Genomic DNA, 112,467 nt, shown 5'->3' on the forward strand with positions numbered 1-112,467 from the left:
ACGCCTTGACGCGCATCGGCAGGTCCTTCGAGACGACGACCACGTGGTGGCCCTCGGCGCTCAGGTTCGCGGCGACGGCGAGGATGCGGGTGTCGTTGTCCCCGAGCCGGAAGCCGCTCGGCAGCACCTCCTGGTCGGTGTGGTTGAGCTCGACCCGGAGGGAGCCACCCTCCTCGTTGATCGGCACGGGCTTGTCGAGGGTGCCGTGCTTGACGCGTTGCTCATCCAGCATCCTGAGGGCCGACCGCGCGAAGTACCCCAGCTCAGGGTGGTGCCGCTTCGCCTCCAGCTCCGTGATGACGACCACCGGGAGCACGACGTCGTGCTCCGCGAAGCGACGCATCGCGCGCGGGTCCGACAGCAGGACCGACGTGTCGAGCACATACGTGCGCAGGGCGACAGCGTCCTCGGTCGAGGCGTCGGTGAGGGGGGTGGTGCGGGGCGTGGTGGCGGTCACAGGGGCTCCCAGCGTTCAGGCCGCAGGGCGCCGAACGCCCTGAGGCGTTCGTTAGTCGGGCACCGGGTCGGTGCGTCGAGTGTGTGGTACCACGCTTCGAAACTACGCCGGTGTGATACGCCTCGGGAATGGCGACACGCCACAATTCACATCACCGTAACCTGGGCGCCCGGACGATGCGGCGGTCGGGTCCCCTACTTGCCGAGCCGACGCTCGCGCAGCGCGTAGTCGCGCAGCGCGCGCAGGAAGTCGACCCGACGGAACGCGGGCCAGTAGACCTCGCAGAAGTAGAACTCGGTATGCGCGCTCTGCCACATGAGGAAGCCCGACAGTCGCTGCTCGCCCGACGTGCGGATCACGAGGTCGGGGTCGGGCTGACCCTTGGTGTAGAGGTGACCCTCGATGTGGTCGACCTTGAGCCGGTCCGCGGCATCGGCGAGCGTGAGCCCCTCCTCGTCGCATTCGCGCAGGTAGGAGCGCACGGCGTCGGTGATCTCGTGGCGGCCGCCGTAGCCGACCGCGACGTTGACGTGCACCCCTGTCGCGTCGGCGGTGCGCTCGACCGCCGCGGCGATCCGCTTCGCGGACGCGGCGGGCAGCAGGCTCGCGTCACCGACGTGACGCAGCCGCCAGCGGCCATCGCTCGCGAGGTTCTCCACCGCGGAGCAGATGATCTCGAGCAGCGGCTCGAGCTCCTTCGGGTCGCGATCCAGGTTGTCGGTGGAGAGCAGCCAGAGCGTCACGACCTCGACGCCGGCCTCCTGCGACCACTCGAGCACCTCGGTGATCTTGTCGGCGCCCTTCTGGTGACCGTGCGCTGCGGGCGCTCCGATGGTCTTGGCCCACCGCCTGTTGCCGTCGAGGATGACGCCGATGTGCCGGGGCAGGGTCGCGCCGCGCAACTCGGCGCCCAGCTGCCGCTCGTACAGGCCGTAGAGCAGGCTCCGCAGACCCATGCCCGTCCTTTCCAGGAGTGGAATGCGCCCACGGGCGCGAGACCAGGGTAACCCTGGCGACTAACCTACGTTACCGTAGGGTCATGGATGAGAACCTGCCCACGATCGGCAAGCCGATGATGCGCGGCTGGCTCCACCTGGGCGCAGCGCCGCTGGCCTACTTCGCGGGCATGGCCCTCGTCGTGGCAGCGCCGACGCTCGCCGCGAGGGCGTCGACCGCGGTCTTCACCACCACCGCCGTCATGCTGTTCGGCACGTCGGCCGTGTATCACCGCGGCAACTGGTCCCCCAAGGCTCAGGCCGTGCTGCGCCGCATGGACCACGCCAACATCTTCCTGATCATCGCCGGCACCTACACGCCGCTCACGGTGATCCTGCTGTCCGGCCCGACCCGCGTCTGGGTGCTCGCGATCATCTGGACGGGCGCCGTCATCGGCCTGCTGTCGCGCATCCTGTGGCTCGGCGCCCCGCGATGGGTCTACGTGCCCGTGTACATCGCCATGGGCTGGGTCGCGATCGGCTTCATCGGCCCGTTCTACGAGGCCGGAGGCGCCGCAGTCGTGTGGCTGATCGTCGCGGGAGGCCTCTGCTACACCGTCGGCGCCGTCATCTACGGCTTCAAGTGGCCCGGCAAGTCGGCCCGCTACTTCGGCTTCCACGAGATCTTCCACGCGCTCACGATCGCGGGCTTCATCTGCCACTACATCGCCGTGGCGCTCGCGATCTACTACGACGCGGGCTGATCCCCAGGACCGGCCTCGTCGCCGGCGCCGTCAGCGCCGGGCTCAACCTGCCGCATCGTCCCGTCGCCGCCCGCCTGGGCGGCTCCCGGCTCGCGCAGATCCGACGACGTGGACGATGCACCCCTCACCTTGCGCAGGTGCTTGGCCAGGGAGCGGAACAGCAGCACGCCGGCGACGGCGAGCGCGAACGTGAAGACGAAGGCCAGGAAGCCTGGCCCGCCGGTGAAATCGGTCACGGGGACATTCCTTTCGTTGAGGACAATCCTGCCGTATCCCCGGCCGTGAACTATCGTGCCCACCATGGAAGACGCCGCACAGCCCGCCGGAGCACGCTCCTCCGCCGACGATGACGGCGCGCTGCCCCGCCTCAGCCCGCGCACCTGGTTGTGGGTGGGGTCCGGGCTCGCCGCCGCCGTGCTCGCGGTGGGCGCCTACGCGATGCTCGCCGCGAAGAGCGAGACCGTGCGCTTCCAGGACGTCGGCTACCTCGTCGAGAGCCCCCAGCTCACCACGGCCGAGTTCGACGTGTTCTTCTACGACGAGGGCGTCGCGAGCTGCACCGTGCGCGCGCTCAACACCGCCTACGCCGAGGTCGGCGTGACCACCGTGGACGTCGACTCGGCCGACGGGGACCGCCAGCGTGTCGGCGTCGAGATCGCGACGACGGAGGAGGCGGTGACCGCGACCGTCCAGGGCTGCACCTTCGCGCCCGCCGACGCGGGCTGACCCGCGCTTTCGCGTTCGCCGTCACGCACTTGATAGCCTAGGCAGTCACCACAAGGAGGATCAACGTGACCGAGACGACCGGAACCTGGCTGACCCAGGAGGCCTACGACCGCCTGCAGGCCGAGTACGACCACCTCGTCAACGTCGGCCGGGTGGAGATCGCCAAGGAGATCGACGAGCGCCGCCAGGAGGGCGACCTCAAGGAGAACGGCGGCTACCACGCCGCGCGCGAGGAGCAGGCGAAGCAGGAGGCTCGCATCGAGCAGCTCCGCGGCATCCTGCGCACCGCGACCGTCGGCGAGGCGATCGCGGACGCCGGCGTCCAGTCCGGCACCGTGGTCGTGGCCGAGGTGATGGGCCGCGAGATGAAGTTCCTCGTCGGCTCGCGCGAGGTCGCAGGCGGCACGGACCTCGACGTCTTCTCCGCCCAGTCCCCGCTCGGCTCCGCCCTCATGGGCAAGCACGCCGGCGAGGAGACCTCGTACACCGCGCCCAACGGCAAGGAGATCCCCGTCAAGGTCATCTCCACGGAGCCGTTCGCCGGCTGATCCGCACGCTCTTCGCGAAGGCCCCTGCGCTCGGCGCGGGGGCCTTCGTCGTGCGCGGCCCTCTGCTCTCGTCGCCGCTACCGCGAGAGGTAGGTCTCGCCCGGCTCCATGTCATCGAGAAGGTCCGGGATGGTCACGAGCGTGTAGCCCTGCGCGAGGAGCTTGTCGATGATCTTCGCGTAGGCGTCGCGCGTGGACTCGTGGATGTCGTGCGACAGGACGATCGCCCCAGGGTGAGCGTCCTTCACGACCCGCTTCGTCACCTTGCCCGCATCGCGAACCTTCCAGTCGGCGGGGTCGACGTCCCAGAGGATCTGGGCGAGGCCCTCGTCCTCCGCGACGGCGGCGACCCGCGGTCCCGTCGCGCCGTACGGGGGCCTCAGCACGGTCGGCCGCACCCCGGTGATCTGCTCGATGCGGTCGCTCGTGCGGGTGATCTCGCGCGCGAGCTGCTTGTCGGACAGGTCCGTGAGATCGGCGTGGCTCCACGAGTGGTTGCCGACCGCGTGACCCTCGGCGACCATGCGCTTCACGATGTCGGGATGCTGCGAGGCGTTCTTGCCCACCACGAAGAACGTCGCCTTGGCCCCGCGCTCGGCCAGGACGTCGAGCAGCTCCGCGGTGCCGTCGACCGGGCCGTCGTCGAAGGTCAGCGCGAGGCACTTCTCGACGGAGCAGTCGGTGTCGGTGGTGGTGGCGGCCTCAGACTTGGCGCCCTCAGACTTGGCGCCCTCGGAGTTCGCATCCTCAGACTCGGCCGTGCCGGACACGACGTTGGAGACGAGCTCGGCGTCCGCATCGTCCATGGTCTCGGCCGTGGGCATGGACGGCGCATAGCCGACGAGCGTGCCGGTGAAGTCCTGGATCGCCGGGATCCTCGGCTTCTGCGCGGAGGCGAGTCGCACGGCGTCGCGCAGCGTGGCCCCCGAGAGATCCACGATCACGCTCTCGACGCCCGTGGAGGCCTCGATCGCTCTCACGGAGACCGCTGCGGCCTGCGCCGGCGCGGCCGCGACCTCGTCGCCGCCGAGCACGAGACACCCGGTGAGAAGAGCCCCCGCGAGGGTCGCTGCAGCGACCTTCGAGACCCTCTCCACCGCCACCTCATGCTCCTCTCCTGCGCGCGCCAGACGGACTATGAGACCACATGAGGCAGTCCCCTGCCAAAGCGGTGGAACGGTAGGAAATCGGGGCACCCTCCACACCTGCGACGATGCGCACGGACGGTGCCCGGCGAGGCTACGAACCGCGGGTGAGGAGCACCGCCGTCTCCGCATGTGTCGTGTGCGGGAACATGTCCATCACGCGGATCTCCACGGGCCGCAGGCGCGGCATCGCGGCCAGGTCGCGCGCGAGCGATCCGGGGTGGCAGCTCGAGTACACGACGGTGCGCGCGTCGGAGCGGTCGAGCCACGCCGCGAGCGCGGGCCCGATACCGCGGCGGGGCGGGTTGACGACGACGAGCTCGGGCGCGCGCTGCGCGGCGAGCGCGAAGCTCGTCGCGTCGGCGGCCAGGAAACGTGCCTCGGCGGCCCCCGGCACGCCAGCGGCCGCGAGCTCGTCGCGGGTGAGGGACGCGGACGCGATCGCCTGCTCCGACACCTCGACGCCGAGCACGTCGCGCCCGGGTGCGAGCGCCTGGAGAGCGAAGCCCCCGACGCCGCAGTACAGGTCCCACACGTCGACGGGCGAGGCCTCGTCGATCCAGCCGCGCGCCTGCCTGTACAGCTCGAGCGCCACCCCGGTGTTGGTCTGGAAGAAGCTCTGCGGACGCAGGTGCAGCGTCAGGTCGTCCAGGCGCATCGGCAGCGACTCCTGCTCGGTCAGCAGGATCTCCCTCTCGCCCTCCACGACGGCCTTGTGCTCGGGCAGGACGTTGAGGGAGGCGACCGCGAGCGTCGGGAGCTGCTCGCGGAGCCACGGCAGGTGCTTGCGAAGCCGCGCGAGCGCCTCGGTGGACCGCATGACGAAGCGGACCATGAGCTCGCCGTCGGGCGAGACGGTGAGGATGACGTTCTTGAGCTCGCCGCGCCGCGTCGCGAGGTCGTAGGGCTCGAGAGCGGCCCTCGTCACGAACGCGGCCACTGGCGCGAAGGCCGACGCGAGCTCCTCGGGGTACAGGCCGCAGCCCTGGAGGTCGACTCCCGATCCCGCCGCGTCCAGGATGCCGAGGGTGGGTGCGGCGGTCGTGCCTCCGACGACCATCTTGGCCTTGGTCCGGAACCCCGCCTCGGGGCTCGCGACCGGCGGCAGCCAGCGCGCGCCGTCGGCCGTGACGCCCAAGGCGCGGCGCACCGCATCGTCCTTGTCGACGAGCTGACGGGCGTATGGGGTCTCGAGCAGCGCGCACGAGCGGCACACGCCCGCATCGAAGTAGTCGCACTGCACGCCAGCGAGTCTAGGCGCGCTTGTCGGTCCCCTCAGCGTCGGACGCGTCAGCGTCCGTGCCTGCCGCGTCGGCGCCAGCGGCATGCATGCCTTCCGCGTCCGCCGGCCGGTGGATCGGGATCTGGTCCTCGGTGGGAGGCGCGAGGTCCTCGCGCAGGACGCCGTCGCCCTCATCCTCGTCGTGACGGTTCCGCACGCGGATCTGCCCGGTGTGGACGACGCGCTGGATCGCCTCGACCGACTTGTGCGCCAGCTCGGGAATCTGATCGGACAGCGGTGGAGGCTCGGGCGCGGGGCGGAACTCCTTGTGCAGGCCGCGCGCGAAGGCCGTGATGAAGGCGACGATCGGCACCGCGATGATCGCGCCGACGAGCCCCAGCAGCAGCGTGCCGAACGACACGGTGAGCAGGATCACGAGCGGGTGCAGCGAGGAGACCTTGCCGAAGAGCAGCGGGTACAGCACGTTGCCCTCGATCTGCTGCACGAGCAGCACGACGACGAGCATCGCGACGGCCGTGTTGAGGCCGCCGTCGACGAGCGCGACGAGCACGGCGATGAAGCCGGACAGCGTCGCGCCGAGCATCGGGATGAAGGAGAACAGGAACACGAGGATCGCGATGGGGAACGCGAGCGGCACGCCCAAGAAGTACGCGCCCGCGCCGATACCGACCGCGTCGACGAAGGCGACGAACACCGTGGTCTGTGTATAGCGGCGCAACGTGTGCCACGCGTTGTGCCCCGCGCGGTCGATCTGGGAGGAGGTCGAGTCGGGCATCATGCCGATCGCCCAGCCCCACATGACCGCGCCGTCACGAAGGAAGAAGAACAGCGTGAGCAGGGCGATCACCGAACCGGCCGCGAGGCCGCCGATCGTGCCGGTGAAGGACAGCGCACCCGAGGCGATGCCTGCCCAGTTGCCCTGCAGGAGCGTGACCAGGCTGTCCTGGAACTCCTTGAGCTGGTCCGCGCCCACGTGAAGCGGTCCGTCGGAGAGCCACACGATGAGCTCGTTGAAGCCCTCGACCGCCGCGACGCTGAGGCTGTCGAAACCCGCGACGATCTCCGCGCCGGCGACGGTCATGAGTCCGATCACGACGAGGATGAGAAGCACGATGGCGAGTGCGGCGCCGATGCCACGGTGGATGCGCCAGCGAGCGAGCCAGTCGACGAACAGGCCCAGCGGGGCGGCAATGAACAGGGCGATGATGACCGGGACCACGATCGTCGAGACGGTTGTGAACAGCGATCCGAGGGCGAAGAGCAGGATGCACAGCACGATGAGCCGCCAGCCCCACGCAGCGGTGACGCGCAGCCACAGCGGGACCATGTCGGCCTCGCGGCGCCTGTGCGCGGCCGAGGCCCCGGGGTCGGTCCCAGACGGCTGGTCATCGGTCATAGGCTGAGACTATCGGCGCGGTCCGACACGGTCACGGCGGCGCGCACACCCCAGGGAACAGTCATCTCCTGGGATCAGGCACATCCACGGAACAGACACCCCCCGGGCATTGTTGTGCCGGTGGGAAGGAGCATCATGTTCGGACTCGACAAGACCACGATGATCACCGCGGACCAGGCGCTGCCCGGTCGCGACACGGAGCTGGAGGTCGCGCCGACGCACGTCGTGCTCGGCACTGCGCTCAAGGGGCCCTGGCCCGAGGGGATGAAGGTCCTCTACGTGGGCATGGGCTGCTTCTGGGGCTCGGAGCGGATCTTCTGGCAGCTCGACGGCGTCCACGCGACCGCGGTCGGCTACATGGGCGGCTGGACTAGGAACCCGACCTACGAGGAGACCTGTACCGCGAAGACCGGCCACTTCGAGGCCGTGCAGGTGGTCTACGACCCCGCTGCCGTGTCGCTCGACACGCTGCTCGCCGCGTTCTGGGAGAACCACGACCCCACGACCCCGAACCGTCAGGGCGGCGACATCGGCACGCAGTACCGGTCCGCGATCCTCGCGACCGAGCCGGAACAGCTCGAGGCCGCCCTCGCCTCGCGGGACCGCTACCAGGCGCGCCTGACCGAGCAGGGCTACGGCCCGATCTCGACGCAGATCGGGATGGCGGCCGAGGCCGGCGACGGCGTCTTCTACTACGCCGAGGACTACCACCAGGGCTACCTGCACAAGAACCCCGGCGGCTACTGCAACCACGGGTTCTGCCAGGTCTCCTTCGCCTGAGGCGACCCCAGCATCGTCCCGTTCCCGTCCTCCCGCTGACAGTTTGAACCAATCTCAGATCGACACGCCGTCGATTCGTGCCTAGGCCCGATACTCACCGGGGTGTCGAGTTGCTGATTGGTTCGAACTGTCGGCTTGGCATGCACTGCGCACGGATCCGAACCCGACACCCCGGCTACACGCTGCTGAGGAGGCCGACACGCTGGCGCGCCGCGTGGGAATCCGTGCGGAGCGCGTGGATCGGGACGCAGACGATGCGGCGGCCGGGTCCACGCCTACAGGGACGATGCGGCGGCCAGGGACGATGCTGAGGCTGACTACGACGACGGGCCCGCGGCAGATGCCGCGGGCCCGTCGTCGTCAGTGGACGCTCGCCGGTCGAGCCGGCGGTGGCGTCAGCGCTGGTTGAAGATCGCGATGATGCGCAGGATCTCGGTGTACAGCCACACGAGGGTGACGAGGAGGCCGAACGCCCCCTTCCACTCCATGTGAGTCGGGGCGCCGGCCTTGACGCCGCGCTCGATGAAGTCGAAGTCCGCGATGAGCGACATGCAGGCGAGCAGCACCGCGACGGCGCCGATGATGACGCCGAGCGGGAGACCGAGGATCTCGACATCGCTGCGCATGCCCCACGCGCCACCTGACGAGCCGAAGATCATGTACCCGAGGTTCACGAGCGAGAACACCAGGTACGAGACCATTCCGATCATCATGATCTTCTGGAACTTGGGCGTGTAGCGCACCTTGCCCGAGCGGTACAGCGCGAGCGTCACGCCGAGCGTGATGCCCGTCGCGAGGAGCGCCTGCAGGCCTGCACCGGGGACGTTGAAATAGACCTCGATGAAGTGGGTGAACGCACCGAGGAAGGCACCCTCGAGCACCGCGTAGATCAGCGTCAGCGGCGCGGAGCCCTTGGACTTGAAGGCCGCGATCATCGCGACCACGAAGCCACCGATCGCGGCGCCCATCATGGGCAGGTACATCGTCTCGATCGGCGCGAGGTACGTCGCGGCGGCGGCGAGACCCAGGACGATCAGCGACCCGAAGGTCTTGGTGATGGTGCCCTCGTACGACATCCGGCCGATCGCGGCGGGCTGCGCGGCGGGCAGGTCGAAGGTCGCCTGAAGCTGCTCTGCCTCGGCGGCGCCCTGGCGCTGGAGCGCCTCGGGCGTGAAGTCCTTGGACTGGGTGAAGAAGGGATTGGCCACGGGGAACCTCCTGGCTCAGTCGGTGTGCAGCACGAGTCTAGGCGGCGGATCGCCCCTGATGCACTCGTCCGTGAGAACGATTCGCCCGGGCGGTCCGCTCCGCACGGGCTCGGCGGCGGGCCCCTCACCGCCCCCGCGCGCCGACACGCACCGGCCCGAATCCCACACGATCCTTCGCGAAAGCCACACAATCAAATCTTTGTTTCTCTTGCTTTGTGCCCGTTTTCATGTTTCCATGATCACGTCAGAGCAGTTCTCGAACTGCGATTCACAGGCATCAGCCCAGATCACCTGCAGGAGAGGACGACGACGTCCATGTACGCAGCGGAGCGCCAGCAGCGCATCCTCGCCGAGGCCCGCCGGGAAGGCAGGGTCGAGGTCTCCGCGCTCTCCGAGCTCCTCGGGGTGACGTCCGAGACCGTCCGCCGAGACCTCACCGCCCTCGAGACCCGCGGCGCAGTGCGCCGCGTCCACGGCGGCGCGATCCCCGTCGAGCGCCTCGAGCTCGAGCCCTCCCTCGCGACCCGCACCGCGCGCAACGCCGAGGTCAAGCGACGCGTCGCGGCCCGCGTGCTGGAGGAGCTGCCTCCTGGCGGCACGATCCTCCTCGACGCCGGCTCCACGACGCAGATCCTCGTCTCGCTCCTGCCGCCCGACGCCGACTTCACCATCATCACGAACTCGATCCCCGCCGCCGCGCTCCTGTCGACGATGCCTCGCATCACGCTCCTCATCACCGGCGGCCGCGTCCGCGGGGTCACCGGCGCCGCCGTCGGCCCCTGGACCACCGACGCGCTCGGTGGGCTCGTCGTCGATGTCGCCGTGCTCGGCACCAACGGACTGTCGGTCGCGCGCGGGCTCACCACGCCCGACCAGGTGGAGGCGAAGGCCAAGCGGGGCATGGTCGAGGCCGCGCGCCGCGTGATCGTCGCGACGGACTCCTCGAAGGCGGGCGACGACCATCTCCACCGCTTCGCGTCGCTCGACGAGGTGGACCTCATCGTGACCGACGACGCCCTTCCCGACGAGGTGGCTGCCGAGCTGCGCGCCGCCGGACCCCAGGTGGTGACCGCATGATCGTGACCCTCACCCCGAATCCGAGCGTGGACCACGCGCTCGTGATCGGCTCCCTCGAGCGCGGCGACGTGCTGCGCGCCTCCGACGCCCGCCTCGACGCGGGCGGCAAGGGCGTCAACGTCTCCCGCGCCCTCGCGGCCAACGGCGCCGACACGATCGCCGTCGTCCCCGTGGGAGGACACCAGGGCCACCTGCTCGCCGACCTGCTCGGCGAGACCGGCGTGACGCATCGTCCCGTTCCGATCTCCGGCGCGATCCGCATGAACGTGTCCGTCCTCGAGCCCGACGGGACCACGACCAAGCTCAACGAGCCCGGCCCGGTCCTCAGCCCCGCGGAGACCGACGCGATGGTGTCCGAGACGCTCGAGGCCGCCGCCGGCGCCGCGTGGCTCGCCGTGTGCGGCAGCCTCCCCCCTGGCGTCGGCACCGACGTGTACGCGCGGCTCCGCGAGGGCGCGAAGGCGCGCGGCGTGCGTTTCGTCGTCGACTCGTCCGGCGCCCCGTTCGTGGCCGCGGTCGCGACCACGCCTGATCTCATCAAGCCCAACCACGAGGAGCTCGCCGAGCTAGTCGGGCACCCGCTGCCCACCCTTCGCGACGTCCGCGACGCCGCGAAGGACCTCGTATCCGAGGGGATCGCGACGGTCGCCGTGAGCCTGGGAGGCGATGGTGCGCTCCTGGTCACGGACGACGAGGTGGCGCACGCGAGCGCGACCGTCACCACCCCTCTCTCGACTGTAGGAGCCGGCGACTGCATGCTCGCCGGCCTCCTCCATGGCCTCGCCTCCGGACTGTCCGGCGCCGAGGCGCTCATCGGTGCCGTCGCCTGGGGCTCCGCCGCGGTGGCCCTTCCCGGCACCTCGGTCCCCACCCCGGACGACGTCCGGCGCATCACCCCCGTCCTCTCCACAGAAATCCCGCTCAGCATGGTGCTGAGCGCTTGACGACCCCCTGAAGGGAGCCATCATGTCTCTGATCACCGTCGATCAGGTCCTGCTCGACCTCGAGGCACCGGACCGCGCCGCAGCGACGCGCGCGCTCGCCCAGACGCTCGCGGATGCAGGCCGCTGCACCGATATCGACGTCTTCCTCGCCGACGTCACGAAGCGCGAGGAGACGATGCCGACCGGGCTTCCCGGCGGCATCGCGATCCCCCACGCGCGCTCGGCCGGCATCGCCGAGCCGTCGCTCGCGTTCGGACGCGTCGACGGCCTCGACTGGGGTGCACCGGACGGACCCGCGAAGCTCGTGTTCCTCATCGCGGCGCCCGAGGGCGGCTCCGACGCGCACATGCAGGTGCTGCCCGCGCTCGCTCGCGCGCTCATGAAGAGCGAGTTCACGGAGGGCCTCGCGGCCGCGACGACCGAGGCTGAGGTCGTCGCGCTCGTGGAGGCGGAGATCGGCGACGTCGTCCCGGCCGCCGACTCCGCCCCCGAGGCCGCCGCCGAGCCTGCGCCCGAGGCGGCCAAGGGCCTCACCCTGGTCGGCGTGACGTCGTGCCCCACCGGCATCGCGCACACCTACATGGCCGCCGAGGCGCTCGAGCGCGCGGCCGCCGAGGCGGGTCACACCATCACGGTCGAGACTCAGGGCTCTGTCGGCTCCAAGACGATCCCCGCCGACGTCATCGCGTCCGCGGACGCCGTGATCTTCGCGCACGACGTGGAGGTCAAGGGCCGCGAGCGCTTCGCGGGCAAGCCCACGGTGGACGTCGGCGTGAAGAAGGCGATCTCCGACGGGCCGCTGCTCGTCGAGCAGGCCGTCGCGATGGCCGCCGACTGGGCCGCCGACCCGAGCAAGGCCGCGGCCGCTGCGTCCGCCACCGGCGCATCGTCCGGCGGCCTGACCTCCAAGGTCGAGGACGACGCCCACTGGGGCGTCAAGCTGCGCCAGTGGCTGATGACCGGCGTGAGTTACATGATCCCGTTCGTCGCCGCGGGCGGAATCCTCATCGCGATCGCGTTCATGCTGTCCCAGATCTCGCTGGGCGACAACGGCCCGATCGAGATCACGAACTACAGCCTCACCGCCGACGGCGACTACAACATCGCCCAGAACTTCGACGTGCTGTCCCTCACCTCGTGGGCCGCTCTCTTCTTCGTCATCGGAGGCGCCGCGTTCGGGTTCCTCGTGCCGATCCTGTCGGGCTTCATCGCCTTCGCGATCGCCGACCGACCCGGCCTGGTGCCCGGCATCGTCGGCGGCGCGATCGCCTCGACGATGGGCGCCGGCTTCCTCGGCGGCATCGTGACCGGTCTGCTCGGCGGCTTCATCGCGAAGTGGATCGCGTCGTGGAAGGTGCACGCGGGCGTCCGTGGCGTCATGCCCGTCGTCGTGATCCCGCTGCTGTCGACGCTGATCACCGCGGGCCTGTTCATCACGCTGCTCGGCAACCCGATCGCATCCCTGACCGACGGCCTCAACAACTGGCTCACGACCCTGTCGGGCGGATCCGCATTCGTGCTCGGCCTCGTGCTCGGCGCGATGATGGGCTTCGACCTCGGCGGCCCCGTGAACAAGGTCGCGTACTTCTTCGCCACGGCGGGCCTGTCCGCCGCGGGCACCGCGGCCGACGCCCCGCAGCTCAAGATCATGGCGGCCGTGATGGCCGCGGGCATGGTCGCCCCGCTCGCGATGGCCCTCGCCACCGTCATCCGCCCGAAGCTCTTCTCCGAGCCCGAGCGTGAGAACGGCAAGGCGGCCTGGCTGCTCGGCGCCTCGTTCATCTCGGAGGGCGCGATCCCGTTCGCGGCCGCCGACCCGATCCGCGTCATGGCGTCGTCCGTCGTCGGCTCCGCCCTGACCGGCGGCCTGGTGATGGTCTTCGGCGCCACGCTCCGCGCCCCGCACGGAGGCATCTGGGTGCTGCCGCTCATCGGCAACTTCCTGTGGTTCCTCCTCGCGCTCGCCGCGGGTGTCGTCGTCACGGCGCTGCTCGTGGTCCTCCTCAAGTCCCGCGACCGCAGCCTCGCCGAGGTCGACGCGGTGGCCACCGTCTAGAACACCACCCCCGAAAGGACAGCATCATGCCTACACGTACCGTGGCGATCGGCTCCTCCGTCGGGCTCCACGCCCGGCCCGCCCAGATCTTCGTGGCGGCAGTCCAGGAGTCCGGCCTCGCCGTGACCATCGCCAAGGCAGGCGGCGCCCCCATGGACGCCCGCAGCATCCTCGGCGTCATGGCGCTCGGCGCCAAGAACTCCGACGAGGTCGAGCTCAACGCGGACGGCGACAACGCCGACGCGGTGCTCGATGGCCTCGTCGAGCTCCTCAAGCGCGACCTGGACGCGGAGTGACCGCGATGCTCGTGCATGAGACCCGAACGGGCATCGGCGTCAGCGGCGGCAGCGCCGCCGGGCCGGTAGTGCAGGTCGCACCGCCGGCCGCGCCGCCGAAGGACGAGCCCGCGCCCGCGGACGTCGACGCGGCGATCCAGCACGTCCTCGAGTCCTTCGAGGCGGTCGCGGTCGAGCTCGACACCCGCGCCGCCGGCGCCGACGAGCACGCCGCGCCGATCCTCACGGCGAACGCGATGATGGCCCGCGACGTCGGCCTGCACGGCGCGGCCACGGACCGCCTCAAGGCGGGCGACGGGCCGGCGACCGCCATCAAGAACGCTGTCGAGGCCTACGCCGCGCAGTTCGAGGCCCTCGGCGGCTACTTCGCCGAGCGCGTCGCGGACCTGCGCGACGTGGGCGCCCGTGCCGTCGCCGCGGCCCTCGGGCTGCCCGCGCCGGGCGTGCCGCCGCTGACCGAGCCGAGCGTCATCGTGGCGCTCGACCTCGCGCCGGCGGACACCGCGACCCTGGACCGCGAGCTCGCGATCGCGATCGTGACCCAGGCGGGCGGCCGCACGAGCCACACGGCCATCCTGGCGGCCCAGCGCGGCATCCCCGCCGTCGTCCAGGTGCCCGACGCGACGTCGATCGAGCCCGGCACGTTCGTCGCCGTGGACGGCGACGCGGGCGAGGTCGCGATCGACCCCGATCCCGCGCTGCTCGAGGCCCAGCGCGTGCGCCGCGAGAAGCGCGCGGCCGCGCTCGCCACGTCCACAGGCCCCGGCCTCACCGCCGACGGCCACGCGGTCCCGCTGCTCGCCAACATCGGCGGCGTCGCCGACGCCGAGGAGGCCGGCCCGCAGGACCTCGAGGGCGTCGGGCTGTTCCGCACCGAGTTCGTGTTCCTGTCGGCCACCGTCGCGCCGACGCTCGAGGAGCAGACGGACATCTACACCAAGGTGTTCGCCCCCTTCGAGGGACGACGCGTCGTGGTCCGCACGCTCGACGCAGGCGCCGACAAGCCGCTCGCCTTCGCCGACCTCGGCGAGGAGGAGAACCCCGCGCTCGGCCGCCGTGGGCTGAGGCTCTCCCAGGCGCTGCCCGACCTGCTCGACACCCAGCTCAAGGCGCTCGCGGCCGCCGCGAACGCCACGGGTGCCGACGCTCGCGTCATGGCCCCGATGGTCGCCACGGTCGACGAGGCGGAGTGGTTCGCCTCGCGCGTCCGCGCCGCGGGGCTCAAGAAGGCCGGCGTGATGATCGAGGTGCCGGCGGCGGCGCTGCGCTCCGAGCACGTCCTCGAGAACGTCGACTTCGCGTCGATCGGCACGAACGATCTCGCGCAGTACACGATGGCGACCGACCGCATGGCCGGCGAGCTGTCCGAGCTGCTCGACCCGTGGCAGCCCGCGGTGATCGACGTGGTCGCGGCGGCATGCGCCGGCGGCGCGGTCCACGACGTCCCGGTGGGCGTCTGCGGCGAGTCCGCGGGCGATCCGCTGCTCGCGCTCGTGCTCGTCGGCCTCGGCGTCGCGTCGCTTTCGATGGCGCCGTCCAAGGTGCCCGCCGTGAGGCTCGCGCTGTCGCTGCACACCCTGGAGGAGTGTCGTGAGCTCGCGCGCATCGCTCGATCCGCGCGAACCGCTCAGGACGCCCACGAGGCCGTGCGCGCGGCCGCGAAGGACGCGCTCACGGAGATCCTGTAGCCGCCCCTGACAGGGCCGATCTCCCCGGCCCCGATGCCCTCGTTCCCGCTGTCGGGGACGGGGGCATCGTCCTGTCGCTACCTGGGTCGCGTGCGTCCTCGCGACGCCGCCACGCCCGTCCGGCGCGTCCTGGTGGGAGCTCGGTGCAAGGGATCGCGCGGATCCTGCACTCAGTTCCCACCGGCGAGCATCGGGCCGGGAAAGTGCCCCCGGCGGGATTCGAACCCGCACTGAGCCGATTTTAAGTCGGCTGCCTCTGCCAGTTGGGCTACGGGGGCTGGGGTGGGAGACGGACGATGCTGGGTCCGGCCTCGTCCCGACCAGGGGTCAGGATCGCCGTCCCGGGGCGGCACGCGCCGCCTCTGGGGTCAGGATCGCCGATCCGGAGCCTCGGCGAGCCCCGCTATAAGCGCTCGGCCGCCGAGAACGCGATGCCGTCGAGGATGTCGTGCTCGCTCGTCACGACGTGCGGCAGCTCTCCCCCGTTCTCCTGCACCGCGGTGCGCACCCGTCCCATGAGGGTCCGCCACACGAGCGCGCCGGCGCCGATGACGTCGACGCGGCCGGGGTGCATGAAGCCGAGCGCCGCGCGCGAGTCGTGGGAGGCGTGCAGGAGCTCATCGCACGCCTTGATCGCGGCGTCGATCGGGATGACAGCGCCGTTGATCCTCTCCCGGGAGTACTCGTGAAGCCCAAGCGCGTGCGCGGTGATGGTCGTGATGGAGCCCGCGAGCCCGACGAGCGTGCGGGTCTGCCCGATCGGCACTCCCTCGAAGGCCTTGTCGATCGCGTCGTGGATGTCCGCGGTGGCGGCGGCGATCTCGTCGGACTCGGGAGGGTCGCTCACCAGGTGGCGCTCGGTCATGCGCACGCAGCCCACGTCCATCGAGTGCGCCGCCGAGGGGGTGTCCGAGCCGAGGACCACCTCGGTCGAGCCGCCGCCCAGGTCGACGACCAGGTAGGGGGCGTCGTGGCTCGCGTCCAGCACGGAGGTGGCGCCGCGGAAGCTGAGCCGCGCCTCCTCGTCGCCCGAGATGACCTCGGGGGTGACGCCCAGGCGCTCGCGCACGCCCTCGAGGAAGACGTCGCGGTTGCGGGCGTCGCGCGTGGCCGACGTGGCGACGAAGCGGATCGCCTCGACTCCCGCCTCGCGGCACTTCGCGGCGATCTCGTCGGTCGCGGCGAAGGTGCGCTCAAGCGCCTCGGCGGCGAACTCGCCCGTGCGGTCAACGCCCTGCCCGAGCCGCACCACGGTCATGGTGCGCGACAGGTCGGTGAGCGTTCCCGAGGCGGTGTCGACGTCTGCGATCAGCAGTCGGATGGAGTTGGTTCCACAGTCGATGGCGGCGACGCGAGTCATGCCCTCAGGGTAGCCGGGGACAGGGACGATGCGGTGCGCGGGCGGGGACGACGGCCCAGCGGTCCGGGTGGTTCAGTGGGCGCGGCGGCCCAGCAGGATCAGCGGTCCTGCGGCCAGAGGGGCTCGCCGCCACCGGGGGTGGGCTGCGGCTCGCGAGTCACGTCGGCCTCCGCGTCCGCGCGGTCCGTCGTCGCCGGGGCCAGAGCGGCCTGCGCGCCATCCTGCGCGGTCTCGCGCTCGTCGGGGGCGACGCACGCGATCCAGTCGCCGGCGATCGTGAGGCGGATGTCGAGCTTGGCGCACGCCTCGACGAGCGGCTCGAGCGACATGGTCGACGAGTCGAGGGGCATGGAGAACTCCATCACCTCGCCGTTGCAGTGCCAGCGGTGGTGGCGCACGGGGTAGTCCCCCTGCGTGCGCGAGTCGGCGTCGAGCTCGAGCAGGCCGCCGGCAGGCACCTCGAGGCGCCACGTGGCGCTCACGAGACGCGCGCGGGACGTCGAGGACGGCGTGAGCGACAGGACCAGCACCTCGGGGAGGCGGTCGAGCTCCACCGGGCCATGCGTCGGTCCGTCGAAGCGGCGCGAGACGGTCGCGCCGACCCACACCGCGGCGACGAGCCCGGCGAGGCAGGCCCCGATGAGCAGCATCTCGGGCGCACGGAGGTCGTCGCCGTACGCGAACACCCGGAACAGCCCGTAGGCGGGCAGGGAGGACACCAGCAGGAACAGCACCACACCGGCGAGCATCGCCACGGGGCGCATGCTGCCGCCGTGATGAAGGACCGTCGCACGTGACGAGGCCATCGCACCATCTTTCTTACATCTACTCGGCGCCGCCGACGCCGGACGAATGGAACACCTGCAACGAGGGGGGACGTCGCAGGGGAAGAGCCGTTCGGTTGACTACGTTAACGCTCACCAAGCGCTCGCGGAAGTCCCAGAACGAGACCGTTGGACGTTTGTCCGAATCAACCGGTTCACTCTTCCAGGGGCGCGCACGCGCAGCGGTCGGGCCGCCACGAGTCCGCGATGAGAGCCAGCGCCTCGTCCCCGAAGGGATTGACACCCGGACCGTCCGCGAGCGCGTGCCCCACGAGCACGTGCAGGCACTTCACGCGATCCGGCATGCCGCCCGCGGAGATCCCCGCGATCTCGGGGACCTCGCCGAGCTCGGCACGGTCCGCGAGATACCGCTCGTGGGCCGCCCTGTAGGCGTCCGCGAGCTCGGGGTCCTCCCCGAGCCGCTCCTGCATCGTCCGCATCGTGCCGACCGCCTCGAGGGTGGAGACGGCGCTGACGGCGTCGGGATGAGTCAGGTAGTACAGCGTGGGGAACGGGGTCCCGTCGTCGAGGCGAGGACGCGTCTTGACCACGGTCGGGTTGCCGCACACGCAACGCGCGGCGATGCCCGCGAGACCGCGTGGCTCACGACCCAGCTGGGCTCGCAGCACGGCTACATCTCGCTCGTCGACCTCGGTTCTCACCCGCACAATTCTACGTGCGATGCGGACTACTCCGACCCGGCCTCCTCGACCGACTCCCAGATCTGGTCGTACCAGGCCACCTCGGTCGAGTTCTCCGGAAGCCTCGACGCGGCGGGCGAGCCGTCCGCGTGGTTCTCCGCGGTCTCCGGATCGGTGACCTTGTACGCCGTCTCGCCGGGGAAGACCATCTGCAGGCGCTCGCGCGCCTGCGCGATCACGTAGGCGTCGTCGTCCCACCGGTTGACGTCGGCCTGGAGCTCGTCGACCTCGTCCTGGGCGTCGTCGCGCTGCGCGGCGAGCTCGGTGAGGGTCGCCTGCTGGTCCAGGTACACGCGCACGCTCGGCACGACCACCGCGACCGCGAGCGCGAGCACCACCACCAGGACGCCCGCGCGCCACGTGAACATCCACGCGAACGACCCGCGACGACCCTTGGCCTCGATCCGGCGGGACGACGAGGGGCGCGACGCCGCAGTAGGCCCGCCAGGCCTCGTGGACGATGCGGTGGTCGCCTTGCGCGAGAAGACCGAGGCGCCCTTGGAGCCCGCGGGCCGCGGCTTGCCAGAGGCGGCGGGCCGCCCCTTGACGGTGCGCGCGGTGCCGGAGCGCGGGGCGGCGGTCCTGCCCGACGAGCCGCGCGGAGTGGCCGGAGTGCGGGACGATCCTGAGCGCGCCGACGCCGCACGTGCCCCGCTCCGGGGCGCGCCAGGACGGTTCGACGCACTCATGGGCTTATTGTCACCGCTGGTCCGCCCGGCTCCGGGCCACGACCGGGGCGAGTCGTGCGATTCGGACCTCACGCGAGCGGGTGACGGTGCAGGGCGGTGTCGGCCGAGGTGCCGTTGATCTCGAGGTAGAGGTGTCCGTCCGTCACCGACGCGGTGAGCGCGTTGCGGCGCTCGATCTGCGCGGCGGTGTCCTCGATGAAGCCCGGGTCGAACGAGGTCAGCACGATGTCCTCGCGCCCGTAGATCTTCTTGCCCTCCCAGCCGGCGAGCACCTTCGCCGGATCGCGGTGGGTGTACACGGCCGTGCGGTCGGCGAGGCGGCTGCCGCGGTGCAGGCGCTCGGCCTCGGGCTGGCCGATCTCGATCCACGTGACGATGCGTCCCGTGAGGTCCTTGACCATGACCGCGGGCTCCTCGGTGCCCGCGATCCCCTGGCCGAAGTCGACGCCCTCGGCGTATTCCAGGCAGTACGCGAGGACGCGGGTCATCATGAACGGCGCGGTCTCGGAGGGGTGCCGCGCGACGCGCAGCGACAGGGACTCGTAGACGCCGCGGTCCACGTCCGCGAGCTCGATCTCAAACGTGTGGACTGTCGCGCCGATGGCCATGACGGACAAGCCTACGGGCCGGGAACCGAGGCGCCTGCCGCATCGTCCCGGCCCCCGCATCGTCCCGACGCCCGCATCGTCCCCGGGGAACGCGAACGGCGGGTGCACCCCCGAAGGGGTGCACCCGCCGTCAGCAGCGACTAGGCGTAGGCCTTACGCACCGTAGCGGCGCGGGAACGCCGACTTGCCGGCGTAGACCGCGGCGTCGTCCAGCTCCTCCTCGATGCGGAGCAGCTGGTTGTACTTGTTGATGCGCTCGCCACGGGCGGGGGCACCGGTCTTGATCTGGCCCGCGTTGTACGCGACGGCCAGGTCGGCGATGGTGACGTCCTCGGTCTCACCCGAGCGGTGCGACACCATGGCCGAGAAGCCGGCGCGCTGCGCCATCTGCACGGCGTCCGAGGTCTCGGACAGGGTGCCGATCTGGTTCAGCTTCACGAGGAGGGCGTTCGCCGACTTCTCGTCGATGCCCTTCTTGAGGCGGACCGGGTTGGTGACGAACAGGTCGTCGCCGACGATCTGGGTCTTGTCGCCGACCTTGGCAACGAGCTCGGCCCACGAGTCCCACTCGTCCTCGGACAGCGGGTCCTCGATGGAGACCAGCGGGTAGTCGTTGACCAGGCCCTCGTAGAACTCGATCATCTCGGCGGGGGTCTTCTGACCGCCCTCCCACTGGTACATGCCGTCCTTGAAGAACTCGGTGGCGGCAACGTCGAGCGCGAGCGCGACGTCGTCACCGGGCACGTAGCCGGCCTTCTCGATCGCGACGAGGATCAGGTCCAGCGCCTCGCGGTTCGAGCCCAGGTTCGGGGCGAAGCCGCCCTCGTCGCCCAGGCCGGTGGCCAGGCCGCGCTCCTTGAGCACGGACTTGAGGGAGTGGTAGACCTCCGCGCCCATGCGCAGCGCCTCACGGAAGGTGGGGGCACCGACGGGGGCGATCATGAACTCCTGGATGTCGACGTTGGAGTCGGCGTGCGACCCACCGTTGAGGATGTTCATCATCGGGACGGGCAGGACGTGCGCGTTCGGGCCGCCCACGTACTTGAACAGGGCCAGGTCGGCCGAGTCGGCGGCGGCCTTCGCCACGGCGAGCGAGACGCCGAGGATGGCGTTCGCGCCGAGCTTGCCCTTGTTGTCGGTGCCGTCGAGGGCGAGCATCGTCTGGTCGATCAGACGCTGGTCGGTGGCCTCGAGGCCGACGATCTCCGGGGCGATGATGTCGATGACAGCGTCGACGGCGTCCTCGACGCCCTTGCCCAGGTAACGGTCCTTGTTGCCGTCGCGGCGCTCAACAGCCTCGAAGGCACCGGTCGATGCGCCCGAGGGCACGGCGGCGCGCGCGAACGTGCCGTCCTCGAGGGCGACCTCGACCTCGACGGTGGGGTTGCCGCGCGAGTCCAGGATCTCGCGGGCGCCTACGGCCTCAATGGTGGCCATGTTGCTCCTTCTCTCCGCCGCGTTCGCGGCTGGTGGGGTTGTCCTCTTGGGAGTCTAGCGACGGACCGTGCTCCGCTCTCGCGGTCCTTGGTCCTAACGGATGAACGTCCGGTGACGCTTCACCGTCGTCATTCACCTATCCTGCGCGCACCAGCGCGTTCTGTCTCGCGGGCCGCGGCCTCGAAGGACCGGACGGCCTCGCGCAGGGCGGACTCGGCGTCCACGCCCGCTGCGCTCGCCTCGGCGGCGAGCGCGAGCAGTCGCTCGCCGATGCCGTCTCCGGACGATGCGCCCGTGGACGATGCGGTCACGTCCAGTCCCGCGCGCTCGGCTCGGCTCAGCATCTTCTGTGCGCGCTGCAGCGCGGGAAGCGCGGCGGGCACGCCGTCCATCACCGACTCGCGACCCATGGTGCGTGCCTTGATCGCGTGCCAGTTGGCGGTCACGGTCTCCGCGTCCTCGGCGATCACGTCGGCGAACACGTGCGGATGCCGCTCGACGAGCTTGTCCGCGCAGGCCTTGGCGATCTCCTCGATGCCGAACGGCTCGTCCGGATGCTCCTGAGCGACGCGCGCGTGGAAGACCACCTGGAGCAGGACGTCGCCGAGCTCGCCGAGCATCTCGCCACGGTCGCCGGACTCGATCGCCTCGGCGAGCTCGTGCGCCTCCTCGATCGCGTACGGCGCGAGGGACTCGTGAGTCTGCTCGGCGTCCCAGGGGCAGCCTCCGTCGGAGCGGAGACGATCCATGACCTCCAGAAGGCGGTCGACCTGGCTCGCCGTCATACGCCTACTCTCCGGCGGTGGCCGCGGCCGAGGCGCTCGCTGCGGCCGAGGCGCTGGCAGCCGCGCTCGCCGAGGCGCTCGCGGAGGCGGCGGCCGAGGCCACGACGTCCTCCGAGTCGCCGAACCAGTCGGGAGTGGAGCCCGCGTCGGCGAAGCCCGTCACCGCGGCGAACACGACGTAGACCGTGTCGCCGATCGAGCTCGCGTTGTCGGTCGCGGTGCTGGCGGCCGCCGAGATCGACGCGATGAAGGTGTCCGCATCGAAGTCGCCGAACCTGGACGATGTGGTGAGGTCCTTCTCGAGGGAGGTCGCCTCGTCGCCGAGGAAGGTCGCGCCCTCCTCGCTCATCGCGAGGTTGCTCATCGCCTTCGCGGTGCGGACCACCTCGATCGCCTCGGGGGTCGCCTCGCCGTCGGTGTAGCTGATGGTCTCGAGCCAGGCGTCGATGTCGGTCGTGATCTCGTCGTCGCTCCAGGCGCCGTCGAGGTCGGCGGACTTCTCGACCACGTCGTCGTGCACGAGCGCGAGCGTGAGGGCCCACCCCTCGTTGCACTGGATACCGACGTCGAGCAGCCCGTCGCAGTACTCCTGCACCTGGTCGAGCGTCACGGTGACGTCGGCGGACTCCGCGGCGACTCCTGGTGAGCCCTGTCCGGGCACGGCGCAGCCTGCCAGGGTGATTGCGGCGGATGCCGCGATGAGGCCGGGGACGAAACGTCGCTTCTGCGAGACCATGATGCTCATCCTAACCACGCTCAGAAGGTGCTCTGACAGGGTCGGTCGCCACCGGCCGGGGTCACGTGTTCTCCGCTGCGATCAACTCGGCAAGCCGCGACGCGGCGGCCGATGCGTCCATCGCTTTCAGCTCCGGCGGCGTGACACCGCGCGAGGCGAGCTCGCGCACCAGGTACAGCGGGAGGGCGCGGGCCGTGTCGCGAGCCGCGGGGCCGCCTCGATCCGGTGCCAGCCCATCGAGCACGCAGGTCCAGAACTCGTCGGCCGTGACCTCGAGCTGCTCGCGCAGGATGTGCGACCACATCGAGCGCCGATACGTGGTCGAGTCCACCGGCCGCGAGATGCGCGTGCGCAGCGTGCGCCCATCCCACAGCGGCAGCTCGTAGGTGCGGTGATGCCGCACCGGCTGACCTGCGGCGCCGCGCACCAGCGCCCATTCCTCGGCAAGGCAGAAGGTGTCGTGGTGCTCGCGCGTCGGGGCCGGTGGCGTGTGGCCGCGGCTCACGCGGCGAGCCAGTCGGCGAGCTGCGCGTCGTCGGAGAGCCGCACAAGGTTCACGAGGCCCCAGCTCTGCTCGTGGTTGGTCGCGCTATGGAGGTGGTCGACCCAGTCCTCGGCGTACTCGCGCAACGCCAGGATCATGTCGGCCACCGCATCGTCCAGGGTCGCGCCCTCGGAGACGAAGGGCGAGCCCTCGACGAGCAGGACGAAGCCGTCGTCCTCGACGAGCACCTGGGCGCGCGACGGAACCGATCGCGCGAGGAACGCGCGCAGCTGCTCGGCATCGACCACCGCTGACGCGGGTCGCCCCCGACGTCCGATGGTCACGGCACCGCCCACTGCGGCCGCATCGAGAACCGCCGCGAGCGAGGCGCGTGCGTCGGCCATCGACGTGTAGTCGCTCGTCGCTGTCATGCTCGCCTCCATCCGCTGGTCTCAGCACACATCCATCGAGAGATGTACATGATGTACATCAAGGGTAGGTGTGGACGACGGAAGGGTCAATCGAGACTGGGGACGACGGTCGCCTGCGTCGCTTACCGCTCGCCGCGGATGACTGCGACCATGGCGCCCGCCGCGCCGAGTTCGCCCGCGAGCGCTCGGGCATCGTTCTCGGCCATGCAGATCGCGGCGACGACGGGCCGCGCGGTCTCGTAGGCCGCGTCGACCGCGGCCGAGGGCTCGACTCCGCGATCCGACAGGCACGCGAGCGCGTCGAGCCTGCGTCCGGGAGCCGCGAGGAAGGCCACGCACCAGCCGTCGGTGTAGCCGCCGTCGAGTGGGAGCGGGAGGACAGCGGTGGAGCGGGCCGGTTGCGAGGTTTCGAAACCCCACACCTCCTTGGCCCTCGTCAGCACGATGTCGACAGGAATGAAGGCGATCATCAGGGCAGGAAGCCCCACCACGATGAAGAACCACCAGGTATCGGCGATCGGATAGGGCTCAAGCAGGTTCTGCACCTCCCAAGACGACAGGCACAGGATGGCGAATGCCACGAGCGGCGCCACCACTCCGTCCCGCATACGCTCCGACCGCAAGAACCGCCACATACGCCCGAGCATCCTCACCCCCGCGGCCGCACCCCACGGCCTTCGACACAGCGCAGCCGGCACCTCGCCGTCCGCTGCCCCGTAGCCGCCGTCGCCGGCACCCGTTCGTGGGCTGGCACAGTTCTACCAGCCGCGACACCTCATGTCACGAAGGCGGCAGGCTCACGCCTTCGCGGGCAGGATCACCTCGACGAGCTCGCGCACCCACTCGAGCACCGGCAGCCCCTCGACGGGCTTGCCACCCACGCGCGACGTCATCGGCGTCGGCACCAGGATCTGGCGCACGGCGGGCTTGATCATGGTCCCGGGATAGAGGCGCGTGAGCCTCATAGAAGCGGAGTCGGGCAGCTCGACGGGCGAGAACCGCACGAACTTGCCCTGGTTCACCACGTCGGTGATGCCGTGGTCGCGCAGCATGAGCCGCAGCCGCGCGACGGCCAGCAGGTTCTGGACAGGCTCGGGCACCTCGCCGTAGCGGTCGTCGAGCTCCTCCTGGATCTCGGCGAGCGTCTCGGGAGCGGCGGCGTCCGCGATCTTCCGATACGCCTCGAGGCGCAGCCGCTCGTGCTCGATGTACTTGGTGGGGATGTGCGCGTCGATCGGGAGCTCGATCGTCATCGGCGCCTTCTCCTCGGCCTCGCCGCGGAAGCCCGCGACGGCCTCGCCGACCATGCGGATGTACAGGTCGAAGCCGACGCCCTCGATGTGGCCCGACTGCTCGCCGCCGAGCAGGTTGCCCGCGCCGCGGATCTCGAGGTCCTTGAGCGCCACGGCCATGCCCGAGCCAAGGTCCGTGTTCGCGGCGATGGTCTGGAGCCGGTCGTGCGCGGTCTCGGTGAGCGCCTTGCTCGGCGGGTACAGGAAGTAGGCGTAGGCCCGCTCGCGGGCGCGTCCCACGCGGCCGCGCAGCTGGTGCAGCTGCGACAGGCCGAACGCGTCGGCACGCTCCACGATCAGGGTGTTGGCGTTGGAGATGTCCAGGCCGGTCTCGACGATCGTCGTGCACACGAGCACGTCGTACTTCTTGTCGTAGTAGTCGACGATCACCTGCTCGAGCTGCTTCTCGCTCATCTGCCCATGCGCGACCGCGATGCGCGCCTCAGGCACGAGCTCCCCGAGCTTGCGCGCAGCGGAGTTGATGGTCTTGACCGAGTTGTGGATGTAGAAGACCTGTCCGTCGCGCAGCAGCTCTCGCCTGATCGCCGCGATGATCTGCGCGTCCTCGTGCGGGCCGACGTACGTGAGGATCGGGTGGCGCTCCTCGGGCGGCGTGGCGAGCGTCGACATCTCGCGGATGCCGGTCACCGCCATCTCGAGCGTGCGCGGGATCGGCGTCGCGGACATCGCGAGGACGTCCACGTTGGTGCGCATCGCCTTGAGCGTCTCCTTGTGCTCCACGCCGAAGCGCTGCTCCTCGTCGATGATGAGCAGCCCCAGGTCCTTGAAGTGGATCCGCCCGGTGATGATGCGGTGCGTGCCGATCACCATGTCGATCGTGCCGTCGGACAGCCCCTCGAGGATCTCCTTGGCCTCCTTGTCGGTCTGGAAGCGCGACAGCGCGGCAACCTTCACGGGGAACTGCGCGAACCGCTCGGTGAACGTGTCGAGGTGCTGCTTCACGAGCAGCGTCGTGGGGCACAGCAGCGCGACCTGCGTACCCTCCTGGATCGCCTTGAACGCCGCGCGCACCGCCACCTCGGTCTTGCCGAAGCCGACGTCGCCGCAGACCAGGCGGTCCATGGGCACGGACCGCTCCATGTCGGCCTTGATCTCGTCCACGGTGGTGAGCTGGTCGGGCGTCTCGACGAAGGGGAACGACTCCTCGAGCTCGCGCTGCCACGGGGTGTCCTGCCCGAACTCGCGCCCGCTCGTCGCCATGCGAGCGCTGTAGAGCCGGATGAGCTCGGCCGCGATCTCCTTGACGGCCTTGCGCGCCTTGGTCTTGGTCTTCTGCCAGTCCGCGCCGCCCATCTTGTTGACCGACGGGGCCTCTCCGCCCACGTACTTCGTCACCTGGTCGAGCTGATCGGTCGGGACGGACAGCCGGTCCCCGGGCCCGCCCTTCTTGGAGGCCGCGTACTCGATCACGAGGTACTCGCGCTCGACGCCGCGCACGTTGCGCTTGGTGAGCTCGACGAAGCGGCCGACGCCGTGCGCGTCGTGGACCACGAAGTCGCCCTTGCGCAGCTGCAGCGGGTCCACCTGGGCGCGGCGCCGGCTCGCGACCTTGACCTTGGGTCCGGCGGCCGAGACGGCGCGGCCGGTCAGGTCGGACTCGTGCAGCAGGACGATGCGGTTCTCGGAGTACTCGTAGCCTCGCCCCGTGATGTTCGGGACGACGGCGACGATGCCGGCCGGCGCATCGTCCAGGCTGGGCATGACGCGCGCGGGGACGTCCGCGTCGCCGAGCTGCTCGGCGATGCGGTGGGCCGAGCCGGTCGAGGCGGCGGCGAGGACGACGCGCCAGCCGTCGGCCGTGCGGGTGCGCAGCCACGCGAGGCCCTCGCGGAGGCGCCCGCGAAACTCCTCCGCGGGAGCCAGGCCCGTCTCGACGGCGCCGTGCGCGCCGAACGTCCCCAGCGTCGTCCAGGCGATGCCCCGAGACTCGACGACCTCCTCGAGCTCGGCGAGCGAGAGGAAGACCGCGTTGGCCTCGACGGGAGCCTCGGCGCCCGCGCTCGCTGAGACCCAGGCCGCGGCGAGGAACTCCTGGGCGGTCCGCTGGAGGTCCTCGGCACGGCGCGCGAGCCGCTCGGGAGAGACCGCGAGCACGCGGGTCTCGCGCGGCAGCACCTCGGACAGCGGCTCGAGCCGGTCGAGCAGCACGGGGATGAGCGACTCCATGCCCTCGACCGCGTGGCCGTCGGCGATGCGCGTGAGCATGTCCGCCGCGGCGGGGTACTCGTCGACCGCGGCGGCTGCGCGGGCCCGCACGTCGGCGGTCAGCAGCAGCTCACGGCACGGCGGCGCCCACAGCAGCGGCACGTCCTGGAGCGAGCGCTGGTCGGCGACAGAGAAGGAGCGCAGCGAGTCGATCTCGTCGCCGAAGAACTCGATGCGCACGGGGTGCGGGTCGGTGGGCGCGAACACGTCGACGATGCCGCCGCGCACCGCGAACTCGCCGCGTCGCTCGACCATGTCGACGCGCGTGTAGGCGGCGCCCGCGAGCGCCTCCACGAGCTCGGTCAGGTCGAGGCGGTCACCGACGTGAACACGGACGGGCGCGAGCTCGGCGAGCCCGGGCACGAGCGGCTGGAGCACCGCACGCAGCGGCGCGACCACGACCGCGAGGCGCGGCAGGCCCGTCTCGGACTCCGCCTCCTCGGGGTGCACGAGCCGTCGCAGCGCCGCGAGGCGGCGCGCGACCGTGTCGGAGCGCGGGCTGAGCCGCTCGTGCGGAAGCGTCTCCCACGACGGGAAGACCGTCACGCGTCGCGAGTCGATGTAGGCGCCGACCGCGGCCGCGAGCGCCTCGGCGTCCTGCTCGGTGGCCGTGATCACGAGGACCGGGTTCGCATCCTCTTGCTGGACCGCGTTCGCGACGATCGCGGGCGCCGCCGACGAGGCGCCCAGCAGGTGGCCACCCTCGGACAGGTCGATCGCGGGCAGCGACGCGAGCGCGGCCGCGAGCGGCGCGACGGGCTGTGACGTCGCAGACATGGACGATGCGGCAGTGGCGGTGTCAGACAACGGGGGTTCCTCCAGGCACGACGAAGCGCCGGAATTCCTTCCGGAGCACTCCCCCATCGTAGGCGCGCGGTCCGACAGCGGACCCTGTGGCGCCTCTCGACGGCGCAGGTCCCGCGCGGCCGTCCCTAGAATTGAGCCCATGCCAGATCCCGTGCTTGAGGCCGAGCGCCTGCTGCGCCGCTTCGCCCGCGAGACCAACCTCCTCATCGCCGGACGTCCGGTGCGCGTCAGCGCCGACGAGGAGGACACCCAGGTGGCGCTCGCCGTCGCCGGCATGGCCCGCGCGCTCGGAGCGCGCCTCGTCGAGGACGATGCGACCGGCCCCGACGTGCTCGACATCGACGCGAGCGCGGACGATGCGGCGCTCTCCCTCGGCGGTCGACCGCTGACCTCGCGCGGGGACGCGGGCGGGCGGCTCGACTTCGCCCGCGCGCACATGCCGGTCTCGGCGGCGCTCGCCGCCGACCTCAAGGGGGCCGGCACGGTCGCAGGCCTCAGGATCGGCGTCTCGATGACGCTCGAGCCCAAGACCGCGAACCTCGCGCTCATGCTGCGCGACGCTGGCGCCGAGGTCGCGGTCTATGCGCACCCCGACGAGACCGATCCCGAGGTCGCGCAGGCGCTCAAGGAGCGCGGCGTCCCGGTCGATGCGGACGCGACCCTCTCCGGCGAGGCCGAGCGCGAAGCCGCCCTCGCGTGGCTGCGCCGCGGCTTCGACGTGGTCGTCGACGACGGCTCGCACCTGGTGCGACTCGCCCACGAGGCCGCACCGGAACTGGTCGAGGGCTGGATCGGCGTGACGGAGGAGACCACCTCGGGCCTCACGCCGCTGCGCCTCATGGCCGCGCAGGGCGCTCTCCGGACCCCCGTGGTCGCGGTCAACGACGCGGCCACCAAGACCGGCTTCGACAACCGCTACGGCACCGGGCAGTCGTGCGTGTTCGCCATCGCAGACCTGCTCGAGCAGGTCGACATGACCGTCCGCGACCTGCCCGTGCTCGTGATCGGCTACGGGCCCGTCGGAGTCGGCGTCGCGGCGCATCTGAACGCGCTCGGCGCCGAGGTGCGCGTGGCCGAGATCGACCCGGTGCGCGCGCTGCTCGCGATCCACGACGGCTTCGAGGTCGGCCCGGCCGAGGATCTCGCCCAGGGCGCGCTCGTCGTGTCGTGCACCGGCGCCCCCGCCACGGTCACCCCCGAGATCCTCCACGCCGCCACGGTGGTCGCGGTCGCCGGCGGCGTTCCTGGCGAGGTGGTCCTCGACGGCGTGCTCCTCGAGCCGCTCGTCGTGGCAGGGGCGGTCGCCCGCGCGCTCGACGTCGCGGAGCCCGCCCACACGCTGGTCCTGGACCGCGGCGGCTGCATCAACGTCACCGCCGCCGAGGGCAACCCGATCGAGATCATGGACCTGTCCTTCGCGACCCAGCTCGCCGCGGTCGCGGAGCTCGTCACCACGCGTCCCGGCATCGGAGTGCACGCGCTGTCCGACGCCGCGGTCGCCAAGGTGGGAAAGGCGGCCGCCGAGGCCAGGGGCCTCGCCCTCGAGAACGCGGCCACCGCATCGTCCGTGTCCCCGACCGACTGGCGCTCGCCCCGGTACGCGTCGCCCGCCCCCGCATCGTCCTCCCCCACCACGCCCGAGGAGACCGCATGACCGCGTTCCCCGTCACGCTCTACTCGGCGAGGCTCGTGCTTCCCGTGACCGCGCCGCCCATCCTGGACGGCGCGATCGCCGTGCGCGGAGAGCGCATCCTGCACGTCGGGTCGCGCTCCTGGGTCGAGCAGTCGCTCATCGAGCGCGGCCTGCCGTTCACGCACGTGCGCTGGGACGGCGTCCTCACCCCCGGCCTCGTCAACGCGCACACGCACCTCCAGTACACGGGCATGGCCGAGGTCGGCAGGGCGCAGTACCAGGGATTCGAGGACTGGGCCAAGGCCTTCAACCCCGTCTACGACCAGCCGCACGACTGGGCTCGCGACGCGGCGCTCGGCGCGCAGCAGATGATCGGCGCGGGCGTCACCGCCGCCGCGGACATCGTCACCGACCCCGAGGCCGCCAGGGCCCTGCACGACGCGGGACTCGCGGGCATCACGTACTGGGAGGTCATCGACTGGACCAACGACGACTGGCGCACCCAGGGCCGCGCCGAGGTCGAGGCCGCGCTCGACTCCCTCCCGTCGCGCCCGGGCACCGGACTGTCGCCGCACGCCCCGTACTCGCTCGAGATCATGCCTCTGCTCGAGATCCCGGACATCGTCCGCGAGCGCGGCAGTCGCATCCACATCCACCTGGGCGAGTCGGGCATCGAGCGCGAGTTCGAGCACGACCGCCACGAGCCGTGGCAGAACCAGGGGCTCGGATCGCTGCTCGAGCTGAGGCAGGCCGGCTTCGGCACCTCGGCCACCGAGTACGTCGACCACCTGGGAGTGCTCGGACCCGACTGCCATATCGCCCACGGCGTCTACATGAGCGAGTCCGACCGCGCGATCCTGCGCGCGCGCGGCACGACCGTCGCGCTGTGCCCGCGCTCGAACGAGGTCATCGGCCTCGACGCCCCGCCCGTCGCGGCGTACCTGCGCGAGGGCAGCCCCATCGCGATCGGCACCGACTCGCTGTCCTCGTCCCCGTCGCTCGATCCCATGGCCGACGTCGCATCGCTGTTCCGCATCGCGCGGGGCCAGGGCTACGGCGCCGACGACCTCGCCGAGCGGCTGCTCAGCGCGGCGACGCTCGGCGGCGCGCACGCCATGGGCATCGACGAGGGCGTGGGCCGCACCGGATACCTCGCCGTCGGCACGCAGGCCGACCTCGCGTTCTTCGACGTGCCCGTCACCGACATCACCGAGACCCTGACGACGCTCGCCGAGGCCGGCGAGGGCCGTGCCGCCGCGACCGTCACCGCGGGCCGCGTACGCCACGCGACCGTCGCCTTCACGAACCGCACCGGAGTCCAGGAGGAGCACCGATGATCCCCGCCACCGCATCGTCCCTGAACCTCGAGCCGCACCCCGAGGGCGGCTGGTTCCGGCGCTACTACACGTCCCCGATCCCGGTCGTGACTCCGGGCGGCGACCGCCCGGCCGTGACGATGATCCACTACCTGCTCGCGCCCGGCGAGAGCAGCGCGTGGCACGTCGTCACGTCCGACGAGGTGTGGCTGTGGCACGGCCCCGGCGCGCTCGAGCTGTCGCTCGGCGGAACCGGATCCGCCCCTGGTTCCGTCACCACCGTCCGCCTCGGCCCGGACGCGGTCGGCGGCGACGTCCAGCAGTGCCTGGTCCCGGCCGGAGTCTGGCAGTCGGCCCGGCTCCTCGAAGATGCGGAATCGTTGGTCAGTTGCGTCGTTTCCCCCGGATTCGACTTCGCAGACTGGAGATTGGCCGAAACATCGCAGTAGTAGGATGCCGCCCAACCCGCGGGCGATCGATGTCGGTCTCGCCTCGCACCCCCATCATCTGAGGAGAAATGATGTCCGCCGTCACCATGCGCCGCGCCTCCGTCGCGCTGCTCGCCGCCTCGACCCTCGCGCTCGCGGGCTGCTCGAGCTCGACCGAGGCCGAGTCGTCGGCCTCGGCGTCGCCATCCGACTCGGCCACCGCGACCGCCGAGGCAGCCGCCGAGCTCGACACCGTCACCGAGGGCAAGCTGACCATCGCGACCGGCGAGCCCGCCTACGAGCCGTGGGTCGTCGACGACGCCCCCGAGTCCGGTGAGGGCTTCGAGGCCGCCGTGGCCTACGCCGTCGCCGAGGAGCTCGGCTACGCCGCCGAGGACGTCGTGTGGGTCCGCACCGGCTTCGACGAGGCGATCGCGCCCGGCGCGAAGGACTGGGACTTCAACATCCAGCAGTTCTCCATCACCGATGAGCGCAAGGAGGCCGTGGACTTCTCCTCGGCCTACTACACCGCCACGCAGGCCGTCGTCTCGGTCGAGGGCAACGACTACGCGGACGCCGCCACCGTCGCCGACCTCGACGGCGCGCTCGTCGGGGTCGCCGTCGGCACCACGTCCTACGACATCGCCGTCGAGGCGCTCGGCGAGGACAACATCCAGGTCTTCAACTCGCAGGCCGACGTGAACGCCGCGCTCGTCGCCGGCCAGATCGACGCCTACGTCACCGACCTGCCGTCGGCCCTGTACCAGGCCGCCGTCGAGCTCGATGGCGGCGTCGTCGTCGGCCAGTTCGCCGACTCCGAGGGCGGCGACGAGTTCGGACTCGTCCTGCCCAAGGACTCCGCGCTCACCGAGCCCGTGACCGAGGCCGTCGACGCCCTGGCCGCGGACGGCACGCTCGCCGACCTCGAGACCGAGTGGCTCTCCGACGCCATCGACGTCCCGGTCCTCAACTGAGCATCGTCCTGAACCAAGGAACATCCTGAGATGACCACCGACGGAGCGGCCGCGACCGCCTGGCAGCCCAGCGAGCTCGAGCTCGAGCGACGCGAATTCCGGCGCCGGGCGTCCGGCCGCTCCGTCCTGGTCGCGCTCGTGTCGACGGTGCTCTTCGCCGTCGTCGCGGGCACCCTGGTGCTCACCTCCCCCGGCTGGGAGAGCGTGCAGCAGGCCTTCTTCAACCCCGAGATCGCGTGGGAGAGCCTCCCCAAGATCCTCGAGGGTCTCTGGCTCAACATCCAGGTGCTGTTCTTCGCGACGATCGGCGTCGCGATCATCGGCACCCTGCTCGCCGTGATGCGCTCGCTGCGCGGCCCCGTGTTCTTCCCGCTGCGCGCGATCGCCACCGGCTACACCGACCTGTTCCGCGGACTGCCCGTGCTGATCGTGCTGTACCTCGTCGGCTTCGGCATCCCGGCGCTGAACCCCACGACGCGCTTCCCCGCCGCGCTGCTCGGCACCATCGGCATCATGCTGTGCTACTCGGCGTACGTCGCCGAGGTGCTGCGCGCAGGCATGGAGGCCGTGCACCCTTCGCAGCGCGTCGCCGCCCGCTCGCTGGGCCTGTCGCACGCGCAGACGCTCCGCCTCGTCGTCATCCCGCAGGGCCTGCGCAAGGTCATCCCCGCGCTCATGAACGACTTCGTGTCGATGCAGAAGGACGTCGGGCTCATCTCCGTGCTCGGCGCCGTCGACGCGATCCGCGCCGCGCAGATCGTGCAGGCGAGCACCTACAACTTCACGCCCTACGTGGTGGCCGGCCTGCTGTTCGTCGCGCTCAGCTTCCCGATGATCCGCCTCACCGACCACATCTCGGCAAAGATGGCCGCGCGCGAGCAGATCGGAGGGACCGTATGAACGCCGTCCTCGAGCTCCACGACGTCCACAAGCTGTTCGGCGACAACCACGTCCTCAAGGGAGTGGACCTGGAGATCGCCACGCACGAGGTCGTCGTCCTCATCGGCGCCTCGGGCTCCGGCAAGTCGACCCTTATGCGCACCATCAACCTGATCGAGCGCGTGGACGACGGACGCATCGTCCTGTCGGGAGACGACATCACCGACCCTGCCGCCGACGTGGACAAGGTCCGCGCGCGGATCGGCGTCGTGTTCCAGCACTTCAACCTGTTCCCGCACATGAAGGTGATCGACAACGTCACCCTCGCGGCGCGCAAGGTCCACGGCATGGACCCCGCCGAGGCGAAGGCCAAGGGCGTCGACCTGCTCACCCGGTTCGGGCTGGGCGACAAGGTCGACGAGTACCCCGACCGGCTCTCAGGAGGTCAGCAGCAGCGCGTCGCGATCGTGCGCGCGATCCTCACCGACCCCGAGCTGCTCCTCCTCGACGAGATCACGTCCGCGCTCGACCCGATGCTCGTGGGCGAGGTGCTCGACCTCGTGCGGAGCCTCAAGGACCAGGGATCCACCATCCTCATGGCCACGCACGAGATGTCGTTCGCGCGCTCGGTCGCCGACCGCGTCGTGTTCATGCACCAGGGCAGGATCCTTGAGCAGGGCCCGCCCGAGGAGATCTTCGGCTCGCCCCGCGAGGCGGCGACTCAGGAGTTCCTCGCGCGCGTCACGCACCGGTAGGAGCGATGTCGCGGGCCGAGCCCGCAGACGAGTCTGAACAGGGATGATTCCCGCTCCACGGTGCTGGTCAGCCACCCACCTCGATGTTCTCGGCCGGCCACAGACCGGCCGTCAGGGCGATCACGAGGATCACCGCGATCACGCCGACGATCACCCAGCCCAGCGCCTTCTCGCTCATCGCTCACCCCCGTGGGACGCAACCGCTCTCAGCGTGATCGTAGCCCGCAGGGGGGTGGACAACCCTAGGGTCCAAGGGCGGCGCCACCCGCGTCACCCACGCCACCCGTTCGTGAGCGTTCTCTGACACAACGCGAGTCGGCAGCACGGCGTGTCGCGGTCGACACGCCGCGCCTGGCGTGCGGCACGTGTCAGGAATCGTCCACGCGCGGCGCGAGGGACCCCGACAGAGGAAGGGCCGATGATTGGCGCGAGGACCGCGGCGCGCGGTCGCCAGCGCCTGAACGGGTGGTTCAGACTGCGCGGGGTCGCCAGCGTCGGACCGCGCGGTGCAGACCGCGCGGTTCGGACCTTCTGGTTCAGACGGCGGCGGGATTGGCCACGGACTCCCTGGCCAGGAGATCCAGGACGGCGCGCGCTGACCTGGCCGCCGCATCGTCCAGGTGCTCGTCGAACTCGACGCCGCCGTCGCCCTGGCACATGTCCGACACGCAGCGCAGCGACAGGAACGGCACGCCCGCCTGAGCGGCGGCCTGGCTGACGGCGGCGGTCTCCATGTCGGTCGCGATGACCTTCGGGAAGCGCTCGCGGATGAGATCCACCGTCTCCGCGACCGCGAACGCGTTGGCCGAGGCGAGGTAGCCCTTCTTGGCGCCGAGCTCGACGGCGAGATCCACGAGGTCGTCGTCCGACTCGTGGAAGGCCGCGTGGCCCGGCACCTGACCGTACTCGTAGCCGATCGAGGTGGAGTCCGCGGACCAGTCGAGCGCGCAGCAGGGGGCGACGAGGTCTCCGACGGTCACGTGCCCGGGGATCCCGCCGCACGTGCCGGCCGAGATGATCGCGGTGGGCGTGACACCGCCGATCACCCCGTACGCGACGAGGGTCGCGGCGCGAGCGGCCGACACCATGCCGATGCCGGTGACGACGAGCAGGTAGCGCACGTCGCCCGACGTGACGACGTACGCCTCGTCCGCGAAGTCCAGGCGCTCGGCGCCGTCGGACAGGTCGAGGAAGCCCTGGGCCTCCTCCGGCATCGCCACGAGGACGGCCGGCATGGAGCCGCCCGTCACCGCATCACGTCCAGGAGTCCGTCGACGTTCTCGAGGAACGCGTGGACCTCGTCCTTCATGTCGGCGAGCGAGTGGTTCGCTCCCCACCCGCACTGAATCTCGTTCGCGGCGGGCACCTCGTCGAGCTCGAGCATCCGGTGCATCGTCGCGACGACGAGCTCCTTGATCGCCTCGGGAGCGTGGTCGCCGCTCATGATGAGGTAGAAGCCTGTCTGGCAGCCCATCGGACTGAAGTCGATGACCTCGTCGCTGATCTCGCGCACGCACTCCGCGAACGAGTGCTCGATCGAGTGCACCGCGGGCATCTCGAGGTGCTCCCGGTTCGGCTGGCAGAAGCGCACGTCGAACTTGCTCAGCACATCGCCCTGCGGCAGGACCTTGCGGTCCGCCAGGCGGATGTACGGGGCGTCGACCTTGGTGTGGTCCAGGTTGAACGACTCCACGTTCATCTTGCGTACCTCGGTCATGGGGCGTGCTCCTTCGCGCATCGTGGGGGGCGGGAGACGTCTCTCCGCAACTGCCGGACCCATCGGCCGCTCTCGCCTCCGATAAAGACGAATCGCACGGCGGGTAGATCCTAGTCGACCACCTGATCCTCGGCATCGGTGACCATCGCCGGAAGCGACGCGGTGATGACCGAGCCGTCCGCGCGCAGCGTCCCGTGGAAGGCAGCCGGGTCGGGGGCGCCGTCGATGCGAGGTCCCTGGTCCGCGAGAGGCACGATCACCTCATGATCGGGCGTCACGAGGAAGCGCTCGCCGCGCACGTTGACCGACAGCGCCCGTCCACGCTCGATCGCGAACTCGATCGAGGTCTGACGCACGGTCACGCGCAGCCGGTTGTTGTGCACCGTCACGCGATACGTGAGCGACGGCCACGACTCGGGCAGCCGCGGGTCGAAGTTCAGCCCCTCGCCGTGGTCGCGGAAGCCTCCGAAGCCGTGCACGAGCGCGGACCAGACGCCGCCCGTCGAGGCGACGTGGACGCCGTCGGCGGTGTTGGCGTGGAGATCGGCGAGGTCGACGAAGAGCCCGTCCCAGAAGTACTTCAGCGCGAGCTGGTGGTAGCCCACCTCGGCCGCGATGATCGACTGCACCACGCCGGACAGCGTCGAGTCGCCCGTCGTGATCGGGTCGTAGTACTCGAAGTCCGCGCGCTTCTCGTCGAGCGTGAAGTGCTCACCCTGAAGGAACAGGGCGAGGACCACGTCCGCCTGCTTGAGGACCTGGAAGCGGTAGATCACGAGCGGGTGGAAGTGCAGCAGCAGCGGGCGCTTCTCGGGAGGCGTGTTCTCGAGGTCCCACACCTCACGCTCGTGGAAGAGCGCATCCTGAGGATGGATCCCCAGCTGGTCGTCCCAGAGGATCGCCATGCCCTCGGCGGCCCTCTCCCATTCCTCGATCTCCTCGTTGTCGAGGTCGAGGCGAGCGACCATCTTCGCGTACTGGTCGGGCCACTGGCCGCGGAGCTTACGCACCGACTCTGCGGCGCAGCGCAGGTTGAAGCGCGCCATGACGTTCGTGTACAGGTTGTCGTTCACGACCGTCGTGTACTCGTCGGGGCCTGTCACGCCGTGGATGCGGAACGACTCCCCGTCGCCGCGCGAGTGACGCCAGAACCCCAGGTCGGCCCACATGCGCGCGGTCTGCACCAGGATGTCGATCCCCTCGCGGGCCAGGAACTCGTCGTCGCCCGTCGCGAGCACGTACTTGTTGATCGCATACGAGATGTCGGCATCGATGTGATACTGCGCGGTGCCCGCGGCGTAGTAGGCCGAGGCCTCCTCGCCGTTGATCGTGCGCCACGGGAACAGCGCACCGTTCTGCGCGAGCTCCCCCGCGCGGCGCTCGGCCGCGGGCAGCAGCCGGTAGCGGTAGCGCAGCGCGTTCCGCGCGATCACGGGCGACGTGTAGATGAAGAACGGCACCGCGTAGATCTCGGTGTCCCAGAAGTAGTGGCCGCCGTAGCCGGAGCCGGTCACGCCCTTCGCGGGCACGCCGTAGCCGTCGCCGCGCGCGGCAGCCTGAAGCAGCTGGAACAGGTTCCACCGCACCGCCTGCTGGATCTCGGGTCGCTCCTCGACCTCGACGTCCGAGCGGTCCCAGAAGTCCGCGAGCCAGTCGCGCTGGTCCTGGAACTGCTTCTCGACGCCCTCCTCGCGCACGCGGTCCAGCGTGCGGTTGCAGCGGTCGGCGAGCTCACGCGGAGGGACCATGCGGGACGTGTGATAGCTGACGACCTTGGTCAGCGAGAACGTCTGCCCGGGCTCGAGCCGCGACCGGTAGACCTGCTTCGCGTAGTCGGGGGCCACGTCGGTGACGGTCGTGTAGTCCGCGTCGGACTCGACGTGATGCTCCATCGCGCACGCGAGCGTCATCCCGGAGTTGCGGGTGCGGTAGCCGAGCAGCACGCGGTTGTCGTCGCCGTGGTGGATGCGGGGCTCGAGCACGCGCTCGTCGAGCTTCTCCGCCTTGCGGGGGTCGAAGCCGGACGTCGGCTGCTTGTTCGCGCGATACTCGTCGAGGCCCGCTCCGCGGTTGAGCAGCTGCGACGAGATCGCGATCGGCGCCTCGTAGTCGAGCAGCGTGACCTCGAACCGCATCACCGCGAGGTGACGCTGGCTGAGCGACACCATGCGCGAGGACCTCACGCGCACCCTGTTCCCCGCGGGCGTGCGCCACAGGAGGTCGCGGGTGAGGACGCCCTCCTTCATGTCGAGGGTGCGCGAGTAGTCGATCAGATCGGCGACGGACAGCAGCAGCGGCTCGTCGTCCACGTACAGGCGGATGACCTTGGGATCGGGCACGTTGGCGATCGTCTGCCCGGTGCGGGCGAAGCCGTAGGCCTCCTCGGCATGCCGGATCGGCCAGGTCTCGTGGAAGCCGTTGATGAACGTGCCGTGCTGATGCGCGTCGTGGCCCTCCTCGATGTTGCCGCGCAGCCCCAGGTAGCCGTTGCCGACAGCGAAGAGGGTCTCGGTGGTGCCGAGGTCCTCCGCATCGAAGGAGGTCTCGACCAGCTTCCACGGCTCGGGAGGGAACCGCAGCCGGTCGAGGTACTCAGGAACACTCGTGTCGTGGAGAGGCCGGTGGCCCAGCTTCATCGTTCGACCGTCTCGCTCAGGTCCTTGACCACGACATTCGCGCCCGCGATCTCCAGCGCATCCATGCCGGCGCCGCGGTCGACGCCGAGCACCAGTCCGAAGCCTCCCGCGTGCCCCGCTGCCACTCCGGACAGCGAGTCCTCGATCACGACGCAGTCCGCGGGCGGCACCCCCAGCCTCTGAGCCGCGTGCAGGAACGTGTCGGGCGCGGGCTTGCCGGGGAGTCCCTCGGCGGCCGCCGTGTCACCGTCGACGACCGCCGCGAAGCGATCCGTGAGACCCGCGGCCTCGAGCACCGCGTCGGTGTTGCGCGAGCTGCAGACCACGGCCATCGGGAAGCTGTCGAGCTCGGCCAGGTGATCGAGTAGCGCGACGGAGCCCTCGTAGGGCGTCACGCCATTCTCCTTGAGCACGGCGGTGTACGCCTCGTTCTTGGCGTTGCCGATGCCGCACACCGTGTCGGTGCCCGGCGCGTCCGACGGGTCGCCCCACTCGAGCTCGACGCCGCGGGACCTGAGGCAGCGGGCCACACCGTCATAGCGCGGCACACCGTCCACGTGGGCGAAGTAGTCGGCGTCCGAGTACTCGGGGGTGATGGAGTGCGCGGCGAAGTAGTCGTCGAAGGTGCGCTGCCAGGCGGCCATGTGCACCTCCGCGGTCGGGGTCAGGACGCCGTCCAGGTCGAACAGTGCGGCCTTGAAGCCCTCACCGGCGGGTGCTTGCGGAATGTGCCAGGGCATGGGGTGCCTCCTGCGAGCGCTCGTACTGCGATGCGGACGCGGGCCACGGGGCTCGCGACCGCCTCTAGGTCACTACTTCGATAGTAGTCAGCCGGACGGGGGCAGTGGCAACCGCAAACAGGCCCGAACCTGCTAGGACGGGCTGTGGAAGCGCTGCTGCGCCATCTCGAGGCCCGATTCCAGGATCGCCTCGACCGCGTCGGCCGCGTCGGACACGAGGAACGGCAGCTCCTTGCGCTCCGCCGCGCCGAACGGCTTCAGGACGAATGAGGCGGCGTCCATGCGGCCGGGCGGGCGGCCGATGCCGACGCGCACCCGCACATAGTCCGGGGTGCCGAGCGCCTTGGTGACGTCCTTGAGCCCGTTGTGCCCGCCGGAGCCGCCGCCACGCTTGAGCTTCACGGTCCCGAACGGGATGTCGAGCTCGTCGTGGATGACGATGACGTCCGTCGGCGCGACGGACAGGTACTTGGCGAGCGAGCTGACCGGCCCGCCCGAGACGTTCATGTACGACATCGGCACGGCGAGATGCGTGGCCTGTCCCGCGAGGCGTGCCGCCGTCGAGCGGGTGTGGGTCTTCTTGTGCACGGACAGCGACGCGGATGCTCGCGAGGCGAGCTCCTCGATCACCATCGCGCCGACGTTGTGGCGCGTGGCGGCGTACTCCTCGCCCGGGTTGCCCAGGCCGACGACGAGTGCAGGCATCACTTTCCTCGCTGCTCGGTGGTTCGATCCGCATCCCACGCGCTGGCGCGTGGATGCAAAGGGAAAGCGCCCGGTCCGCAGGAGTGCGGACCGGGCGCTGACGTCATGCGTCGGAGATTACTCCGCCGGCGCCTCGGCGGCCTCGGCAGCGGCCTCCTCGGGCTCGGCCGACGTGCGCGGCTGGGTCACGTGGACCACGAGCGCACTGGCGTCGGTGAGGAGCTCGACGCCCTGGGGCAGCTCGACCTCGGACGCGACGATCTTGGTGCCCTCCTCGAGACCCTCGACGGAGACGACGATGGTCTCCGGCAGGTGGGTCGCCTCGGCGGCGATGTGCAGGGTGTTGAGCTCCTGCACGTGGATGGTCGAGCCGAAGGTCTCGCCCTCGACGTGGACGGGCACCTCGACGGCGATCTTCTCGCCCTTCTTCACGAGCAGCAGGTCGACGTGCTCGATCGAGCGCTTGACGGCGTTGCGCTGGATGTCCTTGACGACGGTCAGCTCGGACTTGCCGTCGAGCTCGATGGTGAGCAGCGCGTTGGCGTGCTTGAGGGCCATCATCGTGTCGTGGCCCGGAAGGAGCACGTGGACGGGGTCGGTGCCGTGACCGTAGATGACGGCGGGGATCTTGCCGGCCATGCGGGCGCGGCGGGCAAAGCCCTTGCCGAACTCGGTGCGGGCCTCGGCGGCGAGCTTCAGCTCATCAGACATCGGGGTTCTCCTCGAGAATGTGCGGACAGATAGCGGTTGCACGGCAAGGCAGAGCCGTCATGCATCTGCCGCGTCGATCACGCCGGGCCCTGCAGGGGCGCAGCCTCGCCGAGGAACTGGAACAGTCTACCTGCTCCTGGACGATGCGACCACCCAGGGTTTCTCGAACGTCCCCGACGCTCCCGCATCGTCCATTTCCCGCATCGTCCCGGGAACGCGAAGGCGCGGGCCCCGTCGGGGACCCGCGCCTCGCGCTCAGAAGAGGATCAGACGTTGCCGTTGAACAGGCTCGTGACCGAGCCGTCCTCGAAGACCTCGTGGATCGCGCGGGCGATGAGCGGCGCGATCGACAGCACGGTGAGGCCGTCCCAGCGGCGGTCCTCCGGGATCGGGAGGGTGTCGGTGACGACGACCTCGGAGATGCCCGAGTCGCGCAGGCGCTCGACCGCGGGGCCCGAGAGCAGGCCGTGGGTCGAGGCGACGATGACGTCCTTGGCGCCGTTCTCGAACAGCGCGTTCGCGGCCTGCACGATGGTGCCGCCGGTGTCGATCATGTCGTCGACCAGGACACAGGTGCGGCCCTCGACCTCACCGACGAGCTCGTGGACCTTGACCTGGTTCGGGACCGAGGGGTCGCGGCGCTTGTGGATGATCGCGAGCGGGGCGCCCAGGTGGTCGGACCACTGGTCGGCGAGGCGCACGCGGCCCGCGTCGGGCGAGACGATCGTGAGGTTGCCAGGCGCGACGCGCGAGCGCACGTACTGAGCGAGCAGCGGCATGGCCCACAGGTGATCGACGGGGCCGTCGAAGAAGCCCTGGATCTGCGACGTGTGCAGGTCGACCGACATGATGCGGTCGGCGCCCGCGGTCTTGAACAGGTCAGCCATGAGGCGCGCGGAGATCGGCTCGCGGCCCTTGTGCTTCTTGTCCTGGCGGGCGTAGCCGTAGCAGGGCATGATCACGGTCACGCGCTTCGCGGAGGCGCGCTTCATGGCGTCGACCATGATCAGCTGCTCCATGATCGCCTCGTTGATGGGCGCCGCGTGCGACTGGAGGATGAAGGCGTCGGCGCCGCGCACCGACTCGCCGAAGCGGACGTAGAGCTCACCGTTCGCGAACGTGTACGCGGTGGTGGGGAGCAGCTCGATGCCCATGTCCGCCGCGACGGCCTCGGCCAGCTCGGGGTGGGCGCGCCCGCTCGCGAGCACCATTCGACGCTCGGACGGGTTCGAGATGATCGAGCTCATGACTCTCCTTCGTGCGTGAGGCCTTGTGGGCCCGACGATAGTCCTTCGTGGGAACCGGCCGCGCGCCGGACCCTTTCCGCTGCCTCGGCTGACGGGGTGCCGGGGCGACGTCGCTCGACCCAGCCTTCCACATTCTGCTGAGGCGACGAGTTGATCGCGAGCGCCCCCGACGGGACGTCGTGGCGCACCGTCGTGCCGGCCCCCGTGTAGGCGCCGTCCCCGAGGGTCACGGGTGCGATCAACGTGTTGTCCGAACCGATGCGCACCTGCGCGCCGACCACGGTCCGATGCTTGTGGACGCCGTCGTAGTTCACGAAGATCGTGCCGGCGCCGACGTTGGTGCCCTCCCCGATCTCCGCGTCGCCGACGTAGCTCAGGTGCGGCACCTTGGCGCCGTCCCCGATCTTGGCGTTCTTGGTCTCGACGAAGCCGCCGACCTTGCCCTTGACGCCGACGACGGTGCCGGGGCGCAGGTAGGTGAACGGCCCGATGGTCGCGCGGTCGCCGATGACCGCGTCGACACCGTGGACGCGGGTGACGGTCGCTCCCGCGCCGACGGTCACGCCGGTGAGCGTCGAGTCGGGACCGACGGTCGCTCCCGGGCCGATCGTGGTGTCGCCGTGGAGCTGGACGCCGGGGAGGATCGTCGCGTCGTCGCCGAGCGTGACGTCCGCGTCGATCCACGTGGTCGCCGGGTCGACGACGGTGACGCCCGAGCGCATCCAGGCCTCGACGATGCGTCGGTTCAGCGCGGCGCCGATCGTCGCGAGCTGAACGCGGTCGTTGACCCCCTCGACGTCCTGCGCCTCGGGTGCGACCAGCGCGCCCACGCGACCGCCCGCCTCCCGCGCGATCTCGATGACGTCGGTGAGGTACATCTCGCCCTGCGAGTTGTCGCGTCCGAGCAGCGAGAGCGCGTCGCGCAGGACCGCGGCGTCGAACACGTAGATGCCGGCGTTGATCTCGTCGATCGCGCGCTGCGCGTCGGTCGCGTCGCGGTGCTCGACGATCGCGGTCACATCGCCCGAGGATTCACGGACGATGCGGCCGTAGCCGGTCGGGTCCGGCACCTTGGCGGTGAGGAGGGTGACGGCGTTGCCCCCGGAGGAGTGCGCATCGACCAGGGAGCCCAGCAGCTCACCCGAGACGAGCGGCACGTCTCCCGACGTGACGACGACCGCGCCCGTGACGTGGGCGTCCAGGTGGGCCCTGTCCCCCGCTCCGGCCGCGACGGCGGCGGCCACCGCGGTCGCATCGAGCGCGGACATGCCGCACCACACGGCGCGGCCCGTGCCCGGGACGTCGTCCTGGTCCGCGATCAGCGCGTCGGGAGCGACCTCGGCGATGTGGGACGCGACCGCGTCGCGCTCGTGTCGGACGACGACGACGGTCCGCTGCGGCTCGAGCTCATGCGCCGCGACGATCGCGTGATGGAGGAGGGAACGACCGGCGATGCGGTGAAGCACCTTGGGTGTGGCCGACTTCATTCGCGTACCTGCGCCTGCCGCGAGGATCATCACGGCTGCGGGTCGGGTGTGGGCCACCGGTCCCCCTTCGCTGCCCCCAGCGGGGCGTCGGGTCGATCGGGACAACTCTACCTGCCGGGACACCGCAGGACACCCGCACCGAGGGCTCCGCCCAGAGGATTCGAACCTCTACCGCAAGGCTCCAAAGGCCTGCGTGCTGCCATTACACCAGGGCGGAACTGGGCCCGAACGGGCCCGGGTCCCCTAGTCTGCCAGCCGGACACGGCACACTGGGACCGTGACCGACGAACCCAGGAAGCCGACCCGCTCGCGCATGACCGCCCGCGAGCGCCGAGAGCAGCTGCTGACGGTCAGCCGCGCGCTCTTCGCCGAGAAGGGCTTCGAGGGAGCGTCCGTCGAGGAGATCGCCGCACGCGCGGACGTGTCCAAGCCCGTCGTGTACGAGCACTTCGGCGGCAAGGAGGGCATCTACGCGGTGATCGTCGACCGCGAGGTCGAGGCCCTGCTCGGTGCGCTCTCCGGGGCGCTCGCCCAGGTCGCCCACCCGCGACAGCTCGTCGAGCGCGCGGCGATGGCGCTGCTCGGCTACATCGAGGAGTCCCCCGACGGATTCCGGATCCTCGCGCGCGACTCGCCCGTCGCGCAGTCCTCAGGCACGTTCTCGTCGCTGCTCGGCGACGTGTCGGCGCAGGTCGAGGGCCTGCTCGCCGACCAGTTCCGCAAGCGCGGGCTCGACCCCTCCGTCGCGCCGATCTACTCGCAGATGCTCGTCGGCATGGTCGCGCTCACGGGCCAGCACTGGGCCGAGGTGCGCGAGCCGTCCAAGGAGGTCGTCGCGAGCCACCTCGTGAACCTCGCCTGGAACGGCCTGCACGACCTCGAGCGTCGCCCTGGGCTCCCGAGCGAGCACTGAGGCGAGCGGCGCCGGCGCCACGCCACCCGCATCGTCCCTGCCCCCGCATCGTCGGTGCCCCCGCATCGTCCCTCTCGGCCCACCCCCGCTGACGGTTTGAACCAATCCGGACCCCGACACCCCGGCGACACGCCGCATCGACCTGCGACACGCTCGCGTGTCGGCCTGAGATTGGTTCAGAGTGTCAAGCGGTGAGGCGAGCGGGACGCACGGGGACGATGCGCGTGCGGCACGGCGTGCCGCTCACCCTCGCGCACCACGGGCGGGTTCGATAGATTCGGCCTGGGCGTCGACGCCCGGCTGCATCGCTCAGCCAGGGACGATGCGCCACCGACTACAGCCAAGGGAGCGGCCGTGATCAAGGGTTTCAAGGATTTCCTCATGCGGGGCAACGTCGTGGACCTCGCGGTCGCGGTCGTCATCGGCACTGCGTTCACCGCAGTGGTGAACGCGATCGTCGCGGGCATCATCACGCCGCTCGTCGCGATGATCTTCGGCCAGCCCGACCTCACCGCTGTCGCGACCTTCACGATCAACAACGCCGAGTTCAGCATCGGCCTGGTGCTGGACGCGCTGTTCAAGTTCGTGACGATCGCCGCGGCCGTCTACTTCGTCATCGTGATGCCGCTCAACAAGCTCGCTGAGATGCGCAAGAAGGACGAGCCCGCCGAGGAGCCCGCGGGCCCGACCGAGATCGAGCTGCTCACCGAGATCCGGGACGCGCTCGCCAAGAAGGACTGACGCGGGCTACTGCTCCAGCAGCACCGTCGCGCCCGCGACCGGGCCGCTCGCGGTGAGCACGTGGTCGGCGACGTCCGACGCGGTGAGGTGCGCCGCGATCGCGAGCGCGTGCTGCCTCGACCGCGCGAGCGCGGCTACGGTCGGGCCGGAGCCTGACACGATCGCGCCCAGCGCCTCCGCCTCGTGCGCGGCGCCGAGCACGCGACTCAGGTGTGGCGCGAGCGCGAGCGCGGAGTCCTGGAGGTCGTTCGTCAGCGCCTCGCCGAGCCGCTTCGCGTCACCTGCCATGAGCGCCTCCATGACGCGCTCGTCGATCGCGGGGGCGACGACGGTGCGCTCCCCCGCCTCGGCCGCACGGTCGAACTCCCTGAAGACCGCGGGCGTCGACAGGCCCGTGCGCTGCGTCGCGAGCACCCAGTGGAACTCACCGTGCGTCATCGCCGGGGACAGCTCGTCGCCGCGTCCCAGCCCGATCGCGGTGTGGCCGTGCAGGCAGAACGGCACGTCGGCGCCGAGGCTCGCGCAGATCCGCACGAGCTCCTCGCGTGAGGCCCCCACGTCCCATGCCTCCGCGCACGCGACGACCGCGGCCGCCGCGTCGGCGCTGCCCCCGGCCATCCCGCCGGCGACCGGCACGCCCTTGACGATCTCCAGGTCCACGCCGTCGGTGATCCCGTAGCGCTCGGCGACGGCGCGCGCCGCCTTGAGGGCGAGGTTCGACTCGTCGAGCGGAACCGTGACGGGGTCGAGCATGAGCGACGGCCCCGTGGACATGGACAGGGTGAAGGCGTCGTCGTCCCGCGCCGTGGCGGTGACCGTCTCGAACAGCGACACCGCCTGGAAGACGGTCACGAGCGGGTGGTAGCCGTCGGCTCGCCGGGGGCCGACCGAGAGCTGGAGGTTGACCTTCCCTGGGGCCCGGACGGTGACGGTGCGCGGCATGGGCCCCATCGTGCCACGCCTGGCAGACCCGGGTCGGGCCGACGGGTGGGCGAGGCGTCCTGGCGGGACCTCAGTGCAGGATCTCGCTGAGAGCCGACCGTCATGTCCCGCCAGCGCGGACGGCGGGACGAACCGCGACCTCAGTCCAGCGCCGCGAGCTGCTCCGCGATGCGCGAGAAGTCCTCGATCCGCAGCTGCTCGCCGCGGGTGAGCGGGTCGATGCCCGCGGCGCGCAGCGCCTCCTCGGAGCGCGCGGCGGACCCGGCGATCCCGGACAGCGCGCCGCGCAGCGCCTTGCGACGCTGAGCGAAGGCGGCATCGACGACAGCGAAGACCTCCTCGCGCGACACGGTCGTGACCGGCGGCTCGCGGCGCTCCATGAGCACGAGCGCCGAGTCGACGCGCGGCACGGGCCAGAACACGGCGCGGCCGACGTCGCCGGCCCTGCGCACGTCGCAGTACCAGTTCGCCTTGGCGCTCGGGATGCCGTACGTGCGGGAGCCGGGCGGCGCGGCGAGGCGGTCCGCCACCTCGGCCTGGACCATGACGAGCACGCGCTGAAGAGCGGGGAACGTCTCGAGGAAGTGCAGGATCACCGGCACGGACACGTTGTACGGCAGGTTCGCGACGAGGGCCGACGGCGGGCCCGCCTCGGGACCCGCGCCGGGCAGCGCATCGACGCGCAGGGCGTCGTCATTGATCACGGTGAAGCGTTCCGCCTCGGCCGATGCCCGGCGCGCGACCGTGTCAGGTAGCGCGGCGGCGAGCGTCGGATCGATCTCGACGGCGGTGACCCAGGCGCCGGCCTCGAGCAGCGCGAGCGTCAGGGAGCCGAGCCCTGGCCCGACCTCGACCACATGGTCACCGGGCTGCACTCCCGCCACCCGGACGATGCGACGCACCGTACCGGAGTCGACGACGAAGTTCTGCCCCCACTTCTTGGTGGGCGCCGTACCGAGGGACTCCGCGAGGGTCCGCACGTCGGTAGGACCGAGGAGATCCGCCACCTCGGCTCAGTACCAGCCCTTGGACTTGAACGAGCTCCACGCGTTGCACGGCGTGCCGTAGCGGCCCTTGACGTAGGACAGGCCCCACTTGATCTGCGTGGCGGGGTTGGTCTGCCAGTCGGAGCCGAAGGCTGCCATCTTGGAACCGGGGAGCGCCTGCGGGATGCCGTACGCGCCCGACGAGCCGTTGGAGGCCTTGTGGTTCCAGCCGGACTCGCGGGTCCAGAGCGCCTCGAGGCACTGCCACTGGTCGCCGGTCCAGCCGTAGGTGGACTCCGCGAGCTGCTTGCCGATCGCGCGGTTCCCGGTGGGGTTCGACGCCGCGGAGGAGTTGGGCACGGAGGTGTCGACCGTCTCCTCCTCGGCGGTGCCGATCGAGACGACCTCGTCGACGGGCTCGGAGACGATCACCGACACGGTCTTCTCGCGCGAGACCTCCTCGCCGTCGACATAGGTGACCTCGTAGCTGACGAGCTTGGTGCCGTCCTCGCCCTCGGTCGTGACCTTCTCGTCGCCCTTGTCGATCGAGTCGTCGTCCTCCTCGACCGTGTCGAACGGGAGGGAGACCTCCTTGGTCACGGTCTTGACCTCGACGTCGGCGCTGTCCGCCTCGACGGCACCGACGACGTCGAGCGACGTCGACACCTCGGCGTCGTCCGCCTTGACGTTCTGGACGGCCCCGACGGTCGTGGAGGCGAAGGCTCCCGCGGAGAACGCGATGAGCGCCGCCGAGACCCCGAGCTGCTGCATGACACGGGTCCGCGCACCGGTCCGGGCACGCGTGTCACGGCGTCCTCCAGGACGAGGGGTGGTGCGCAGATAACTCAAAGGGCAGCCCTTTCGGGGATGTCGTGCAAGCCAACGTGGTCGGGTCTCAGGGGGCGAGACACTCCCGCATTTATCTCATATCGGTAACAGCCTTGACCAACTGAACCGTACGCCAGGCAATCTACCAGGCCCCATAGAAAGTGACGGTCGTCACATCGAGCGCTCGGCAGGCCTCGTCGAGCGGCAGCTCCTTGACGCGGGCGACCTCGCGCACGGTGTGCGCGACCTGCGCGGGCGAGTTGGGCGCGCCTCGATGAGGATGCGGGGTGAGGTAGGGCGAGTCCGTCTCGACCATCACCCGGTCGAGCGGGGCGACGGCCAGGGCGGCGCGCAGATCATGCGCGTTCTTGAACGTCACGTTGCCCGCGAAGCTGAGGTGGTAGCCGCGGTCGACGCACAGCCGGGCCATCGCGGCGTCCCCGGAGAAGCAGTGGAACACGGTGCGCTCGGGCGCTCCGTCCTTCGCGAGCGTGTCGAGGACGTCCGCGTGCGCGTCGCGGTCGTGGATGCCGAGCGCGAGGCCCAGCTCCTTCGCGAGCGCGATGTGGTCGCGGAACGACCGCAGCTGCGCCTCCCTGCCCGACTCGTCCGTCCTGAAGTAGTCCAGGCCGGTCTCGCTGATGATGCGGATCCGCTCGCCGTGGGCGAGTCGTGCGATCTCGGCGAACGCATCCTCGTAGGACAGGCCCGATGCGTGGGTTCCAGAGGCGTGACGCGGGGCCTCGTTCGGGTGCAGGGACACCCCGCCGAGCATCTGCGGATGGCGGGTGACCGCGTCCGCGGTCCAGCGCGCCGACTCGACCTCGCAGCCGATCTGGACCACGCGGTCCACTCCCGCGGAGGCGGCCTGCGCGAGCAGCTCGTCGACGGTGCGCGGCTCGTCGCCCGCGGGCGAGTCGAGGTGACAGTGGTTGTCGACGACGGGCGCGGGCAGCGCGTCAGGGGCGGCCGGCCAGGCTCCGGGACGGGGCACTCAGTCGTCGCCCTTCATCCGCTCGAGCTCGGCCTCGACGATCTCGTCGTCCAGCTTGGTGAAGATCGGCGACGGCGCGGGGATCGCGGTGCCGGCGACCACGTCGCGGCGGCCCCACGTGCCCTGCATCCCGGTGTAGTCGCCCTGGATGACGGGGTACGAGCGGTCCGGCAGGTCCAGGTCGTCGACCTCGTTCATCTGCGGCATCGGCGCGAGCGTGCCGGTGCCGCCGAGCGCCTCATGGACCTGCTGGGCCGAGTGCGGCAGGAACGGCGCGAGCATCGTGTTCGCGTCGCTGACGAGCTGCGCTGCGACGCCGAGCACGGTCTTCATGCGCTCGGGGTCCTCATTCTTGAGCTTCCACGGCGCGGTCTCGGCGAGGTACGCGTTGGCGTCGCCGACGACGCGCATGGCCTCGGTGATCGCGGCCCGCTGGCGGTGGTGGCGGACCAGGTCGCCGATCTGGTCGAAGGCCTTGAGCGAGCTGTCGAGCGCGGCGCGGTCGACGTCGGCCAGGTCGGTCAGCGCGGGGATCTCGCCCACGTTCTTGTTGAGCAGCGAGGCGGTGCGGTTGACGAGGTTGCCCCAGCCGGCGACGAGCTCGGTGTTGGTGCGGCGCTTGAACTCCGACCACGTGAAGTCGGCATCGGCGGTCTCGGGACCGGCCATCGCGATGAAGTAGCGCAGCGCGTCGGGCTGGTAGCGGGCGAGCATGTCGCGCACGTAGATGACGTGGCCGCGCGAGGAGGAGAACTTGGCTGACTCCATGGTGAGGAACTCGCTCGAGACGACCTCGGTGGGCAGCTGGAGCTCGCCGTAGGGGCCGAGCTCGCCGCCCTTGGAGCCGCGCCCGTTGGCGGCGAGCAGCTCGGCGGGCCAGATCTGCGAGTGGAAGGTGATGTTGTCCTTGCCCATGAAGTAGTACGACATGGCCTCGGGGTCGTTCCACCACTTGCGCCACGCGTCGGGGTCGCCCGAGCGTCGCGCCCACTCGATCGAGGCGGACAGGTAGCCGATGACGGCGTCGAACCACACGTACAGGCGCTTGGTGGGGTTGTCCTCCCAGCCCGGCAGCGGGATTGGGATGCCCCAGTCGATGTCGCGCGACATCGCGCGCGGGCGCACGTCGTCGAGCAGGTTGAGCGAGAAGTTGAGGACGTTGGGGCGCCATCCCTGACGCCCGCCGAGCCAGGTCGCGAGCGCGTCGGTGAGCGCCGGCAGGTCCAGGAAGAAGTGCTCGGTCTCGATGAACTTGGGCGTCTCGCCGTTGATGCGGCTGACGGGGTTGATGAGGTCGATCGCGTCGAGCTGGTTGCCGCACGCATCGCACTGGTCGCCGCGAGCGCCGTCGGTGCCGCAGATGGGGCACGTGCCCTCGATGTAGCGGTCCGGCAGGGTGCGTCCGGTGGACGGCGAGATCGCGCCGCGCGTGGTCTGCTCGATCATGTAGCCGTTGCGGTGCACGGCCTTGAACATCTCCTGCACGACCTTGTAGTGGTTGCCCGTGGTCGTGCGGGTGAACAGGTCGTAGCTGAGCCCCAGCTGCGTGAGGTCCTCGACGATCACGCGGTTGTAGCGGTCGGCGAGCACCTGCGGGTCCACGCCCTCGCCCTCGGCCTGCACGAGGATCGGGGTGCCGTGCTCGTCGGTGCCGGACACCATGAGCACGTCCTCCCCGGCCATGCGCATGTAGCGGCTGAAGACGTCGGAGGGGACGCCGAACCCGGCGACGTGGCCGATGTGGCGCGGGCCGTTGGCGTACGGCCACGCGACGGCGGAGAGGATGTGCGACATGCCGACAATCCTACTGAGGAAGGGAGCTGCTCCTCACGGGACCTCGGCGCGGGACGATGCGGCCGCCCGGACGATGCGTCAGTCGCCTTCGGTCGTCAATCCGCGTAGTCGGGGGCGGCGGGGAGGCCCACGGCCTCCTCGAGGACCGTGATCCCCTGCTCGTGCATCCAGGTCGACAGCTCGACGCCCACGTAGCGCACATGCCAGGGCTCGTACCAGTAGCCGGTCGTGTCGAACTCGTCCTTGGGGTACCGGACGATCCAGCCGTACTGCCATGCGTTCTCGGCGACCCACGCGCCGATGAGCTCGTCCGCGAAGCATCGCTTCACGCGGCAGCTGGTCGAGCCGTAGATGTCGGCGGCCCAGCCGGTCTGGTGCTCGGAGTAGCCTGCGCGGGCCGAGAAGCTCTCCGCGACCGTCGTGCCGCGCCGTCCCACGTAGAGCGAGTGGAGGGAGATCTGCTCGGTGTAGCTGCGGTAGCCCGACGCGATCGAGAAGTCGAGCCCCTCCGCGACGGCGGCGTCGCGCATCTGTGCCAGCGCCTCGGCGGCCTCGGACCGCAGCCGCTCCGAGCTCCCGCCGGGAACGCCCTCGACGTTCACGAGATCCTCCGGCGCGTACGTCATCGGGTCGAGCGGGCGGGACTTGTTCACCACGACGAGGAAGGATGTCGGGTCGTCGAGCGCTCCGTCGGGGATCGACGGCCCGTCCTCCACCACCTCGATCTCCGCGACCGGGGTCGCATCCTCGACCTCGACGCTGCCGGCGGTCGCCGTGACGGCGGGGATCGCCGACGCCTCGGCGTCGACGGAGTCCGGGGCCGTGGACGATGCGGCGGCCGCCTCGGGCTCGGAGGCCGGGTTCACCGGGAGCGAGCCCGCGGACACCGCTCCGACCCCCACGCCGAGGCCGAGCCCGAGCAGGACCGCGCCCCCGCGTATCGGCCAGCTGCGTGCATGCAGGATCCGCGGTCGCTCGCCCCGCTCGGGTGAGTGTCTCGCGTGCTCAGCTCGGGCGCGCATCGGCTGACCTTGACTGCCTGGCGCGCAGCACCGCGTCGTAGAGGTCGCGGCGCGGCAGGCCCGTCGTGGTCGCGAGGTCCGCGACCACGTCCTTGGCCCGTTCGCCGCCGTCGATGCGGGCAAGCGCCTCCTGCACCGCGGCCTCGGTGCCGAGCGCCTCCGCGGGACGACCCGCGACGCACACCACGATCTCGCCGCGCGGCTGCGACTCCTCCGCCCACGCGACGAGCTCGCCGAGCGTGCCCCTGCGCGTCTCCTCGTACGTCTTGGTGAGCTCGCGGGACACCGATCCCTGCCGGTCGGCGCCCCACGCCTCGACCATCGCGCGGAGCGTGTCGACGAGCCGGTGCGGCGCCTCGAAGAACACCATCGTCCTGGGCTCGGCGACGAGCGAGCCGAACGCGCGCGCCCGCTCGCCCGCCTTGCGCGGCGCGAAGCCCTCGAAGCAGAAGCGGTCCGTCGGCAGCCCCGACAGCGCGAGGGCGGTCAGCACCGCGCTCGGGCCGGGCAGCACCGTGACAGGCACGTCGGCCGCGATCGCCTCGGACACCACCCGATAGCCCGGGTCGGAGACCGTCGGCATCCCGGCATCGGACACGACCAGCACGGTCCCGCCGTCCGCGGCCACCTTGACGAGGTCCGCGGCCCGCTCGCCCTCGTTGTGGTCGTGCACGGCGATCACCCGACCACGCACCTCGATCCCCAGCCGCGACGCCAGGTCGCGCAGCCGCCTCGTGTCCTCGGCCGCGACCACGTCCGCGACGGCGAGCGCCTCGCGAAGCCGGGCCGACGCATCGTCCGTGTTGCCGATGGGGGTGGCTCCGAGCAGCACGATGCCGTGGGGAGCCGATTCCATGTCCACAGGGTCGCACACGATCTGCCCGGTTTCCCTGAGTGCCACGGCTAGGCTTCACGTGTGAACTGGGGCTGGGTCTACCGCTGGCGGGTGCAGGTGATGGCTGTGGCCGTCGGCGCTCTCGCCGCGCTGCTGCGCTTCTACAACCTCGGCTATCCCGCCAAGCTGGTCTTCGACGAGGTCTACTACCCGCGCGGAGCGTTCTCGCTGCTCGTCTACGGGTACGAGGGCAACTGGGAGGGCGCCGACCAGGCCTTCGCGCAAGGCGACTACTCGGGGCTGTCGTCCGAGGGCGACTACGTCGTCCACCCGATGGTGGGCAAGCTGCTCATCGCCGTCGGGATCAAGATCTTCGGCCCCACGCCGTTCGGGTGGCGCTTCACCGAGGCCCTGTTCGGCGTCGCCGTCGTCGTCCTGACCGCGCTCATCGCGCGCACGCTGCTGAGGTCCACGCTGTTCGGCGGCATCGCCGGACTGCTCCTCGCGGTCGACGGGCTCGCGATCACGATGTCCCGCACCGCCCTGCTCGACGGGTTCCTCGCGTTCTTCGCCGTCGCGGGCTTCGGCCTCATCGTGTGGGACAAGGAGAGGTTCAGACGCAGGCTCGACGCCGCGATGGATCGGATGCGGGCCGAGGGCAAGGACCCGACCGCCGGCTACGGGCCCGACATGGGCGTGCGCTGGATGCGGCTCGGCGCGATCGTGGTGCTCAGCCTGGGCATGGCGACCAAGTGGTCGGGCGGCTGGTTCCTCGCCGCGTTCATGGTGCTGTCCGTCGTGTGGGACCTGACCGCGCGCCGCGACGCCGGGATCGAGCGGTGGTTCCTCGGCTCCGTCTGGCGGACCATCCCCACGTTCTTCGCGACGCTCGTGCTCGCACCGACCGTCTACGTCGCGACGTGGTGGAACTGGTTCGCGACCGACGGCTCATACGCGCGGCACTGGGCGGAGAACCACCCCGGCGAGGGTGTCACGTGGCTGCCCGAGTCGCTGCGCTCGCTCGTCGAGTACCACCGGCAGATGTGGGAGTTCCACACGAACCTCACCACGCCGCACGACTACCAGGCCAACCCGTGGGGCTGGCTCCTGCAGATCCGGCCGACGGCCTTCCACTACACGGAGGTCGCGGACGTCGACTGCGGCTCCGACAAGTGCGTGTCCGCGATCTCCTCGATCGGCAACGTCGCGATCTGGTGGGTGGGCGTCGCCGCGCTCGTGTTCGTGTTCTACCGCCTCATCCGTCACCGCGACACGACGGGCCTGATCCTGAGCATCGGGGTGTTCGCCGGCTGGGTCCCGTGGCTGCCGTACGCGTACCGCACGATCTTCACGTTCTACTCGATCGTGTTCATCCCGTTCCTGGTGATGGTGGTCGCGTGGATGCTCCAGCGGATCGCGCAGCCCGATGGACCCGGGACCTGGTCCAGATGGGGGACGATCGCGGTCGGCGTGTACGTCGGCATCGTCCTCATCGTCGCCGGATACTTCTGGCCCCTGTGGTCGGGCGACCCGATCCCGTACGACTACTGGCGCATGCACATGAGGGTCAAGAACTGGGTCTGACCCTCGCGGTGCTCGATCAGTCCCTGCGCGCGATGAGCTGGGACAGCACGATCGCCGACCTGGTCGAGTCCACCTGAGGGGCGAGCCGCACCTTCTCGAGGGCCTCCTCGAGCGACGGCATGCTGCTCGCGCGCAGGCGCACGAGGGCGTCGGCCTCGCCCGTCACGGTCTGCGCCTCGATGACGTCGGGGATGCCCGACAGGATCCTGCGCAGCTCCTCGGGCCCGACGGTGCCGCGGCAGAACACCTCGACGAAGGCCTCGGTGTCGCGTCCGTCGACCGTCGGATCGACCAGTACGGTGTAGCCGCGGATGACGCCCGCGGCCGTCATGCGGTCCATGCGGCGCTTGACCGCGGTGGGCGAGAGGCCGATGCGCTCCCCCATGTCCTGATAGCTGATGCGGCCGTCGAGCTTGAGCTCGTCGAGGATCCGTCGGTCCAGGCTGTCGATGGTCATGCTTCCCCCCTTGCTGCGCACTTTCGCAGGAATCCAACGCTATCGCGGAACAAGTCGCCGGATTCACGATTCTGGGTCACGAAATCGTCACGGAATCTCTGTCACGCTTGATGCAGAAGGAGGGAGCCCCATGACCACCACCGCCCCCATGCGCCTCGTCCGCGAGCGCACCGCGACGCCCCTGACCGTGCTGATGTGCCGCCCGACGCACTTCACCGTGTCCTACTCGATCAACCCCTGGATGGAGCCCGAGAACCCCACCGACACCGCCCGCGCGCTGTCCCAGTGGTCCGAGCTTCGACGCGTCTTCGAGCGCCTCGGCTTCACGATCGAGGAGGTCGCCCCCGGCGAGAGCCTCCCCGACATGGTGTTCGCCGCCAACGGCGGGCTCGTGGTCGACGGCAAGGCGTACACCGCGAAGTTCACGCACGCCGAGCGCGCCCCCGAGGCAGGCCTCTACGCCGACTGGTTCCGCGCCGCCGGGCTCGAGGTCGTCGACGCCGTCGAGACCAACGAGGGCGAGGGAGACGTCCTCCTGATCGGCGACGTGCTGTTCGCCGGCACGGGCTTCCGCACCGACACCTCCTCGCACGACGAGATGGCTCGCGTCTTCGGCCGCGAGGTCGTCTCGCTGCGCCTTATCCGCCCCGACTTCTACCACCTGGACACCGCCCTCGCGGTGCTGGACGCCACCCCCGGCCAGGAGCACATCGCGTACCTGCCGAGCGCGTTCGACGACGCGAGCCGCGCCGAGCTCGAGCGCCGCTTCCCGGACGCGATCCTCGTCGACGAGCACGACGCCAAGGTGTTCGGCCTCAACGCCGTCTCGGACGGCCTGCACGTCATCACCGCGGCGCGCGCCACCGCGTTCCAGCACCAGCTGCGCGAGGCCGGCTACGAGCCCATCGGCGTCGACCTCACCGAGCTGCTGCTCGCCGGCGGCGGCGCCAAGTGCTGCACGCTCGTGCTGCGCGACCGCACCGCCGAGTCCGCCGACCCGGCCACCGCATCGTCCATGTCCACCGCATCGTCCACCCCCACCACCGAGGAGAACCGCTGATGGTCCAGTTCGTCGATGTCGCGGCCATGAGCCGCTGGATGGCCGATGAGGGCATCGAGACCCTGATCGGGGACCTCGTCGCCTACCTCGAGTCCGACTACCGCCGCTGGGAGCAGTTCGACAAGGTCGCGCGCATCCCCGCGCACTCCGAGGACGGCGTGATCGAGCTCATGCCGACCGCTGACGCGGAGCTGTACGGCTTCAAGTACGTCAACGGTCACCCGATCAACCCGTCGCGCGGCCTGCAGACCGTCACGGCGTTCGGCGTGCTGTCCGACATGGCGACCGGCTACCCGCTCATGCTCGCCGAGATGTCGCTGCTGACCGCGCTGCGCACCGCGGCGACCTCCGCGATGGCCGCGCGCCACCTCGCGCGCCCCGACTCGCGCGTCCACGCGCTGATCGGCACGGGCTCTCAGTCCGAGTTCCAGGCGCTCGGCATGCGCGGCGCGCTCGGCCTGAACGAGCTGCGCATCTGGGACGTCGACCCGGCCGCGATGGACAAGTTCGAGCGCAACGCCGCGGCACTGGGCTTCACGGTCCACCGCGCGACCTCCGCGGCCGACGCCGTGGCCGGCGCCGACGTCGTCACCACGTGCACGGCCGACAAGGTCAACGCGACCGTCCTGCACGGCGACGTGATCGAGCCCGGCATGCACCTCAACGCGATCGGCGGCGACAGCCCCGGCAAGACCGAGCTCGACGCGGCGATCCTGCTGCGCGCCGACACGTTCGTGGAGTTCCACCCGCAGACCTTCATCGAGGGTGAGATCCAGAACCTGCCCGAGGACCACCCCACGATCGACCTGTGGCGCGTCGTCGACGGCCAGCTCCCCGGACGCACCTCCGCGGACCAGGTCACGGTCTTCGACTCGGTCGGCTTCGCGATCAACGACTTCTCGGCGCTGCGCTTCGTCCGCGACCGCGTGTCCGGCACCGCGTACGCCGCCGAGATCGACCTCATCGCCGAGCCCGCGGACCCCAAGGATCTCTTCTCCGTGGTCTCCCTGGCGCCGGCCGCCACGTCTCGGTGACACCCCTGGCACCCGGCTCATCACGCGAGTAGATTCGACGCAGGCGGGGGCCCGACCCCGCGTGCGTGCGAGGAGCCGAGGATGACCGCGGGTGATCAGTGGGAGGACTCCCCCGCAGGGGGAACGTCGAGGAACGGAATCGGCTACGTCGCGATCGTGACGCCGCTCGATGAGGCGACCCCGCCGCCGCAGCTCGTCAGCTCGATGAGCTGGGTGATCGGGTTCGTCTCCGCGGTGTCGCTCGCGATCGGCCTGTCCCTGGCCATCTGGCCGAGCAGCACGATCAAGGTCGGCGCCGCGCTGCTCGCGATCAACTTCCTCCTGTCGGGCGTGGTGCGCCTGGTGATCGGCGCGATGCGCACCGGCTACTCGTCGTCGATGCGGGCGGTGATGCTGATCTTCGGGATGCTGCTCGTGATCGGCGGCGTCGTGATCCTGCGCAACCTCGCGGCGAGCGCGACCCTGCTGCTGCTCGTGTCCGTGATCATGGTGGGCCTCAGCTGGATCGTCGAGGGCGTCATGGCGCTCGTGGACTCGGACGACGCGAAGTCGCGCGTCTGGGGGCTGGTCGGCGGCGCCGTGTCGATCATCGCGGGCATCATCGTGCTCGCGGTCCCCGGCTGGACGGCGACCGTGTTCCTGTGGTTCGCCGCGGGAGCGCTGATCCTGATCGGGATCGTGGGCCTGCTGCGCGCGTTCGCGATGCGGCGCTCGCTCAAGGCGGCGCGCGCATGACCGAGGAGGGCGTCGCCCCGGACATGCCCCCCGAGGTCGTCGAGGCCGTACGCAAGGAGGCCGCGCTGCGACCCGACGCGACGGCGCCGGCGTGGCTCGACGCGTTCGTGTGGTCGGTGCTGTGGAAGATCGTCGCCGTCGGTCTCGTCGCCGCTGCCGGCCTGTGGGCGATCGGCCAGCTCTCGCATTTCCTCGGGCTGCTCTTCGTCGCGCTGTTCTTCGCCCTCGCGATGATCCCCGGCGTCGAGGCCCTGACCAAGCGGTTCGGGATGCGCAGGGGCGCCGCCGTGGGCGTCATCTACCTCGCCGCCGTCGTCCTCGTGGCGTTCCTGGTCGCGGTCCTGGTTCCCGGCATCGTGCGCTTCGCGAACGAGGTCGGCTCCGCCGCATCGGTGTGGTTCGCTCACCTGAACACCTGGTGGGAGAGCCTGTTCGGCACCACGCTGATCGACCAGACGGGTGCCGCGGACGGCACGAGCGCGATCGCGAAGGTCCTTCAGAACTGGGCGTCCGGGGCGCTCGGAGCGCTGTCGTCGGGGCTCGGCCTCGTCTTCGACCTGATGACGGTCGCGATGTTCGCCTTCTACTTCGCGGCCGACTGGCCGCGGGTCATGCGCGCGCTCATGTCGCGCATGCCCCCGAACCGCCAGCGCGTGTTCAAGTGGGTCGCGGTCACCTCGATCGAGCAGACCGGTGGCTACTTCTACTCGCGTCTGCTGCTCGCCTCGGTGTGCGGCGGTCTCGGCTTCGTCGCGATGCTCGTCGTGGGACTCGACCTGGTCTACGCGCTGCCGATGGCGTTCTTCATGGGCTTCGTGTCGACGTTCATCCCCTTCATCGGCACGTATCTGGGCGCGGCGCTGCCGATCCTGATCGTGCTCGCGGTCGAGGGTGTCGGGAACGCGATCGGCCTGCTCGTGTGGGTCCTCATCTACCAGCAGATCGAGAACTACCTGCTCAGCCCCAAGCTGTCATCCAAGACGATGGAGCTCAACGGCGCGGTCGCGTTCGGTGGCGCGATCGCGGGAGGCGCGCTCGCCGGGCCGATGGGCGCGTTCATGGCGCTCCCGATCGCCGCGCTCGTCACTGCGATCATCAAGAACACCGGCCGCACGTATGCCGTGATCGACGAGGAACCGGAGCAGCCCGAGGAGATCGAGGCCGGCGACGAGCCCGCCCACGATGCCATGGACGATGCGGTGGCCGAGGCGGGCGAGGAGGCCTCGCCGAGCCTCGGGCGGCGCCTGCAGTTCTGGCGTCGCTGACGCGGGCACCTGACCCGGCACCCGGCACCCGGCTGCCGGCACCCCGCACCCGCACCCGGCTGCCGCATCGTCCCTTCCCGCGGCACACGCCGCACGTCCTGCACACACATGGCAATGCACGCGGCATGTCGCACCCAGATCAGGCGTCGACACGCCTGGTGCATGCCTAAGTGTGTGCAGGACGTGCGGACGCCAACGCGGAGGTCGCCGGCGAAGGCCAGCGAAGCGGACCCCTACAGCTCGCGGTGGACCACCTGAGCGGACACCTGCGCGCGCGGCATGATGAGCATCGAGTCGATGTTGACGTGCGCCGGACGGGACGCGACCCACGCGATCGCCTCGGCGATGTCCTGGGCGACGAGCGGCGTCATGCCCGCGTAGACCTTGTCGGCCTTGTCCTGGTCGCCGTCGAAGCGCACCATCGAGAACTCGGTCTCGACGAGGCCCGGGTCGATCTCGGACACACGGATCGGCTGGCCCTTCATCTCGAGGCGCAGCACCCGGGTGAAGGCCTTCACCGCATGCTTCGCGGCGTTGTAGCCGGCGCCGCCCGGGTAGGGCTCGAGCGCGGCGATCGACCCGAGCGTGACGACCTGGCCGTCGCCCGACGCGATGAGCTTCGGCAGGAGCGCCTTGACCGTGCGCACGGTGCCGAGCACGTTGACGTCGTACATCCGCTGCCACTCGTCCTCGTCGGCGTCCGCCACGGACGTCGTGCCGAACGCGCCGCCCGCGTTGGCGACGAGCAGGCTCGCCTCGGGGATAGCGGCGCAGAACGCCTCGACGGACGCGGGGTCGGTGACGTCGAGCGCGAGCGCCGTGCCGCCGATCTCCGCGGCCAGCGCCTCGAGCCGGTCCAGACGGCGGGCGCCGAGGACGACATGCCAGCCATCGGCGGCGAGCTGGCGGGCGGTGGCCTCGCCGATGCCGCTCGAGGCTCCGGTGACGACTGCGGTGCGCTGGGTCATGACTGCGGTTCTCCTTGGGTCGAGGGCCCGGGTCCCGGGCCTGGAGGCGTGGGGCTCTCGCCACGGCCGTCGACCGGCCGGGGCGCCAGAGCCGATTCCTCTCCGATGCTAGGAGCCCGCGTGTTACGCGCGCGTGTCGGACCCGCTGGCCCGGAGCAGCGCGACGACCGCGTCGACACCCAGGCCCGCCTCGCGCGCGCGCTCGACGAGCGCGCGGGCATCCGCGCTCAGCCCCGCGTACGCGGCGGCCATCTCGGTCAGCACGGCCCCCCGCCCGCGGCGCATCTCGACGAGCCCCTCGTCCCGCAGGAGCTGGTAGGCCTTGAGCACGGTGTGGAGATTCACGTCGAGCGCCTCGGAGACCTCGCGCGCGGAGGGCAGCCGCGCTCCGGGACCGATGCGGCCGGCGGCCGCGTCCTCGCGCACCGACCCGGCGATCTGGTCGTACAGCGGCGCGTCCGCGCCCGAGTCAATCCTGATCAGCATGGGCCCTCTCCGCGGCGGCCGTGAGGACCCCGGCGACGGTCTCCGCATCGTCCAGCGTGATGACGAACCTGCGCCCCGAGCGGCGGGCGACGTCGAGCCCCGGTCCGTTGCGCAGGATCACCCCGGTCGCGCCGGGGATCATCCTGACGCCCCAGCCGCCGAACTGGGTGAGCCCCGACACGTCGGTGACGGTGGCGGAGGCGATGTCCGAGGCGGCGATCGTGAACCGGGGGAATCCGATGGGCGACCGCACCGACAGCCCGCGCGCGTCCGCGCGCACGTGGAACACGGTCATGATGCTCACGAGCACCGTCACGAGGAGGGCGACTGCGGTGACGATGATGGCCGCGGCGAGATCCCCGAGCACCCACATCCACACGGCGAGCCCGGCGAGCACCGTGGAGGCGAGGACGAGCACCAGCATCGGCCCGCGCCCCATCTCCGCGCGGCCGAGCCACACGATCCGGGTGCCGGGCGCCGTCGCGAGCGGCGACACGGGCCGGGACGCGGGGACGATCATGTCCTGCGCGGGCTGCACGACCCAACCGAGGAACCCGGCGAGGAGCGCCGCGGCGAAGGCCGCGATCATCACGGGGACGATGCTGTCGTCGGGAGCGCCGTACCGCTGGACGAGCACGGAGCCGGTCGAGACGGTCGTGATCAGCGCGGACAGCCCTAGCGCGATGGCGGGCAGCAGTCGCAGCATCGGGCTGCGCTCGCCTCGCCTCAGCGACGGCAGCGCGAAGGCCATGAGCAGCGCCGGCATGCCGAGACCGACCGCGAGGGTGAGCACGGGCCACGTCCATGCGGGGCCGTAGCCGTCGGGACCCGAAGGCCCCCAGTGCGTGATCAGCTCCGCCCCGAGGGACGGGACCGAGGCGAGCTGGACGGCGACGCCGACGCAGGAGACCAGCGCGGGCCCGCCGAGGCCCACGAGGACCGCGCGACGCACGACGTGGTCCTGACGCATCGTCCGCTCCCCTCGAAGGCGACTGTTATAGAAGAACTATAACATCTACGTCGTCGCGTCGGCCTGAGCCTCGTCGCCCTCCGGGCTCGGCCTGCCGTGATGCACGAGGTCGGGGTCGACGATCGTGAGCCTGAACACCTGCGGCCCCGAGAGGTAAAGCGCGACGACCATGTACCAGCCGAACTCCACGAGGATCCGGGACTCGACCAGCGACTGCAGCAGCAGCGCGACGGACAGCAGCGCCCACCCGAGAGGGAGGTAGGTGTCGCCCCGCTCGGCGCGCTCGACGAGGCGCCACGAGGAGCCGAACATGAGCACGAGGATCGTCACCAGCAGCGCCACGCCCACGAGCCCCAGCTGGAGCCACGTGTCGAGGAACGCGTTGTGCGCGTGGGTGGCGACAAGGTCCACCCGCTCGTCGATCCCCGCATACGGCTCCTCCCAGACCGGCCAGTAGCCGACGAATCCCCAGCCCTCGGGACGCTGCCACGCGACCTCGACCACCTCGCGCCAGATCCGGGCCCTGCTCGTGAGGTCCGAGTCGCGCCCCACGAGCCCGAAGATCACGTCGCGATACTTGATCGTTGCCACACCCGCGATCGCCGTGAGCCCCAGGACGATGCGCGACAGGGTCTTCTTCCCGCCCGAGGGGAGGCGACGGATCCAGAATGCGGCGATCGTGATGCCCACGATGTAGAGCGTCGAGACCGTGACCGTCGCCGACTGCGTGAGCAGGTGGACCGCCCCGGCGGCGACGAGCGTCGCGATGGCCTCCCACCGACGCACGAGCCGCTCGAGCAGCACGATCATCGCGGTGATCGCGGTCAGCAGCGCCACGAAGCCGTACGTGTTGCGGTTGCCGACGAAGCCCTGGATCGGGCCGCCCTCGAACAGCAGGCCGTCCGACCACGTGAGGGGCTGACGGACGATGTTGTCGCCTCCGACCAGGTCGGTGAGGTCGGACATCGGCGGGTAGACCGGTCCCTTGACGATGATCGCCGCATACAGCTCGAGCGCGAGGCCGAGCAGCAGCGAGATCTGGAACCCGCGGTAGAGGATCACCATGAAGCGCCGGTTGCCCGTGCCGCGCACCGTGACGACCGCGAGGAAGGTGGTGGCGATGAGCGCGACCACGGCGAGCGCGGTGATCGCGCGCGTGGACGACCACAGGACGCTCGCCGCGACGAGCCCCACGAAGGCGCCGAGCGGCAGCGGCAGCCTGAGGCTCGCGAGCGTCGGCCGGAATGCCGCCCAGACCGCGGCCACCGTCACGACTGCGAGGGCGATGTAGGCCGGCATCCCGATCAGGTAGCGGAACCCCTGCCCCACGGTGAGGAGCACGAGGGCCCACACGGCGATGCCGTCCTGCACGGCGGGAGAGGTGATCCTGTCACGCCAGTCCACGCGCACGTCCACTGTCGCAGCCATCCATTCCTTCGTCGTCCGACGCGCTTCGCCGGGCCAGCCCCTGTCAGCAAGTGTGCCTCAGCGCGGACGCGCGGACCCCCGCGAGCCGGGCGAAATGCCTCTTCGTGGCCTCAATGTGACCTCTGTCTCGCCTCGACCCACGCGAGGAACTCGTCGGCGCCGATCACAGGCTTGCCCCACTGAGCGGCCTTGCGAGCCTTGCCCGACTGCGTCCCACGCTCGGCGACCACGAGCACGTCGGTGCGGGTCTTCGTGACGGTCTCGACGGGCACGAGCCCCGCATCCTTCGCGATCCTCGTCATGCGGTCGCGGTCGACGACGCCGAGCGTCTCGCTCACGACCGTCCCCGTGAAGCACACGCGCGCCCCGGGCTCGAGGACGCCGTCTGCGTCGGCGGGCGCGGCGAGCGCGAACTCCGCGTCGAGCACCTGCATGCCGAAGTGCCGCTCGGCCTCCCTCACGCGCGCGAGCGAGGACTCGTCCTGGTCGATCACGCGGCCCCAGGCCGCGCGCAGCAGTCCGGCCAGGACGATGCTGGGGTCGTCGTCCTCGAGGTTGCCTCCCACGACGAACCCCTCGGGGCCGGGCACGCCGGTCGGGCCGGTCGTACGCGCCGCGAGATAGCCGCGGCCGCGGGGCCAGGCCGCGAAGGGCGTCCCCGCGTCGAGGGCGCCGTAGGCCTCGCCGACCCACCGCTCCCCCGCGTCCCTGAGCGCGCGCGCCCGCTCGAGCGCGGTGGGCGCGGCCAGCTCGGCACGCGTGCGCGCGTCGAGCGCGGCCGCTGGGATCTCCGCCCCGAGCGCCATCGGCTCCACCACGCCGTTGCGCTTGAGCTCGAAGTCGATCCAGCCGAGCATGCGGTCGATCCCCACTCCCACCGGGACCCGGCCGGCCAGGAGCGGCGACAGGCACGCCCACGCCTCGGCCAGGACCGGCGCGAGCTGCACGTCCCGGGTCGTGAGGCCGAACTCCGTCTGGGCCCCGTACAGGTCGCTCGTGGGGTTGACGACCGTCGTCGCCTCGTCCCCCTCGTCGGTGACCACGGCGATCTCGACGGGGCGCGGACGGTACCTGTCGCCCACCTGCCCCACGGACAGGGCGCTGAGGTAGACCCGCCCGGCTGCCGCATCGTCCGTGTTCCCCGAGCCCGAGGAGGCGAGGAATCGCCGGATCCTGCCGTCCGTCTTGAGGTCGCGGGGCAGGACGTCGCGCTTGAGGACCAGGCCGGCTAAGGAGGTGCAGCGGCTGAGGGCCACGTAGAGCTGGCCGTTCGCGAAGGTGCCGCCCGTGAGGTCGACCACGACGCGGTTCAGCGTCTGCCCCTGGCTCTTGTGGATCGTGATGGCCCACGCGAGCTTCATGGGCAGCTGCGTGAACGTGCCGACCACGTCGCGCCGCAGCGATCCTCCGCTGACCACCGGACGAGCGATCTCCCACGTGTGCGGGCGCACGCTCACCGTGACGCCCTCGCGCAGGCCGACGCGCACCACGGGGCCCTCGCGGTCCGAGTCGAGGGCGAGCACGCGTCCGAGCGTTCCGTTGACCCAGCGGTCCAGGGGATCGTTGTTGAGCAGCATCACCTGGGCGCCGACAGCGAGGTCGAGGCTGTCATCGGTGGGACGCTCGAAGCCGTCCGTGTCGCCCGTCACCTCGGCGCGATACGAGCGGATCGGCGAGGGCAGACGGTCCAGCATGTGGCGGTTGCGGGCCCCGACGATGCGGTTCGTGGTCGCGAGCGTGAGCCAGAACTCGTCCTCGGGCGGCTCGAAGTCGGGATCCGTGCGGGCGTTGAGAGCAGCGCGCGCGTCATCCAGGAGCGTGCCCTCCCGCACGGCGTTGAGGATGTCCACCAGCCCCGAGTCGCCGATCTGGCGGAAGACCGTGGTGAGCTCGACGACGGGGAACGTGTCGCGGTCGAACGCCTTGGCGGAGAAGAAGTACGGCGTGCCGAAGCGCTCGTCGAAGTAGTCGACCTCGTGGTCGCGCACCACGGGAGGCAGCTGGTGAAGGTCGCCCACGAGGACCAGCTGCACGCCGCCGAACGGCTCGCCGTGGCGCGGCCCGAAGCGCTCGAGCGCGGCCGCGAGCGCGTCGAACAGGTCGGCGCGCACCATCGACGCCTCGTCGATGATGAGCGTGTCGAGCTCCGCCAGGGTCTGCGCGAAGCGCCCGGGGAAGTACGCGGGGCCGCGCACCGTCTCCTCGTTCACCCCCATGGGGAAGGAGAAGAGGCGGTGGATCGTGTAGCCGTCGACGTTGAGCGCGGCGATGCCCGTGGGCGCGACGGTCACCGCTCGTCGTCCCGTGGTCGCGAGGAAGTGACGGATGAGCGTCGACTTTCCCGTGCCCGCGCGTCCCGTGAGGAAGAGGTTGGCGCCCGAGTGGAGAAGGTCCAGGGCGTGCGCGAAGTCCTCCGTGAAGGTGAGCTCGGGCGCGGCAGCCATGGTCCCCTCTCCGTGATCGCGCCGCGCGTGCGACGATGCGGCCACCCTACCGAGGACGTGCGACAGTGGGATGTCACTCATCACTTCGAGCACGTGAGGCAAGGCGGCCCATGACACGACGAGTCCTCTTCATCGGCGGCACCGGCGTGATCAGCTCCGCGGTGGCGCGGGAGGCGCTGGCGCAGGGGATCGAGCTGACGGTCCTGAACCGAGGCTCCGGACGGCGACCGCTCCCCCCAGGGGTCGAGTCCCTCATCGCCGACGTGCGCGACCCCGCCGCGATGCGCGCGGCACTCGGCGGCAGGGAGTTCGATGCGGTGGTCGACTGGGTGGCGTTCACCCCCGAGCACGTGCAGGCGGACGTGGACCTGTTCGCAGGTCGCACGGGCCAGTACGTGTTCATCAGCTCAGCCTCCGCCTACCTGACGCCGCCCGCCCGGATGCCCATCGTCGAGTCCACCCCTCTCAAGAACCCTGCATGGCCCTACTCGCGCGACAAGATCGCATGCGAGGACCTGCTCATGCGCGAGTTCCGCGACCACGACTTCCCGGTCACGGTCGTGCGCCCGTCGCACACCTACGACGAGACCTGCGTGCCCTTCGACGCGGGCTGGACCTTCGTCGAGCGCATGCGCGCCGGCAAGGAGGTGATCGTCCACGGCGACGGGTCGTCCATGTGGACCCTCACGCACAGCCGCGACGTCGCCCGTGGAGTCGTCCCCCTGCTCGCCGACTCCCGGACGATCGGCGAGGCCTACACGGTCACCTCGCACGACGCCCCGACCTGGGACGACATCGCCCGCACCCTGGCGGCCGCGGCGGGCACGGAGGCCCGCATCGTCCACGTCCCCTCGGACCAGATCGCCGCGGCGCATCCCGCCTGGGGCGAGGCGCTCCTCGGCGACAAGACGTGGAACGCGCTCTTCGACACGTCCAAGCTGCGCGGCGTCGTGCCCGACTTCGTCGCCACCACCTCGTTCGAGGAGGGCGCTCGCGAGATCGTCGCCTGGCACGACGCCGACGCGTCGCGCCGCGTGATCGACCCCGTGTTCGACCGCCTCTTCGACGAGCTCGCGGACAGGTTCCGCGTCCCCGTCGCGGATCGCTGAGGAGGCCTTCGCGCGCCTTCCGCGCAGGTCACATCGGATCGGGGTCCGCCTCGCGCAGGAGAAGTCCCGGACAAGAGAAAAGGACCCCGCCTGACGGCGAGGTCCTTCCAGAAGTGGAGCTGAGGGGAATCGAACCCCTGACCTTCTCATTGCGAACGAGACGCGCTACCAACTGCGCCACAGCCCCATCGCCTCTTGCGAAGCGGATAACAGGATAGCACCCGTTCAGAGTGCAAGTCACACCGCCCCACCCGCGCGATGCGCGAGACGCCGAGGCGACCACCGCATCGTCCGTCCCGTGCAGGGTCCGGACGCACGAGGGGCCCGGAAGGACGATGCCTTCCGGGCCCCTCGAGAGCGTCTGGACGACGCGTGGACTACTGCGCGTCGAGGACGTCGATCACGAACACCAGCGTCGAGTCCGCGGGAATCGTGTCGGACTCCTCGTCGCCGTACGCGAGGTCCGGCGGGATGATCAGCAGGATCTGCGAGCCGACCTGAACGCCGGTGAGGCCGTCGACCCAGCCCTGGATGAGCGAGTCGGCCGTCAGCGTGAAGGACGAGGCGTAGCCGCGGTCCCACGACGAGTCGAACTGCGTGCCGTCCCACAGCCAGCCGGTGTACTGGACGGTGAGGGTCTGACCCTCCTCGACCTCGTCGCCGTCGCCCTGGATCAGGACCTCGGACACGAGGTCGGAGGGCTTGTCGTAGTCGCCGTCCTCGAGGTCGATGCTCGGGGTGCCGTCATCGGCCAGCGTCACCTGGGGCAGGCTCGAGTCCTGCTCGACCGAGGTGCCCTCGGCCTGGAGCGGCGTCGTGTTCTCGACCGTGACCGCCATCACGAGCGAGTAGCCGTACGACGAGTCGATCGTGCCGTACAGCACCTGCGCGCCGACGTGGGCGCCCTTGAGCACCTCGTACAGGTTCGGGTCGAGCGCGTCCTCCGAGATGGTGAGGACCTCGGTGAAGCCCGTGTCGTACGTCGAGTAGTACAGCTCGGGGCCGGTCGAGGTCTCAGTGGCGTCGGCCGACGCGGAGGCGGAGGCCGAGGCGCTCGGGCTCGCCGACGCGGTGGCGCTCGTGTCGGTGGGCTCGTAGTAGATCACGTAGGAGACGTTGACACCGATCCCGTCGGTGAGCTCCTCGCCATCGCCATCGTTGACGAGCAGCGCACCCGTGTCGGTGAACTCGAGACCGGAGTCGTAGGAGAGCACGGGGACGCCGTCCTCACCGTCGGTCCAGGTCACGCCCTCGAGCGCGGCGACGGTCTCGGCCGAGGTGTCCGCGGAGGCGGAGGCGGACGCCGTCGCGGAGGCGTCGGTGTCGGTCGAGCTGGAGCAGGCGCTCAGGCCGACGGCGGCGAGAGCGATGGCCGCCGCGGCTGCGGCGGGGCGTCGGAAGTTCACGTGTCTTCTCCGTGTGTGATCGGGATGCGTCGGGCCTGTAGCGACAACGCACGCACTCCAGACCGGGTTCCAGCGTACGCGCCGCACGAACGGCCGCGGAACAGACCCTGCCATGCGAACCTCCGAAAACGCGCAGAGCGATGAGGCAAGGAGACGATTCCCACACTCGCGGAACCGTTTCATGCCGGACACGGCTCTGAAACACCCCGAACACAGATGGCCTTTACCGTTCATTTAACGATGCGGGCGGTAGACCCGCCGACGTCCCCCCGAAGGGAGGTGAGCAGATGCTCGAGCACGTCGACCCGTTCAACGGGACCGAGGTGACGGATCTGCCCGCGCCCTCGGGCCTCGCGGCCACCTGGTGGTGGCCGAAGCCGCAGGTAGGGAACACGCACCCCGGCGCATGCCACCCGCTGGGGATGGTGAGCGCGTGCGCGTTCTCCGGCGCGTACCCCACGGGCTACGGCCTCTACGACCTGTCGACCGAGGGCGTCCCCCGCCGCATCCACGACGAGTACGTCGCCTCGGGCTTCACGCACTTCCAGCAGTCCGGCACCGGCGCGATCCGCAAGTACTACAACTACTTCCGCGTCACCCCGATGCTCGAGCCCCTCGACGGTCTCGGCAAGGAGTTCGCGCTGACCGAGGAGGAGGCGTCGCCCGGCTACTACGCGGCGACGCTCGACAACGGGGTTCGCGCGGAGATCACCGTCGGCCCCAAGTCCGCGGTGCACCGCTACACGTTCCCCGAGCACAAGGACGCGCGCGTCGTCGTCGACATGTCGACGGGCGGGCTCACGATCCCGTACTCGGCGACCGTCCCGCTGCGCGCCTACCTCGAGTCGATCGCGCCGGGCAAGGCGCAGGGGCAGATCGTCGTCGAGGGCGCCCCGCTGTCCGTCTACCTCGAGTGCGACGCCCCTTCGTGGCGGCAGATGCTCTGGTACGACCGCCGCCTCATGCCCGCCGGCGCGCGCCTGGACCTGGACCACATCCGTCCCACGACGCTGCGGCCCTTCGGCCTCATGTGGGCCGGCCCGTCGCTCGCGGGGCAGACGGTCGAGCTGCGCATGGGCTTCTCGCTGCGCGGCGTCGACCAGGCGCGCGAGAACCTGCGCCGCGACTGCGGGACCGGCCAGGGCAGGTTCGCCAAGCGGCTGTCCACGACTCGTTCCGCCTGGACCGACCTGCTCGACAGCATCATGGTGGAGACCGAGTCGGACGAGCGCCGCGAGGTGTTCTACACGGCGCTCTACCACTCGCTCCTCAAGCCGTGCTTCGCGCGCGACGAGTCGCCGTTCTGGACCGCCGACGGCCCCTTCGTGTTCGACATCTCGACGATGTGGGACATCTACCGCACCCAGCTGCCGCTCCTGACCGCGCTCCAGCCGGGCAAGGCGATCGACCTCGCCAACGCGCTGCTCACGATCTGCGAGCAGGAGGGCAACCTGCCGATCGGCTACCGCATGGCGCGCGGCTCCGACCGCTTCTCCCGGCAGGCCTCCGCGCTCGCGCACACGTTCCTCGCCGACCTGTGCCAGCTCGACATCCCCGGCATCGACTGGGACTGGGCGCTCGTCAACATGCAGGCCGACCTGCGCCGCACCTACGGCGAGGACTTCCTGCTCACCGGCCGCGCGCATCCCATCTCCCACACCCTCGACCTCGCGTTCGCCTACTGGTGCACCGCGAAGGTCGCCGATCGCGTCGAGGACAAGCCGCTGGTCACCGAGCTCACGGCGCTCGCCGACCGCTGGCGCAACGCCTTCGGGGACGACGGCCTGCTGCTCGACTCGAACTTCTATGAGGGCACCAAGTACAACTACTCGTTCCGGCTCCTGCACGACATGGCGGCGCACATCGACGACGTGGGCGGGGACGATGCGTTCGTCGCGCTCCTCGACGCGTTCTTCGGCTTCGGCGCCGCTCCCGTGACGCAGCCCGGCATCGACCCGAGTCCCGAGGAGATGGCCGCGGGCTACGCGCTCGGCCGCTTCGAGGGCCTCAACAACGAGCCCGACATGGAGGCCCCCTGGGCCTACCACTACGCGGGACGGCCGGACCGGACCGCCGAGGTGGTCCACGGCATCGTCCACCAGCAGTACGCGCGCGGACGCGGCGGACTCCCCGGCAACGACGACTCCGGGGGCCTCAGCTCCTGGTACGTGTGGGCGAGCCTCGGCCTGTTCCCCGTCGCCGGCCAGAACATCTTCCTGCTGCACCCGCCGGCCTTCTCGGGCGCCACGGTCGCGATGTCCCGCGGCCGCCTCCGCATCGAGACGGACGGCTTCGTCGAGCCCGTCGCGGGCGGCGCCGTGCAGCACGTCCAGTCCGTCACCTTCGACGGCGAGCCCGTGTCCTCATGGATCGATGGCTCCCGCCTCCACGCCGGAGGCACCCTGCGCTTCGTGCTCGGCCCCGAGCCCAGCACGTGGGGCACCGACGAGCGTCCGCCGTCGATGCCCGACCCCGTCGAAGCACCCGCTCCGACGTCCCCCTGAAGCCACTGACAGCCCACCGAAAACCCCTGAGGAGGCAGCCATGCAGCACGAGATCAACCGACGTCTGGTCATCGTCGTCCGCGCAGATCCGGTGATCTGCGGGCATAGCGGCGAGGCCCGCAACCTCGCCGAGGTCGCGCTCACGCGCGGGTTCGACGACGTCCGCATCGTCACCTGGCCGCTGGACGTCCTCGAGGAATCGGGCCTGCCCCTCAAGCCGCTGGACACCGTCATGCCCTATTCGCCCGGCATCACCGTCGAGCGTCCCGGGCCCGTCGGCGGCTACAAGATCCCGGACGGCCGCTTCCTGGCCGGCATGGTGGGCCGCCTCGTCGAGCTCTTCACCGACGGCGTCCCCACGGTGTGCCTGTCGCTGTACCTCCACCCGCACACCACGGCCGTGTCGCAGGCGATGCGCGTCGCCCGCTCCACGGGCCTGCCGGTGAACGTCACGACGATCGCCGAGGCCGTCGGCTCCGACATCACGGACGTGGTGCGCTCCGCCGTGGACCACGGCGAGTTCGGCGCGGCGGCCGCGGTGCTGTCCGACTACCTCGGCCAGGACCACTGCGTCGCGGTGTCGAAGTACACCAAGCGCGTGATCGTCGAGTCCGCCGCAGAGCTCGACGCGATGTACGGCACGAGCTTCGCCGCGCAGTGCGAGGAGCGCGTCGGCATCTCCTACCCCGCGATCGACACGTCGGCGTACCTGTCGCTCGACGAGGCCGAGACCGACCGTGTCCTCGCGTCCCGCGGGCTCGAGCGCGGCAGGTACGTCCTGTACCTGTCCCGCCTGCAGAAGGCCAAGGGAGTCGACGACCTCATCCGGGGCTTCGCGGCCTCCGAGGCCTGCCGCACGCAGCAGCTCGTGATCGCGGGCCGTGGCCCCGACCTCGAGCACTTCCGCACCGTCGCGGGCCGTACCGAGGCCGCCTCCCGCATCCACTTCCTCCAGGACGTGGGCGACGAGGAGAAGCCTCACCTCATGGCCGCGTGCTCGTCCTACGTCCTGCCGTCCAAGCCGGCGCCGGAGTTCACCGAGACCTTCGGCATCGCGCTCGTGGAGAAGATGCTCGCCGGCGGCGGGCCCGTCATCACGTGCGACACCGGCGGCATCCTCGAGGCCGTGGGCGACACCGCCGTGGTCGTGCCCTCGGGCGACGCGAACGCGATCACGGTCGCGCTCAACGCGTGCGCCGGCGGTCTCGACGACGCCGACCGCGAGTGGTGGGAGAGCCGCGCTCGCGAGTACGGCATGCAGTTCGACCGCGCTCGGGTGTTCGACAACCTGTTCACGAACCTGACAGGCGAGGTGCCGCCGCAGCTCATCGCGAACGGCCGCCGCGTGCGGGTCTGAGCCCGTCTCCGGAAGCGCCGGCGCCCTCAGGGGCGTCGGCGCTTCTGCGTCTGCCGGGGCGTGATGTCTCCTGCAGGCCGCTCAGGCCTGCTCAGAGGCGGCTTGCGTCACCTGTAGGAGGCTCATGCCTTCCCCGCTTGTGTGGCGCGCGCGAATCCGTGCGCAGTGCATGCGGGAAGGCGAGAGCGCGAGGCGGTGGCGGAGCGAGCCGTGCGGCTCAGGCCGACGCGCGGCGGCGGGCCAGGATCTTCTCGAGCGAGCCCGAGGAGGGACGAGCCTCGGCGGCGGGCTGCGGCGCGGGCGCGCCGTACCGCTCGTCGGCCCAGCGCTCGGCGACGGCCGCCGCGCGCGTGTAGTCGCCCTCGTCGAGGGGACGCGCCTGACGCTGGCGGACGGTCGGCTTGAGCGTGTACGTGGGAGCGGGCATCGACTGGGGGCTCCAGCCGGAGTCGTCGGCGAACGCATCGCTGTCCACGATCGACGCGGCGCGGACCGCACCGGTGTCGGCCTTGGCCTGCGCGGGCGCGGCGGCGGGCTGCTCCGTGACCACGGGAGCGGGCGCCGACAGCGGGGCGAGGTTCTCGGTCGTGACGACCTTGATGGCCTGGGTCTCGAGCTCCGACGGGGCGCTCTCGCGGCCCTTCGAGCGATCGAGGCTCACACGCTTGAGCGCCTGCGTCGCGGTGGCCGCGGCCTCGACCTCACGGGCGACCGCGAGCACGTGGGCGTCGGCCCTGCGCTGCGCGTGGGCGGTGCGGGCGCCGAGGACCACGAGCCCGGCGAAGCCAGCCGAGAGCAGCGCGGCGACCACGGCCGGGAACCCGACGACCACGAAGCCCCACGCGACGATGCTGAGCGCGCCGGCGCTGAGCGTGATCCGCGCGCGGCGGCGAGCCTGAGCGCGACGCTCGGCGAGGATCGCGGAACGGTCGCGGCGCAGCGCGAGGCGCTCGCGCTGGGCGAGGGTCGCGGCGCGGTCCAGCGGGGTCGCGGGGCGGGAGACGTGGGTCGAGCCGAGCGCGGCGACGGACGCGCGCACCTCGCCCGTGACGAGCAGGGGGACCTCGCCGGACGTCGACGCGGACGATGCGACGGCCTCGCGGGCGGCCTGCACTCGCTTCGCGGTGGCCTTGACCACGCGCATGTCGGCGGAGAAGCGATCCTCGGTGCGGACCAGCGCGTACTCGCCGCGCTCTCGCGCGCGCTGGGGGATCACGTAAGCGACCACCATGCCTAGCGCGACGATCGCGAGGAGTCCTGCAGGGATCATGAGACGACCGTAGGGCGTGAGGACCCTCGGTGACGGGAGCATCGTCGGCGTGTCAGCAGTGCGTGCTATAACTGCGCGCTACGGCTGCGCGCTTCCCCTGCGCTACCCCTGCGCGCGAGACCACGTGTGCCACGGCCTCGGCTCCTGCGACGTGAGGGCGAACACGCGATGATCGCGCCACGCCCCGTCGATGTAGAGGTAGCTGCGTCGCAGCCCCTCGTCGCGGAATCCGACCTTGCGGGCGACGCGGATGCTGGGGACGTTGTCGGGCCGCATCGTGATCTCCAGACGATGCAGTCCCTGCGCGAACGCGTAGTCGGCGGCCAGGGTCACGGCGCGGGGCGCGATCCCCTCCCCCGCCCGATGCTCGGCCACCCAGTACCCGATCGAGCCGCCACACTCGGGCCCCCAGGTGATGCCGGTGATGCTCACCCGCCCGACGAGCGTGCCGTCGACCTCGATCACCATCGGGTAGGCGGTGCCTCGGCGCCACTGGCGCCCCTCGTCGCGGACCATCTGGGCGAAGGTCATCGTCCGCGCCCTCTGTCCCGGCGGCGCCATCGCCTCCCAGGGCCTCAGCCACTCGCGGTTGGTCTCGCGCAGATTCATCCATCGGCTCTCGTCGCGCCAGCGCAGGCGCCTCAGGACGATGCCGTCGCGGAACAGCCGGAGCGCGTCGGCCACCTCATCGCTCCCACGGATGGCAGTGCACGATCGCGTCGCGCTCGATCGCGGTCGCGTCCTCGTTGACGAACATGAGCGCGTCCGAGGCCGCGACGTCCGCGAGGGTCACCGCGCCCGGCTCACCGACCGGCACCGCCCACGGCGTCTCGCCGTTGGGGACGAATCTCACGGGCACGGCCTCCGTCGCGCCTCGGACCGAGTCGACGTGCGCGGCGAGGCGCGCTCGGATGGCCTGCGCGGCCCTCTCGCGGCCGCTCATGGCCAGCAGCGTCTGCCGCACGTACGCCTGGAATCCGACGGCGGCGGCGGACGGTCGGCCCGGCAGCGCGATCACCGGCACGCGGCGGTCGCCGCCCGCGTCGACCCAGCCGAAGCCGTGGCGCGCGCCCGGCAGGAGCGCCAGGTCGACGACCTCGAACTCGCCACGCTGGGCGAGCACCTCGGGAAGGGTCTCGCCGCGGCCGCCCGAGAGCCCACCGGTGGTGACGAGCACATCGGCCCGCACGAGCTGGTCCTCGATCGCTGCGGACAGCGCCATCCGGTCGTCGGGGACGGGGCCGACACGGAACGCGCGCGCACCGGTGTCCTGCGCCATCGCCGCGAGCATGTGACCGTTCGACTCCGCGACGCCTCCGCGCGCGGCGCCGGGGTCGACCAGCTCCGAGCCGACGGCGAGCACGACGACGCGAGGCGTCGGGTGGACGAGGAGCCTCGGCCTTCCGAGCGCAGCGGCGATGGCCAGCTGGCGTGCGCCGATGCGGGTGCCCGCGGGCACGAGGACGCGTCCGGTCTGCAGCTCCGAGCCGGGCTGGCGCACGTGCGCGCCCGCGCCGATCGGCTCCTGAACGGACACGCGCGCCACGCCGCCGTCGGTCGCGAAGACAGGGACGACGCAGTCGGCGCCGTCGGGGATCAGCGCACCCGAGCCCACGCGTGCCGCCGTGCGGGCCAGGTGGCGGCGCGGCGCGAAGGCCTCGACGCTCACGTCGTGGGACACGATGAGGGTCACCGGCTGCTCGGGGGAGGCCGTCTCGATGTCGGCTGCCCGCACCGCGTAGCCGTCGCACGCGGCCACCGCATGCGCGGGGACCGGCCGGTCCGCGACCAGGTCCTCGGCAAGGGTCGAGCCGGTGGCGTCTCCGATGAGGACGTCGAGGTCCGGGACGGAGGCCAGCGACTCGGCGACGATACGGCGATGCTCGCCCAAGGACCTGCGGATCATGAGTGCATTGTCCTTGCCTGGGCAGACGCCGCGCACGTCGCCACACCGCTCACCCGCCGGTCACCGGTGTGTCATGAGCCGGTAACGCACGTGTGGAAGCATGGGTGACATGACGCAGATGTCCTCCCATTCATCGAGCCCGCTCGAACCGGAGGATGCGAAGGTGGCCCTTCGCTCGACCCTTCGCAAATCCCGCCAGCACCGCTCGGCACGGCGCATCGCAGAGGACGCCGACGCGCTCCGTGACCGCGTCATGGCGATCCCCACGGTCGGAGGTGCCTCGTGCGTCTCCGTCTACGCCTCGCGCCCGGCGGAGCCCGGCACGGGACCGCTCATCCAGGCGCTCCACGAGCACGGCGTGAAGGTCATGATCCCGCTCCTCGGCGACGGCCTTCAGCGCGGCTGGGCCTGGTACCAGGGCGTCGATGACCTCATCGAGCGCGCTCCTGGGCGCCCTCCGGAGCCCTCGGGCGAGTTCCTGCCGTTCGAGACGCTCACGCAGGCGGACGTCGTCATCGTCCCGGCGCTCGCCGTGGACACGAGCGGCACGCGCCTGGGACAGGGCGGCGGCTGGTACGACCGCGCGCTCCCCCTGGCGTCGGAGGGCGTGCCTTTCATCGCGCTGACGTATGACGACGAGGTGTTCGACGCCGCCGAGTCGCCGCTGCCGCGTGAGTCGCACGACATCGGCGTGCACGCCGTCGTGACGCCGTCGGCCGTGCGGCACCTGCCCGCCTGACCTCACCCCGCCAGCTCCAGCATCGTCCCTGGCGGTGCCGTCACCCGGTCCGCGGCAACGTGTTCGAGAGGCCCACGGAGTCGCCACCCCGCCCCTCGTATACCCCCGTGGGTACCCAGGCCTCGCGCCGTCGGGTTAAAATGCCGCTCATGCCGAAGTACAGTTACGCCTGCACCGTGTGTGACCACCGTTTCGAGACGGTCCAGTCGATCCACGCTGCCTCGCTCACCGAGTGCCCCGAATGCCACGGCGCGCTCCGCAAGGTCTTCGGCAACGTCGGCGTGACGTTCAAGGGCTCGGGCTTCTACCGCACCGACTCGCGCTCGACCGCGAGCTCCGGCGCCTCCGACTGAGAGCGCGCCGCTCGCGGCCTGCCGCCACCGCGGATCACCAGTGCGGCGGCTTGTCCCCGCGGATCTCGTCGTCCCGGCTCTGACCCGAGCGCGATCCACCCCAGCCCGCGTCCTCGTCCTCCCACGCGCGCGTGGGGATGAGCGGGCGCTCCGCGCCGCGAGCCACCTTCGGCGCGGGAACACCTGACGGTGCCGTCGGCTCGTCCTTCGACTCCGGCTCCGCCTCAGCAGCCTCGTCCGCCTCTGACGGATCCTCGGCCTCAGCCTCGTCAGAGTCCGCCTCGTCGTCGGCCGGGCCTGCCTGAGGCTCCGGCTCCGGCTCCACCTCGCGGCGCAACGGGATCGCGAGCTTGGGCACACCGAATCCGAGCGACGGCACGACAGGCTCAGGCTCAGGCTCAGGCTCAGGCTCAGGCTCAGGCTCAGGCTCAGGCTCAGGCTCAGGCTCAGGCTCAGGCTCAGGCTCAGGCTCAGGCTCAGGCTCAGGCTCAGGCTCAGGCTCAGGCTCAGGCTCAGGCTCAGGCTCAGGCTCAGGCGAAGCGTCCACCGCCTCGGCCTCGTCCTCGTCATCGACACGCTGAGCGGACGCGGCTCCGAGCAGCATCGGCCCGAGCCCGAGGGTCAGCGGCGCGGCCTCAACGGGAGCCTCGGGCTCCTCGTCGTCCGAGTCCTCTCCCGACGGAGCCTCGGACTCCTCCTCGGGCGATGGCCGCAGCTCGGCGGTGATCCCGATCGCGGCGGTCTGGTCCGTCTCAAGCGTCTCGGCAGACTCGACCACAGGCACCCGCTCCACGTCCAGGTCGAACACCTGCTGCCCGGGAAGCTGCTCAGCGGCGCCCTCCGCATCGTCCTCGACGACCTCGGGCTCGTGCTCCTCCAGCAGCGCCGACGGCGCGATGTGCGGCAGCGAGATCGAGGCCGTGACGGCGGGGGCCTCGGTCACAGACAGCGCCTTGAGCACGTAGCGCGCGGCGGCCTCGGGGTCCATGAAGACGTCGAGGGTCCACAGCGGCAGCACGGTCCAGCCGAGAGCCTCGAGCCGGGTGCGCTGCCAGCGGACGCGGTCGCGCAGGCTCGCGGACATCGCCGTCGACGCCTCGTCGGTGACGACGGCGAGCCGGTAGCCCTCGTCGTCGGGCAGCCCGACGACCATGGGGATCGAGTCGGACCCGGATCCGTAACGCAGTCGCACCTGGCAGTCGTGCCTGCGCAGCCGCGCGGCGATGTCGGCGAGGAGCCAGTCGGTGGGCGCGGGCTCGCGCCGCTCGGACGGCACGACCGGGCTCGACGCGGCGACCAGGAGCTGTCGCAGCAGCGCCACCCCGTTGCCGGCATCCGCACGGACCAGGACGTCGTCGAGGTGGCTGGGCGTGAGCGCACTGAACACCCAGGTGCGCTCCTGGCCGGCGACGAGCGCCTGCGTGAACGCCTCCGCGCCACCGTCCTCGCTGAGCACGCCGAGGCGCCTCGGGATGTCGCCCTTCTCGTCGCGCGCCCAACCCCAGGTCATCACGACGTCGTCGACGGAGTAGCCCGCGGCCTCGCCGATCACCACGATCGGGATGAACGCGCCCAGGTGCTCGTCGCGCTCCTCGAGCGCCTCGCGAAGCCGGAGCGCGTGCAGCGCGTTGCCGGCGACGACCAAGATCGACCGCGAGGGCTCCTCCGAGGTGCACGTCACCAGGTGATCGACGACCGTCGCGACCTCGAGGTCGGTGGTCTCCACCTCGGCCATGCCCGCCGCGGGCGTGCCGGCCGTGTCGAGGATCTGGACCGCGAGCGACTCGGGCTCCCCTGCGGCGGGAAGGCCGGAGAGCGACCGTCCGTAGACGGCGTCCTGGAGGACGCCGGTCACGCGGGGGTCGCGCGGCTGGGGCAACGCGGGAAGCGTGACCTTGGGCAGCAGGTTCGCGAGCGCGGCGACGGCCGAACGGGTGGCGCTGTGCGCGTCGCCGATCACGACGACCTGCTTGGCGCGGGCGATCGCGGGAACGAGCTCGGCGAGCGCGAGCGACTCTCCCGCCACGACGACGAGGACGTCGAGCACGCGCGTGGGAGGCATGAGCCGCGACACCTGCTCCGCGCGCACGAGGCTCACGGGCCGCAGGGCCGAGACGAGAGGCTGGAAGTCCTGCCACAGCTCGCGGTACGTCGCCTCCGAACGCTCGACGAGCAGCGCGAACAGGTCGCGGGCCATCTCGGGGTGACGGGCGATCGCGGCGCGGCGGCGCTCCGCCGCTGCGCGCATCAGGGGCTGGACGCGGGACTCGGAGAACTCCCTGTCGCGCTTCTCGAAGTCGTGGACGGCGTCGGCGAGCGCGCCGTACTGCGTGAGGCGCGGGTCGGCCTGGACGATCGCGTCGAACGCGGCGGCCCACCATGCGAACTCGAGGTCCACCCGGACCTGGATCAGGTCCGGGTCGGTGCCCGCGAGCCCTTCGAGCAGGAGCGCGAAGCCAGCCTCCTCGAGGTCCACGCCGAGCGGGGTCTGCGAGACCTGCTCGATCGCGGCGGTGAGCCCTCCCGCGAGGCGCTCGAGCACTGCGGTCATGCGCTCCCACGACAGCGACGGCACGTCCGTCTCGCCGCTGACCTTGGACACCGCGTCGGCGATGGTCGCCCACGCCTCGCCGGCCTCGTCGAGGCGGGCGCCGTACAGGTCGAAGTCGTCGGGGACGACGGGCCACCCGCCGGCGGAGCAGTGCGCGCGCCACCGGACCGACACGTCGTGCGCGGCCACGAGCTGATCGTGGAGCTGCTCCTTGCCACGGCCGGGCCTGAGGAGCTCGACGGCGCGGCGCATGAGCGCCTTGCGATCGCGGCGCGGCATCCGCTCGTGGCGGGCGGAGCCGTCGGGAGCGGTCGCGGCGACGAGGTCGTGCAGGGAGCGGTGGAAGACCGCGGGCGAGAACACCTCGAGCGTGTCGCGGATGTCCTCGAAGAGCCGTACCTGGTCGGCCCACGTGGTCAGGTCGGGGGCCTCGTCGACGCCGGTCTCGTGCGATGCGGCGGCGGCCTCGAGGCGCATCTTCGGCAGGTGCCGCGACAGCAGCGCGCCGAGCGCCTCGTCGTAGCGCGCGCCCTCCTCCGCGGAATCGGTGACGTCGCGCCACCACGCGTCGCGAGGCGCGTCGGCCACGGGTTCGGCGACCACGGGCACGGCCTGGGTCGCGGAGGCGCCCGTGACCTTGAGGTGCAGGGCCTGGGCGACGGCGGAGAAGCCGCGCTCGGCGACGAGCAGCCCCGCATCGGGTCCGAGCCGCACGGTCGTGCTCGGCTGCGGCTGTCCCGTCGTGAGGCGTACGAGCGCCTGAACGGCCTCGAAGGCGCTCACGCCCCACGGCCGGTGGACCCTGTGCAGCGCGTCGAAGCGCGCGTGGAGCCGGTAACGCGCCGTCAGCAGATCCTCGCCCTGCTTGCGCAGCATGTCGTCGTCCACGGTCGGCGAGCCGAGGGTGATCGCCTCGAGCAGGCGCGTACGAGCCTCCGAGTTCCACGCCTCGACGGCGGCATCGATCGCGAGGTCCGACGTGCCCAGCGCGATCATGCGCGCGTGAATGTCGTGGAGCATCGCCTCCTGGCCCGCGACGACGCCGACCGTGCGTCCCGACGCGGCCCCGTCGGCGGCGATCGCCGCCGCCATGCCGGCGCTGTCGGCGCCGGGCGGGGACTGGAGGAACACGTGGCGTCCGGTCGCGATGAGGTCGAGAGCCGCGAACTGCGCATCGTCCAGGTCGCCCAGGCCGCGCTCGGCGAAGGGGTCGCGGTCGCCCACCGGGAAGGCGGGCAGCGGCATCGCGAGGCTTCCGGTCGCGTCCTGGTCGCCGGACGCGGCGACCAGGATGTCGCTCGCGGCGATGACGGTGTCGAGGTCGTCGAGGTCGTCGAGCAGGCGCTGCTCCGGGTCGTCGAAGACCCCGAGCACCAGGCGCTCGGGCGCCTCGAGCGAGTCGCCGAAGAGGTCGTTGCGGTCGCGGACGGCCTCCCACAGGGGGCGCGGGTCGAACTCGTGCCCGGCGCCGACGGCCGGCATCGTCCGTGCGATCGTCTCCTCGTCGCCCCTCGCGCGAAGCTCGGCCGCGAACACGGGGTTCACGCGCGCCTCGTCGTGGAGGGTGAGCAGGATCTCGCGGTCGCGTCCCTGCTCGAGGCTCACCGGGCGCAGCAGCAGCGGCAGCTCGCGCCGGTGCCCGTCCTCGTCCCACGAGACGGTGCCGATCGCGAGCGCGACCGTCCATGCGCCGGTCGCGGCGTGGATGCGGGAGCCTTCGGACAGCATGCGGCGCGCGCGGTTCAGCGCCTCCTCGCGGGCCTCGCCCTCGCGGATGAGCTGGGTCATCGCGGTGGGGCGGCCGGCGAACAGCGGCGCGAGGCCGCCGGGGTGCGCGGAGCGCAGATCGACGATGTCGTGGCTGGATCCGGAGAGGTCCCGGAGGGAGGACTCGGAGGAGTGCTGGCGCAGCTGCGTGCGCCATTCGCGGAGCGCGTCCGCGACGAGGGCTCTGCCGATGTAGTCCGTCACGGGCCCAGCCTAGGAAGCGTCGGCGGCGCGCGTGTGTTGCCACGCCGCCCACCGTTCCGGTGGGGTGGCGAGGGCGCTGGAACCGCCCCGATTCCGGGGGATATGGACGATGCGCGCCCACTTGCACAGCCGACGCGCACCGTCATCGCTGATTCTGGCGCTCGGTTCGGTCGCGAGTCAATTCCAGGTCTGGAGACGACGACGGGGGCCCGGCCGTGCGGCCGGGCCCCCGTGACGTGGGAGGGGTCAGAGCGCGAAGGCCGCCTCGAAGCCGGCGTTGATCGCGTCGCCGACCTTGGCGGGCTTCACGCAGTCGCCGACGGCGATGCCGCCGCGCGCCTGGAGAGCCTCGACGAGCGCGGTCGCGGGGCGCACGCCGAACGCGGAGACGACCGTGTCGGCGGCGATCTGGACGGGGCCGTCGGGGCCGTCGACCTTCACGCCCGTGGAGTTGACCTCGACGACCCTGTGGCCGGTGAGCAGGGTGACGCCCTGCTCCGCGAGGTCGCGCAGCAGCGTGATGCGGTTGATCATCAGCAGGTCGGGGGCGATGCCGTCCGCCATCTCGACGACGGTGACGTCGTGGCCCTTCTCCTGCATCTCGAGCGCGAAGTCGGCGCCCGAGAGGCCGCCGCCGCACACGACCATGCGCTTGCCGAGCTCGGCGCCCAGGTGGGCGTCGATGACCTCGACGACGTTGGGGCCGTCGAGGCCAGGGATCGGGGGCGCCACGGGAGTGGTGCCGACGGCGACGATGATCGCGTCCGCGCCGTCGAGCTCGGGCGACTCCGCGGTGATCTCGGTGCCGAGGTGGACGGTGACAGGGAGGTCCTTCAGCTGGCGCTCCCACCAGAAGATCATGGAGCGCAGCTCCTTCTTGAACTCCGGGGTGGCGGCGGGCCACAGGACGCCGCCGAGCTGGTCGGCCTTGTCGTAGACGTCCACCGTGTGGCCGCGCAGGGCCGCGACGCGGGCCGCCTCGAGCCCGGCGGGGCCGGCGCCGACGATGACGACGTTCTTCTTGGTCGCGGCGGGCGTGATGACCCTCTCGACCTCGAAGCCGACGGTGGGGTTGACGGCGCATCCGAGGGGCTGGCCCACGAACGCGTTGCCGACGCACAGCTGGTTGCAGCGGATGCAGGGACGGATGTCCTCGCGCTTGCCGGCGGCGAGCTTGGCGCCCCACTCCGGGTCGGCGATGAGGGCACGGCCGATGCCCGCGAAGTCCATCTCGCCCGAGGCGATGGCCTCCTCGGCGCGCTCGGGGGTGAGGTTTCCGCAGCCGAGGACGGGGATGCTGAGCGCATCCTTGAACAGCCTGACGGAGCCCATCATGCAGTTGTCGCCGAGGTAGTAGGGCGGGAAGACGTAGTCCATCGCCTCGTAGGAGCCCTCGTCGATCATCAGCAGGTCGAGGCCCGCCTTCTCGAGCTCCTTGGCGATCGCGAGCGACTCCTCGACGCCGCGGCCGCCCTCGAAGTGGTGGTCGACGGACAGGCGGAAGCTCACGGGCAGGCCCGGAGCGCCCTCCTTGACCGCGGCGATGATCTCGGCGGCGAAGCGGCAGCGGTTCTCGACCGAGCCTCCGTACTCGTCCTCGCGGCGGTTCCACACGGGCGAGAGGAACTGGTCGATCACGTAGCCGGTGTGGCCGTGGATGTCGATCGCGTCGATGCCTGCCTTCGCGCAGCGCTCGGCCGCCTCCTTGAAGCGCTGGACGATGACCTTGATCTCGTCCGTCTCGAGCGGGCGGCACTTCACGCTCGGGTCGAGCCAGTGGCCGTTGTCCGACGCGGAGATCGGCAGGCGCTCCGGGTCGATGTTGTTGATGTTGCGCCCCAGTCCGGCGGTGAGCTGGACGGAGACGGCGCCGCCGCGGGCGTGGAACGCCTCGGCGAGCTTGGTGAGGCCGGGGATCGCGGCGTCGGTGTTGACGCGGCCCAGGCCCTCATTGATGACCTCGTAGTCATCGGAGACGGCGTTGATGCCCGTGCAGACGAGGCCGGCGCCCTGGGAGCGCTCGGCGTAGTAGGCGACCTCGCGGTCGGTGAGGTGCCCGTCGTGGTCGCCCATCTCGGTGCCCATCGGCACCATGATCACGCGGTTGCGGAGCTGAAGGTTCCCGAGCTTCGCGGGCTCGGTCACGTGGGGGAAGGTCGTGGTCGTCATCGGTGACTCCTGGTGCAGCGGTTTCCGGGTCTCGCCTCATGGACATGTGGCAATTACTGATGAACATATGCCAAATACATGACGCGCTCTCGGGACCACCGTCCCGCTGTGTCGAGCGTCACGCGCGCGGTAGGTGGACACATCGAACGGAGGCCGCATCGACGCACCGGCGCCCGAGGCGCCCACCCCGTCGTCACCCTCCTCACAACGCTGGCTCCACGTCCGATAGGTGACGTGTCTCGCTATGTCGCGGATCGGTGCGTCGCGCCGATCCATGACATCCGCGCCCGCATCGTCCATGGAATCAAGGAGACCCCCGCATGCCTACGCTTCGCTCACTCGGCGTCGTCGCCCGCCTTCAGGCGACCGTCCTCGGCGGGGCCGCGCTCACCGCGGTCGTCGCCGTCATCGCCGTGATCGGCATCAACTCTCTCCACGACGTCCGCGACGCCGAGCTCGACCAGTCGGTCCCCTACGTCACTGGCCTTCAGTCGATCGCGCTCACCGCCAAGGCCGCGGCGAACGACGAGCGCGGCTTCCTGCTGACCGGCGACACGTCCTACTCGGACGAGGTCCTCGGGCGCTTCGACACGATCGACGGCTACCTCGCCGACACGCGCGCCGCGGCCGCCGACGACGACCAGCTCGCCGCCCTCGACCAGCTCGAGTCGGAGCTCGTCTCGTGGGAGGAGGCGCTGAACGCGGAGTTCGCTCAGTACCCGACGGACGCCGCCGCCGCGACCGAGGTCGCTCTGGGCGCGAACCGCGACCTGCGCAAGGCGTACGAGACGACGCTGTCCGACATGATCGCCGACGGTCAGACCCGCATCTCCGAGGGCCAGGGATTCGCCGCCAAGGTCACGCAGACGCGCCTGATCCTCGGGATCCTGGGCGCGGTCGCCTTCGCCTTCGCGGCATTCGCCGGCTGGGCGCTGTCGCGCCGCATCAAGCACGCCGTGAGCTCGCAGGTCGAGGGGCTGCGCGCCTTCGCCGACGGCGACCTCAGCCACCGCGTCCCCGTGACGACCTCGGACGAGTTCGGCGAGATGGCCTCGGCCCTCAACGCCTCGGGCGAGCGCCTCTCGGAGGCCCTCGCGGCCGTCGCCCGCTCGGCGGACACGGTCGTGTCGACCGCGGACTCGATGCGGACGACGGCCACGTCGATCGCCTCGGACGCCGCCCAGTCCGCGGAGCGCACCTCCGCCGCCGCGGCGACGTCGGCCCGCGTGAGCACCGACGTGCAGTCGGTCGCGACCGGCGCCGAGGAGCTCGGCTCCGCCATCGCGGAGATCGCGCGCAACGCAGGCGACGCGGCCGAGGTCGCGGCTCGAGCGCAGGAGGTCACGGCGCGCACGACGCAGCAGATCGCCCGCCTCGGCGCCTCGTCCACGCAGATCGGCTCCGTCGTCCAGATGATCAACCAGATCGCCGAGCAGACCAACCTGCTGGCGCTCAACGCAACCATCGAGTCCGCACGCGCGGGCGAGGCCGGCAAGGGCTTCGCGGTCGTCGCCGGCGAGGTCAAGGAGCTCGCGGGCGAGACCGCTCGCGCGACCAAGGACATCGTCAGCCAGGTGGAGGCCATCCAGGCGGACACCGAGGGCGCCGTCGCCGCGATCGCCGAGATCGCCGAGGTCGTCGAGCGGATCCAGAACTACCAGGGCACGATCGCCTCCGCGGTCGAGGAGCAGTCCTCGGTCACCACCGAGATGAGCCGAGGCCTCGGAGACGTCGCCGACGGCTCCGGCCAGATCGCGGGCACCGTCGACTCGGTCGCGCACGGCGCGGACGAGTTCATGCGCGCCGCCGCGAGCGCACTCGAAGGAGTCGAGGCTCTCGACGCCCAGGCGGGCGAGCTGCGCACCGTGGTGGGCCGCTTCCGCTTCTAGCCTCGACGCCGCGCGCCCACGAGCGCACGCAGATAGGCGCGCGGGAAGACCCCGAACGGGAGCCGCGCGCCGAGAGCCGCCTGGTCCCTCAGCGGCAGGTCCTCGTCGAGGAATCGCAGGAGCTGCTCGGGCGTCGCGCGCCTGAGCAGCGCCTCGAGCACCCGGCGTCCGCCGGAGGGGTCCTCGCGCAGCGCGGTGAGCAGCGCGTGGTCGAGTCCCGCGTACCACCGGGACGATGCGGGGCCCGGCACGCCGAGCACGTCGCCTCCCCGTCCCGCCCCGGCGGCGCGCGCCGCCCCGGTGGACCCCGCATCGTCCGCGACGAGGGCAGCGGCGATCCGGGCGCTATGCGCCTGGATGCGAGCGAACGCGTAGCCCGTGCTCGCCTTCGCCGCCCCCGCGGGGATCCCGATCGGCACCACACCGAAACGGTCAGCGGTCTGCGGTCGGCGGCCCATCGGGTCTCCCAGCGGGATGACCCCCCGCTCGACCTCGGTGCGCTCCGTGCGCCGCGCATCGAGCACCTCGTCCAGGTACCAGAGCAGGTGCGGCTCGTGGTCGGGCCTCGGCGCATCGCGGTCCATGACGTACGCCGTCCGCTCCACGAGCGCGGTCCTTGCCGAGGTGGGCAGCACGTAGACGAACGCGACACCGCCGTCCTGCGCAGTGCGGAAGTCCATGAAGGTGAGGGTGCCGGGGGTGAAGAGGTCGTGGTCGGCCCGCACCTGCCATCCGAGGAAGTCGAGGCGCGGCCCCCACGCGTGCTCGGCCGACCCCAGGCCGACGCTGTCGAACACCGCCGGCGCCCGCGCCAGCACGCGCGCGCCATCCGGCAGGCGCACCTCGACCTCGGCGCCCTCGCGATGCGCGCGCACGTCCGTCGCGGTGCCGGCGATCCACTCGACCGCGTGCACCGATGTCCCCGGCTCGGTCGCCGCAGCGCGCAGCGCCTCGCCGGTGATCGTGCGATACGCGTACGGGGCGAGGTCGAGCTCGCGCGACCACCCCTCGCCAGCGACGAGGGCGCGACCGTGCGTCGCGATGGCGTGAGCGTCGAGGATCCCCTCCCCCGTCGACCACCACGCCCAGCTGCGGTCCACCACGGGCGTCGAACCGTCGTCCACGACCGCGACGGTGCCGCGCCATCCCGCGCGCCCGAGATGGGCGAGCAGCGAGAGCCCGGCTGCCCCCGCGCCGACTATCACCGCATCGGCCTGCAGGAGGCGAGCGTCCATCACGTCCCCTTCCGCCCCCAGCCTCAGACCCTCAGGGTGACTCGCGCAGGCGCGGAAGGGAACCCGCCACGCGGCGTCTGGGGAAGACCACACGCGTCGGCGGGCCTGGGGACGGAGGCCTCAGGGACGATGCGGCGCGGCGTTGAACGCCACGAGGCCCGGACGCCTCGCAGCGCCCGGGCCTCGTGGTGGTCCGGAGGTCAGTCCGTCGCGACGGGAGCGGTCCCGGCGAGGTCTGCGACCGTCAGCAGCGGCAGGTCGGTGCCGAGCGTGCGGGCGAGCTGGAAGCCGCCGTGCACCGCGGACAGGATCGAGTCGGCCTCGACGGCGTCGCCGATGACGTCGACGTCGATCTTGCCCTCGAGCTGCGCGAGCAGCTCGTCGTTCGGCGTGTACCCGGCGGCGATGACGACCGTGTCGGCGTCGATCGTGGTGTCAGCGCCGTCCTTGCTGTAGGTGAGGCCGTCGTCGGTGATCTGCGCGACGCGCGCGCCGGTCACGAACTCGATCTGCGAGTCCTCGAGCAGCTGCGCGAGCGCGAGCTCGTTGTTGCGGCAGTGCTCGACGGTCGCGAGGATCTTCTCCTCCATCTCGACCACGGTGACCTTGTCGGCGGTCTGGGCGATCATCGCGGCGGCCTCGCAGCCGACGAGTCCCGCACCGATGACGACGACGTTCTTGCCGAACGACGCGCGCTTGGTGAGCAGGTCGTTGGCCTTGACGACCGAGGCGCTCTCGATGCCGGGGATCGGGGGCATGGTGTGGCGCGCGCCGGTGGCGAGCACGACCTTGTCCCAGCCGCCGGCGAGGATCTCCTCGGCGGTCGCGTCCTTCATGGTCTTGACGGTCACGTCCGAGGCGAAGGTGCGGTTCACCATCACGTCGGCGTAGTCCTTGACGTCCGACTTGAACGACGGGCCGCCGGCCGCGTAGAGGGTGCCGCCCAGGCGGGGGCCCTTCTCCCACAGCTCGACCTCGATGCCGCGCGAGGCCGCCGTGATCGCGAACTCCATGCCGCCGGGGCCGCCGCCGAGCACGAGCGCGCGCTTGGGCTCGGTCACGGGCTCGATCGGGTTCATGTCCTCGGCGTAGCACGTCGGGTTGACGGCGCACACGTAGTTGCCGCCCTTGAAGCCGGAGAACAGGCACTCGTTGCAGCCGATGCACGGCGTGATGTCGTACGCCTTGTTCTCGGCGACCTTGTTGACCCAGTTGGGCTCGGCGAGCGAGCCGTGGCCCAGGCCGATGAAGTCGCCCTTGCCCGTCTGCAGCACGTCCTCGGCCACGGCCGGGTCGTTGAGCTTGCCCACGGTGAGCACGGGCACGGTCGCGATCTTCTTGACCTCGGCGGCGAGCCACGCCTGCAGCGCGATGGGCTGGTACACGGTCGGGATCGCCTTGTACCAGGCCTCGTAGCAGCCCATGTCGACGTGGAGGCCGTCGACGCCGGCCTCCTGGATCAGGCGGGTCTGCTCGAGGCCCTCCTCGAGCTCGCGGCCGCCCGGGACGCCGTGGTACGGCGTGTACTTGTACAGGATCGGGAAGTCGGGGCCGACGGCCTCGCGCACGGAGGCGACGATGTCGAGGCCGAACTTCATGCGGCCCTTGATGTCGCCGCCGTACTCGTCCTCGCGCTTGTTCCACAGCGCCGAGGAGAACTGGTCGATGAGGTAGCCGCCGTAGCCGTGGATCTCGACCGAGTCGGCCCCCGCGGCCTTCGCGAAGGCTGCGCCCTCACCCATCTTCTGCACGAGGTGCTGGATCTGCTCGACGCTCAGCGGCTCGCACATGAGGCCGGGGAACCAGTAGGACTCGACGGCGCTCGCAGCGAGCGGCGCGACCTCGGCGGCGTAGGGCAGCTGCATGCGTCCCAGGCCCGGGGTGAGCTGGATGCAGAGCTTGGCGCCGGCCGCGTGGATGCGGTTGGCGAGCTCCTTCATCTGCTCCATCGACCGGTCGGTGCCGATGATGTTGCAGGCCTTCTGCTCGAACTCGGTGGTCACCTGGTTCGCGCCGGTGATGATGAGGCCGAAGCCGCCGAGGGCCCGCTCCTCGTAGTAACGGATCGAACGCTCGTGGAACGAGCCGTCCGGTTCGGTGGTGGTTCCCATGGGAGCCATGAACACGCGGTTCTTGAGCTCCATGGTGCCGATGCGGCCAGGTTCGAGCAGCTTCATAGGTGCTTGCCTTCTCTTCCGGGGCGCCAGCGGTGATCGCGGCACAGCCGCCGGGGAACGGATGCGTGCGACCGCCGTTGGACGCGTGTATATCAACGACGCAAGCATCTCCTGGACAGATGTCGAATCGCGTGGGACCGAGGTCCCAATGTGAAGCACCTGTTAAATTGACGTGTCACCCATCGTCCGCGCACTGTCACCCGTGCGTCGGCATGAGGCTGAACGCGTCCTCGTCCTCCTGCGCGTTGTGCAGCCGCAGCACCCCGTACAGCCCGTAGAGCATGCGCCGCAGCTCGACGATGTCGTCGGGTTCGGGGTCGCCGTCGATGAAGTCCAGCAGCCTGCGCAACCGCTGGACCTGGTGCTCGATCTCGGCGTGGGTGCGGCTCAGCGCCGCGACCGCCTCGTCGGTCCCCCTGGCGCGAGCGACGAGCGGGACAAGCCGCTCCTCATCGGCCCGCTCGTGCGGAAGCAGCTCGGTCTCGAGGGCGTGCACCAGGCGCGACACCTCGGTGATGTCGGGGTCATGCGCGTCGAGCGAGTCGGCCACCGTCGCGAGCCTCTCGACGAGCGGCGCGACGCTGTCGTGCTCCTCGTGCAGGGCCGCGAGGGTCGCACGGTCCTCGTCGCTGAGCGACACGCTGTGCATGCGCCCGGGCAGCACCGCCCTGAGCGCGAGCGCGATCGCGAGCAGGTCGATCACCTCCTGCAGCGCCGCGCCGGCGACGACCGGCAGGTACCCGAGCGCGGCCGCGATCATCGCGATCAGCGACAGCCCCATGCCGACCCCCACGGCCTGCAGCGCGATGCCGCGCGACCGGGACGCGACCGCCATCGCGTCCGCGAGCGCGTCGATCCTGTCCACGGTGAGGACCACGTCCGCGGCCTCGGACGATGCGGTGGCTCCCCTGGCGGCCAGGGCTACGCCGACGTCGGCGGCGGCGAGCGCGGGGGCGTCGTTGATGCCGTCGCCCACCATCACGGTCGCGCCGTGCCGGCGCTCCTGGGCGAGGGTGTTGAGCTTGTCCTGGGGGGTGCAGTCGGCGAGCACCTGGTCCACGCCTACGATGCGCCCCACGGTCGCTCCCACGTCGGCCCGATCCCCGGTGGCCAGGACGATGCGGGTGACGCCCGCGGCGCGCAGGGCGCGGACCATGCGGGGCGCGTCGGGACGGATCGGGTCGCGCAGGAGGAGCGCGGCGACGATCGCGCCGTCGGCCTCGACGAGCGACAGCGCGGAGCCGTCCAGATCGGCGCGCTTGCGCACGCGTCGCACCCACGGGTCGGGGGCGGCCCCCGCGATCCAGGTGAGCCTGCCCACGCGCACGCGCCGCCCGTCCACGGTGCCGGTCACGCCCTGGCCGTGGGTCTCGTCGACGTCGGTCGGCATCGTCAGGATCAGGCCACGCGCACGTGCCGCCTCGACGATCGGCCCTGCGAGGACGTGGGCCGAGAGCTGGTCCACGGAGGCCGCGAGGGCGAGCGCCGCATCGTCCTCGTGGCCCGGGGCCGTGACGATGTCCGCAAGCTCGGGACGACCGCGCGTGAGCGTTCCCGTCTTGTCGACGACGACCACGCGTCCGCGCGCGAGCTGCTCGAGCGCCCCGCCTCCCTTGATGACGACGCCGAGCCGCGCGGCGCGCGACAGCCCCGAGACGATCGCGATGGGCGCGGCGAGCAGCAGCGGGCACGGGGTCGCGACCACGAGGACCGCGACGGCCCGCACCGGATCGCCCGCCATGGCCCACGCCGCCCCCGCGAGCACGAGGGTGAGCGGCACGAACGCGACCGCCCACCGGTCCGCCGCGCGCACGAACGGCGCCGAGATCCCCTGCGCCTCCTCGACGAGCCGCACGAGCGCGGCGTACGTGGAGGTCTCCGCGGTCGTCGTGGTGAGCAGCTCGGCGGGGCCGCCGACGTTGACGACGCCCGAGCGCACGTCCTCGCCCGCGGGACGCGAGACAGGGAGCGGCTCGCCGGTGAGCGCGGACTCGTCGAACGTGGAGTCCCGGGCGAGCCTCCCGTCGACGGGGACCACCTCGCCCGGCCGCACGAGCAGCCGGTCACCGACGCGCACGTCGTCGACGGAGATCTCCTCGAGGCCGTTCGCGACGACCCTTCTGGCAGTCCGCGGCGCACGCGCCGTGAGGAGGCTCAGCTCGCGCCGGGCCCTCGCGTCGGCCATCGCCTCGAGGACCTGCCCCGTGGCCAGCATGAGGGTGATGATCGCGCCGGCGAGCGGCTCGTCGACCGCGAGCGCGCCGGCGAGCGCGAGCACGGCGATGATGTCGACGGTCGGCCGCTTCTGGGCCGCCGCCTGGATGACCGCCGCGAGCGCGAAGACGAGCCCGAGGATGGTGCCGGCGATCCACAGCCAACGTGCCGCATCGTCCATGTCCATCGCCCAGGCGACGCCGCCACCGGCGAGCAGGATCCCCGAGAGGACCAGGACGATCATCTCGAGGTTGCGGCGAAGCCAGCCGTCCATACCTCCAAAGTACGCCGCTAGCAGGCAGGAGGCGGGGCGATGCGACGTGCGGTGCTCAGCCCCCGACGAGCTGGGAGATGGTCCACAAGGGGACGACGTGCATCGTCTCCCCCTTCGCGAGCGCCTCGGCGATCTCGTGGATGCCGGCCGGGCGGGACTCGCGTCGGCCGTGGATCGGGACGGACGACGGGTCGTCGGAGCGGAAGGCATGGCGCACGTCGGGGTCGGAGTAGAAGACCTCGACGAAGTCGTGGCCGGGCTCGTAGGGGGCGACGCCGCGCATCCCGTGGCCCGTGTACCAGTAGACGACGAGGTCGTCGGCCTCGATGTGCTCGAGCACCTTCTCGGCGTACCAGCGCCACGGCAGGATGTCGCCGCCGGCGGTCTGCAGGCCGCCGATGGTGGTGCTCACGCGCTCCCTTGCGCTCATGCCTCCATTCTGCGCCCGGCGCGCCTCTTCGCGCACGCTCTCCGCGCGGCGCCCGCCGCCACTCCACCCACCCGCGCCCTGCTCGCTGGCGGGACATGAGGGTCAATTGTGAGCGGATTCCTACCCCCATGTCCCGCCAGGAGACACCGGAGTCGTCCATGGGCACCACAGAGACGCACAGCGGCGCCCTCCGAGGATGGGCTCGGAGGGCGCCGCGAGGGACGATGCGGGGGCCGCCTCTCGGCGGGCCCGGCTCGTCGGGAGAGGTTCGGGGACGCCTCGCGGCGTGCCCGGTCCCGTCGCAGGGGCTACGGACGACGCTCGGCGCGCTCGTCCTCGATCGCGGCCGCCGCGACGGCGACCGCTGCGTCGATGTCCGCGGGGGCGAGCTCGCCCTCGCCGCCGTGGCTCTCGCCATGGGCGGTGGGGCGCGAGCTCACGAGGATCGCGGCGGTGAGCGATGCCAGCAGGACCGCGCCCACCGAGATCCACATCGCGGTCGTGAAGCCCTGCACGGCGGCCTCCGCCATCTCGGCGGTGGTCGTGGAGCCATGCGAGGCGATCCAGTCGGCCGTCACGTTCGCGGCGACGGTGTTGAGCAGCGCGATGCCGATCGAGCCGCCGACCTGCTGCGTGGTGTTGAGCGTGGCCGACACGACTCCCGCGTCGGTGCCGCGCACCCCGCCGGTCGCGGTCGCCATGGACGGCATGAACGTCATGCCCATGCCGAGGCCCAGGAACAGCAGCCCGGGCAGCACGTGCACCCAGTACGACGAGCCGACCTCGATCTGCGTGAGGAAGGTGAGCGCCGCGGCGCCGATGAGCGTGCCGGGGATCATGAGGCGGCGCGGGCCGACCCGGGGCAGGAGCCGGGCGGAGATGCCGACCGCGCCGGTCATCATGCCGAGCACCATGGGCAGGAACGCGACGCCCGTCTTCATGGGCGAGTAACCCTGGACTCCCTGGAGGTAGTAGGTGAGGAACAGGAAGACGCCGAACATGCCGATCTGCGTGAGGCCGACGACCGTGAGGGCGCCCACCCGGCTGCGGTCGCGCAGGAGGTGGAGCGGGAGCAGGGCGTGCGGGGTGCGGCGCTCGACGAGCACGAAGGCGACGAGCAGCGCCGCGCCGAGCGCGAACATCGACAGCACGAGCGTGGACGTCCAGCCGTCCTGCTCGGCCTCGCTCAGGCCGTAGACGATCGCGAGCACGCCGCCGGTCACGAGCAGCGCACCGGGGACGTCGAGCCTGGTCTTGATGCCCTCGACGCGGTGGTCGCGCAGGAACAGCACCGATCCGACGATCGCGACGGCCGCGATCGGCACGTTGACCGCGAGGGTCCAGCGCCAGTCGACGTACTGCGTGAGCGCGCCTCCGAGGATCAGGCCGATCGCGGCGCCTCCACCGGCGATCGCGCCGTAGACGCCGAGCGCGCGGGCGCGCTCCTTGGGGTCGGTGAAGGTGACGTTGAGCATCGACAGCGCTGCCGGGGCGAGCAGCGCGGCGAAGACGCCCTGGAGGGCGCGGGCGATGATGAGCATCGCGAAGGTCTGCGACAGGCCGCCGAACGCGGAGGCGACGGCGAAGCCGGCAAGACCGACGATCAGGGTGCGCTTGCGCCCCATCACGTCGCCGAGGCGACCGCCGAGCAGCAGCAGGCCGCCGAATGCGAGCGTGTAGGCGGTGATGACCCACTGGCGGTCGGCGTCGGAGATGCCGAGGTCCGCCTGCGCGGTGGGCAGCGCGATGTTCACGATGGTCATGTCGAGGACGACCATGAGCTGCGCGAGCCCGATGGCGGCCAGTCCCCACCAGCGGCGGGGATCGGGGGTGGTTTCCATGGGAGGCCTTTCGTATGCGCGGGGACGCCGAAGGGTTCGGACGATGCCGACGATGGCGGGTGGCCCGGGGTCGGGCGGACGCCCTGCCCTGCAGGGGCGAGGACGATGCGGCGGCTGGCTCGGCGGGACGAGTGGCCTCAAGGACATTCGACCCAGGGGAACTTCCTAGCCGCCCGGTAAGTTGTTACTGTGAGACTAAGCCGGAACTTGCCGGTCGTCAAGTCAGAATCGTGAGTAGAATTCAGGAAGCTGAGGAAGGATCGCCATGACCGAGACCCCCACCCGCCGCCGAGGTGACACCCGCGCGCGCATCCAGGAGGTCGCGCTCGAGCGGTTCACCGACAACGGCTACGACCAGACCTCCCTGCGCGAGATCGCCGAGGAGCTAGGAGTCACGAAGGCGGCGCTCTACTACCACTTCAAGACCAAGGAGGAGATCCTCGACTCCCTCCTGGCACAGGCCGCGACCCAGATCGACGAGCTCGTCTCGTGGATGAAGGCCGGCCCCTCGACGCGAGAGCGCAGGCTCGAGCTGATCCGCCGGCTCGGCGAGATCACCTTCGGCGTCCCCGGCGAGGTGATGCGCTGCGTCCAGCAGAACGAGGTCGCCCTGCAGAACCTGGGCGGCGCCACCTCGGTGGTGCACGACATCAAGGTCCGCCTGTGGGAGGCCGCCCAGCCCGAGGACGCCTCGGTCGCCGACCGCCTTCGCGTCCGCATGGCGATCATGACGGTGCTGATCGCGAACAAGCCGGGCAGCGACCTCGGCGGCACGGTCGCCGAGCGCGCCGCCGCCGCTCAGGAGATCGCCGCGGACCTGGTGCCGTAGGCGCAAGCCGGAAGCCCGCGCTACCACGGGCGAAGTATCCGCAAGTGTCTCCATCCGTCGGATGGAATCCGAGCCGCGCCCCGGCACTCTGGAGAGGTCAGCACGGGAGGCCGGGAGGCCCCCGCCGCCCCGTCCTCAGGAGAACCCATGCTCTCGCGCGCGCTTCCGGCACTCGTCCAGGCCACGATCTACACGATGCTGGCGGTGGCCCTGCTGGCCTTCGCCCCCGATTCGGCGATGGCGGCGGGGACGGCAACAGCTGCGGCCGACGGCGCTCCGATCGCCTCGCATCCCGGCGCGACGGGGAGCCTCCTCCACCTCCTCGGGGTGCTCGCGCCCCTCACTCTCGTCGGCGGCGGCCTCGCGATCGCGCTCGAGTCGAGGCTCACCCCGCGCGACGAGTTCGACGCGTAGGGCGGGCCCTGCCCCTCTCCCACCAGGGGCGTCACCCGTTCCGGCGCCGCGCGCGCCCGACCGCCCCGGAGTAGATTCGAAAGTGAGAGGGCGGCTCGACCGTCCCGCAGCGTCCGGCTCGAGGAAGAGAGATGCGCTGGCAGGAGATCCTTGACCGCTTCCGCCCGGTGACAGCACCAGGAGGAGCGGCCGAGTCCGCCGCGCACGTGGCCGCGCGCACCGGAGCAGCGCTCGAGCTCGCCCCCGTCTTCGCGATCCTCGACGCCGACCTGGAGTCCGCGTCCGGCATCGTCTCCGATGCGGAGTCCCGAGCCTCGAACCGCCTCGACCGCGCCCGCTCCGAGGCGGCGGCGACCGTCGCGCGCGCTCGCAGAGAGGCCCCGGCCCGCGAGGCCGAGGCCGCAGCAGCGGTCCTCACCTCGGCAGCCGAGGAGGACGACAGGACGATGCGGCAGGCACGTGACGACGCCGACGCGTTCCTCGCCGCGCGCTCGCCGCGCGTGGACGATGCGGCCGATGCCGTGGTCGCCCGCCTCCTGACGGACCTGGGGCTCGGGTCATGAGCGCCGGGTGGGTGGCAGCGTCGGTGCGCGTGCGCGCCCTCGCGGCGGGCCGCGCGGGAGAGGAGGGTGCCGAGCGCCTCGCCTCGGTCCGTACCTGGCGCGAGGCCGAGGATCTGCTCGCCCGCTGGAGCTACGGCACCCGTGCCGCGGAAGCCTCGAGCCCGGAGGCTCTGCAGCGCGCGGCGAGAGAGACCCTGCTGTGGCAGCTGCGGGTTCTCGCGGGGTGGGCGCCCGCCGCGGGCACCGGGATCCTCCGCGCGGCGGCAGCCCGCTTCGAGCGGGACAACATCCTCGGCCACGTACGGGAGCTCGAGGGCGGCAGCGCCGCGGACCCCTACGACCTGGGCGCGATGGAGACCTCGTGGAGCCTGCTGCGCCGCGCCGAGTCTCCCGATCGGCTGCGGGACCTGCTCGCCCGCACCGCGTGGGGCGAGGTGCCCGAGGACGAGGCCGACCAGCTCGCCGATCTCCTCACGGTCAGTTGGCTGACCCGCTACGCGCAGGTCGCTCCCGCCGCGCGCACCTGGTGCGCGCGCGATTGCGCGCTGACGATCGCGCGGCTGAGGTTCGCCCAGGGCCGGCACCCTGGCCCCGCTGTCCGCCAGCGCGTCGGACCGCTGCTGGGCCACGCGTGGGAGCAGGCGACCGACCTCCGCTCCTTCGCGGCGGCGCTCCCGGCGGGCGCCCGCTCGGCGTTCGGAGACCTGGCCTCTCCCGCCGAGCTGTGGCGCGCGGAGGCGAGGACCTATGCCGCGATGGACTCCGAGGCGACCGCGATGCTCCGCCAGGGGACGCCCGGCCCCGACGTCGTCGTCGCGGGGATCGCGCTGCTCGCCGCCGACGCATGGCGCGTGCAGGCGGCCATCGCGTCGATCGGCCAGGGCCGGGCAGCGAGGGAGGTGCTCGATGTCGCCTCGTGAACCGCGCCCGGACAGCGCGCACCGCAGCCCCCGTGAGCCGCACGGCCCGCTGCCGATGGACCGCGTCGCGATCGTCGTTCATACCGAGGACCGCGACCGTGCCCTCGCGACGATCGCGCGCGCGGGCGTCGTGGAGCTCGAGCTCAAGGGGGCCGGTACGGCCGAGACCGACGAGCTGCCCGGTCTGCAGGAGCTGCAGCGCGCGGCCGCGGCCGGCGTCGTCCACGAACGGCTGACCGGCTGGGTGGGGTGGATGCCCCGTCGCGAGCGCGCCGGCCTGGCCACGGCGCTGGCGCCGCTCGGAGGAGCCGTCGTCCCGCTGCGGGTCCCGCCGGGGGCCCAGCCGCCGACGCTCATGGCCGGTGGCGACGCGAACACGTCGCGCACGCTCGTCGACACGTATGGCGTCGTGCCGTACGCGGACCTCGACCCTGCCCGGCTCGCGGCGGCGGCATACATCCTGATGTTCGGCATGATGTTCGGCGACGTCGGCCACGGCGCGATCCTGGTCCTCGTCGGCCTCGCCCTCCGCGCGCGGTGGATCAAGCGATTCGCGGGCATCCAGCGCACGTGGCTGTTCGTCACGCTCGCGGGCCTCACCGCGATGGTGTTCGGCGCGCTGTACGGAGCGGCGTTCGGCCCCACCGGGCTCGTGCCCGTGCTGTGGCTGGACCCCATGGAGGAGCCCGTCCCGCTCCTGCTCGCCGCGATCGCCCTCGGCGCAGTCCTGCTCGCGGGCTCGTACGCGACCGGCACCGTCAACCGCGTCCGCGAGGGCGGCTGGGCGTACGCGCTGTACTCGCGGTCCGGCATCGCGGGCTCGGGCCTCTTCGTCGCGCTCGGCCTGCTCGCGTGGGGCCTCGCCGCGCACCTCACGGCGCTGACCGCCGCCGGCCTGATCCTCGCGCTCGCCTCGCTCGTCCTCATCTTCATCGGCGTGCTGTCGGAGGCGGGCGGCGGCGCGACCGCGATCCTCCAGGCCGGCATCGAGTCGGTCGACAGCATCAGCAGGCTTGGCTCGAACGTCGTCTCGTTCGCGCGCCTCGCCGCGTTCGGGCTCACGCACGCCGCGCTGCTGAGCGTCATCTGGTCCGGCACCACGTCGCTGTGGGGCTCCGGCTGGGGCTACCCCGCCGCGGTGCTCGTCTTCGTGGTCGGCAACATCATCACGTTCGGCCTCGAGGCCCTGATCGCCGGGATCCAGGCGCTCCGCCTCGAGTACTACGAGCTGTTCTCCCGCGTCTTCGTCGGCGAGGGACGCGCCTTTCAGCCCTGGCATCCCGATCTCTCCCCCACCCCCGCATCGTCCCCCGGCACCATCGAAAGGACCGCATCATGACACCTTGGCTGCTCGCCCTCCCCGTGCTCGCGCTCGTCGCGGTCGGCGCGACGTGGCTGCTGCGTCGGCACCGCCGATCCGGCGTGATCGCCCTGGTCGCGACCAACCTCGCGGTGCTCGCGGGCGCGGCGATCGTCCTCGCGACGGGCCCCGCCGCGAGCGCGGCCACGGTCGCCGCGGAGACCTCGACGACGACCACCGCCGCGAACGGCTCGGCGCTGATCGCGGCGTCCATCGCGGTCGCGGGCTCATCGATCGGCGCGGCCATCGCGGTCGCGTACACGGGCTCGGCCGCGCTCGCCGCGATGAGCGAGCGGCCCGAGATGTTCGGCCGCGCGATGGTCGTCGTCGGGCTCGCCGAGGGCATCGCGATCTACGGCCTCATCATCGCGATCATCCTGATCGGCCAGGCATGACCCACCCGGCCGCGCTCACGGAGGGCGTCGTCGTCGCGATCGGCGAACGCCGGATCGTCGACGCGTTCTCGCTCGCCGGCGTCGAGGCCCTGCCGGCCGAGGACGCGGCCGCGGCGCGTGCCGCCTGGGACTCCCTCGCGCCCGACGTCGCCCTGGTGCTCCTCAGCGCCAGCGCGGCCGACGCGCTCGGAGACGCGATCGATGCGATAGACGCGCCGCTGACGGCGGTGATCCCGTCGTGAGGTCTCCCCTGCCTCCCCGCTCCGCCGAGCAGCTGGTCCCGCTGCGCGCCGACATCCTCGCGCGCGCCAGGGCCGACTCGGAGCGGCTGGACGCGGAGGCGGAGCAACGCGCCGCCGCGATGGTTGCCGAAGCGGACCGCGAGGCCGCCGCGATCGCCAGCCGCGCGATCGACGCAGGAGTCGCAGCCGCCGAGGCCGACGCGGCGCTCAGGTCCGCGCGCGAGCGTCGCCGCGCCCACGAGCTGCGCCTGGCCGGGCGGGAGTCGCTGCACCACGACCTCGAGGCCGCGGTGCTGGAGCGCGCCTCCGAGCTGAAGGCATCGGCCGACTACCCCGCGCTGCTCGCCGCCCTCGAGGCGCGCGCGACGGCCCTGCTCGGCCCCGAGGCGACCGTGACCGAGGACCCCGAGGGCGGCATCGTCGCCGTGCACGGCGCGCGCCGCCTGGACCTCACCCTCCCCGCCCTCGCGAGGGCGACGATCGAGTCGATGGCCGGGGAGGTGTCGGGGCTGTGGACGGAATGACGACGGACGCGTCGACACCCCGAACCGGCGACCGGGTCGGCCGGACCGTGCGCGTCACCGGACCGCTGCTCGAGGCCGAGGGCGTCGAGGGAGTCGCGATGGGCGAGATCCTCCACGTCGGCGACGACAGGATCAGCGCCGAGGTCGTCGCGGTCGAGGGCGGCCGCGCGACCATGCAGGCCTACGAGTACACGGGCGGCGTCCGCGTCGGCGAAGCCGCGGCCGGCAGCGGCCAGCCGCTCACGGGGCTGTTCGGTCCGGGGCTGCTCGGGGCCGCGTTCGACGGCCTCATGCGCCCGCTGACCTCCGCCCCCATCTGGCTGCGACCCGACCGCCCCGAGTCGGTCGCGAGCGACGAGAGGCGCTGGCGGTTCGTGCCCACGGTCGCTGCCGGGGACTCCGTCGCAGCCGGCGACGTGCTCGGCACCGTGCCCGACTCCGGCGCCGTAGAGCACCGCGTCGTCGTCCCCGCCGGGGCGTCGGGGACGGTGGACTGGATCCAGGACGATGCGGAGGTCGGGCCGCTCGACGTTGTTGCCAAGGTGGGCGAGACCGAGGTGAGGCTGTCGGAACGGTGGCCCATGCGTCGTCCACGTCCCTTCCGCGAGCGCCTGTCCGATCCCGTCCCCCTGCACACGGGCCAGCGCGTGCTGGATCTGTTCTTCCCCGTCGCGCGCGGCGCGGCGGCCGCCGTGACCGGTGGCTTCGGCACGGGCAAGACGATGCTGCTCCAGCAGGTCGCGAAGTGGTGCGACGCGGACGTCATCGTCTATGTGGGCTGCGGAGAGCGCGGCAACGAGATGGCCGACGTGCTCGACGACTTCGGGCGGCTGGTCGACGAGCGCACGGGCGGGCGGCTCGTGGACCGCACGGTCGTGGTCGCGAACACGTCGAACATGCCGATGATGGCGCGCGAGCTGTCCATCTACACGGGCATCTCGATCGCCGAGTACTACCGCGACATGGGGCATGACGCGGTCGTGATCGCGGACTCGACGTCGCGCTGGGCGGAGGCGCTGCGCGAGTTCGCGAACCGGCGCGGTGACCTGCCCGCGGAGGAGGGCTTCCCCGCCGACCTGTCCTCGCAGCTCGCGGCGTTCTACGAGCGCGCCGGCCGAGTGACGACGCTGGGCGGCAAGGAGGCCTCCGTCACGGTGATCGGCGCGGTGTCGCCCCCCGGCGGCGACATGTCCGAGCCGGTCACGACGATCACGCAGCGGTTCGTGCGCGCGATGTGGCAGCTCGACCGCGACCTCGCGTACGCGCGGCACTATCCCGCGGTGCATTGGTCGGGGTCGTTCGCGCGCGACACCGACGGGCTCGCGCGGTTCCAGACCGTGCACGGCGACCCCGAGTGGGCGGCCCGGCGAGCCTCAGCGCTCGAGATCCTCGCCGAGGCGGACCGGCTGGCCTCGCTCGCCGAGGTGATCGGCGTCGGATCGCTGCCCGGCCGCGAGCGCATGGTCGTGCTCGGCGGGCGACTGCTGCGGGAGACCGTGCTCGCGCAGAACGCGCTGAGCCCGAACGACGCGTTCTGCTCGGACGCCAAGGGCGCGGCGCTGCTCGATCTGGTCCTCGAGGTGATCGACGCGTGCCACGCCGCGATCGACCGCGGCGCTACCGCGACAGCCGTGGAAAGGCTCGACTTCGGGCCAGTGATCAGGGCTCCGCAGGACGTCGGCCCGACCGACGCCGCGGCGATCGGCCCGATCCGGGAGCGCGTGCTCGCCGAGATCGGGGCGCTGCCATGAGCTCCGGGGACTCCGCCCTGACCGGCGCCCGGATCGCGCACGGCGACATCCGCGCGATCCGTGGCCCGCTCGTCGTGGTCGGCGGCGTCGACGACGTGGGGTGGGACGAGTCCGCGGAGGTCGCGACGCCGGACGGGATGCGTCACGGGCTGGTGCTCGACCTCGACGGCGACCGCGCGACGGTCCAGGTGTTCGAGGGGACCGAGGGGCTCACGCCCGGCGCGGTCGAGGTGCGCTTCGGCGGCAGGCCGCTGCACATCCCCGTCGGGCCGGACTGGCTGGGACGCGTGTGCAACGGGCGCGGGGCTCCTCTCGACGGGGGCCCTCCGATCGCCGGCGATCGTTTCGCTCCCGTGGCCGGGTGGCCGCTCAACCCCGTGGAGCGCGAGCCGCCTCGCGAGCCGATCCTCACCGGGGTGTCCGTCATCGATGCCCTGACCACGCTCGTGCGGGGGCAGAAGCTGCCGGTCTTCTCCGTCGCGGGCCTGCCGCACCTGAGCCTCGCGACGCAGATCGCCGCGCAGTCGTCGAGCCCAGGCACGCGTTTCCGGGTCGTGTTCGCCGCGATGGGGCTCACGCACGCGGACATCGCGTTCGTGCGCGATCGGCTCGAGGAGCGCACCGCGTCGGGAGAGCTCGTGCTGCTGCTCAACGCCGCCGACGATCCGCCGATCGAGCGCATCCTCACGCCGCGGCTCGCGCTGACCGTGGCCGAGAGCCTCGCGTTCGACGACGGCGCCGACGTCCTCGTCGTCCTGTCCGACATGACCAACTACGCCGAGGCGGTGCGCGAGGTGTCCGCCGCGAGGCGCGAGATCCCCGCTCGGCGCGGCTATCCCGGCTACCTGTACTCCGACCTCGCGACGCTGTACGAGCGTTGCGGCCGGGTGCGGGGCCGCGAGGGATCGGTCACGATCGTCCCCGTGCTGACGATGCCCGCGGGCGACATCACCCACCCCGTCCCCGACCTCACCGGGTACATCACCGAGGGGCAGATCGTGCTGTCGCCCGAGCTCGCGGCGCGCGGGATCTATCCGCCGGTGGACACGCTCAGCTCGCTGTCCAGGCTCATGCGCAGCGGCGCGGGTCCCGGGCGCACGCGCGACGATCACCTCGACGTCGCCGCGCAGGTGCTCGCCGCTCTCGCGCGGGCTCGGCAGTCCGCCGCGCTGGCCGAGCTCGTGGGCGCGTCCGCGCTGGGCGAGACCGACCGCGCCTACCTCTCCTACAGGGACGCGATGGAGCGCGACCTGCTCGACCAAGGCCGGGCCGAGGCGCGAACCCTCGAGGACACGCTCGACCGGGCCTGGGCCGCGCTCGCCACCCTGCCGCGCCAGGAGCTCACGATGGTGTCGCCCGCGCAGGTCGCCGCGCACCTGCCCGGCCCCGACGTCACCGCGGCGTCCGGGGACCCGGCGACCGCCGCATCGTCCCTGGCTACCGCATCGTCCACCGCCCCTCCGGCCGAGGAGGCGCGCGATGCCTGACGTCGGGCGTGCCGCGAGGCTGCGCGTGCAGCGGCAGCTCGGCGTCGCCGAGCACGGGGTCGAGCTGCTCGAGCGCAAGCAGCGGATCGTCGCCGCCGAGCACGAGCGGCTGCTGCTGCGCGGCGACGGCCTGGAGCTCGAGTGGGAGCGCGCGGCGGGCGTCGCGCTCGCGTGGGCGTCGCGGGCCGCGGCGCTCGACGGGTGGGAGGCGATCGATGCGGCATCGCCCCTGGCTCCCGCCCAGGTCGCGGTCTCGAGCGGGCGCGTCATGGGGCTCGAGTTCCCGGACGATGCGTCGGTCGCCGTGCCTTCTCCTCGACCGATCGGGGCGAGCACCGCGCTGTCCTATGCGGCGGAGTCGATGGCCGCGGCAGTGGAGGCCGCGGCGAGGTACGCGGCGAACAAACGCGCGGCGGCGACCGTCGCCACCGAGCTGACCGCCACGCGGACCCGGCGCCGGGCGGTCGAGCATCGGTGGATCCCTCACCTCGAATCCGAGCTGGGGCGCATCGAGCGCGCGCTCGACGAGCTCGAGCGTGAGGAGAACCTGAGGGTGCGGTGGGCCGTCGGGGCGCAGGCGACGCGTGACCGCGGGGAGCCCGCGCGTGCCGGGACGGGCGGCGCGGGATGAACGGGAGCACGCAGGGCGGCGCGTCGAGCGCGAGGCAGTCCCTGCTGCGGGGTCCGGTGCTCGTCGCGGTCAACGACTCCGCGGTCTCGTTCCAGGCCGCGGAGACCGCGATCGCGATCGCGCAGGCACTCGGCGTGGGCCTGCGCGCGGTGGCCGTGGTCGAGCACGACGGGCTGGTCGCCGGCTCCCCCGAGGCGGTCGCGCTCGAGTCCGCGCGCGAGCAGGCGTGCGCCGCGGCGCTCGCCCATGTGGAGCGGCTCGCCGACCGGGCGGGCGTGACAGCGCGGATCGTGACCCGGCGCGGACGCGTCGCAGCCGAGGTCCTGGGGGAGGCCGTGTCGTGCGGGGCCGACCTCATCGTGCTCGGCCGCATGGAGCGTCCAGGTCACGTGGTGAGCGGCATCGGCTCGCACACGATGCACGTGCTCGAGTTCGCGCGCGTGCCGGTGCTCGTGGTGCCTCCGGGCGAGGGCTGACTCGCGCGTCCCGCAGCGCTCACCCGAACCGACTGGACCCCCGCATCGTCCGCCAGGCCGCGAAGCACGCTGGTGGGAACTGAGAGCAGAATCCATCGCGGATCCTGCACTCAGCTCCCACCAGGGCGCGTGGACTCGGCTCAGACCGACTGCGGCTCCAGCTCGAGCGCGCGCTGGTCCTTGTTCGCGCGCAGTCCCGTGCGCACGACCGCCGCGAGCAGCGCCACGTGGATCGCGGTGAACAGGAGGCTGGGGACGTAGCCCTGCTCGATGCCGGCCACGAACGCGAGGCCGATGTCCCACAGGTGCAGCACGATGGGGATCGCGAGCACCGCGGCGTCGCGCTTGAGGTCGAGCGGCTGGTCCCACTTGGCGTAGCGGAACAGCAGGAGGATCGCGACGCCCATGTTGACCGCGAGCATCACGGACTCGGCGACGAGGCCGTAGCCCTGCAGCGCGTCCCAGCCGAACAGGAGGACCAGGTTGACGGGCGTGACCAGCATGATGAGCGACGGGATGATCGCGAGCAACGGTGCGCCGGTCGTGAGCCAGGCCTTGCCCTTGCGGTCGGCGAGCTTGTCGAGCAGCCCCACGAACAGCGCGAAGTAGAGCATCATCGTGAACCAGCCGGAGAAGTTGAACACGGGGATGCCGAAGAATCCGCCCTCGTAATGCATCGTCCAGTTCCACTGGCCTGAGGCGACGCCGTCGATCACGTGAATGTCGAAGACGTTGGACGGGTCGATGGTCATGTCCTGGAGCGCGCCGATCGCGCCGGCGACGAACGCGCCGGCCCACCAAGGCAGGCGCAGCTGCTCGGCGAGCCACAGCGCGCAGTAGAGGGTCACGGCCTCGACGAGCAGGATGCTGAGCGGCACCTTGCCGATCATCATGATCCGGTCGGTCGAGTAGTCGTAGATGTTCTGCCAGACGCCGATGTTCTCGAACGCGCCCGCGTAGATCACGAAGGCGACCATCACGAGGATGTGCTGCTTGGCCTTCGTCCGGCCCGCCGCGTGGATGACCGCGGCGATGAACACCGCCACCGACAGCACCTCGAACAGGAACCAGCTCACCGGGGTCCCGAAGATCATCGACATCCTCCTTCTCGTGTCGCACTTTTTGTCGTGCGGCAAAAACGTTAGCATGACTCGCAGGCGCTCGCTCGTCGAGAGGTCCCGGCGCGGGCCCGGGCGCCGAAGACTTCGCGCGACCACGCCCACGAGAGTCCGAGAGGGGAAGCCATGGCCCAGGCCGCCGAGCCCGCTCCCCGAAGAATCGGGCGCCCTCCCCGGCTCAGCCGCGACCGCATCGTCCAGGTGGCCTCCGAGATCGACCCCGCGGACCTCACGCTCACCGCCGTCGCCGACCGGCTCGGCGCAGCCCGCAACGCCGTCGCGTATCACGTGGGCAGCAGGGAGGACCTGCTCGCGCTCGTCATCGAACGACGGCTCGCCACGCGGCTCGCGGATCTGCACGTGCCGCTCGACGACTGGCGGGCCGCCGTGCGCACCGCGAGCCACGGCATGCTCGACGCCCTTCTCGAGGAGGGTCCCGCCGCGCTCGCCGTCACGCGCGCTCCCCTGCCCGGCGTGATCGGCCCGTCGGAGGACCTGCTCAAGGCGCTCACGAAGGCGGGATTCACCACGCACGATGCGGGCCGCACCCTGGGGATGCTCGCCGAGCTGGTCTACGCGGCCGCACGGAACTCGCTCGACGCGGGTGCTGCTTCGACGACCGCCGCCGCCCTGGTCGAGGTGATCGAGAGCAGGGCCGATGCGTACCCCACGTTCGCGGAGGCGCTCGACCAGCGCTGGGAGCCGCGCGAGCAGCTCAACTTCAGCCTGAACGTGGTGATCCTGGGGCTCGAGCGGGTGCTCGACGACTGAGCGCGCCGCGCCCTGTGAGCACATGACTGCTCAGGTCGAGTCTCCGGGAGCACCCATGCGCTCACAGGGCGCTCGAACGTTCAGGGAGCGCGCATGGAAGGCTTCGAACTCTCGACACTCTCGAACTGTTTGCCAAGTCCCTCGAGGCGGCGCACACTGACATTGAAGCTGCCCGTGGCCGCCGCACCCCGGATGCCGGTCGAGCCCAGGGCAGCACAGGTGGGGGGTCACCATGCGCCGTCTCGTTGCACTCCTCGGCACGATCGTGCTGACCTCGTGCTCGACATCGCCGGCCATCGACGAGCCGAGCGGCGGAGAATCGAGCACGCCGGCTGCGTCGACGACCTGGGCCTATGCGCTGGGCTCGGAACTCACACCCGGCACCTACACGTCGCAGAACTTCGCTACCCCTGTGACATTCACCGTCCCTGCAGGGTGGAAGGTATTCGAGGACGGCCCAGGGGAGTTAGGGCTCGCCCGCATCGCGAATGACGGTCCGCCGCTGCTGGTGCTGCGAGACATCGACGCCGCCGCTACGGACTGCGCGGAGGAGGCCGAACCCGGCGTGGGCAGGGACCCCGCCGATATCGTCGACTGGCTGGTCAACCACGACGGCCTTCAGACCAGCGATCCCGTCGCCGTCTCGATCGATCGCCTCGACGGCTACGAGATCGACCTGAGCATCGATCCCTCGTGGTCCGGCACGTGCCCGTTCTCGGCGATCCCCATCGTCATGACCCTGGTCGGCTCGGAGCTGAGCGCGGGTGTGCACTGGAATGTCGATGCCAACGAGAGCAACAGGGTCTGGGTGCTCGACCTCCCGGAGGTGGAAGGGGGCAACATCGTGCTGGTCGGCTCGGTGTGCTGTGGCGTCAACTCCGACGAGCAGCTCGCAGCGGAACAGGAGGTCGTCGACTCGCTCTCGTTCGCACCCTCCGACGCCTGACCTCGCCCGCCCTGGCCGTGTGCGCTGGCATCGCAGGAGTGCAGCTCTGCGCATCGTTCTCGACCGTCGTGCGATGCCAGGACGCACGGCCGACGAGCGAAGGCCCGGCGAGCCAGTCGTGGACTGACCTGCCGGGCCGGAGTTGGTGCGCCTGGACAGATTCGAACTGTCGACACCCGCTTTAGGAGAGCGGTGCTCTATCCCCTGAGCTACAGGCGCGGGGCATAGACAAGGGTACCGAAAACGCTCAAGGGGTTCGACTACCGCGCCTCACCCGAGCTTGAGGACGCCGTCGACCAGCGTCGCGAGCGCGCCCACCCAGCCGACCGCGAGCGTCACGCGGCTCGCGGCCACGCGACTGAGCCGCCGCGCGAGCACGTTGCCGGCGAGCAGCCCACCCGTCATCGCGACGACGAGGCCGACCCACACGAGCACGGACAGGTCGGGCCAGTCCGCGGGATCGGCGACGAGCCGCGCGACGACCGTGGTCGAGGAGATGGTGATGAGGTACGGCTGCAGGGTCGCCGCAAACGATGCCTGCTCCCACCGGGTCGCGCGCGCGAGCACGATCAGCGCCACCCCGCCCGCGCCCGCGAGCGTGGTCATCAGGCCCGCGACCAGCCCTCCGCCGGCGAGCATCGGCGGGTTCCGTGGCAGATGCCCGCCGCGCACCGCCATGATCGCGATGAGCGACGCGATGAGGATCGCCGCCGCCACGATCTGGGCCTGCGCGAGCGGCAACCGCTGCGCGGCGAGCACCCCGAGCCAGATGCCGACGAGGCTCGGCGGCACGAGCACCGCGTAGGCACGCCAATCGATGTCTCGCCAGGTCGCGAGCAGCACGAGGAAGCACACGATCACGCCGAACAGCTGCACCAGGACGATGCCGGGGCCGGGTCCCAGCGCGAGGACGACGAAGGGCGCGACGACGATCGCGAAACCGATGCCGGACACTCGATGCAGCAGGGAGCCCGCGAGGACCGCGGCGATGATCAGGGCCATCGCGGCCGCCCCTCATCAGGCCGCCGCGGCGACCCCAGGCCTACCAGCGCGTGTGCACGTGCTCCCGGATCTGATCGTTGTAGATCTTGGCGAGCGCCGCCATCGTCTCCTCGGGGATCGTCGGCAGGTCGCCGACCGCTGAGTTGAGCCGCGCCTGCTCGGGGGTGCGCGCGCCGGGGATCACGGTCGTGGACCCCATCTGCTCGACCCATCGCAGCGCCATCTGCGCGGTCGTCCACCCCTCGGGCGTGAGCGCGGCGACGTCCTGCGCGGCCTTCACGCCGATCTCGAAGGGGACGCCCGCGAAGGTCTCGCCCACGTCGAACGAGGACCCGTCGCGGTTGTAGTTGCGGTGGTCGTTCGCCGCGAAGGTGGTCGTCGCGTCGTACTTGCCGGACAGCAGGCCCGAGGCGAGCGGCACGCGCGAGATGACGGCCACGCCCTTCTCGGTCGCCATCTTGAGGAACCGCTCGGCGGGCTTGCGGCGGAAGATGTTGAAGATGATCTGGACCGACGCGAGGTCGTCCTCGCCCATGGCGTGGATCGCGTCGTCGCAGATCTCCACGGAGATGCCGAAGTCCTTGATCCGCCCCTCGTCCTTGAGGACGCGCAGGTCGTCGTAGGTGCGCGGGTCGCGCAGCACCTCCGACGGCGGGCAGTGGAGCTGCACCAGGTCGAGCGTGTCGACGCCGAGGTTCTCGCGCGAACGGTCGGTCCAGCGCCGGTAGTTGTCGAGCGTGTAGCCCTCGGCGACCTGCTCGGGCAGGCGGCGCCCCATCTTGGTCGCGACGAAGAAGCCCTCGGAGCCGTCCCGTTCGCGCAGGAACTGTCCCACCGACCTCTCGGAGCGGCCGTCCCCGTACACGTCCGCGGTGTCGAAGAACGTCGTCCCTGCGTCGGCCGCAGCGTGCAGGATGTCCTGCGACCGCTGCTCGTCGGTGTCCCCCCAGTCCCCGCCGAGCTGCCAGCAGCCCAGGCCGATGCTGGACACGTTCCTGCCGATACGTTGCGCCATTGCCGTCCTCATAGGGCCACCGTAGCGAAGATCCGCCGCGGTCACCGGGTGACGGCCGGGCGGCGAGAGGCGGGTCAGGAAACACGGTCGGAGGAGGGACGACGGCCGCGACGCGCACCGCAGGTAGGCGCGCGCCGGGCACGTCGCTCAGGCCGCGCGTGCGGCGAGCCGCGACGCGAGCCGCGGGTACACGCGCAGCGCGTTCCCGGAGAGGATCCCGTCGCGTTCGCCGTCGGTGAGGTCGGCCGCCATGACGTACCGGAGGGTGTCATCGAAGTAGTGCCCCGTGGTCGGGTCGATGCCACGAACGGCGCCCACCATCTCGGAGCCGAACAGGATGCTCTCCTTGGGCATGACGTCCATGAGCAGGTCGATGCCCGGCTGGTGGTAGACGCACGTGTCGAGGAACACGTTGCTCATGAGCCTCTCGGCGTGACCGGGCTTGCCGAGCATGTCCGACAGCCCGCGGTAGCGGCCCCAGTGGTACGGCACCGCTCCCCCACCGTGAGGGATGATCAGCCGCAGCGACGGGAAGTCCGCGAACAGGTCTCCCTGAAGCAGCTGCATGAAGGCCGTCGTGTCGGCGTTCATGTAGTGCGCGCCGGTCGCGTGGAACGCGGGGTTGGCGCTCGCGGAGACGTGGACCATGCCGGGCACGTCATGCTCGACCATCCGCTCCCACAGCGGGTACCAGTACCTGTCGGTGAGCGGAGGCGACGTCCAGTGGCCGCCCGAAGGATCGGGATTGACGTTGACCCCCACGAATCCCATCGAGACGACGCGGTCCAGCTCGCGGATCGCCTCCTCAAGACCCACCCCGGCCTGCTGGGGAAGCTGAGCGACGCCCACGAACGTGTGCGGGTAGAGCGCGACCGCGCGCGCGATGAGGTCGTTGCACGCCGCGGCCCACGCGGCGGACGTGGTGATGTCGCCCAGGTGGTGCCCCATCGCCGAGGCCCGCGGGGAGAAGATCGTCATGTCGGCGCCGCGCTCGGCGATGAGCCGCAGCTGGTTCTTCTCGAGCGTCTCGCGGATGTCGTCGTCGGAGATGCGCGGGTACAGGGGCGTGGCCGTCCCGGCCTCCCATGCCTTGAGCTGGGCCTCGCGCCACTCGGTGTGCGGGGCGGGGGCGGTCGTGTAGTGACCGTGGATGTCGATGATCATCGCAGTGTCTCCTTGGTGGGATGGGGAGTGGGGGCCTTGGTGGCGTCGGCGGCGGCCACGTGGATGCCCGATGCGGCGAGCAGGGCGTCGACCAGGTCCATGGGCGTCTCCTGAGGCAGGACGTCGCCGAACTGCGCGGACCAGCGCTGACGCTCGACGGTCGCGCGCGCCATGAACGGCTCGACGCCGGTCTCGGCGACGGTCACGGCGGCCTCCTCCATCTCCTCCGCGCGGCGCGTGCCGTGCTGCACGGCGCGGGACATGAAGTAGCCGGCGACCTTCTCCCAGTCGGCGGGCGGGAGGATGTTCGGCAGCGAGTCGAGGACGTCCCGCTCGACGCCGAGGGCGCGCGCAGCGAGCAGCGACTCGGTCAGCAGCGCCTCGAGCCCCTTGACGATCACGGACCGGCACAGCTTGGTGGCCGCGGCGACGCCGACCTCGCCCCCGAGCGCGGTCGCGCCCGTGATGCCGTAGTCGCCGGCGACCCCCAGGAACTCGAAGGCGTGCGCGCCCCCGAGCAGGAAGGGGGACGCGAGCCGTCTGGGACCGATCGGCGACATGAGGGCCGCCTCGATGTATCGGCCGCCGCGAGACTCGACCGCGTCGCGCGCCGCCTGCTTGTGTCCGGGTGACGACGAGTTGAGGTCGAACAGGAACGCGCCCGGTTCCATCGCCGCGGCCGCGGCCTCGGCGGCGGCGACGGAGTTCGACGCGGTCACGGCGCTCACGACGAGCGCGGCGCCCGCGACCGCATCGGACGGGGACGATGCGGGGGCCACGCCCAGCTCGCGGGCGTTCAGGGAGGCCTTGCTGTCGGGGTCGGCGAAGGCCGTGTCCCACGCGGCGAGGTCGGTGAGGCCCGCAGCGCGCAGGTCCTCGACGAACACGCGCCCCACCTCGCCGAGGCCGATCAGCGCGACGCGTCCTTGCGAGGCGGTCATGCGAAGGCCTCCTGTGAGTCGTGGCGAGCAGGCCGCAGAGCAGCGGGCCTGGGATGGACGACGCCGTCCATGATCATGCGCGCGGTGCGGACCACGCGGACGGGCCCGATGCTCGAGTCGTCCCCGTCGGCGAGGTCGACATAGAGGTCGAAGAAGCCGGCCGGGTGCTCGACCCTGACCACCTCGCCGACGCCGGGCTGCGCCGCAAGGTCGTTCCCGATCGCCCCCGGCAGCCTCACGGCCGCGGCGACTGACGCCGCGCCGAGGACGCCGATCGCGTCATGCACGCGGTACGGGATGAAGCTGCGGGTGCGGATCGCACCGCCCGCGGCGGGCGCCGAGACGAGCACGATCTTGGGCGTGGTCGTCGTCTCCGGGGTCCCGGCGATCCCCATCAACGGGAACGCGGCCGCCCGGATCGCGGCGACCTTGGCGACCACCGCATCGTCCGCCTCCAGGTCCGTCGGCGCCTCGTCACCGACGAGGCCCAGGTCCGAGGCGCGCACGATCACCGAGGCCATGCCGGCATTCACCAGGGTCGCCTCGACGCCGGCGACCATGTCGACGACGTTCCCGGTCGGCAGGAGTGCGCCCGACGGAGGCTCCGACTCGACCTCGACGGGCGCCGCGGTGCCGGGGACGCCCGAGATCTCGGCGTCGCCGTCGTAGGTCACCTCGCCGCCGGGGGTCTGGACGGTGAGCACCGCGATGGCGCCCGTGTTGACGAGGTGGACCCGAACGGTGGTCGTGCCGAAGTCGGTCGGTACCAGCCCCCGCTCGAGCGCGAAGGGCGCGGTCGCGGCGAGGATGTTGCCGCATGTCTGGGACGTCGAGACGACGGGCTTGTCCGGCACGACCTGGAGGAACAGGTAGTCGATGTCCGCATCGGGTCGCGAGGACGGGCTCACGACCCCGACCTTGGACGTGAGCGGATGCGCGCCCCCGAGCCCGTCGATCTCGCGAGGGTCGGGGCTGCCCATGATGCGCAGCAGCAGGTCGTCCCGCGCGGCCTCGTCGACGGGCAGGTCCGAGGCGAGGAGCAGCGCCCCCTTGGAGGTGCCTCCCCGCATCAGCGCACACGGGATCCCGGTCATGCCGGCTCGGCCTCGGGGTGACGCCGGTACGTGACGCCGAGCTCCTCCAGCACCGGACGCATGCCGTAGCGGTCCAGGCCGAGCTGCCCCTCGAGGAAGGCCGCCCTGGTGGCCGCCTCCTTCTCCTCGCGGGCGATCGACTTGGCCAGCACATCGTCCGCCTGCCTCCTGGGCACGACGGCGACCCCGTCGTCGTCGCACACGAGGATGTCGCCCGCGTCGATCACCTGGCCGTTGATGATCACCGGCACGTTGACCGCGCCAGGGGTGTTCTTGACGGTGCCCATCACGTTGATGTGCCGCGCCCACACGGGGAAGCCCAGGTCGCGCAGCTCCTGAGTGTCGCGCACGCCCGCATCGATGATCGCGCCGGCCACGCCGCGCCGGTGGAGCCCCGTCGCGAACAGCTCGCCGAACATGCCGTGCTGGGAGGGCGAGCGGGTGGTGACGACGAGGATGTCGCCGGGCCCGCACTGCTCGATCGCGGCGTGGATCATGAGGTTGTCGCCGGGCCAGCTCAGCACCGTCACCGCGGTGCCCGCGATGCGCGTGCCCTGCTGGATCGGGCGCAGGTCGGAGCCCAGGTCCCCGGTCCGGCCCATCGCCTCGCCCACGGTCGCGACGCCGATCGTGGAGAACGCCTCGACGGTCTCCAGCTTGGGGCGCGGCGGGTCGGTGAGGATCACGGTCTCCATCACGCCTCCTCACCCTCGGGACGATGCCCGGCCTTGGCCTTCTGGATGAGCGAGTACACGTGGCCGCGCAGCTCGCCGAAGCGCGGGTCGGAGCGGGTGCTCAGCTGGTCTCGCTCGGGAGGAAGATCCACGTTGACGTCCTCCATCAGCACGGTGGGCCGGTTGGACAGGACGATGACGCGCTCGCCCAGGTAGACGGCCTCGTCGATGTCGTGGGTCACGAACAGAACGGTCACGCCGAGGCGCTTCCACAGCGACCGGACCAGGTCCTCGAGCTCTGCCCGCGTCTGGGCGTCGACGGCCGCGAACGGCTCGTCCATGAGCAGCACGGTCGGCTCGTACGCGACGGCGCGGGCGATCGCGACGCGCTGCTGCATGCCTCCCGAGAGCTGCCACGGATGCTGCTCAGCGGCCTCGGTGAGGCTCACCTCGGCGAGAGCCTTGTCGACCTTCTCGCGCCGCTCGGCCTTGGGGATGCCCTTCTCCTTGAGCGGCAGCTCGATGTTCTGGCGCACCGTCATCCACGGGAAGAGGCTGCGGCCGTACTCCTGGAACACGACGGCCATGCCCTCGGGCGGGCCGGTCACCGCGGTGCCGTCGAGCACGACCTCGCCCTTGGTGACGTCGAGCAGGCCCGCGATCGAGCGCAGCAGCGTCGTCTTGCCCGCACCCGACGGGCCCACGACGCACACGAGCTCTCCGCGGCCGACCTGGAAGTCGAGGTTCCGGATCGCCTCGACCTGTGGGCGCCCAGGGGTGTCGTACGTCTTGCCGACGCCGCGCAGGTCGAGCGCGACGTCGGTGGCCGCGGGAGCCGCGGACTCTGCTTGGGCTGCCTTGAGGAGCGGCACGGTGATCGACATCTCTTACTCTCCTCGCTCGATCTGACGCTGGCCCATGTACCAGGCGAGCATGCGGGTCTCGACGACCTTGAAGATGGCGGCGAGAAGGACTCCGATGAGGCCGAGCAGGATGATGCCCGTCCACATCTGGGGGATGGCGAAGCTCCTCTGGAACTGGACGATCGAGGCCCCGAGGCCGCGGTTGGCCCCGAACAGCTCCGAGATGACCATGAGGATCACGCCGATGGACAGCGCCTGACGGGCGCCGGTGAAGATGCGCGGGCTCGCGCCCGGCAGGACGACGAAGAGCAGGCGGCGCCACCAGCTGAGGCGGTAGCTCTTCGCGGTGTCGGTGAGGGTGGGCTCGAGTCCACGGACCCCCTCGACGGTGTTGAGCAGGATGGGCCACAGGCAGCCGAGCGCGATGGTGACGATCTTGCCCAGCCAGCCGGTGTAGCCGGCGAACAGCGCGATGATCGGGACCAGGACCGGGGGCGGCACCGCGCGGAAGAACTCCAGCACGGGCTCGCTGAGCGCCCTGAGCGTCGGCGACAGCCCGATCGCGGTGCCGCCGACGATGCCGCCGACGACCGCGAGCGAGAAGCCGATCCCGAGCCGGGCGAGGCTGGGCACCAGGTCGGCCGCGAGCCGTTCGGGGGTCCACGTCTCGGGGAAGGTCTGGAGGATCGTCTGGAGCGACGGCCAGAACGGGTTCGTCGAGCCGGCTGAGGCGATCCACCACGCGGCGAGCAGGATCAGCGGCAGGCCGAGGGCCAGGAACGCCTTCTTGGCGTAGGTCGTGGCGGTCATGAGTGCTCGCTCCTGATCGAGGGGTGCCACCAGAGCATCTTCTTCTCCGCGAAGCGGGCGAAGAGGTTGACCGCGACGCCGATGAGTCCGACGACGATCACGAGGGCGTAGGTCTCGGGGACGTTGCCCGAGCTCTGCGCGATGCCGATGTCACGGCCCAGTCCGGGGACGCCGATGACGAGCTCGGCGGTGATCTCGAGGATCAGCGCGACGGCGGCCGCGAGTCGGAACGCGGTCATGATGTACGGCAGGGCCGTGGGGTAGATGACGGACCTCGCGATGCGCAGCGGCCCGAACTGATACGAGCGCGCCGTGTCGCGCGCCACGGGGTCCACGTCCGCGACGCCGTACAGCACCTGCACGAGCACCTGCCAGAAGGCCGCGTAGACGACGAGGACGAAGGCCGACTGCGGCTGGGTGCCCCACAGGAGGACGACGAGCGGGATGAGCGCGACCGACGGGATCGGCCGCAGGAACTCGATCGTGGAGCTCGTGAAGGCCCGGAGGAACGGGAACGAGCCGATGACGAAGCCGGCGGCGATCCCGAGCGCCATGGCGGCGGCGAGGCCGATCGCCCAGCCGCGGACGGTGAGGACGAGCGAGTGCCAGAACTCGCCCTCGCCGAGCAGCCGGAACAGCGTGGCGTACATCTCGGTGACGGGAGGCAGGAAGTCGGGGTTGACGATGCCGGTGCGCGACAGGAGCTCGGCTCCGACGAGGACGAT

The 112,467-nt window shown here is 71.2% G+C and carries 103 protein-coding genes and 4 tRNA genes (2 of these 107 only partly in view); 42 read left to right on the top strand and 65 right to left on the bottom strand.

The features are described from left to right. Nucleotides 1–343 carry the 5' end (the start) of an RNA 5'-3' helicase PhoH2 gene (gene phoH2 / locus AOP78_RS09225; RefSeq protein ID WP_439645037.1) on the bottom strand. 914 nt of this gene lie to the left of the window's left edge, so the window shows 343 of its 1,257 coding nt (coding positions 1–343); it begins with the start codon at nt 341–343; the stop codon falls past the left edge of the window. A gap of 308 nt (nt 344–651) precedes the next feature. Beyond that, entirely contained in the window at nt 652–1,413 is a 762-nt protein-coding gene (locus tag AOP78_RS09230) for an isoprenyl transferase (RefSeq protein ID WP_062203525.1), read from the bottom strand. 83 nt (nt 1,414–1,496) lie between these two features. On the opposite strand from AOP78_RS09230, the gene trhA reads away from it, so the two are divergent. Further along, nucleotides 1,497–2,156: a PAQR family membrane homeostasis protein TrhA gene (trhA, locus tag AOP78_RS09235; protein ID WP_062203527.1), complete on the top strand. Its 660-nt coding sequence runs from the start codon at nt 1,497–1,499 to the stop codon at nt 2,154–2,156. On the opposite strand, the gene AOP78_RS09240 is transcribed toward trhA, so the two are convergent. After that, complete coding sequence (locus AOP78_RS09240; protein WP_062203529.1) at nt 2,141–2,392, bottom strand: hypothetical protein; 252 nt, start codon at nt 2,390–2,392, stop codon at nt 2,141–2,143. The two genes, trhA and AOP78_RS09240, sit on opposite strands and share 16 nt — an antisense overlap. Before the next feature lie 64 nt (nt 2,393–2,456). Between AOP78_RS09240 and AOP78_RS09245 the strand changes: the two genes are divergently transcribed. Together AOP78_RS09245 and greA are read left to right on the top strand one after the other, a co-directional pair. Then, nucleotides 2,457–2,882: a DUF4307 domain-containing protein gene (locus AOP78_RS09245; RefSeq protein WP_062203531.1), complete on the top strand. Its 426-nt coding sequence runs from the start codon at nt 2,457–2,459 to the stop codon at nt 2,880–2,882. Between the two features lie 59 nt (nt 2,883–2,941). Then, nucleotides 2,942–3,430, top strand: coding sequence for a transcription elongation factor GreA (greA, locus tag AOP78_RS09250; RefSeq protein ID WP_062203533.1), 489 nt, complete (start codon nt 2,942–2,944; stop codon nt 3,428–3,430). 77 nt (nt 3,431–3,507) lie between these two features. Here the strand turns inward: greA and AOP78_RS09255 are convergent, their stop codons facing one another. The 3 genes from AOP78_RS09255 to AOP78_RS09265 form a co-directional block, all read right to left on the bottom strand. After that, a complete protein-coding gene (locus AOP78_RS09255; protein ID WP_062203534.1) occupies nt 3,508–4,533 on the bottom strand; it encodes a polysaccharide deacetylase family protein in 1,026 nt (341 codons plus the stop codon). A 136-nt stretch (nt 4,534–4,669) separates the two neighbouring features. After that, a complete protein-coding gene (rlmC, locus tag AOP78_RS09260) occupies nt 4,670–5,818 on the bottom strand; it encodes a 23S rRNA (uracil(747)-C(5))-methyltransferase RlmC (protein ID WP_062203536.1) in 1,149 nt (382 codons plus the stop codon). Between the two features lie 10 nt (nt 5,819–5,828). Next, the gene (locus AOP78_RS09265) at nt 5,829–7,214 is read right to left on the bottom strand and encodes an AI-2E family transporter (RefSeq protein ID WP_062203537.1); all 1,386 of its coding nucleotides are present in this window, start codon (nt 7,212–7,214) and stop codon (nt 5,829–5,831) included. Nucleotides 7,215–7,349: 135 nt separating this feature from the next. On the opposite strand from AOP78_RS09265, the gene msrA reads away from it, so the two are divergent. Continuing rightward, complete coding sequence (gene msrA, locus AOP78_RS09270) at nt 7,350–7,994, top strand: peptide-methionine (S)-S-oxide reductase MsrA (RefSeq protein WP_062203539.1); 645 nt, start codon at nt 7,350–7,352, stop codon at nt 7,992–7,994. Nucleotides 7,995–8,389: 395 nt separating this feature from the next. On the opposite strand, the gene AOP78_RS09275 is transcribed toward msrA, so the two are convergent. Beyond that, nucleotides 8,390–9,202 carry a Bax inhibitor-1/YccA family protein gene (locus AOP78_RS09275; RefSeq protein WP_062203541.1) on the bottom strand — a complete coding sequence of 271 codons (813 nt, stop codon included), beginning with the start codon at nt 9,200–9,202 and terminating at the stop codon, nt 8,390–8,392. A 315-nt stretch (nt 9,203–9,517) separates the two neighbouring features. Between AOP78_RS09275 and AOP78_RS09280 the strand changes: the two genes are divergently transcribed. From AOP78_RS09280 to ptsP, 5 genes are read left to right on the top strand one after another with little or no spacing between them, the layout of a single operon-like run. After that, nucleotides 9,518–10,279: a DeoR/GlpR family DNA-binding transcription regulator gene (locus AOP78_RS09280; RefSeq protein ID WP_062203542.1), complete on the top strand. Its 762-nt coding sequence runs from the start codon at nt 9,518–9,520 to the stop codon at nt 10,277–10,279. Beyond that, nucleotides 10,276–11,223, top strand: coding sequence for a 1-phosphofructokinase (gene pfkB / locus AOP78_RS09285; protein WP_062203545.1), 948 nt, complete (start codon nt 10,276–10,278; stop codon nt 11,221–11,223). Before AOP78_RS09280 ends, pfkB begins: the two co-directional genes overlap by 4 nt. A 22-nt stretch (nt 11,224–11,245) precedes the next feature. Further along, on the top strand, nt 11,246–13,279 hold the full coding sequence (locus tag AOP78_RS09290; protein WP_062203547.1) for a PTS fructose transporter subunit IIABC: 2,034 nt from the start codon (nt 11,246–11,248) through the stop codon (nt 13,277–13,279). A 26-nt stretch (nt 13,280–13,305) separates the two neighbouring features. Continuing rightward, nucleotides 13,306–13,575, top strand: a complete 270-nt coding sequence (locus AOP78_RS09295) for an HPr family phosphocarrier protein (RefSeq protein ID WP_062203549.1) — start codon at nt 13,306–13,308, stop codon at nt 13,573–13,575. A gap of 5 nt (nt 13,576–13,580) precedes the next feature. After that, nucleotides 13,581–15,263, top strand: a complete 1,683-nt coding sequence (gene ptsP / locus AOP78_RS09300; RefSeq protein WP_062203912.1) for a phosphoenolpyruvate--protein phosphotransferase — start codon at nt 13,581–13,583, stop codon at nt 15,261–15,263. 204 nt (nt 15,264–15,467) lie between these two features. Here ptsP and AOP78_RS09305 read toward each other — a convergent pair. The 13 genes from AOP78_RS09305 to mfd form a co-directional block, all read right to left on the bottom strand. Beyond that, a tRNA-Leu gene (locus tag AOP78_RS09305) sits at nt 15,468–15,541 on the bottom strand. Nucleotides 15,542–15,666: 125 nt separating this feature from the next. After that, nucleotides 15,667–16,623 (bottom strand): Ppx/GppA phosphatase family protein, encoded by a 957-nt coding sequence (locus tag AOP78_RS09310; RefSeq protein ID WP_062203551.1) that lies wholly within the window; start codon nt 16,621–16,623, stop codon nt 15,667–15,669. A 98-nt stretch (nt 16,624–16,721) separates the two neighbouring features. After that, nucleotides 16,722–17,429 (bottom strand): hypothetical protein, encoded by a 708-nt coding sequence (locus AOP78_RS09315; protein WP_062203553.1) that lies wholly within the window; start codon nt 17,427–17,429, stop codon nt 16,722–16,724. A 173-nt stretch (nt 17,430–17,602) separates the two neighbouring features. Then, complete coding sequence (locus AOP78_RS09320) at nt 17,603–18,109, bottom strand: DUF501 domain-containing protein (RefSeq protein WP_439645031.1); 507 nt, start codon at nt 18,107–18,109, stop codon at nt 17,603–17,605. A 26-nt stretch (nt 18,110–18,135) separates the two neighbouring features. Then, on the bottom strand, nt 18,136–18,837 hold the full coding sequence (locus tag AOP78_RS14760; RefSeq protein WP_083979988.1) for an FtsB family cell division protein: 702 nt from the start codon (nt 18,835–18,837) through the stop codon (nt 18,136–18,138). Between the two features lie 68 nt (nt 18,838–18,905). Further along, a complete protein-coding gene (locus AOP78_RS09330; RefSeq protein WP_062203559.1) occupies nt 18,906–19,445 on the bottom strand; it encodes a YaeQ family protein in 540 nt (179 codons plus the stop codon). Between the two features lie 153 nt (nt 19,446–19,598). After that, nucleotides 19,599–20,882 (bottom strand): phosphopyruvate hydratase, encoded by a 1,284-nt coding sequence (gene eno, locus AOP78_RS09335; protein ID WP_062203561.1) that lies wholly within the window; start codon nt 20,880–20,882, stop codon nt 19,599–19,601. A 128-nt stretch (nt 20,883–21,010) separates the two neighbouring features. Beyond that, on the bottom strand, nt 21,011–21,667 hold the full coding sequence (locus AOP78_RS09340) for a nucleoside triphosphate pyrophosphohydrolase (protein WP_062203563.1): 657 nt from the start codon (nt 21,665–21,667) through the stop codon (nt 21,011–21,013). Nucleotides 21,668–21,671: 4 nt separating this feature from the next. Next, nucleotides 21,672–22,403: a hypothetical protein gene (locus AOP78_RS09345; RefSeq protein WP_062203565.1), complete on the bottom strand. Its 732-nt coding sequence runs from the start codon at nt 22,401–22,403 to the stop codon at nt 21,672–21,674. 61 nt (nt 22,404–22,464) lie between these two features. Beyond that, entirely contained in the window at nt 22,465–22,908 is a 444-nt protein-coding gene (locus AOP78_RS09350; protein ID WP_062203567.1) for a hypothetical protein, read from the bottom strand. Next, on the bottom strand, nt 22,905–23,318 hold the full coding sequence (locus AOP78_RS09355) for a type II toxin-antitoxin system prevent-host-death family antitoxin (RefSeq protein WP_062203915.1): 414 nt from the start codon (nt 23,316–23,318) through the stop codon (nt 22,905–22,907). The genes AOP78_RS09350 and AOP78_RS09355 overlap by 4 nt, the downstream gene beginning before the upstream one ends. A gap of 122 nt (nt 23,319–23,440) precedes the next feature. Next, nucleotides 23,441–23,911 carry a hypothetical protein gene (locus AOP78_RS09360; RefSeq protein ID WP_062203569.1) on the bottom strand — a complete coding sequence of 157 codons (471 nt, stop codon included), beginning with the start codon at nt 23,909–23,911 and terminating at the stop codon, nt 23,441–23,443. A gap of 204 nt (nt 23,912–24,115) precedes the next feature. Next, nucleotides 24,116–27,613 (bottom strand): transcription-repair coupling factor, encoded by a 3,498-nt coding sequence (mfd, locus tag AOP78_RS09365; RefSeq protein WP_062203918.1) that lies wholly within the window; start codon nt 27,611–27,613, stop codon nt 24,116–24,118. 169 nt (nt 27,614–27,782) lie between these two features. On the opposite strand from mfd, the gene AOP78_RS09370 reads away from it, so the two are divergent. The 6 genes from AOP78_RS09370 (at nt 27,783) to AOP78_RS09395 (ending at nt 33,628) form a co-directional block, all read left to right on the top strand. Next, a complete protein-coding gene (locus AOP78_RS09370; RefSeq protein WP_062203571.1) occupies nt 27,783–29,297 on the top strand; it encodes an adenosylhomocysteinase in 1,515 nt (504 codons plus the stop codon). Continuing rightward, nucleotides 29,294–30,613, top strand: a complete 1,320-nt coding sequence (locus AOP78_RS09375) for an amidohydrolase family protein (RefSeq protein ID WP_062203572.1) — start codon at nt 29,294–29,296, stop codon at nt 30,611–30,613. The genes AOP78_RS09370 and AOP78_RS09375 overlap by 4 nt, the downstream gene beginning before the upstream one ends. Next, nucleotides 30,610–31,041 (top strand): cupin domain-containing protein, encoded by a 432-nt coding sequence (locus tag AOP78_RS09380; protein WP_062203574.1) that lies wholly within the window; start codon nt 30,610–30,612, stop codon nt 31,039–31,041. Before AOP78_RS09375 ends, AOP78_RS09380 begins: the two co-directional genes overlap by 4 nt. 71 nt (nt 31,042–31,112) lie before the next feature. Beyond that, the gene (locus AOP78_RS09385; protein WP_369401086.1) at nt 31,113–31,994 is read left to right on the top strand and encodes an ABC transporter substrate-binding protein; all 882 of its coding nucleotides are present in this window, start codon (nt 31,113–31,115) and stop codon (nt 31,992–31,994) included. A gap of 30 nt (nt 31,995–32,024) precedes the next feature. Beyond that, a complete protein-coding gene (locus AOP78_RS09390) occupies nt 32,025–32,894 on the top strand; it encodes an amino acid ABC transporter permease (RefSeq protein ID WP_062203576.1) in 870 nt (289 codons plus the stop codon). Next, the gene (locus tag AOP78_RS09395) at nt 32,891–33,628 is read left to right on the top strand and encodes an amino acid ABC transporter ATP-binding protein (protein WP_062203578.1); all 738 of its coding nucleotides are present in this window, start codon (nt 32,891–32,893) and stop codon (nt 33,626–33,628) included. Before AOP78_RS09390 ends, AOP78_RS09395 begins: the two co-directional genes overlap by 4 nt. Nucleotides 33,629–34,164: 536 nt before the next feature. Here the strand turns inward: AOP78_RS09395 and mtnN are convergent. The 9 genes from mtnN to AOP78_RS09440 form a co-directional block, all read right to left on the bottom strand. After that, nucleotides 34,165–34,863, bottom strand: a complete 699-nt coding sequence (gene mtnN, locus AOP78_RS09400) for a 5'-methylthioadenosine/S-adenosylhomocysteine nucleosidase (protein WP_152659483.1) — start codon at nt 34,861–34,863, stop codon at nt 34,165–34,167. An 11-nt stretch (nt 34,864–34,874) separates the two neighbouring features. Next, a complete protein-coding gene (locus AOP78_RS09405; RefSeq protein WP_201774772.1) occupies nt 34,875–35,345 on the bottom strand; it encodes an S-ribosylhomocysteine lyase in 471 nt (156 codons plus the stop codon). Nucleotides 35,346–35,455: 110 nt separating this feature from the next. After that, nucleotides 35,456–37,981, bottom strand: a complete 2,526-nt coding sequence (locus AOP78_RS09410) for a glycoside hydrolase family 65 protein (RefSeq protein WP_062203584.1) — start codon at nt 37,979–37,981, stop codon at nt 35,456–35,458. After that, nucleotides 37,978–38,721, bottom strand: a complete 744-nt coding sequence (locus tag AOP78_RS09415) for an HAD family hydrolase (RefSeq protein ID WP_062203586.1) — start codon at nt 38,719–38,721, stop codon at nt 37,978–37,980. Before AOP78_RS09415 ends, AOP78_RS09410 begins: the two co-directional genes overlap by 4 nt. A 132-nt stretch (nt 38,722–38,853) precedes the next feature. Next, on the bottom strand, nt 38,854–39,426 hold the full coding sequence (gene pth / locus AOP78_RS09420; RefSeq protein WP_062203588.1) for an aminoacyl-tRNA hydrolase: 573 nt from the start codon (nt 39,424–39,426) through the stop codon (nt 38,854–38,856). A 117-nt stretch (nt 39,427–39,543) separates the two neighbouring features. Then, nucleotides 39,544–40,137 (bottom strand): 50S ribosomal protein L25/general stress protein Ctc, encoded by a 594-nt coding sequence (locus tag AOP78_RS09425; protein ID WP_062203590.1) that lies wholly within the window; start codon nt 40,135–40,137, stop codon nt 39,544–39,546. Nucleotides 40,138–40,403: 266 nt separating this feature from the next. Further along, nucleotides 40,404–41,384: a ribose-phosphate diphosphokinase gene (locus AOP78_RS09430; protein WP_062203592.1), complete on the bottom strand. Its 981-nt coding sequence runs from the start codon at nt 41,382–41,384 to the stop codon at nt 40,404–40,406. Continuing rightward, on the bottom strand, nt 41,381–42,901 hold the full coding sequence (gene glmU / locus AOP78_RS09435; RefSeq protein ID WP_062203593.1) for a bifunctional UDP-N-acetylglucosamine diphosphorylase/glucosamine-1-phosphate N-acetyltransferase GlmU: 1,521 nt from the start codon (nt 42,899–42,901) through the stop codon (nt 41,381–41,383). Before glmU ends, AOP78_RS09430 begins: the two co-directional genes overlap by 4 nt. A gap of 115 nt (nt 42,902–43,016) precedes the next feature. Further along, nucleotides 43,017–43,088, bottom strand: a tRNA-Gln gene (locus AOP78_RS09440). A 96-nt stretch (nt 43,089–43,184) separates the two neighbouring features. Between AOP78_RS09440 and AOP78_RS09445 the strand changes: the two genes are divergently transcribed. Both AOP78_RS09445 and mscL read left to right on the top strand, forming a co-directional pair. Further along, on the top strand, nt 43,185–43,784 hold the full coding sequence (locus AOP78_RS09445) for a TetR/AcrR family transcriptional regulator (protein WP_062203595.1): 600 nt from the start codon (nt 43,185–43,187) through the stop codon (nt 43,782–43,784). A 354-nt stretch (nt 43,785–44,138) separates the two neighbouring features. Next, the gene (gene mscL, locus AOP78_RS09450; protein WP_201774773.1) at nt 44,139–44,525 is read left to right on the top strand and encodes a large conductance mechanosensitive channel protein MscL; all 387 of its coding nucleotides are present in this window, start codon (nt 44,139–44,141) and stop codon (nt 44,523–44,525) included. A gap of 6 nt (nt 44,526–44,531) precedes the next feature. Here the strand turns inward: mscL and AOP78_RS09455 are convergent, their stop codons facing one another. From AOP78_RS09455 to rsmI, 7 genes are all read right to left on the bottom strand, one after another. Continuing rightward, nucleotides 44,532–45,467 carry a 4-(cytidine 5'-diphospho)-2-C-methyl-D-erythritol kinase gene (locus AOP78_RS09455; protein WP_152659485.1) on the bottom strand — a complete coding sequence of 312 codons (936 nt, stop codon included), beginning with the start codon at nt 45,465–45,467 and terminating at the stop codon, nt 44,532–44,534. A 140-nt stretch (nt 45,468–45,607) separates the two neighbouring features. Continuing rightward, entirely contained in the window at nt 45,608–46,474 is an 867-nt protein-coding gene (rsmA, locus tag AOP78_RS09460) for a 16S rRNA (adenine(1518)-N(6)/adenine(1519)-N(6))-dimethyltransferase RsmA (protein ID WP_062203599.1), read from the bottom strand. A 6-nt stretch (nt 46,475–46,480) separates the two neighbouring features. Beyond that, nucleotides 46,481–47,224: an aggregation-promoting factor C-terminal-like domain-containing protein gene (locus tag AOP78_RS09465; protein ID WP_062203601.1), complete on the bottom strand. Its 744-nt coding sequence runs from the start codon at nt 47,222–47,224 to the stop codon at nt 46,481–46,483. Between the two features lie 199 nt (nt 47,225–47,423). Then, nucleotides 47,424–48,275, bottom strand: a complete 852-nt coding sequence (locus tag AOP78_RS09470; protein ID WP_062203603.1) for a TatD family hydrolase — start codon at nt 48,273–48,275, stop codon at nt 47,424–47,426. Next, nucleotides 48,276–50,069, bottom strand: a complete 1,794-nt coding sequence (metG, locus tag AOP78_RS09475) for a methionine--tRNA ligase (protein WP_062203604.1) — start codon at nt 50,067–50,069, stop codon at nt 48,276–48,278. A 95-nt stretch (nt 50,070–50,164) separates the two neighbouring features. Further along, nucleotides 50,165–51,091 carry a M15 family metallopeptidase gene (locus AOP78_RS09480; protein ID WP_062203606.1) on the bottom strand — a complete coding sequence of 309 codons (927 nt, stop codon included), beginning with the start codon at nt 51,089–51,091 and terminating at the stop codon, nt 50,165–50,167. After that, nucleotides 51,075–51,947, bottom strand: coding sequence for a 16S rRNA (cytidine(1402)-2'-O)-methyltransferase (gene rsmI / locus AOP78_RS09485; protein ID WP_062203608.1), 873 nt, complete (start codon nt 51,945–51,947; stop codon nt 51,075–51,077). Before rsmI ends, AOP78_RS09480 begins: the two co-directional genes overlap by 17 nt. 60 nt (nt 51,948–52,007) lie before the next feature. On the opposite strand from rsmI, the gene AOP78_RS09490 reads away from it, so the two are divergent. After that, entirely contained in the window at nt 52,008–53,510 is a 1,503-nt protein-coding gene (locus AOP78_RS09490) for a dolichyl-phosphate-mannose--protein mannosyltransferase (protein WP_062203611.1), read from the top strand. Nucleotides 53,511–53,526: 16 nt separating this feature from the next. On the opposite strand, the gene AOP78_RS09495 is transcribed toward AOP78_RS09490, so the two are convergent. After that, on the bottom strand, nt 53,527–53,967 hold the full coding sequence (locus tag AOP78_RS09495) for an Lrp/AsnC family transcriptional regulator (RefSeq protein WP_174442384.1): 441 nt from the start codon (nt 53,965–53,967) through the stop codon (nt 53,527–53,529). A 130-nt stretch (nt 53,968–54,097) separates the two neighbouring features. Here AOP78_RS09495 and ddaH point away from each other — a divergent pair, with 130 nt between their 5' ends. The 4 genes from ddaH to AOP78_RS09515 all read left to right on the top strand — a co-directional run bounded on the left by ddaH (nt 54,098) and on the right by AOP78_RS09515 (nt 58,061). Beyond that, entirely contained in the window at nt 54,098–55,027 is a 930-nt protein-coding gene (gene ddaH, locus AOP78_RS09500; RefSeq protein ID WP_083979990.1) for a dimethylargininase, read from the top strand. After that, a complete protein-coding gene (gene ocd / locus AOP78_RS09505) occupies nt 55,027–56,061 on the top strand; it encodes an ornithine cyclodeaminase (protein ID WP_062203613.1) in 1,035 nt (344 codons plus the stop codon). Before ddaH ends, ocd begins: the two co-directional genes overlap by 1 nt. Before the next feature lie 81 nt (nt 56,062–56,142). Further along, on the top strand, nt 56,143–56,796 hold the full coding sequence (locus tag AOP78_RS09510; protein ID WP_062203614.1) for an HdeD family acid-resistance protein: 654 nt from the start codon (nt 56,143–56,145) through the stop codon (nt 56,794–56,796). After that, nucleotides 56,793–58,061, top strand: coding sequence for an AI-2E family transporter (locus AOP78_RS09515; protein ID WP_062203616.1), 1,269 nt, complete (start codon nt 56,793–56,795; stop codon nt 58,059–58,061). The genes AOP78_RS09510 and AOP78_RS09515 overlap by 4 nt, the downstream gene beginning before the upstream one ends. A 233-nt stretch (nt 58,062–58,294) precedes the next feature. On the opposite strand, the gene AOP78_RS09520 is transcribed toward AOP78_RS09515, so the two are convergent. The 5 genes from AOP78_RS09520 to AOP78_RS09540 all read right to left on the bottom strand — a co-directional run bounded on the left by AOP78_RS09520 (nt 58,295) and on the right by AOP78_RS09540 (nt 64,357). Continuing rightward, nucleotides 58,295–59,029 (bottom strand): SDR family NAD(P)-dependent oxidoreductase, encoded by a 735-nt coding sequence (locus tag AOP78_RS09520; protein ID WP_062203618.1) that lies wholly within the window; start codon nt 59,027–59,029, stop codon nt 58,295–58,297. 123 nt (nt 59,030–59,152) lie between these two features. Beyond that, nucleotides 59,153–59,515, bottom strand: coding sequence for a GntR family transcriptional regulator (locus tag AOP78_RS09525; RefSeq protein ID WP_062203620.1), 363 nt, complete (start codon nt 59,513–59,515; stop codon nt 59,153–59,155). Next, entirely contained in the window at nt 59,499–60,485 is a 987-nt protein-coding gene (locus AOP78_RS09530) for an SdpI family protein (RefSeq protein ID WP_062203621.1), read from the bottom strand. Before AOP78_RS09530 ends, AOP78_RS09525 begins: the two co-directional genes overlap by 17 nt. Before the next feature lie 45 nt (nt 60,486–60,530). Continuing rightward, nucleotides 60,531–61,913 carry an O-antigen ligase family protein gene (locus AOP78_RS09535; RefSeq protein ID WP_062203623.1) on the bottom strand — a complete coding sequence of 461 codons (1,383 nt, stop codon included), beginning with the start codon at nt 61,911–61,913 and terminating at the stop codon, nt 60,531–60,533. A 110-nt stretch (nt 61,914–62,023) separates the two neighbouring features. Next, complete coding sequence (locus AOP78_RS09540) at nt 62,024–64,357, bottom strand: AAA family ATPase (RefSeq protein ID WP_062203929.1); 2,334 nt, start codon at nt 64,355–64,357, stop codon at nt 62,024–62,026. Between the two features lie 110 nt (nt 64,358–64,467). Here AOP78_RS09540 and AOP78_RS09545 point away from each other — a divergent pair, with 110 nt between their 5' ends. After that, nucleotides 64,468–65,466: an SDR family oxidoreductase gene (locus AOP78_RS09545; protein ID WP_062203625.1), complete on the top strand. Its 999-nt coding sequence runs from the start codon at nt 64,468–64,470 to the stop codon at nt 65,464–65,466. Between the two features lie 114 nt (nt 65,467–65,580). Here AOP78_RS09545 and AOP78_RS09550 read toward each other — a convergent pair. Both AOP78_RS09550 and AOP78_RS09555 read right to left on the bottom strand, forming a co-directional pair. Next, nucleotides 65,581–65,653 (bottom strand) — tRNA-Ala (locus AOP78_RS09550). Between the two features lie 190 nt (nt 65,654–65,843). Beyond that, on the bottom strand, nt 65,844–66,872 hold the full coding sequence (locus AOP78_RS09555) for an FKBP-type peptidyl-prolyl cis-trans isomerase (protein WP_062203627.1): 1,029 nt from the start codon (nt 66,870–66,872) through the stop codon (nt 65,844–65,846). 287 nt (nt 66,873–67,159) lie between these two features. Here AOP78_RS09555 and AOP78_RS09560 point away from each other — a divergent pair, with 287 nt between their 5' ends. Beyond that, nucleotides 67,160–69,376, top strand: a complete 2,217-nt coding sequence (locus AOP78_RS09560) for a glycoside hydrolase domain-containing protein (protein ID WP_062203629.1) — start codon at nt 67,160–67,162, stop codon at nt 69,374–69,376. A 40-nt stretch (nt 69,377–69,416) separates the two neighbouring features. After that, nucleotides 69,417–70,733: a glycosyltransferase gene (locus tag AOP78_RS09565; RefSeq protein ID WP_062203631.1), complete on the top strand. Its 1,317-nt coding sequence runs from the start codon at nt 69,417–69,419 to the stop codon at nt 70,731–70,733. A gap of 217 nt (nt 70,734–70,950) precedes the next feature. Here the strand turns inward: AOP78_RS09565 and AOP78_RS15240 are convergent, their stop codons facing one another. From AOP78_RS15240 to AOP78_RS09580, 3 genes are all read right to left on the bottom strand, one after another. Then, nucleotides 70,951–72,003, bottom strand: a complete 1,053-nt coding sequence (locus AOP78_RS15240) for a hypothetical protein (protein ID WP_160297616.1) — start codon at nt 72,001–72,003, stop codon at nt 70,951–70,953. Between the two features lie 102 nt (nt 72,004–72,105). Further along, nucleotides 72,106–72,687, bottom strand: a complete 582-nt coding sequence (locus AOP78_RS09575) for a GNAT family N-acetyltransferase (protein WP_062203635.1) — start codon at nt 72,685–72,687, stop codon at nt 72,106–72,108. Between the two features lies 1 nt (nt 72,688). Further along, a complete protein-coding gene (locus AOP78_RS09580) occupies nt 72,689–73,909 on the bottom strand; it encodes a molybdopterin molybdotransferase MoeA (protein ID WP_062203638.1) in 1,221 nt (406 codons plus the stop codon). 163 nt (nt 73,910–74,072) lie between these two features. Between AOP78_RS09580 and AOP78_RS09585 the strand changes: the two genes are divergently transcribed. Next, nucleotides 74,073–74,648 (top strand): 5-formyltetrahydrofolate cyclo-ligase, encoded by a 576-nt coding sequence (locus AOP78_RS09585; protein WP_236685351.1) that lies wholly within the window; start codon nt 74,073–74,075, stop codon nt 74,646–74,648. Between the two features lie 149 nt (nt 74,649–74,797). Then, nucleotides 74,798–75,001: an FmdB family zinc ribbon protein gene (locus tag AOP78_RS09590; RefSeq protein WP_083979991.1), complete on the top strand. Its 204-nt coding sequence runs from the start codon at nt 74,798–74,800 to the stop codon at nt 74,999–75,001. Between the two features lie 34 nt (nt 75,002–75,035). On the opposite strand, the gene AOP78_RS09595 is transcribed toward AOP78_RS09590, so the two are convergent. Beyond that, the gene (locus AOP78_RS09595) at nt 75,036–79,523 is read right to left on the bottom strand and encodes a PDDEXK-like endonuclease domain-containing protein (RefSeq protein WP_062203640.1); all 4,488 of its coding nucleotides are present in this window, start codon (nt 79,521–79,523) and stop codon (nt 75,036–75,038) included. A gap of 246 nt (nt 79,524–79,769) precedes the next feature. Continuing rightward, nucleotides 79,770–81,692: an oxidoreductase gene (locus AOP78_RS09600; protein WP_062203642.1), complete on the bottom strand. Its 1,923-nt coding sequence runs from the start codon at nt 81,690–81,692 to the stop codon at nt 79,770–79,772. Between the two features lie 320 nt (nt 81,693–82,012). Between AOP78_RS09600 and AOP78_RS09605 the strand changes: the two genes are divergently transcribed. Further along, nucleotides 82,013–83,581 (top strand): methyl-accepting chemotaxis protein, encoded by a 1,569-nt coding sequence (locus tag AOP78_RS09605; RefSeq protein ID WP_062203644.1) that lies wholly within the window; start codon nt 82,013–82,015, stop codon nt 83,579–83,581. Here the strand turns inward: AOP78_RS09605 and AOP78_RS09610 are convergent. The 5 genes from AOP78_RS09610 to AOP78_RS09630 form a co-directional block, all read right to left on the bottom strand. Beyond that, entirely contained in the window at nt 83,578–84,816 is a 1,239-nt protein-coding gene (locus AOP78_RS09610; protein ID WP_062203646.1) for a lycopene cyclase family protein, read from the bottom strand. The genes AOP78_RS09605 and AOP78_RS09610 overlap by 4 nt on opposite strands. 200 nt (nt 84,817–85,016) lie before the next feature. Further along, nucleotides 85,017–86,993 carry an NAD(P)/FAD-dependent oxidoreductase gene (locus tag AOP78_RS09615; protein ID WP_083979992.1) on the bottom strand — a complete coding sequence of 659 codons (1,977 nt, stop codon included), beginning with the start codon at nt 86,991–86,993 and terminating at the stop codon, nt 85,017–85,019. A gap of 196 nt (nt 86,994–87,189) precedes the next feature. Then, on the bottom strand, nt 87,190–89,481 hold the full coding sequence (locus AOP78_RS09620; RefSeq protein ID WP_062203648.1) for a heavy metal translocating P-type ATPase: 2,292 nt from the start codon (nt 89,479–89,481) through the stop codon (nt 87,190–87,192). Nucleotides 89,482–89,536: 55 nt separating this feature from the next. Then, nucleotides 89,537–89,911, bottom strand: coding sequence for a hypothetical protein (locus tag AOP78_RS09625; RefSeq protein WP_062203650.1), 375 nt, complete (start codon nt 89,909–89,911; stop codon nt 89,537–89,539). Between the two features lie 308 nt (nt 89,912–90,219). After that, entirely contained in the window at nt 90,220–91,752 is a 1,533-nt protein-coding gene (locus AOP78_RS09630) for an MFS transporter (protein ID WP_083979993.1), read from the bottom strand. A 265-nt stretch (nt 91,753–92,017) separates the two neighbouring features. Here AOP78_RS09630 and AOP78_RS09635 point away from each other — a divergent pair, with 265 nt between their 5' ends. The 12 genes from AOP78_RS09635 (at nt 92,018) to AOP78_RS09690 (ending at nt 101,344) form a co-directional block, all read left to right on the top strand. Further along, nucleotides 92,018–92,581, top strand: coding sequence for a TetR/AcrR family transcriptional regulator (locus AOP78_RS09635; RefSeq protein ID WP_062203652.1), 564 nt, complete (start codon nt 92,018–92,020; stop codon nt 92,579–92,581). A 147-nt stretch (nt 92,582–92,728) separates the two neighbouring features. Next, a complete protein-coding gene (locus AOP78_RS09640; RefSeq protein WP_062203654.1) occupies nt 92,729–92,995 on the top strand; it encodes a hypothetical protein in 267 nt (88 codons plus the stop codon). 131 nt (nt 92,996–93,126) lie between these two features. Continuing rightward, a complete protein-coding gene (locus AOP78_RS09645) occupies nt 93,127–93,558 on the top strand; it encodes a hypothetical protein (RefSeq protein WP_062203656.1) in 432 nt (143 codons plus the stop codon). Beyond that, nucleotides 93,555–94,478, top strand: coding sequence for a V-type ATPase subunit (locus tag AOP78_RS09650; protein WP_152659487.1), 924 nt, complete (start codon nt 93,555–93,557; stop codon nt 94,476–94,478). Before AOP78_RS09645 ends, AOP78_RS09650 begins: the two co-directional genes overlap by 4 nt. Further along, the gene (locus AOP78_RS09655) at nt 94,465–95,817 is read left to right on the top strand and encodes a V-type ATPase 116kDa subunit family protein (protein ID WP_201774774.1); all 1,353 of its coding nucleotides are present in this window, start codon (nt 94,465–94,467) and stop codon (nt 95,815–95,817) included. Before AOP78_RS09650 ends, AOP78_RS09655 begins: the two co-directional genes overlap by 14 nt. Beyond that, nucleotides 95,814–96,233 (top strand): ATP synthase subunit C, encoded by a 420-nt coding sequence (locus AOP78_RS09660; RefSeq protein WP_062203662.1) that lies wholly within the window; start codon nt 95,814–95,816, stop codon nt 96,231–96,233. Before AOP78_RS09655 ends, AOP78_RS09660 begins: the two co-directional genes overlap by 4 nt. After that, nucleotides 96,230–96,475 carry a V-type ATP synthase subunit F gene (locus AOP78_RS09665; RefSeq protein ID WP_062203663.1) on the top strand — a complete coding sequence of 82 codons (246 nt, stop codon included), beginning with the start codon at nt 96,230–96,232 and terminating at the stop codon, nt 96,473–96,475. The genes AOP78_RS09660 and AOP78_RS09665 overlap by 4 nt, the downstream gene beginning before the upstream one ends. Continuing rightward, on the top strand, nt 96,472–96,999 hold the full coding sequence (locus AOP78_RS09670; RefSeq protein WP_062203665.1) for a hypothetical protein: 528 nt from the start codon (nt 96,472–96,474) through the stop codon (nt 96,997–96,999). Before AOP78_RS09665 ends, AOP78_RS09670 begins: the two co-directional genes overlap by 4 nt. Continuing rightward, nucleotides 96,996–98,750 (top strand): V-type ATP synthase subunit A, encoded by a 1,755-nt coding sequence (locus tag AOP78_RS09675; RefSeq protein ID WP_062203666.1) that lies wholly within the window; start codon nt 96,996–96,998, stop codon nt 98,748–98,750. The genes AOP78_RS09670 and AOP78_RS09675 overlap by 4 nt, the downstream gene beginning before the upstream one ends. Continuing rightward, nucleotides 98,747–100,237: a V-type ATP synthase subunit B gene (locus tag AOP78_RS09680; RefSeq protein ID WP_152659488.1), complete on the top strand. Its 1,491-nt coding sequence runs from the start codon at nt 98,747–98,749 to the stop codon at nt 100,235–100,237. Before AOP78_RS09675 ends, AOP78_RS09680 begins: the two co-directional genes overlap by 4 nt. Beyond that, entirely contained in the window at nt 100,230–100,868 is a 639-nt protein-coding gene (locus AOP78_RS09685; protein WP_062203668.1) for a V-type ATP synthase subunit D, read from the top strand. The genes AOP78_RS09680 and AOP78_RS09685 overlap by 8 nt, the downstream gene beginning before the upstream one ends. Then, nucleotides 100,865–101,344, top strand: a complete 480-nt coding sequence (locus AOP78_RS09690; RefSeq protein ID WP_062203670.1) for a universal stress protein — start codon at nt 100,865–100,867, stop codon at nt 101,342–101,344. The genes AOP78_RS09685 and AOP78_RS09690 overlap by 4 nt, the downstream gene beginning before the upstream one ends. 140 nt (nt 101,345–101,484) lie before the next feature. Here the strand turns inward: AOP78_RS09690 and AOP78_RS09695 are convergent, their stop codons facing one another. After that, on the bottom strand, nt 101,485–102,438 hold the full coding sequence (locus tag AOP78_RS09695) for a carotenoid biosynthesis protein (protein ID WP_160297617.1): 954 nt from the start codon (nt 102,436–102,438) through the stop codon (nt 101,485–101,487). A 150-nt stretch (nt 102,439–102,588) separates the two neighbouring features. On the opposite strand from AOP78_RS09695, the gene AOP78_RS09700 reads away from it, so the two are divergent. Together AOP78_RS09700 and AOP78_RS09705 are read left to right on the top strand one after the other, a co-directional pair. Beyond that, complete coding sequence (locus AOP78_RS09700; protein ID WP_062203674.1) at nt 102,589–103,233, top strand: TetR/AcrR family transcriptional regulator; 645 nt, start codon at nt 102,589–102,591, stop codon at nt 103,231–103,233. Nucleotides 103,234–103,465: 232 nt separating this feature from the next. Further along, nucleotides 103,466–104,179, top strand: coding sequence for a hypothetical protein (locus AOP78_RS09705; RefSeq protein ID WP_062203677.1), 714 nt, complete (start codon nt 103,466–103,468; stop codon nt 104,177–104,179). Nucleotides 104,180–104,322: 143 nt separating this feature from the next. On the opposite strand, the gene AOP78_RS09710 is transcribed toward AOP78_RS09705, so the two are convergent. From AOP78_RS09710 to AOP78_RS09755, 10 genes are all read right to left on the bottom strand, one after another. Beyond that, nucleotides 104,323–104,398 (bottom strand) — tRNA-Arg (locus tag AOP78_RS09710). Between the two features lie 51 nt (nt 104,399–104,449). Further along, on the bottom strand, nt 104,450–105,181 hold the full coding sequence (locus AOP78_RS09715; protein WP_062203680.1) for a TSUP family transporter: 732 nt from the start codon (nt 105,179–105,181) through the stop codon (nt 104,450–104,452). 40 nt (nt 105,182–105,221) lie between these two features. Then, complete coding sequence (locus AOP78_RS09720; protein WP_152659489.1) at nt 105,222–106,196, bottom strand: aldo/keto reductase; 975 nt, start codon at nt 106,194–106,196, stop codon at nt 105,222–105,224. A gap of 147 nt (nt 106,197–106,343) precedes the next feature. After that, on the bottom strand, nt 106,344–107,360 hold the full coding sequence (locus AOP78_RS09725; RefSeq protein ID WP_062203686.1) for an amidohydrolase family protein: 1,017 nt from the start codon (nt 107,358–107,360) through the stop codon (nt 106,344–106,346). Further along, nucleotides 107,357–108,301 carry an NAD(P)-dependent oxidoreductase gene (locus AOP78_RS09730; protein ID WP_083979995.1) on the bottom strand — a complete coding sequence of 315 codons (945 nt, stop codon included), beginning with the start codon at nt 108,299–108,301 and terminating at the stop codon, nt 107,357–107,359. Before AOP78_RS09730 ends, AOP78_RS09725 begins: the two co-directional genes overlap by 4 nt. Next, nucleotides 108,298–109,395 carry a PrpF domain-containing protein gene (locus AOP78_RS09735; protein ID WP_062203689.1) on the bottom strand — a complete coding sequence of 366 codons (1,098 nt, stop codon included), beginning with the start codon at nt 109,393–109,395 and terminating at the stop codon, nt 108,298–108,300. The genes AOP78_RS09730 and AOP78_RS09735 overlap by 4 nt, the downstream gene beginning before the upstream one ends. Then, nucleotides 109,392–110,090 (bottom strand): 4-carboxy-4-hydroxy-2-oxoadipate aldolase/oxaloacetate decarboxylase, encoded by a 699-nt coding sequence (locus tag AOP78_RS09740; protein WP_062203692.1) that lies wholly within the window; start codon nt 110,088–110,090, stop codon nt 109,392–109,394. The genes AOP78_RS09735 and AOP78_RS09740 overlap by 4 nt, the downstream gene beginning before the upstream one ends. Further along, nucleotides 110,090–110,953 carry an ABC transporter ATP-binding protein gene (locus AOP78_RS09745; protein WP_062203693.1) on the bottom strand — a complete coding sequence of 288 codons (864 nt, stop codon included), beginning with the start codon at nt 110,951–110,953 and terminating at the stop codon, nt 110,090–110,092. Before AOP78_RS09745 ends, AOP78_RS09740 begins: the two co-directional genes overlap by 1 nt. Before the next feature lie 3 nt (nt 110,954–110,956). After that, nucleotides 110,957–111,742: an ABC transporter permease gene (locus tag AOP78_RS09750; protein ID WP_062203696.1), complete on the bottom strand. Its 786-nt coding sequence runs from the start codon at nt 111,740–111,742 to the stop codon at nt 110,957–110,959. Continuing rightward, nucleotides 111,739–112,467: the 3' portion of an ABC transporter permease gene (locus tag AOP78_RS09755; RefSeq protein WP_062203699.1), read on the bottom strand. Its footprint extends 114 nt past the window's final position; 729 of the gene's 843 nt are visible here — the last part of the coding sequence; the start codon falls outside the window, past its right edge; its stop codon occupies nt 111,739–111,741. Before AOP78_RS09755 ends, AOP78_RS09750 begins: the two co-directional genes overlap by 4 nt.

It is taken from the genome of Demequina salsinemoris (assembly GCF_000974805.1).
Taxonomy (GTDB): Bacteria; Actinomycetota; Actinomycetes; order Actinomycetales; family Demequinaceae; genus Demequina; species Demequina salsinemoris.

Bases quoted from the DNA above. Each gene is read 5' to 3' on its own strand.
- AOP78_RS09265 (WP_062203537.1), bottom strand. From the start codon at position 7,214: ATGACCGATGACCAGCCGTCTGGGACCGACCCCGGGGCCTCGGCCGCG.
- AOP78_RS09245 (WP_062203531.1), top strand. From the start codon at position 2,457: ATGGAAGACGCCGCACAGCCCGCCGGAGCACGCTCCTCCGCCGACGAT.
- AOP78_RS09690 (WP_062203670.1), top strand. From the start codon at position 100,865: ATGAACGGGAGCACGCAGGGCGGCGCGTCGAGCGCGAGGCAGTCCCTG.
- AOP78_RS09395 (WP_062203578.1), top strand. From the start codon at position 32,891: ATGAACGCCGTCCTCGAGCTCCACGACGTCCACAAGCTGTTCGGCGAC.
- AOP78_RS09495 (WP_174442384.1), bottom strand. From the start codon at position 53,967: ATGACCATCGACAGCCTGGACCGACGGATCCTCGACGAGCTCAAGCTC.
- AOP78_RS09415 (WP_062203586.1), bottom strand. From the start codon at position 38,721: ATGCCCTGGCACATTCCGCAAGCACCCGCCGGTGAGGGCTTCAAGGCC.
- AOP78_RS09385 (WP_369401086.1), top strand. From the start codon at position 31,113: ATGTCCGCCGTCACCATGCGCCGCGCCTCCGTCGCGCTGCTCGCCGCC.
- AOP78_RS09640 (WP_062203654.1), top strand. From the start codon at position 92,729: ATGCTCTCGCGCGCGCTTCCGGCACTCGTCCAGGCCACGATCTACACG.
- AOP78_RS09465 (WP_062203601.1), bottom strand. From the start codon at position 47,224: ATGCAGCAGCTCGGGGTCTCGGCGGCGCTCATCGCGTTCTCCGCGGGA.
- AOP78_RS09530 (WP_062203621.1), bottom strand. From the start codon at position 60,485: ATGCGTCAGGACCACGTCGTGCGTCGCGCGGTCCTCGTGGGCCTCGGC.
- AOP78_RS09410 (WP_062203584.1), bottom strand. From the start codon at position 37,981: ATGAAGCTGGGCCACCGGCCTCTCCACGACACGAGTGTTCCTGAGTAC.
- AOP78_RS09425 (WP_062203590.1), bottom strand. From the start codon at position 40,137: ATGTCTGATGAGCTGAAGCTCGCCGCCGAGGCCCGCACCGAGTTCGGC.
- AOP78_RS09645 (WP_062203656.1), top strand. From the start codon at position 93,127: ATGCGCTGGCAGGAGATCCTTGACCGCTTCCGCCCGGTGACAGCACCA.
- eno (WP_062203561.1), bottom strand. From the start codon at position 20,882: ATGGCCACCATTGAGGCCGTAGGCGCCCGCGAGATCCTGGACTCGCGC.
- AOP78_RS09580 (WP_062203638.1), bottom strand. From the start codon at position 73,909: ATGATCCGCAGGTCCTTGGGCGAGCATCGCCGTATCGTCGCCGAGTCG.
- AOP78_RS09390 (WP_062203576.1), top strand. From the start codon at position 32,025: ATGACCACCGACGGAGCGGCCGCGACCGCCTGGCAGCCCAGCGAGCTC.
- AOP78_RS09515 (WP_062203616.1), top strand. From the start codon at position 56,793: ATGACCGAGGAGGGCGTCGCCCCGGACATGCCCCCCGAGGTCGTCGAG.
- AOP78_RS09480 (WP_062203606.1), bottom strand. From the start codon at position 51,091: ATGCGCGCCCGAGCTGAGCACGCGAGACACTCACCCGAGCGGGGCGAG.
- AOP78_RS09230 (WP_062203525.1), bottom strand. From the start codon at position 1,413: ATGGGTCTGCGGAGCCTGCTCTACGGCCTGTACGAGCGGCAGCTGGGC.
- AOP78_RS09615 (WP_083979992.1), bottom strand. From the start codon at position 86,993: ATGAAGCTGCTCGAACCTGGCCGCATCGGCACCATGGAGCTCAAGAAC.
- AOP78_RS09370 (WP_062203571.1), top strand. From the start codon at position 27,783: ATGCCAGATCCCGTGCTTGAGGCCGAGCGCCTGCTGCGCCGCTTCGCC.
- metG (WP_062203604.1), bottom strand. From the start codon at position 50,069: ATGTCGCACATCCTCTCCGCCGTCGCGTGGCCGTACGCCAACGGCCCG.
- AOP78_RS09345 (WP_062203565.1), bottom strand. From the start codon at position 22,403: ATGGTCTCGCAGAAGCGACGTTTCGTCCCCGGCCTCATCGCGGCATCC.
- AOP78_RS09620 (WP_062203648.1), bottom strand. From the start codon at position 89,481: ATGGACGGCTGGCTTCGCCGCAACCTCGAGATGATCGTCCTGGTCCTC.
- mfd (WP_062203918.1), bottom strand. From the start codon at position 27,613: ATGTCTGCGACGTCACAGCCCGTCGCGCCGCTCGCGGCCGCGCTCGCG.
- AOP78_RS09745 (WP_062203693.1), bottom strand. From the start codon at position 110,953: ATGTCGATCACCGTGCCGCTCCTCAAGGCAGCCCAAGCAGAGTCCGCG.
- AOP78_RS14760 (WP_083979988.1), bottom strand. From the start codon at position 18,837: ATGAGTGCGTCGAACCGTCCTGGCGCGCCCCGGAGCGGGGCACGTGCG.
- AOP78_RS09605 (WP_062203644.1), top strand. From the start codon at position 82,013: ATGCCTACGCTTCGCTCACTCGGCGTCGTCGCCCGCCTTCAGGCGACC.
- pth (WP_062203588.1), bottom strand. From the start codon at position 39,426: ATGCCTGCACTCGTCGTCGGCCTGGGCAACCCGGGCGAGGAGTACGCC.
- AOP78_RS09610 (WP_062203646.1), bottom strand. From the start codon at position 84,816: ATGGACGCTCGCCTCCTGCAGGCCGATGCGGTGATAGTCGGCGCGGGG.
- AOP78_RS09685 (WP_062203668.1), top strand. From the start codon at position 100,230: ATGCCTGACGTCGGGCGTGCCGCGAGGCTGCGCGTGCAGCGGCAGCTC.
- AOP78_RS09720 (WP_152659489.1), bottom strand. From the start codon at position 106,196: ATGGCGCAACGTATCGGCAGGAACGTGTCCAGCATCGGCCTGGGCTGC.
- AOP78_RS09310 (WP_062203551.1), bottom strand. From the start codon at position 16,623: ATGACTCGCGTCGCCGCCATCGACTGTGGAACCAACTCCATCCGACTG.
- AOP78_RS09405 (WP_201774772.1), bottom strand. From the start codon at position 35,345: ATGACCGAGGTACGCAAGATGAACGTGGAGTCGTTCAACCTGGACCAC.
- AOP78_RS09445 (WP_062203595.1), top strand. From the start codon at position 43,185: ATGACCGCCCGCGAGCGCCGAGAGCAGCTGCTGACGGTCAGCCGCGCG.
- AOP78_RS09295 (WP_062203549.1), top strand. From the start codon at position 13,306: ATGCCTACACGTACCGTGGCGATCGGCTCCTCCGTCGGGCTCCACGCC.
- AOP78_RS09600 (WP_062203642.1), bottom strand. From the start codon at position 81,692: ATGACGACCACGACCTTCCCCCACGTGACCGAGCCCGCGAAGCTCGGG.
- AOP78_RS09535 (WP_062203623.1), bottom strand. From the start codon at position 61,913: ATGGCTGCGACAGTGGACGTGCGCGTGGACTGGCGTGACAGGATCACC.
- AOP78_RS09565 (WP_062203631.1), top strand. From the start codon at position 69,417: ATGCAGCACGAGATCAACCGACGTCTGGTCATCGTCGTCCGCGCAGAT.
- AOP78_RS09560 (WP_062203629.1), top strand. From the start codon at position 67,160: ATGCTCGAGCACGTCGACCCGTTCAACGGGACCGAGGTGACGGATCTG.
- AOP78_RS09455 (WP_152659485.1), bottom strand. From the start codon at position 45,467: ATGCCGCGCACCGTCACCGTCCGGGCCCCAGGGAAGGTCAACCTCCAG.
- AOP78_RS09375 (WP_062203572.1), top strand. From the start codon at position 29,294: ATGACCGCGTTCCCCGTCACGCTCTACTCGGCGAGGCTCGTGCTTCCC.
- AOP78_RS09525 (WP_062203620.1), bottom strand. From the start codon at position 59,515: ATGCTGATCAGGATTGACTCGGGCGCGGACGCGCCGCTGTACGACCAG.
- AOP78_RS09280 (WP_062203542.1), top strand. From the start codon at position 9,518: ATGTACGCAGCGGAGCGCCAGCAGCGCATCCTCGCCGAGGCCCGCCGG.
- AOP78_RS09355 (WP_062203915.1), bottom strand. From the start codon at position 23,318: ATGACAGCGACGAGCGACTACACGTCGATGGCCGACGCACGCGCCTCG.
- AOP78_RS09735 (WP_062203689.1), bottom strand. From the start codon at position 109,395: ATGACCGGGATCCCGTGTGCGCTGATGCGGGGAGGCACCTCCAAGGGG.
- AOP78_RS09625 (WP_062203650.1), bottom strand. From the start codon at position 89,911: ATGAGCGCAAGGGAGCGCGTGAGCACCACCATCGGCGGCCTGCAGACC.
- AOP78_RS09655 (WP_201774774.1), top strand. From the start codon at position 94,465: ATGTCGCCTCGTGAACCGCGCCCGGACAGCGCGCACCGCAGCCCCCGT.
- AOP78_RS09430 (WP_062203592.1), bottom strand. From the start codon at position 41,384: ATGAGCTCGATCATCTCGAACCCGTCCGAGCGTCGAATGGTGCTCGCG.
- AOP78_RS09715 (WP_062203680.1), bottom strand. From the start codon at position 105,181: ATGGCCCTGATCATCGCCGCGGTCCTCGCGGGCTCCCTGCTGCATCGA.
- AOP78_RS09315 (WP_062203553.1), bottom strand. From the start codon at position 17,429: ATGGCCTCGTCACGTGCGACGGTCCTTCATCACGGCGGCAGCATGCGC.
- trhA (WP_062203527.1), top strand. From the start codon at position 1,497: ATGGATGAGAACCTGCCCACGATCGGCAAGCCGATGATGCGCGGCTGG.
- AOP78_RS09680 (WP_152659488.1), top strand. From the start codon at position 98,747: ATGAGCTCCGGGGACTCCGCCCTGACCGGCGCCCGGATCGCGCACGGC.
- AOP78_RS09520 (WP_062203618.1), bottom strand. From the start codon at position 59,029: ATGACCCAGCGCACCGCAGTCGTCACCGGAGCCTCGAGCGGCATCGGC.
- AOP78_RS09540 (WP_062203929.1), bottom strand. From the start codon at position 64,357: ATGGCTGCCGCGCCCGAGCTCACCTTCACGGAGGACTTCGCGCACGCC.
- AOP78_RS09660 (WP_062203662.1), top strand. From the start codon at position 95,814: ATGACACCTTGGCTGCTCGCCCTCCCCGTGCTCGCGCTCGTCGCGGTC.
- AOP78_RS09380 (WP_062203574.1), top strand. From the start codon at position 30,610: ATGATCCCCGCCACCGCATCGTCCCTGAACCTCGAGCCGCACCCCGAG.
- AOP78_RS09675 (WP_062203666.1), top strand. From the start codon at position 96,996: ATGACGACGGACGCGTCGACACCCCGAACCGGCGACCGGGTCGGCCGG.
- ddaH (WP_083979990.1), top strand. From the start codon at position 54,098: ATGACCACCACCGCCCCCATGCGCCTCGTCCGCGAGCGCACCGCGACG.
- rsmI (WP_062203608.1), bottom strand. From the start codon at position 51,947: ATGGAATCGGCTCCCCACGGCATCGTGCTGCTCGGAGCCACCCCCATC.
- AOP78_RS09635 (WP_062203652.1), top strand. From the start codon at position 92,018: ATGACCGAGACCCCCACCCGCCGCCGAGGTGACACCCGCGCGCGCATC.
- AOP78_RS09590 (WP_083979991.1), top strand. From the start codon at position 74,798: ATGCCGAAGTACAGTTACGCCTGCACCGTGTGTGACCACCGTTTCGAG.
- AOP78_RS09730 (WP_083979995.1), bottom strand. From the start codon at position 108,301: ATGACCGCCTCGCAAGGACGCGTCGCGCTGATCGGCCTCGGCGAGGTG.
- msrA (WP_062203539.1), top strand. From the start codon at position 7,350: ATGTTCGGACTCGACAAGACCACGATGATCACCGCGGACCAGGCGCTG.
- mtnN (WP_152659483.1), bottom strand. From the start codon at position 34,863: ATGCCGGCCGTCCTCGTGGCGATGCCGGAGGAGGCCCAGGGCTTCCTC.
- AOP78_RS09510 (WP_062203614.1), top strand. From the start codon at position 56,143: ATGACCGCGGGTGATCAGTGGGAGGACTCCCCCGCAGGGGGAACGTCG.
- AOP78_RS09630 (WP_083979993.1), bottom strand. From the start codon at position 91,752: ATGGAAACCACCCCCGATCCCCGCCGCTGGTGGGGACTGGCCGCCATC.
- pfkB (WP_062203545.1), top strand. From the start codon at position 10,276: ATGATCGTGACCCTCACCCCGAATCCGAGCGTGGACCACGCGCTCGTG.
- AOP78_RS09650 (WP_152659487.1), top strand. From the start codon at position 93,555: ATGAGCGCCGGGTGGGTGGCAGCGTCGGTGCGCGTGCGCGCCCTCGCG.
- AOP78_RS09705 (WP_062203677.1), top strand. From the start codon at position 103,466: ATGCGCCGTCTCGTTGCACTCCTCGGCACGATCGTGCTGACCTCGTGC.
- glmU (WP_062203593.1), bottom strand. From the start codon at position 42,901: ATGATCCTCGCGGCAGGCGCAGGTACGCGAATGAAGTCGGCCACACCC.
- AOP78_RS09340 (WP_062203563.1), bottom strand. From the start codon at position 21,667: ATGACGGCGAGCCAGGTCGACCGCCTTCTGGAGGTCATGGATCGTCTC.
- AOP78_RS09290 (WP_062203547.1), top strand. From the start codon at position 11,246: ATGTCTCTGATCACCGTCGATCAGGTCCTGCTCGACCTCGAGGCACCG.
- AOP78_RS09545 (WP_062203625.1), top strand. From the start codon at position 64,468: ATGACACGACGAGTCCTCTTCATCGGCGGCACCGGCGTGATCAGCTCC.
- AOP78_RS09665 (WP_062203663.1), top strand. From the start codon at position 96,230: ATGACCCACCCGGCCGCGCTCACGGAGGGCGTCGTCGTCGCGATCGGC.
- AOP78_RS09740 (WP_062203692.1), bottom strand. From the start codon at position 110,090: ATGGAGACCGTGATCCTCACCGACCCGCCGCGCCCCAAGCTGGAGACC.
- AOP78_RS09725 (WP_062203686.1), bottom strand. From the start codon at position 107,360: ATGATCATCGACATCCACGGTCACTACACGACCGCCCCCGCCCCGCAC.
- AOP78_RS15240 (WP_160297616.1), bottom strand. From the start codon at position 72,003: ATGATCCCTGCAGGACTCCTCGCGATCGTCGCGCTAGGCATGGTGGTC.
- ptsP (WP_062203912.1), top strand. From the start codon at position 13,581: ATGCTCGTGCATGAGACCCGAACGGGCATCGGCGTCAGCGGCGGCAGC.
- AOP78_RS09330 (WP_062203559.1), bottom strand. From the start codon at position 19,445: ATGGCCATCGGCGCGACAGTCCACACGTTTGAGATCGAGCTCGCGGAC.
- AOP78_RS09700 (WP_062203674.1), top strand. From the start codon at position 102,589: ATGGCCCAGGCCGCCGAGCCCGCTCCCCGAAGAATCGGGCGCCCTCCC.
- AOP78_RS09750 (WP_062203696.1), bottom strand. From the start codon at position 111,742: ATGACCGCCACGACCTACGCCAAGAAGGCGTTCCTGGCCCTCGGCCTG.
- ocd (WP_062203613.1), top strand. From the start codon at position 55,027: ATGGTCCAGTTCGTCGATGTCGCGGCCATGAGCCGCTGGATGGCCGAT.
- AOP78_RS09695 (WP_160297617.1), bottom strand. From the start codon at position 102,438: ATGATCTTCGGGACCCCGGTGAGCTGGTTCCTGTTCGAGGTGCTGTCG.